Here is a 114,376-nt window from a genome sequence, read left to right on the forward strand (position 1 = left end):
CGCTGGCGCCGCCGGCCGGCCACAGGTGATCTCGCAACCAAGCGACTCCGCCTCCGCCCGAAGCTCGCTGATCAGGACGGACCGCGCGATCGCCCATCCAGGATGGCCCGACAGCGTAACGGAACCCTGACCCCTACCGAAGACGGAGATGCCGTTCCAGCGCACGAATCTGCGGAACACGCGGCTCGCCCAGGCGAATCCGCCGGCCGAGTGGCCGGCGACGACGAATGGATTGAGAAGGATGCCGAAGCCCTCATCGTGGAGACTCTTCCTCCGCTCGACGACGGTGACGGCGGCGGAACGGGCCGACCGTCGCCTGATGGCGACCGCCGCGGCGAGCCCGGCCGGGCCAGCGCCCAGCACGATGCATTTCATGACCACGTCCTCCGGTCATCCCTTCGTGATGGCCTGCGTGACCGAGGCGGTAACGCACAGTTCGTCGCCCTGCCGGAGCTCGACGGCGAGGTCGACGATGCGGATGTTCGCTGACTGGATCGCGGTGCGGGCGCACAGGCGGCCCGGAAATACGGGCCGCAGGAACTTCACCGTGATCTCGGCGGTTGAGAAGGCGGACCGATCGCTGATGCTGTCCAGCGTCGCCACGGCTCCGAGGTGGTCTACCAGGCAGGCGAGCCAGCCTCCGAAGATGCTCTTGTTGCCGATGAAACGGTCACCAAGGTCGAACTCCGCACGGAAGGTGCCATCGGAGGCCCGGTCCACCGGAGGGAGGCCGAGGTTACGCGCCAGCGGTGTGTTCCACAGGACCGGCTGGCCGGATTCCGCCGGCTGGCTCAGGTCGTGCATCCCGGCCGCACCTTTCCCCTCAGTACGGGTGCACCCGCCGTTTCGTCCGTGGTTCGGCCTGGTCGCTGGCCGGCCCGGAGGGTTGTTCCACCGATCGGCGCGGACCGCCTGCCGAGACTCACCGCGCCTGCCGCGGGCCGGCGCCACGGCGCTGGCTGGTGAGGGTGAACAGGGCCGCGACGAGGGCGAAAGCCGATGCCTCGTAGATCAGGCCATGTTCGATGCCGACTCTGAGCGACCCCAGATCGACCGAGGGGCTCAGGTGGATGGGGAAGAAGAGCCCGAACAGCAGAATGCCGATCGCACCGCCGATCTGCTGGCCAGTGGAGAGCGCGCCGCCGACGGAGCCCGCTTCCTGGGGAGGTGCAAGCGCCAATACCAGCCGAAGCACGGTGGAGACCACGAGCCCCAGGCCCGCTCCGGTGACGATCAGCGCGGGGGCGGCCCCGGCCACCAGCCAGCCGCGGCTGAGGTGCGCCACCAGCAGGCAGGTGCCCAGCGAGCCCAACGCGCATAGCAGAGCGCCGCTGACGACGACGGTGCGGATGCTGGTGCGCGCCACGAGCCGGCTCGACGCCTTGGCTGTGATCGCGGCACCGATCCCGTAGGGGGCAAGGCTCAGACCAGCCGCGAGCGGGCTCGCACCGGCGCCTTCCTCGAGGAAGATCGAGAAGTACAGGAAGAAACAGGTGCTGGCCGCGAAGAACAGAAAATATGCGATCGCGGCCTGGAGGAGCTGCCTTTCCCTGAACGCGCTGACCGGGAAGGTGCAGGGCAGCTGCCGATCGTGGCGAAGACGCTGGTGCCAGGCATACAACACCGCGGCCGGTGCGGCACATACCAGCAGCAGCAGCGCCCACAGCGGCCACCCGAGCGAGCGTCCCAGGGTCAGCGGGAGCGCTATCGCGGTCACCAGTGCGGCGATTCCGAGCGCGCCGACGACGTCCAGCTGCCCGTTGAGCGAGGACCGGCCCCCGCTGGCCACTCGTGGGGTGCCGCTCCACGCCCACAGGCAGAACGGCACGTTGATCAGGAAGACCAGCCGCCAACTGAACGAGCTCGGAGCGCTGTAGACGATCACTCCGGCCACAATCGGCCCGACGACGGTGGCCAGACTCATAATCATGCTCATCGCCGCGACCAGACCGACCTGTCGATCCGCCACCGCGCCGCGGATGATTCCCAGAATCTGTGGGAAAAGGACACCCGCGGCTAGGCCCTGGACTACCCGGAAGGCGATGAGGCAGCCGATGTTTGGTGCCGCGGCGCAGGCGATCGAGGTCAGCGCGAAGGCCGCCAGTCCGATCCGAAAGGTCTCCGGGCGGCCTCGCCGGTCGCCGACGGCGCCGGCGGCTACGAGGACCGACGCGTAGCCGATCTGATAACCGGCGATGGCGAGCTGCAGGCTCCCGATGCTCGCGTTGAACTGATCCCGCATGACGGGGGAGACGACATTCAGGATCGACGTGTCCGCGAGGACCATGCCCGCGGCTAGGAGGATTCGCGGGTAGGCCGGCTCAGCCGCGGGGCCCGCGGCGGTTTGGCCAGGCGCGGCGACCGCTCCCGACCCGGCGCCAGACATGGCCGGGCGAGTGCGCGCCACGTCAGCGGACACCGTTCTCGAACTTTCGTAGCGCACGACGTAAGACCTTTCCGGAGGGCCCGACGGGCAACTCGGGGATGAAGATAACCTGCGTCGGGGTCTTGTAGCTGGCGAGCCGGCCCGCGCACCAGCCGACGATGTCGGCCTCGCTCGTGGAGCCCTGCTCGGTGGGGACGACGTACGCGACCGGTGTCTGGCCCCAAATGGTCGACGGTGCCGCGACGACCGCGGCGTCCCGCACTCCTGGCGCCGTGCGAACGACTGCTTCTACTTCGGCGGGGTAGACGTTCTGACCGCCACGAATGATCAGATCAGTGCGCCGGTCGAGGATCCAGTAGACGCCCTCGTCATCCTGGACCCCGACGTCGTGCGTGCGGAGCCAGCCGTCGACGATCGACTGGGTGGTGGCTCCTGGGTCATGCCAGTACTGCGTCATCAGACCGTCTCCGCGCAGGGCGATCTCGCCCGCGTGGCCTGGCGGCGCCGGTCGTCCCTCGTCATCGAGGACCCGCGCGATCATCCCCTTCAGCGGAAAGCCAAGATATGTGGCGCCGGGGAACGGCCCGATGAGGCTCGGTGGGAGCGTGCCCACGATTGCTGGTCCGCCGCCTTCGGTTATGCCGTAGACACTGAACAGATCGACCCCCAGCCGGTCGCGCGCCTCCTCGGCAAGCTTCGAGGGCATAGGAGCGGCGCCATGGGCCAGCAGCACGAGCGACTCGGTCTCCGACCGGTCCAGCTGCGACACCTTCATGAGAAGCGTGATCATCGATGGGACGAGAAAGCTGTGGCTGATCTGGTTCCTCTTGACGGCGCGAAGCCATGAACGAGGGTTGAAGCTCCGCATGATATGGACGGGGCGTCCGTTGCTGAGGTAGTCGAGCGCTATGACGGAGCTGCCGTGGTAAAGCGGGCAGGCGCTGAGGAAACGTGCGTCCGGGTACCTCTCGAGAACATCGCCCTGCCATCCGACCGAGTTCGCCCGCAGGGAACGCTCAGGGACCTGCACGCCCTTCGGCCGCCCGGTCGTCGCCGAGGTGAAAAAGATGACGGCGGGATCCTCCAGCCGCAGCAGGGCCGGGGCAGTCGGCCGGGCGTCGGGGACGTCATCGACGTCCCGGGCGCGAACCCAGTCCAGTTTGTCCACCAGAAGCGCCGCGGACTTGTCGGTGGCCGCCTCGTGGAAGACCAGCGAGGGCGTCACCAGACTGACCTGGTGAACAAGCTCGGGCGTGGTCAGGTTCGGATTCAGGGGAACGAAGGTCCGCCCGTTCATCGCGCATGCGAAGAGCAGCACGAAGTGTTCCGCGCGGCTGTGGCTGAGGAACGCCACGCGGGCGCCGCGGTCGGTCGAAGCGCAGATGAAGGCGCCGAGCCGGTCCACCTCGATGCTCAAGTCGCGCCAGGTGAGCTCCCTGGTGGCATCGGCCAGCGCCAGGGCGTCTGGAATCTCCTTGGCGTAGCGCCTCAGGGTGCGGGTAAGCCACATGTCAGTGCGTACCGGAAAGGAGTGACGCCACGTCGCTGATGGATAACAGCGACGCGAGCTCGTCGTCGGTCAACGGTCTGCCGAGGAATTTCTCGCATTCCAGCGAGACGAGAATGATTTCTCCCGAGTTCACCCCGGCGCTGATCAGGTCCTCCTCGTCGCTGATCTCCGCCAGGAGGTGCGGTGCGTCCATGCACCGGGCCACGAGAGTGCGCGCTTCAACGCGAGAGTTCATGGAGCGAATACTCCGTTTCGCAGAGGACTGGCGCTGACCGCGCAGGTCACCCATTGCGGGGCGAATCTCCCGGCCACCAGGATCAGCGGCTCCGCAGCCGACGTGCGGCAGGGCAGGAACCGGTTGAAACTCCACCCAAGGCACGCGTCCTGGAACTCCGCGTGAGGCTGGAAGCCGAGAGGCCTCAGCGCGTTCGTGGCGAGCACCGCGGCAACCGGGTCCAGCTGCTTCCAGCGTCCTCCCTCGAACACCTCGGTCCAAGCATGATCGCTTCCGAGCAGCCCAAGCAGGTAGCCGCGCCGAGCGCGTGCGCGGTGGCCGATCGAGGTGAGCCGGTTCGCCAGCACCCTGCTGGCGACGACACAGTCGGCGACGCCGCTGTCCCAGGAGAGGTCGGGCTCCGCGCGCATCAGCTCGGGCACGGTCTGATACGACACCTGCTTCTCCACCAGCGCGGAGAAGACGCGCTGGTATTCGGACCTGACCGCCTCGCTGTCGATGGAGTCCTGCCGGCCGCGGAGACGGACCTGGTAGGAGACGCCACTGGGGCCCAAGTCGTAGTACTCGTCGTCGCCAGCGGCGCTCTGTTCCTGGGGATGGCCGCTTGCGTCGAGAACTTGGGGGGAGCCCGTGTCGAGTGCGCGTGCGCTGAGCGGCTGGCCCGCCGGGGGCACGATCGATACCCGCCAGGCGCGTTCCTCGATCCAGCGCTCTGGCTGTTCTGCGGCGAAGCGCATGAGGAAGCGAAGCCCCAGCTCGAAGACGCTCGTGCCCGTTCCCGCTGTGGCAGCCAGATTGTAGACGTCCGCGAACTCGTAACGGAGCTCTCCGTCTGGCCCCTGGCGGGACGGGATCCTGCCGTCCGCGAGTTCACGGAGTTCATCCGTGGTCAGCCGCAGCATGCGCGCCGCGAGACCTGCGGGGGTCCCGTATTCCGCGTATTCAGTGGGCACGACCTTGAATGTCGTCACCGGGTCGGACCGGTGCCTGACGGGGGGCGTCATCGCTGCGGATCCTCAGCGGAGCCTTGCGCGACCAGGAGGTCGACCAGCTCCGCGAGGCAGGTGACCTGGTAGAGCACCCCATCGTTGATAAGGAGTCCAGAGCTCTCCTCGAGCGCCGCCACCGCCCGCAGGAAACGAACCGACTCCATGTTGGGCAGCTGGCCGAGCGGGACCTCCAGGTCAATCTCTCCGGCGTCCACCTCGAGGGCTTCCGCGAAACTGCTTCGCACCGACTTCTCGACGGCGGGATGACGAACATCTCGCACGTTCTCCGCGCGATTCATGATGGGTGCTCCTTCAGAGGTATCGTCCCGCCACGTCCGCCAGGGCAGCTCGGCGAATCTTCCCGGAGGTCGTGTGTGGAAGCTGGCGGTCAGGTAGTGCGACAACGGTCGCGCGGAATCCGCCGAGGGCCGCGGAGACCTGGTTGCGCACCAAGGTGACCGCCTCGCTCTGCTCCTCATAAGTGCCCGAGTGCTCGAAGCAGATCAGAATGAACTCGCGGTCCTCTTCATCCATGCCGGCTGTGACCCCGCAGCGAACCTGGTCGCCGAGCGCGTCCCTTACCAGGTGTTCGAGGTCCTCGGCATAGACGTTCTGGCCATTGATGATTGCTACGTTCTTGGTCCTTCCTGTGATGAAGAGCTCGCCGTCGCTGAGGAAGCCGAGGTCCCCGGTTATCAGCCAGCCTTCGGATGTCACGGGTGCCTCGGCCGCCGGCCGGTCGAGATAGCCGGCCATCACGGTTGGGCTGCGCAGCTGGATCTCGCCAAGATGGGCCTCGGGCAGCGGGTTCCCATGTGGGTCCGTTACCCGCAGACCGGTCCCGCGTAGCTGCCGTCCGCAGCCGACCACCGTTCGCGATCCGGGGGCGCCCACCGCCGTGAAACGCACAGGTTCCCCCGGTGCGAGGTCCCCGCGTGCGACGGCGCGGGTGGTGAAGCCCAGGCCCGGCCTATGGATCGCGGCCGGCAGCGTCGCCTCCGCCAGCCCGTAGGACGGCCACATCGCCGCTTCGTGGAAGCCCGCCGGCCGGAACGCCCTGGTGAAGCGTTCTATGGTGTCGGCCCGCACTGTCTCGGAACCATTGATCGCGACGCGCCAGGTGGACAGGTCGAGGTCAGCCGGCGTGCCTTCCTTGGCCGCCGCATCGGCCAGCTGGCTGTAGAAGAAATTGGGAGCCGCCGCCACGGTGCACCGGTTCTCGGCGAACTGGCGGAGCCAGGCCAGCGGGCGGCGCGCGGCCTGGCTTGGCGTCCACAGATGCAGGCTGGACCCGTGGGTGAGCGCCGCCAAGGTCATGAAGAGCCCCATGTCATGAAAGAACGGCAGCCAGTTTCCCAGGGCGTCGGTAGGAGTGAGAAAGAAGTGCTCGGCCAGGATCGCGACCGCGGCCGAGATGTTGGCGGCGGTCAGGATGACGCCTTTGGGCCGTGATGTGCTGCCCGAGGTGAACTGAATGATCCGTGGATCATCGGCCGCCTCGGTGACGCTGGCCGGCCGTGCTGTGGGCCAGCCTGAGATGTCGAGGAACTCGACCCCGTTCAGGCGGCTCCTGAGGGCGCGTACCGTCGGTGCGAGGTCTGCGGCATTGTATATGATCGCGTCGAGTCTGGCGGTGTCGGCCAAGAGGGAGATGTGGTCCATATACGCCTGCGGCCCGCCGAAGCCGCTCGGCAGTGGCAGCGGCACGCCCGCCGACCCGGCGGCCAGCGTGGTGATGAGCGCCTCCAACCAGGCGAGGCTGTTCGGCATGAGGATGCCGATCCGGAGCTGGCCCGTCTCGCCCTGCCGACCGGCGAGCGTGGAGGCATTGCTGAGCGCCGTGTCCAGCAGAGCGTCCAGTCCGACCCTGGTGTCCGCCGCATGGTCGTGGATGGTTGGGTCCCACCGCCCGGCCGCCTGGACCAAGCCGTGCACGACGCTGTTCTGGGCGCCCATTAGAGCCGGTCGAGCTTCGAGCGGAGAGAGGTTCGACGAACCTTCTTCGACCCGGTCATCGGGAGATCCGCGGGTAGCAGCCTGTGCAGCCTGATATTGGCGACTCCCCGGTCGCGAAGGGCATTTTCCACGTCGTCGTCCTGAATTGTGGAGCCGGTCTTGACCGTGATGATCACGTCGACGGCGCCGTCGTCGGAGCCGAGAATGAGAGCCTCCTGGAGAGCAGGGAAGCGTGCCAGGAGAAGGTCCTCGAGCGCGAGGGTGCTGTCGATGCCCGGCACCTTGTCCACCAGCCGGTCGAGGAGCTCCAGGGTTCCGTCCGGCCTCACGCGACCGACATCGCCCATTCTCCACCAGCTATCGGTCACCGCCGGCGTGGGACGTCCGACGTAGCCCACCATCTGGGAGACGGACAGGCACTCGATGTGGCCTGCGGTGCCGAAGGGGACCGGTTTCCCGTCGTCCCCGACAATCCTGACCGTTCGGCCCGCCGCGGGGATGCCTATGACGCGGGTGTCGTGGTTGTAGACATCCGCGCGGGTGATCGGCCTGCCGGCGAGTGGGCCTGACTCCGTCTGGCCATAGGCCTGGAAGAAATAGGCGTCTTCGGCGTCCGATGCGTCGAGCATGGCCCGGACCGTCCTGGGGTGAATCGCATCGAAGGTGCTGCTGAATCGACTGATGGTTCGCATCGGACGTCGCGGATCCGATGCCAGGCCTTCCCAGGAGATGTAGGTGTTCGGATGAGTCTCGAGGCTCTCCGGGCCGTGACGGTGAAGAAAATCGGCGACCCTGGCGGGATCGTCATCGGTGATGCACCCGATCGGCATTCCGATGAGGAGGCAGGTGATGATCGCGGACGAGGCTCGCGCATGGACGAACGAAATCGCCTTGGCCGAGAGCCGGTGCGTGCCGAAGCTGGTCATGAGACCGAGCTGGGGAACGACGTGTTGATAGATCGAGGCCGCGGAGTGGGCGACGAGCTTGGGCAGGTCCGTGGTCCCCGAGGTGTGGGTGATCAGCGCGACCTCGTCGTCCCGCAGGCGCTGGGCGTCCGGCGTGCCGGGAGCCGGGAGCTCCGGCAGGACTGCGGGCGGCTGGTCGCCGTCGTGCGCCCGTGTCCGCAGCACGCGCCCACGCGAGTTCCTGTCGATGGCCTCGCGGACGCGGGCAGAGAGCCGCGCCGCCACGGCGCTGTCGACGATCGTCCAGGTCGGGTGGAGTGCCTCCAACGTGCCCACCAGGTAGTCGTCGGGCATCGCTGAGGAGATGAGTGCGGGGATCGCGCCGATGCGATGGCAGGCGAAGGCAGCGAGCTGAATCCGCGGATGGTTAGCGAAAACGATCGCGACCGTGGCCCTGGGCCGGACGCCCGCCGTCCACAGCCGCCCCGCCAGGTCGGTGACGGCGCGGTCGAAGGTCGCGAAGTCCGTGACAGGACCGGGCGCGGCCGGCCAGCCGTCGTCGGCGAAGAGTGCGACGTCGGGAGTGCGTTCGGCGGCACACGTGGTCAACGTGGCCAGTACCGGCGGCTGATCCGGAGCAGGCGGAACGTGCGGCATGTCTGATACCTTTTCTCTTAGGTCGGTCGAACACCTGTATGCGTTCCGCCAGGTTCGCCTGGAGGTTGTGAGATATTTTATGGGGAAATCGCGGAACGCTGTGCCTCTCTTGTGGACCGGAGCCGGGAGCAGGCCTGGGCACGGCACGCCAAAGGCACCCGTGGCCGAAGGCGCGGATGAATTCTGCGAACGCCGTTTCATCGCGCCGGAGAACCGCTGGTGGCGGCGCGATGCGGACCACCTCCTCGTCAAACTCGAATCCAACGTCCACGAGTAAATCAACAGCTGGAGCGGGCAGCAGAAACGGTTCATCGTAGCAAGCGCCGCCGACGATATCCTGGGGATTCGCGACCTGCTGGACAGCAAGGTAGTGATTCGGTAGCGAATAGGATCCGGGACACCAGCGAGATATCTTACGGGCGCGTTGCTGTGCGCGGGAGCGAACTCCGAGCGGTGTTAGGTGAGTCTCCGAACGTGTCAGCAGCGTGGAGGCGCGGAATATGGGCGGCCTGCCGTTCTGGTTTTTATCCTCTCGCGGTGAGCAGGCTGACCGTACGTATTCGGAAATCCCGTTGGGGCATGATCGTGGGCGGCGTGACCGTGGGGCACTCCGCTGGGGTCTCGGGGGTCGGGGTCAGCCGGGAGGCTGTTGCCAGGTGGTGAGGTCCTCGGGGCTGGCGGCCCAGGGCAGGAACCGGTCGAGGTCGGCGCCGGTCGGCGGCTTGCCGCCGGCCCGGCCGCAGGCGTCGAGGTAGTTCTCCAGGTAGGTCAGCAGGTTCAGGTTGTGCATCGCGGCGGTCGCGGTGACCGTGAAGATCGTGGCGGCGTGGCGGGCGGTGTCCTCGGTGCGGGAGCCGCCGGCGTTGCGCCGGGTCACGACCGGGCCCCTGATCGCCCTTTCCGCCGGGTTGTTGTCCATGCCGATCATGGGGTAGTCGCGGTGGGCGACCAGCCCGTCCCATTCCCGGTCCAGGGTCGCGAGCGCCTTGCGCGCGGGTTCCTGCAGGCCGGGCGAGGCCGTCTGCTCGCGGCGAACCGTGTCGATCACGGTGATCGCGGTGTCCCAGCCGGCGTACGCGGCGGCGAGCCGCTTCTCGGTGGCCGGCGACGGGGCCGCGGCGGCGGTGTGCCAGGCGGCGGCGAGCTCGCCGTGCGCGGTGTAGAGCGCGCGGATCCGCTCGACCCACTGGCGGGCCCAGATCCCGAGCTGGGCGGGGTTCGCGTCGCCGGCCCGCACGAAGTACCGCCGCGCGTGCGCCCAGCAGTACAGGTTGACCAGGCCATCGGCGCGGCGGCCGGCGGAGACGTACACGGTGTAGAAGTCCGACGACAGCACGAGGCGGCGCGGTCCGCCGTCGGCGTCGTCGGTCAGCTGGCCGCTGTCCGGGTCGAGGCCGACGTGTTCGGCGAGCACCGCCGTCGAGCGGGTCGCGTCCATCACGAAACAGACGCTGTCCGGCCCCAGGAACACCCACAGCCACCAGCGGGCCGGCCCGCCGCCGCCGGTCGGGGTGAACACCCGCCAGGTCGTCTCGTCGGCGTGCAGGTGCCACGACCCCCGCGACCGCCCGACGATCTGCTCGGCGAGTGGGGCGAGCAGGCCCGCGACCTGGGCGCACGCCCCGGTCAGCGTCGCCGGCGAGAGCTGGGCGCCGTGCCGGGCCAACCCGGTGACCAGCGAGTTCTGCGAACGGCCCGCGACATAGCGCTCCACGATCAGCATCGCGAGGAACCGGTGCGTGAACAGGCCCTTCCCGATCGCCTTCGACGGTCCCGGCGCGGTCACCGTCAACGACCCGCCACAGCGGCAGCCCCGCCGATACCGGCGCCGCCTCGACACCCGAACCCGCACCGTCACCAGCCAGTCGAGCTGCTCGACGACATGCTCGCCCCACGGCGTGAACGGCTGCCCACACGACAGGCAGCCATAGCCCCCGCCCTCGAAGTCGCAGTCGACCTCGTCGCGGGACAGATGGTCGTAGCTCCGCCGGCCCGAGCGCGCGCCCGGCCCCCGCCGCCGGCCTGCCGACCCGGCGGCCTCGCCCCGCGCCCCGTCGCCACAACCGTCCCCGCCATCCGGCGAACCCACGGCCGGCGACCCGCCGCACTCCCGTTCCGACGACCGGCCGAACAGCATCCGCCGCAACGTCGCCAGCTCCGCCTGCAACGCCTCGAGCTGGAGACGCAGCTCCACCACCTCGGCCTCACGCGTCGCCTCCCGCGCGACCAGCCCGGCGATGTCCGTCAACAGCTCCGCGACCCGGGCCCGCAGCCAGGCGTTCTCCGCCAGCAGCGCCGCGCCCTCGGCAACCTCACCGCTCGCGGCAGCGCCCGCCCCCGACTCGACAACCGTCACGCACCGCAGCAAACCACCCCGACCGGCAGAACATCACCCACCACGACCATCAGGCCACACCCAGCCCCGAAGGCCGTCACCCCAAAAGATCAACAACGGGACTTCCGAATACGTACGGCTGACCGGCCCGGGAGTCGTCTACCCGGACACAATTTTCGCGAGTTCGAAAACTAAGGTGGCGCCGCCTGGGCACGCGCCTCGTGCGCTGGCGCTCCGCGACCACAGGTGTCGCCGGACCAATGCACCTCCCATTCAGTAATATGACACGGCTTGCTGGCGCTGGAGTTAGCGACCCGCCGAATTGGTGGGCAGCGTTACACGCAGTGCTGTCTCGCGGCCCCATGGAAGCTATACGGAACACAAGGAATGTGTCAATACTCTTACGCACTGTCACTATTGATCTCTCGTCTCGGAATACGCCACCCCGGATGGATGGCGCCGGCATCGCGAGTGCCCCTACCGCAAACGCAGGGTGACCCGCAAAGTCTGTTTGTGCAGGTAGACGGTGTGAGACGGGGTGCGGGGGGCTGGGGCCGGTGGTGGTGTGAGGATCCGGGCCCGGCTGCTGTTTCGTCGCTGTGAGTAGCGCGTGTGAGGGTGGGTTCCGGCGCCGGCGGAAACGCCACCGATGACGTTCTGTGACAGCCGGTGGGGTGGGTGGGGCGGTGGGGCCGTGGGGTCCGGGGGAACAACGGCGGGCCACCACGGTGAGGGTGGCTGCGGTGAGGCAACGGGGTCCCGGTAGGACGGGGATTGCCTAGATCACCAGCCGTAGGGAGCCCCGTTGCCGGTCCAGTCTCGCATGCCCGTCACTCCCACCGATCTCGGACAGGCCGGGTCGGGGCAGCTGGTCCGGATGCGGCGGTCGCTGCGGGTCCTGGGGGCGCACGGCGGTGAGGTGCAGGGGCTCGCCGACGTACTCGCCGGGGTGCCTGACCCGCGGGACCCGCGAGGGATACGTCACCGGCTCCCGGTGATCCTGGGACTGTCCGCCGCAGCGGTCGCCGCGGGGGAGAAGTCGGTGGAGGAGATCGCGGCCTGGGCTGCGCACGCCCCGACGCAGGTCCTGACCGCTCTCGGGGCGCGGGTCCATCCGGTGACCGGGCAGCCGCAGGCACCGTCGGTGGACACGATGATCCGGGTCCTGTCCGCGGTGGACAGCTCGGCGCTGGCGAGGGCGGTCGGGATGTTCGCCGCGGCCCGCGCCCGCCAGGCCCGTGGTGGTGGGCGGCGGGTGGTCGCGGTCGACGGGAAGACCCTGCGTGGCGCGGCTGGGCCTGAGGGGCGGGCACCGCACCTGCTCGCGGTCGCCGAACACGGCACGGGTGTGGTGCTCGCCGAGCATGAGGTCGGCGCGAAGACGAACGAGGTCACCGCGTTCGCACCGCTGCTCCGCGAACTGCATTCCCATGATCCGCTGGATGGGGTGGTGGTGACCGCTGATGCGTTGCACACGACCCGCGCCCACGCCGACCTGATCGTCACCGAGCTGGGAGCGCACTTCGTGTTCACGGTGAAGGCGAACACCCCGGCGTTGTCGGTCGACTGCCACCAGGCGACCGACTGGACGAAGATCCCGATCGGGCACAGCGCCGAGGGCAGGGCCCATGGACGGTTCGAACGACGCACCATCCAGCTGGCCCAGGCCAGCGAGGCGATCCGTGCCCGCTATCCCCATGCCCGCACCGTGGCGCGGATCCGCCGTCATGTCCGGCGGACCGTGACCACCGGCACGGGCCGGGCCCGGGTCACCCGGACGATCCCGAGCACTGTCACGGTCCACGTCCTGACGAGCCTCACCCTCGACGCGGTCACACCCGCTGATCTCGCGGGCTACGCCCGAGGGCATTGGACGATCGAGAACAAGGTCCACTGGGTGCGCGATGTGACGTTCCGTGAGGATGCCTCGCGGGTTCGGACCGGCCCACTGCCCCGCATCATGACCACACTCCGTAACCTGATCATCGGGCTGATTCGCCTCGCTGGCCATAACCGCATCGCCCCGACCATCCGCAGAATCCGACACGACAACGCCCTGCTCCTGGCCATCCTCACTCTCGACAACCCCGCTGACCTGCATCAATGACTTTGCGGGTCACCCTGACCGCGGCCCCCACGTCGTCAGCAACTCGCCCAGATCCACGCCATGGCGCACCTGGTAGGCGTAGAACGCGGCCAACGCCGACAGCTTCCGGTTCACCGTCGACGCCGACACCGCCGGCTCCACCGACGGCAGCACCGCCACCCGCCCGTCCCGGCCCGCCGGCGACAGCCGCAACCAGGCCACGAACTCGCCGATGTCCTCCAGCCGCACCTCCCGCCAGTCCAGCCCCCGCCACCCCAGAAAGACCCAGTAGTCCTTCAGATCATGGGCGTAGGCCTTGACCGTGTTCGGAGACCGCTCGATATCGCTGAGATAGGCCAGATACCGCTCGACCGGTTCGACCGGAGCGTCGTCGACACCCAGGACAGTCCACGAATCCACCCGGGAACCGGGCAAGGCCACCCGCTGGACATGCATCCGCTCCTCCTCCACCTCATCCACGTGCTGGACGAGGTGGAGATAACCATGTCCACAAGGCAGATCATCGGGCCTCGAACGCCCGTCCCGAACGCCGAGGACAGTGTTACGACAGCTTCAGATAACGCTGGAGAACACCAGCAGCCGCCGCGCCGGACGCAGCAGCTCCGCCGGAGCGCCCTGTAGCGCCAGCTGCCGCGTGCCCAGCAAAAGGCCCACCACGGACAAGTCGACCGCCGGAGCCACCAGCGGCGCGACCCAGACCGGCACTCCCAGACGCAACCCGAGCTGGAACACGTTGCCGAACCCGAAGGCGAACGTGAGCCCGACAACCACAACCATGATCACCGTGACGAGGGTGACCGCCACGTCACTTCCTGCTGCTGACTGTGCTCCAGCCGGAGCGTCCATCACGGCGGCGCCATCAACGGCCATCAGGCACCGCCCCCGGCCAGCGCCCGAGCCGCTACCGGCCGGGGTCGGTCACTGGGCGTGATAAGCGCAGGTACCCGAGCCGACACGACCAGGCTCGCCTTCGCCCGGTTCTGCGTGGATGCTGTCCGAGCCTCCCCGGAGGCACACTCTGCATAGCTATCTGATACTCATCGTAATGATTCGGGTATTTATTGACGACGATATGTCACCTCATGCCATTGACTGACCACCTATGGCCACCAGATCCGGCGATGGCGGCCCGGCTGCGCGGCGAGGCGCGCGAGCGGTGGGGCGCGGGCCCCCACCATGGCTACTGCCGGCAGGTGGGGATCAGCAGCTGGGAGGGCCTCTGGCTCGACCCCGACCTTGCCGCAGGGCCGCCTGGATTCGCGGCGTGGATCATCCGGTACCAGCGGCAGGTGCGGGCACCCTACGATGACGCCAACACCCTGGCCGAGGAGTATCGGTCACTGCGGGCGGAGTTCGCCACGCCCTACCCGGACGTGCCCGAGGCGCTGCGCAGGCTCGGCATCGACCACGAAATCTGGGTCGTCACCAACGGCGACGGCGAAGTCCAACGCCGCAAGCTTCGCCTGTCCGGTCTGGACGTCCTGGCGGATCGCGTGTTCGTGTCGGCGGACATCGGCGCGGCGAAACCCGATCCGGCGTCCTACGCGGCCGCGGAAGAAGCCCTGGCCGCCTCAGCGCTCCGCGTCGCACTGGTGATCGGGGACAGCGCCACCAAGGACCTCGCGCCCGCCCTGGAACGCGGATGGCCCCTGCTCGGCGTCCGCCGTTCGCCGGCCTCCAGCGCTGCGCCGGACCGCGGGGTGACCTGGATCCCCGATCTCAGCGGGATCGCCCCAAAACGCGGCCCGCAGCGCGTCGTCAACCAGCAGCTGGACGCAAGCTTCTTGATCGGCCGGGTGTCGAAGCGGTCCTGATCGAGGGCCGTGAACAGACCGCAGGCCCTCGCATGCCGATCGGCCGGCAGTGGGAGCTCGTCCGTGATGCTCGCCAGTGCCCCCTCGACGTCCTCCGCCGCATACGCCTCCAGCGCAGGCCCCCGAACACCCACGGCAACAGAATAGTACTTACCCGTCGAACTTCTGACGCGGGACAGTCGCTCCGTTATTCGCCGCAGGCGCCCGGACGCACCGCGCCGGGTACCCTCGACCGCGTGATCAGCCTCGAGCGGCGGTCAGTGAGTAGCCACTCGACATCCCGACGGTCGATCTCGCGACATCAAAGGACGGCCGGGAGGACGCGACCTCGCTCAGCAACGCCCTCGGTTGGCGGCCGAGACCGACCCGACCGGCGGGAAGTGCACCGGAGCCGGGCACGTTTCTGCTCGGGTCGTCTCGGCTCCGGTTCCCGACGACCGCAGCCTGCTGGCGATCTCTGAGGTCGAGCTTGCGGAGGACCGCGCTGACGTGTTTCTTCACGGTCGACGCGGCGACTGAGAGTTCCGCCGCTATCTCCGAGTTGCTGAGGCCGTTTGCGAGCAGATAGAAGACTGTCTGCTCGCGCTCCGAAAGCAGTTCGCTGACATCGATCCCCTCGCCCGGCAGCCGCGAGGCGAGCAGTATCTGCCCGACACCCGCCGGTTCGAAGACCATTCCGCGGGCGGCTACGCAATGGACCGCGTGACAGAGTATCGACACCGCCGAGGCCCGGGTCAGATAGCCCCGGGCACCCGCCTTGATCGCGTGGGCCGGATCCGGGCCGGCCTCGGTGTCGGTCAGAATGAGGACTGCCAGCGCGTCGCCGAACGCGGTCACGAGCTCGCGGGTAATCTTTATACTCTCGTAAGTATTCGGCGATGGCGTGGAGGGGCTGGTTCCGCCGTGTGGCGGTGTCGTGGCTGTGGCGGGAGTCGGGCGGAGTGTCCGCGGGATGCTGGTGGGGGGTTGTGGGCTCTTCGTGATACGTCGGGTGTAGTTCCTGATACCGAGGACGCTGGTGATGTGTCCTGGGTGGTGTGTCTGTTCTGTCTGTCACCGATGATGTCACCGAGGTGGCGTACTGGCGTGGGCGTGCCGAGCGGGCCGAGGAGTGTGCGGAGAAAGCCGAGGCCCGTGTCGGGCAGCTGCAGCTGCGGGTCGAGGAGTTGAGCGAGCAGGTCGCGGTGCTGTCCCGGATGCTGTTCGGTCGTTCCTCGGAGAAGACCGGCCCGTCGTCGGCTGTGGATGAGAAACCAGAAGATCGGCAGGATTCGGGCGGTGGGGATGCCGGCCGGCCGGCGCGTCAACGCGGGCAGCGGCCGGGGAGCCGGGGGCATGGCCGGCGGGACTACTCGCATCTGCAGACCCGCGAGGAGATCCATGATGTGCCCGAGGTCGACCGTGCCTGCCCCGGGTGTGGGGTGGCGTTCACGCCGTTGGGGACCGACGACAGCGAACAGGTCGACTGGCAGGTCGTGATCACCCGGATCGTGCATCGGCGGCGGCGGTATCGGCGGTGCTGCACATGTCCGGGGCCGCGGACAGTGACCGCGCCGGTGCCACCCAAACCGATTCCCAAGGGCCGGTTCACCGCGGGGTTCCTCGCCCGCCTTCTCTACGAGAAGTACGTCCTGGGCCTGCCGTTGCACCGGATCGCTCGGGCGCTGGCCGCCGCCGGGCTCGGTGTTGCCGAGGGCACTCTGTGTGGGGCGTTGAAGGACGTGCATGGACTGCTCGGCGGGCTCGATGAGCAGATCGTGGCGCGTAACGCCGCCGCCGGTCATGTCCACGCGGACGAGACGACGTGGCGGGTGTTCGAGCGGGTCGAGGGCAAGGACGGGACCCGCTGGTGGCTGTGGGTGTTCGTCGCCGCCGACACGGTGGTGTTCCGGATGGACCCGACCCGCTCGGCTGCCCCGGTCGAGAAGCACTTCGGGATCGACCGGGCCGCCGGGGCGCTGTCCGACGGATGTCGCCTCGTCGTCTCGTCGGACTTCTACACCGTCTACCAGTCCCTGGGCCGCGTCGACGGAGTCGACCCGCTCTGGTGCTGGGCACACATCCGCCGGTACTTCATCCGGGCCGGGGACGCCCACCCCCAACTGCGGTACTGGGCCGACCAGTGGGTCGCCCGGATCGGGATGCTCTACCTCGCTCACCGCGCCCTCGCCGCCGAGCAGCCCACAACCGGCGGCTACCGCGAGGCCGCCGGCGCGTTCGAGGCCGCGCTGAGGGCGATCGACACGGCGCGGCGCGCGGAGGCGGCGATCCACAGCCTGCACCCGGCGGCGAAGAAGGTCCTGGCGACCCTGGACCGGGAATGGGACGGGCTGGCCCGCCACCAGGACTTCCCCGACCTGGATCTTGACAACAATGCTGCCGAGAGAGCGCTACGGACCCCGGTCGTCGGGCGGAAGAACTACTACGGCGCACACGCTGAGTGGGCCGCGCACCTCGCCGCCCGGGTCTGGACCATCGTCGCCACCGCGGAGCGTAACGGCCGTGAACCCCTCGCGTTCCTGACCGGCTACCTGAACGCCTGCGCCACAGCCGGCGGGAAAGCACCCGCCGGCCCCGCCCTCGAACCCTTCCTCACCTGGCAGACCACCACCCAGACCGGCAGCCCTCCCAGCACCGACCCACCCCAGGACGGCCCACCCGACGGGCCCGAGCCCTAACCCCACCCACAAGCCGAAAACCACCCGACCGGCAACACCGGCCGGGCCTTCGGCCCGCCCACCCACGCCATCACCGAACTCTTACGCGCTACCAAACCCCCGAACAGGCCGAAAACCTCTACCACGCGACTATCGCAACTATTGCGGACGCCGCATAAGAAGGATAAGGTCCCTACTATGCAGGTGTCCGAGAAACGGGGCTCACCTCAGGCCACGGCACGTCGGCATAACGAAGACGTCACCATAAGACGCGCTGCACACCCAGGACGACACCGCGACCTGGCTCGTCGACCACGGAGCGCACTACCTGCTGATTGTGGAGGCGAACCGGCCGACGCTGCTGGCCCAGCTGGCGACCCTGCGCTGGACGAAGGTCCGCACCACGTCGCGGACGAGAAGCCGCGGCCACGGCCGCGTCGAACGCCGGACCGTGCAGGCCACCGAGGTCCGCGCCGGGATCGGCTTCCCCCACGCGGTCCAGTCCGTCCGGATCATCCGCCACCGCCGGCCCCTGGCCCGGCGGCCCAGCCACAGCCGAAACCGTCCACGCGGTCACCAGCCTGCCCACGCACCACGCCAGCCCGAGGCTGCTCGCCGAACTCGCCCAAGCGCACTGGGCCATCGAGAACCGCCTCCACTGGGTCCGCGATGTCACCTACGACGAGGACAGACACCGCGCCCGCACCGGAAACGCGCCGCAGGTCATGACCAGCCTCCGCAACCTCGCGATCACCATCCTGCGCCTTACCGGCGCGAAGAACATCGCGAAGGCCCTACGCCACCACGCCCGCCACCCCGAACGACCCCTCGAAACAATCAAGAAGGCCGGTTGCTAACCAGCAACTTTGCCGCCGCCCTGGGCCCCCACCCGCTCGTCACCAGCGCTTCGGCCGGCAGGTCGAACAACCTGCGCCACGGGCCGTGACCCTTGGCCATCCAGCTGGCAGACTTGGGCCATGCATTTGGTGGGTGCTGACGAGGTGCAGCAGGCCGTGGCCGAGATGGTGCGGGTACTGGCCCCTCATGACGAAATCGACTGGCACATACCCGCGGGTTCCCTGGAGTGGACCTGCTGGACTACCGCTGCGCACGTGGTCCACGACCTCGCGGCTTATGCTGTACAGCTCACAGCCCAGAGCGACGAGAAATACCTGCCCTTTGACCTGACAGTTCGGCCGGGCGCGTCGCCGCGACAGATTTTGCGACTGGCTAGGGTGTGCGGCTGTCTGCTCGGCGCGGCGGTGTCGGGAGCCGCGCCGGAGGTCCGCTCCTGGCACTGGGGGGCCACCGATCCCAGCGGCTTCGCCGCGCTGGGCGTCTGCGAGACCCTGGTCCACACCTACGACATTACCCAGGGTCTGGAAATCGCGTGGTCGCCTCCCGAGCCGCTGAGCGTCGCCATCCTCGGACGGCTTTTCCCTGACGCTCCGGAAGGTGACCCGTCCCGGGCACTGCTGTGGTGCACGGGACGGATTGACCTCCCTGGCCGACCCCGCGTCACCTCTTGGGTTCTGAGGACCGCCGTCGCCTGACTCGATGCGGGTGTCCTGTTTCCGCGCGCTAAGTGGTTGAGCCTGGAAGTCCTTCGGGGGTGCAGTGATCAGCTGGGTTCGGTGGGGAGGTGGACGGTGCAGGCGGTGTCGAGGGCGTCCTGGGGGCTACCGGCGAGGTAGCCGGTGAGCAGGGCGGTTTCCTGGTAGCGGTTGTGGGCGGCGGAGTAGATCGCGAAGCCGAACGAGTGGGCTGACCCGCCGTAGCGCAGCCGGCACAGGGGGATCTCCTCGCCGTCGGGCAGGACGCCGGCGACGTAGGCGAACGCGCCACGGTAGGTGACCTCGGTGCGGGCGAGTTGCGGCCAGCGCTGCTCCGCATGATCGAGCAGGCGCAGCCGGATCGAGGACGTCGTGGACTCGGGGATCGCCGCCATGCCCACCAGTCTGCCGGCAGCCGGCAGATCGCTACGATCATCCCGCCGTCGCCTTGGACGCCCACCCCGCCTGCTCCCGGAGTGCGTGATGCCGTCACCCCGCGTTGCCGTACCCATAGACCTGACCGCGAGCGAACGCAGACGGCTCAAGGCCCGCGTGAACGGGCGCAGGACGCCGTACCGGGACTGGTAGCGGTCAACGATCGTGCTGGACGCGGCCCGCGGCTACTCCAACGCGCGGATAGCCCGGCGACTGTGCGTGACCGAGGACACGGTCCGCACGTGGCGGGGCCGGTTCGCGCGGCGACGCGAGGCGGGACTGGTCGACCTGCCCCGGTCGGGTCGGCCACGGCGGATCAGCGAGGCGGAACGGGCCGAGGTCGTCGCGCTGGCCTGCCAGTTACCTGCCGAGACCCAGGTGCCGCTGGCCCGCTGGTCGTGTCCGGAACTCGCCGCCGAACTGCTCTCCCGCGGCCTGGTCGACGCGATCTCGGCGTCGTCGGTGCGGCGGATCCTCGCCGAGCACCCGATCAAACCGTGGCGCTACCAGTCCTGGATCTTCGCGCGCGGCCCGGGCTTCGCCGCGAAGGCGAAAGTGATCCTCGATCTCTACGAGGGCTTCTACCAGGAGGAACCCCTCGGCCCCGAGGATCGAATCGTCTCGATCGACGCGAAGCCGTCGATCCAGGCGAGAGCCCGGATCCACCCGACCACCCCGCCCGCCCCGGGCAGGATCATCCGGGTCGAGCACGAGTACGAACGTCACGGCGCGCTCGCGCTGTTGCCCGCGCTCGACGTCCAGACCGGGAGGATCGCCGCCGTGCTGACCCCGCCGACGACGGGCATCGCGCCGTTCATGGAACTGATGGGCCAGGTCATGGCCCAGGACCGCTACCGGACGGCGAAGCGCGTGTTCGTGATCGTCGACAACGGCTCCGACCACCGAGGCCAGGCCTCGATCAACCGACTCAGGGCCGCCCACCCGAACCGCATCCTGATCCACACCCCGACACACGCCTCATGGCTGAACCAAGTGGAGATCTTCTTCTCGCTCGTCCAACGGAAGGTCGTGTCACCCTGCGACTTCGCCAGCCTCGACGTGCTCGCCGACACCCTGACAGCGTTCGTCGACCGCTACAACGTCACCGCCACACCGTTCAAGTGGAAGTACACCGCGGCCGACCTCGAACGCCACCTCGCCCGCCTCGACGACGACACAGCACCAGCCGTCGCGGGCTCCGTCGCTCGGTTGCCCGTCCCACCACCCGACACCAATGAGCCTTTTCAATCTCTGTTTGTCTGATTCTTTCGGCCGTTGAGGATCACCAATTGACGAATTGAACGGGCACTGGTTCCGGTCGTTCCGTCATCTGGCGGCGGCGATAGTTGTTCGGGCGGTGGCCGGAGGGGTGCCGTAAATAGAGAAGTCCCCGGTAGATCACAGGGTGTCTACCCCACTGTGCCCTTGACCGAGGACTTCCGTTGCTAACCTACCCTGGTGTCGTCGACCTGCCCGAGTCGACCCTGACCTTCCTCGCGGGGCTGCTGGCCGAGGACCGCGCCCAGCGTCGGACCTGGCGCAAGCTGCCCCCACCCGAGCAGGCACTCCTGGTGCTCGTCCACCTCCGCAAGGGTGAACGCTACGAGCAGCTCGCCGAGGGCTTCCAGGTCAGTGTCGGCACCGTCCACAACTACATCCGCGAAGCCGTCCGCCTGCTCGCCACTCACGGCCGGACCCTGCTCGCCGCGGTCTGGATCTTCGCGTGGACCCAGAGCAACTTCCTCATCCTCGACGGCACCGTCGTGCGTACCAACCGTGTCCGCGCGCACAACAAGCTGTACTACTCGGGCAAGCACAAGTACCACGGCATCAACCTGCAGGGCCTCACCGACCCCTACGGCCGGCTGATCTGGATCTCCGAAGGGCTTCCCGGCTCCGTCCATGACCTCACCGCGGCCCGGATGCACGACATTCTCGATCTGATCGACCGCTCGGAGCTCTACCTCTACGCGGACAAGGGCTACGTCGGCGGCGAGGGCGACCGCCTCCTCGTCCCGATCAAGAAACCCAAGAACAACGACCTCCCCGACCGTGACAAGGAGGCCAACCGGACCCACGCCACCACCCGCTCACAAGGCGAACGAGGATTCGCGGTCCTCAAGAACTGGCACATATTCGACCGTTTCCGTGGCTGCCCACGCCGCGTCGGCACCTTCGCCCAGGCCGCCCTCGTCCTCGCCACCGAGGGCCTTTAGGAAAACCAACTTTGAAATGGCTCAATGATCACGGGAGTCAGGTGAAGTCAGAACCAAATGCCAGAGCCCTCACACAGGCCGCCTAACAACCCCGAAGGACTTCCAGGCTCAACCACTAAGCTTGCCGTTTAACCTCCGAACGTCACGCTGTGTGATACCTGGAGGTGTTGTGGGGTGGGTGGGCGTGTCGCCGTGACGTGAAGCGGCCTTCTGTTGATCCTGGTTTCTCGCCAAAGACACCGTGATCAGGCATAAGGCCGTGGAGGACAGCTTGGCCCGTGATGTCCCCGCCGTCGAGGACCTGGAAGTGCTGTGTCGGTTCCGCCAGGAGTTCTACGACTGTCTGACCCGGCGGGCGGATGCCCTGTTCGAGCTCACCGACGCGGTGCTGTGCGCGGACGGCCCGGTTCGTGACCTGGTCGGCCTGTCGCTGACCCCGGAGCACCGCCGGGGGCACGGCGCGCTGTACGACGCGGTCAACCAGGGCCGCATCGAGATCGGCCGGCTGCGCCGCGCGCTGGCACGGGCTGCCGCTGCCGCGGGCCGCCGACGGCCGGATCATCCTGGGCGTGGACGTCAGCCCGTGGCTGCGCCCGGACGCGGCCACCAGCCCGGACCGGCTGTTCTGCCACACCTACGGCCGAGGCAAGGGCAACGCCCAGATGATCCCCGGCTGGCCCTACTCGTTCGTCGCCGCCCTCGAACCGAGCCGCACCTCGTGGACAGCGCCGCTGGACGCGGTCCGCCTCGGTCCCGGCAACGACCTCACCACGGTGACCGCCCGACAGCTCCGCGACCTGGTCGACCGGGTCGTCGCCGCCGGCCACCACCGCGGCGGCGCCCCGAACATCCTCGTCGTCCTCGACGCCGGCTACGACGTCACCCGCCTGGCCTGGCTGCTCGCCGACCTGCCCGTCGACCTCGTCAGCCGGCTGCGGTCCGACCGTGTCTTCCGCCTGCCCGTCCCGCCCCGCCCACCGGGTGTGGGGCTCCCGCAGCGGGTGTGGGGGTGTGGGGGGCTTTGGCTGCCACCCTGGCTGCCACCAAAGATCGCCGATCTAGAAAAACGCCGGCCGCCCGGGGGTCCGGGGGTCGCCCCCGGGCAGGCATAACGGCAGGTGGCGAAGCTGATCAAAGATCAGCGAGCACGGAACGGGAGCGCGTGGGGCGGGTGGACCATGTGTACCAGCATCCGAACCGTTCGATCTTGGTTGTTGGCCCTGAAATCACTGTTCGGCCGGTCGCCACACGTGCCTCGAACAGGAACGATGCTCGGTGACCGTGCCAACCAGAACATCGCCTACCGAGTAGAACAAGCGTTCCGAACACCTGGCGGTCCGGGCACTTCCGGGCCGCCAGGCGACCGTGATCGTGGTCACTGCGGCTGGTCGAGTTGGCTGGCGACGAGCGGGAACTCTGCCTTGAGAAGCACTGTCAGTTGCGGGTGTGTCAAGAAAGTGCGACAGAGCCAGCGACCGGACACTCCCCTCCGAAAGGCCGCGGACGCCTACGACCAGGCGCTCGAGAGACTCCTCAAAACAGGCAGGACTCGCAGCATGATCCGCAGCTCGTGAACCTGACTCATCCTTACCGACTTCGCCAGCCCAAGCCCTCTAGGAACGCCGCGCTATGGCGGTCCGCGGCCGGTCGCTCGGACGCTCATCCGGGCGGCAACTCGCGCCAGCTCACCACGATCGTGGACCGCCGGTGGCGGGCAGGCCTGGCTTCGGACGAACACGCTCGCGAGAATCAGGCCCTCGCGAAGAACGCGGCGATCGACCGTTAGCCGGGTCTGCCCGCCTGTCGGGACCGTGCCGCGTGCGCGCCGGTCCACCTCCATCGGTCCGGGTTACGCCTCGACGGGCTCCCTGTCCTCCGCCTCGTTCAGTTCGGCGTAGTACGGGCACTCGCTGACGCGCTCGAACGGCGCGAAGGTGTCCCAGCGACGCTCCTTGACGACCTCCTGGGCGAGCTTGTTCCGGGCGTTGAAGAAGTCCCCGCAGAGGAAGCGGACGACCCACTTGTTGCTCGCGAAGGCGTCGCCGCAGTCGTCGAGTCCGACGGACGCCAGGTAGGCGTCAGGATCCGGCTCCTCGTAGTACATGTAGATCAGCCGGGCGTACATGTCGTAGCCGGTCTTGTAGAACCGCTGGTACTCGTTCTGGAGCTCCTCGGCGCGGAGCGGCTCCCGCAGGGCGGCGTCGATGGACTCGCCGGCGCGGATGCCGGTGGAGGTGGCGAGGTAGACACCGCCGGAGAAGATCGGGTCGAAGAAGCAGCCCGCGTCGCCGGCTAGGAACCAGCCCGGCCCCGCGACCTGGTCCGAGTAGTAGCAGTAGTCGGTTTCGATCTGCACGTCGCTCACCGGATGGGCGCCCGCGACCCGCTCCCGGACGCGCCGTACCCGGGACACGTGCTCGTCGAACAGCGCGGCGGGATCGCCGGACCGCAGCACCTGTTGCGGCATGACCGCGCCGACGCTCATCGTGTCGGGCCAGATGGGAATGGCCCACAGCCATCCGTCCTCGTGGGCGCCCACCTGGATGTCGCCCTCGAAGCCGGGATTGCGCGCCTCGTCGATGCCCTTGAGGTGGCGGAAGACCGCGACCATCTTCAGTCGGTCGACCGGCTTCCGCAGCCGGAACGCCTTGGCGATCTTGCTGGCCCGCCCGCCGGCGTCGAGAACGTACTGTGCCCGCACCTCGCGAGCCGTCCCGTCGTGTTCGTAGCGCACACCGACGACCCGGTCGCCTTCTGTTATCAGGTCGTGTACCGTCGCCTCGTGGATCACCCGCGCACCGCACTCGCCCGCGAACTGAATGAGCATATTGTCCAGGTGCGCCCGCTCTACCTGGAACGTCACGTGGTGGCGACCGGGCCCCTGCGTTGTGAACGAAACGCGGACGTTCTCGTCCTCCTCTCCCTGGCAGAACTCGGCACCATGCTTGGCGACATAACCCTGCTGCTTGAGCCGGTCGAGTATTCCCAGCTTCTCGAACGCGGCGTTGACGAACGGCACCATGGACTCGCCGATGTGAAAACGGGGAAAGGTCCGCCGTTCCAACACAATCACGCTACGCCCGGCCTTCGCGAGCGTCGCTGCCGCCGCCGCACCTGCCGGCCCGGCGCCGATGACCACAACGTCGACGACTTCAGTATTCTCGGCCATGCCTCTCCCACCATTGAGCAACGAATTTTTCACATTGTCCTCCTGTGGTGATTTCAAGGTGTGTCCAGCGAGCCGCCGGGGAGCCGTAGAAGACTCGTCTCGATCTCCTCCGCCGCGTCGACGTCCTTCGCGACGATGCAGTACTCGACTACTCCCGACTGCTGGATATGCTCGCAGCCGATCAGCACTCCCGCACGCGCGTCCGGCTCGAAGAGCAGTCCGCTCGTCCTGAGCCGGGCCACCGCGTCGTCGAACGAGGAGACATGCCAGTGGTTTCGCGTCATCAACACGCATTCGGTCTGATAGTCGTGGCCGACCAGGGCGTCGGCGATCCAGTGCAGGTGTGTGGTGCCGCCGAGGCGTCCGTTCATCTCGGTCAGTAGGAGGTCTCCGTCGGGCGTCAGGATTCCATCGATATTCGCCAGGCCGACGTATCCGAGCGCACGGATGGAATCGCAGACCCGCAGCACGATGTCGTTGAACTCCGCCCGGTTCTTCTCGCTCAGCACGGCCCCCGGGATCACTACCCCGTCGAATACCGGTGCCATTCGCATCTCGCCGATATGGTGCAGCCTGCTTCCCTCGGCCGTGATTCTCACCTCCGCGCCCAGCGGCATGGAGTCGGGCACATAGTCCTCGACGATCACCTTGTGGCGGCCGTCGACCGAGTAACGTGACCAGGCGCTGTCGAAATGCCGTCGGACGGCGTCCTGGGAATCGAGCACCCGCAGGCTGGGCGCGCCCAGCGGCTGCACGTCGGGGCGCGGCGAGATGATCTCGTTGCCGTAGCCGCCGGCGTGAAAGTCCTGCTTGACGATCACGCACCTGTTCGCCGCGACGAGATCGGCCGCGAACTCCTGCGCCTTGGCTCTGGAGGTCGCCACGATGCCTGTGGTGACCGGGAGGCCCAGACCGCCAGCCATCGCGCGGAACACGCTCTTGCTATTCACGAGGTCCGCGCCGCCGGCCTCGTAGAATCCGAACCCCGGCATCGATCTGTGCAGGCCCAGCTCCCTGATGAGATGGGCGGTCGTCGCGTCGAACACGTAGGGGCAGGCATGGTCGACGTTCCGCTTCGTGACCAGGGCGCGCAGTTCGGCGAGAAAGCCCCCGTCGAGGAGCCGGTCGCCGGTGAGAACATCCGACCCGAGACGGCCCGCGGGCGGAACCATGATCAGGACCGAGTCGACATCCAGGCCGCGCAGAGTCAGCGCGTAACGCACAAACTCGGGTCGCGGGGGCTGCGGAAGCACGAGGATGTCACCGGGCTCGGCAAGCCAGATCATCCGGAGCGAGATGTTGCCGGCCACCTGGCGGTCAGCCTCGCGAAAAGATGCGAGATCCGCGACGAGACTGTCGTTGTACGAGTTTCCGATCAGCAGCGTGCTCACTGGTTCATCCCATCGAGTTCGCCAGGTTGCGCAGGGTGTCCCGCAGTCGATCAACAAGAAGGTTCATCTCGTGAGTGGCGATGGTCAGCGGAGGCGCGACGATGACCGCCTCGGTCGCCCGGTCGACGCCGGTCGGGCGCAGCATCAGGCCGAAGTTGATCGCCGTCGCGCAGATTTCCTTCGCCTGCGAAAGTCGTGGTCCGGTCAGCACCGGAAGGGTGAATAGCAGTCCCCGCCCTCGTGGTTCTCCGAGATAGTAGACGGGCGCTGCGAGGGCCTCGAGCTCACGTTTGAGGAAGGCACCCATCTGTCTTGCTCGCTCGGGAATGTTCTGTTCCTTCGTAAACCGAAGGACGGCGTGCGCCGTCACGGCCGACGAGGGACCGAGGGCCGTCGCGCCGGTGCACAGCTGCTGCGGCCGGACGTTCTGCCCGACCACGCAGGCCCCGATTGGAGAGCAGCCGGCGTTGAGGCCCGGCCCCATGACGATTAGGTCGGGGGTTACACCGGAACTGGAATGTCCGAACCAGTCGCCCACCTGGCCCAGACCGGTGAGGGTCTCATCGGCGACCAGCAGCGCCCCGTTGGCGTCGCATAGCTCCCGCAGGCCGCTCAGCGTCTCGTCGGACAACGCCGTCGCGCCGCTGTCGGCGCTTCCCATGGGCTCCACCAGAACGGCCGCGACGCGCCCGTGCCCGACCCGGTCGAACGCCAGCTGCCAGTCGTCGAGATCGGGACCGAGTTGGTCGGCGTTCGGCGCCGCCCGCTGTGTCCACGAGGCCGGGCTGTCGCGGCCGAGGGCCGCACTCCCGTCGTGAGCGGGCCGCCCGGCGATGCTGAACGCGACGACACCCGATCCCTGATGGCTCGGTCGCTGTGTCAGAACCATCGGCCGGTCGCTCTCGTCGTTGAGAGCGTGGTGTCGCCTTACCAGGTCCAGTGTCAGCTTGATCGCGGCAGGTCCTGAGTCAGTGTAGAGGACCTCCCGATAGCCGGCGCCAGTTAGGTTGAGAATTTCTCTCGTAAGGTCGACAATCGGTTGGCTCGCGAACTGCGTCCGGTGCGCGAAGCTCGCTAACGCCGCCTTTTTGTGCATTGCGCTGAGCATTTCTGGAATGCCGTGCCCGAGATTGTTGCAGGTCGCGCCGGAAATGCCGTCGATGTAATCCCGGCCGCGGTCGTCGAAAAGTCGCGATCCGTGCGCACGAACGATCCGAGGCTGACCACTCGCGCTCACATCCCGCGAGCGACGGTGGAAACCTGAGGTACCGACCCCCATCAGACCTCCTCCGCGTGATGGCCGAAGAGCCAGTCGTGGTCCTCGAGGGGCAGCTCGGTCACCGCGGCGTCCTGGCGCGACGCAGGCTCCTCGGCCCGCAGATGCTCCGCGTTCTGCCGGGAGCTAAGAAGGATCTCTCTCGCCCGCGGAACCCGTAGCCGTTGGTAGCGGTCGAACGCGGCCCGGTGCGAGTCAGCGGCGTCCGCCAGGCACAGGGCCAGGACCGTCGCGTCCTCAATCGCCTGGTTCGCGCCCTGAGCGAGGAACGGCAGCATCGGATGCGCGGCGTCGCCGATCAGTACGGTGCGGTCGGTCGCCCAGCATTCGATGGGCTCACGGTCATGCAGCGCCCACACGGTGACCTCGTCGAGGGCGGCCAGCACCGAGCGGACGGAGTCGTGCCAGCAGTCGTATCTGGCCCGCATCGCGGTGAGGTCGCCGCGCCGCGACCACGACTCGTGGCCGCCCTCTTCGGCCGGGACCGTCGCGGCGACACTGATCAGCTGGCCGCGTCGGACGGGATACATCACGGCGTGGCCGTCCGTGCCTTTCCAGACCCGGATCGAGTTCCCGAACGCTCCGGGCAGCCGCCGTGCGTCGACAAGCCCCCGATAGATGAGCTCGCCTGAGAAACACGGGACGTCGGCCGATATGCGTGAACGGACAACCGAACGTATCCCGTCCGCACCGATCAGCAGTCCGACTTCCTCGGTCGAGCCGTCCGCGAAGAGAAGTCGAACGGACTCGTCGTCCTCCGTCACCTCGACGCACCGCCGCCCGGTGGCGACGGGCGTCTCCAGCCTGGAGGTCAACAGCGCGTGTAGGTCGGCGCGGTGCACGGTGTAGTACGGCGCGCCGTACCTGTCCGCGCAGTCCTTCCCGAACGGTGTCCGGGCGACCACCGTTCCGTCGTCCCACTGACACATCAGTGCGGACTCGACCTCGACCGCGATCTCCCGCAGGGCATCCGCCAAGCCCAATCGGTGCAACAGCCGCACCGCGCTCGGCGCGAGCTGCACTCCCGCGCCGATCTCGCCGGACAGTTCCGCCTGCTCGAACAGGACGCTAGGTACGCCACTATCCGCCAACATCAACGCCAGGGTCACGCCTGCTATCCCGGCACCAAGAATTCCGACTCGAGGCCCACTGTTTTTCATCGCGATCCCATTCGTCGATCCATGTAAGGGCCGCCAGGACCTATTTTTCGATGCAGAACTCGTCGATCGGGTAGCCGACGTGCCGGTCTTCGACCGGCAGGTATCCGAGCACCTTTGTACCCGGTTGGAGCTCGGTGACGTTGATGACCACGCCGCCCGGCCCGAGAACCCGCACGTGCCAATCGTCCTGGACGATGAGATCTGCCACTCGGCCGGACGGGGACTTCGCGGTGATCATTCGAAGAGGTCGCGTCTCGATCTTGATCCGGCCGACGGTCACCGGCCGAGCGCGGCCGTCCGCGTCGACGGCCAGCACTCTTCCGCCCGCCTGTAGCTCGCTGAGGTAGTTGGTGCGGCCGGCCATCGACATCGTGTAGGAATGAACCGCGCCGGCGTTTACCCGAAACGGCCGTGTCGGCATGTAGGGCAGTGGATGCGTCTCGCTGCACGCAAGGATCATTCCCTTGGAGTGTGAGCCCACTAGGATTCCCTCGTTCTCGCCGAACATGCTGCAGGTGTCGACGCAGGCCCGCTCGCCCATTCCCACATGACTGGTCTCGATGACTTCCAGTTCCTCGAGCTGGAGCGAGAAGGAACCCCCGGCGGCCACGGCCTTAAGCGCGGACAACTCGCCGACAGCCTTCGGCGCCAGCATGATGCCGTCGGCGCCACGCTCCAGGCAGCCGAGCACGACGTTGGCCTCGTCCGTGTCGTGAACAACGGTGATCACGCTGCCCTGGGACTTGTGCGCCGCGGCCAGGACGATCTCCAGCGGGATCTTCGTCTCGTCGCGGAACCGGAGGACGGTCCACGCCCATTCCTGGGCGGCTGCGCAGGCGGCATCGAGCGTCTGCGCATCGGTCACCTCGAGATACCTGCCGAACTCGACGTGCGGGTAGGTAGCTGACAGCTCGTGAATCCGCTCCCGTTCGGCATCGAGGATGACGACATCAACGCCGTCCAGGTCTTCGCCCAGGGAGCCGTCCTTGGTCAGCAGAACCTTCTTGACCGTCGGCGGCAACGTGGACAGGTTGGCGGGATCGTCGGAGACGACGGCGTCGACCCTCTGGTGAATCGCCTCCTCCGCGACCGCGGTCAAGAGCGGTCCAGCGCCATGGATCTCAACCCAGTACAGTTTCATGGACATTCTCCCACCGTCCGTATCCGTCTTTTTTCAGCCGACCGCGCCGCTATGCTGCACCCTCGGCTGCTTCCTGGCAACCTCAAGCGGATCGTGCACGATCTGGGCGATTCGACGCGCCATCGCGCAGGGGTCGGGGGCCTGAAAGACATTCCGGCCGATCGCGACACCGCCGACCCCGGACCGCATCGCCGCCGCGAGTTCGGCGAGGTATTCTTCGGGTTCCATTGAGGAGCCACCCGCCACGACCGTCGGGATCGGTGAGGCGGCCACCACGTCGCGTAGCTCGTCGGTCGAGCCGAGGCGAGGAATCTTGACTATGTCCGCACCGAGGTCCGCGGCCAGCACAGCCGCGTGCATGCACAACTCCGCGTTGGGCGGGTCAGCGATCCTCGGGCCCCGCGGATACATCATGGCGAGCAGGGGAACGCCCCACCGGTCACAGGAGTCCGCCACCGCCGCCAAGTCCGCGATCTGACGGCTCTCCTGTGCCGAACCCAGGTTCACGTGGACGCTGACGGCGTCGGCCCCCAGACGAAGCGCCTCTTCGACGCTCGCCACCAGGATCTTCGCGTCGGGGTCCGGAGCGTGTCTGGTGCTGGCTGAAAGTTGCACGATCAACGACATGTGGTCGAAGCGGACGGCGTTTAGGTACCGCAGGCTTCCTTTGTGCAGTACAACCGCGTCGACGGCGCCGCGGGAGATTCCCTCGATCAGCTCATCAAGTGAGCGACGTCGGCTGAGTGGACCGTCGGTGACGGAGTGGTCCAGCGGCACCATAAACAGACGGCCACGGTGGTGACGATACAGCCTCCGAAGCCGAACGAGCCGCGAGAACGGGTAGTTGGGCATGCCGTACCTCGTTTTTCATCGATCCGATGAGTGCGCCTCGAGCCCTCGGCCGAGCACCAGCGCGTCATGTATGGTCAGCGCCAGCCGACGCATCCCGCCCCTGGGGACCAGGATGGATATACGTCGCTCCGAGATAGCGATCCACGGACTGCGGATCCCGTGCGTCGAAAGAATCTCGGCCAGCGTTTCGATGACCGCGCCGCACAGGTTCATCCTGGTTCCGACCAGCGATAGCCGCCCCAGATCATCACGCAGTTCCACAGTGCCGCCGGCCTGGCGTGCGATATGCGCCAGGTCGATCTGCCTGGCCGGGCTGCTGGTGAATCCAAGCGTGCTTCCATGCGTCGAGTCGGCCAGCGCGAAGAGATCGGCCGGCGCGACTTTCGCCGACGCCATTCGCGCGAGCGCGGCCCAGGAGTCGAGAGGTTCGCCGCGGCCGCGCATCATGACGAGCGTGGTGTCCTCGTCCTGGGTGACCGCCGCGACGACGCCGTCAGATTCCAGCGGGTTTCCCGGCACGACCTCGACGACCGTGCCTGGATTCGTCCCGAGCGAGTTCCGGACCTGGACCGGGATTCTCCTCGTGGCGGCCAGGTCCACCGCGCGCGGATGGAGGATGCCAGCGCCGGTGTGCGCCATCTCGTGCATGAGGGGCGCCGGTACGGTGGGAAGCAGCCGTGCCCGCGGAACCAGCCTCGGGTCGGCGGTGTAGACACCGTCGACGTCGGTGTAGATCTCGCAGGTAGCGCCCAGGGCCGCTGCCAGCGCGACGGCGGTGGTATCCGAGCCGCCTCGCCCGAGGGTTCGCACGTCGCCGCTGGCGTCGACTCCCTGGAAGCCTGCGACGACGACAACCTTGCCCTCCTCGAGACTCGTTCTGAGCCGGTCCGGAGTCACCGAATGGACAGCAGCGGAGCCGAACTCTCCGCTGACCTGTATGCCGGCCTGCCCGCCGGTCATGGACACCGCGGGCTGGCCGAGCTCCCGCAGGGCGAGCGCCGTGGTCGCCGCCGACACGACCTCGCCGGTCGAGACCAGTTGGTCGGACTCCCGGCTGCGCCAGTGCCCGCCGAGCGCGCGAGCCTCGCCGAGCAGCTCGTCGGTAGTCCTGCCGCGGGCGGACACTACGACGACGACCTGCTTTCCCGCCGCCGCAGTGTCGACCACCCGTCGCGCTACGCCGCGAATCTTCTCGATCGTCGCGAGTGAGCTGCCACCGTATTTCTGTACGATAATCGCCATCTTCTCCACCTTCTGATGCTCGGCGGCCGCACAGGAATCCGGCGTGCTGGAAACAGTTCACCCCGGCGCTATGCGGCGTACATCAGCGGACGGATTTCACCCGTTCTTCGGCCAGCTGCACGATCTCTTCGCCGATCTTCGTGCGCAGATCCGACTGGAGTGAGCTGAACCCGGGGCAAGCGTTGACCTCCAGGACCATCGCCTGACCGTCGCTCTCGATGATGTCGACACCGGCCATGCTCAGCTCCATGGCCGCTGCGGCACGAAGCGCGAGGTCCACCATCTCCGGCTTCGGATCGACCATCTCGTTCCGGAGTCGCTTTACCCGCGGCGTGCAGCAGGCGCAGTACTCCTCGTCGTCCTCGGCGTGGTAGACCCACTTGTGACCGTGGTTCGGCTTCCAGCCGTCATCGCCGGTGACCTGGTTGAAGGAGACCGACGGTTGGTCCCCGATCGTCGTCACCCGCAGCACCCCGGAATGGGGGAAGTACGGCTGGCAGAGAAGGGTCCCGTACGTCTTCAGCAGGTCACCGACCTTCAGCCTTCCCTTCTCGTCGTCGCCGTCGAGGAATCGCTCGACATCGTGACCGCCGAAGCCGATCGAGGGCTTGACGACGGTCGAGCCCCATTCGGCGCAGGCCGCCTCAAAGTCGGCGATGCTGGAGCAGGACCTGGTGGGCTGGGTCGGCACTCCGACTTGCGTGAGCCGGTGGATCATCGCGAACTTGCTGACCGACCGGATGTGCGGCGTCGCGGAGTCGAGCATCACCAGGTCGGGCACGCTGGACAGCAGGTAGAGCGCCTCCGCGGTGCCGCGCCACTGATAACCGAGGTGGGCGCGTGAGACGTACGTATTCGGAAATCCCGTTGGGGCATGATCGTGGGCGGCGTGACCGTGGGGCACTCCGCTGGGGTCTCGGGGGTCGGGGTCAGCCGGGAGGCTGTTGCCAGGTGGTGAGGTCCTCGGGGCTGGCGGCCCAGGGCAGGAACCGGTCGAGGTCGGCGCCGGTCGGCGGCTTGCCGCCGGCCCGGCCGCAGGCGTCGAGGTAGTTCTCCAGGTAGGTCAGCAGGTTCAGGTTGTGCATCGCGGCGGTCGCGGTGACCGTGAAGATCGTGGCGGCGTGGCGGGCGGTGTCCTCGGTGCGGGAGCCGCCGGCGTTGCGCCGGGTCACGACCGGGCCCCTGATCGCCCTTTCCGCCGGGTTGTTGTCCATGCCGATCATGGGGTAGTCGCGGTGGGCGACCAGCCCGTCCCATTCCCGGTCCAGGGTCGCGAGCGCCTTGCGCGCGGGTTCCTGCAGGCCGGGCGAGGCCGTCTGCTCGCGGCGAACCGTGTCGATCACGGTGATCGCGGTGTCCCAGCCGGCGTACGCGGCGGCGAGCCGCTTCTCGGTGGCCGGCGACGGGGCCGCGGCGGCGGTGTGCCAGGCGGCGGCGAGCTCGCCGTGCGCGGTGTAGAGCGCGCGGATCCGCTCGACCCACTGGCGGGCCCAGATCCCGAGCTGGGCGGGGTTCGCGTCGCCGGCCCGCACGAAGTACCGCCGCGCGTGCGCCCAGCAGTACAGGTTGACCAGGCCATCGGCGCGGCGGCCGGCGGAGACGTACACGGTGTAGAAGTCCGACGACAGCACGAGGCGGCGCGGTCCGCCGTCGGCGTCGTCGGTCAGCTGGCCGCTGTCCGGGTCGAGGCCGACGTGTTCGGCGAGCACCGCCGTCGAGCGGGTCGCGTCCATCACGAAACAGACGCTGTCCGGCCCCAGGAACACCCACAGCCACCAGCGGGCCGGCCCGCCGCCGCCGGTCGGGGTGAACACCCGCCAGGTCGTCTCGTCGGCGTGCAGGTGCCACGACCCCCGCGACCGCCCGACGATCTGCTCGGCGAGTGGGGCGAGCAGGCCCGCGACCTGGGCGCACGCCCCGGTCAGCGTCGCCGGCGAGAGCTGGGCGCCGTGCCGGGCCAACCCGGTGACCAGCGAGTTCTGCGAACGGCCCGCGACATAGCGCTCCACGATCAGCATCGCGAGGAACCGGTGCGTGAACAGGCCCTTCCCGATCGCCTTCGACGGTCCCGGCGCGGTCACCGTCAACGACCCGCCACAGCGGCAGCCCCGCCGATACCGGCGCCGCCTCGACACCCGAACCCGCACCGTCACCAGCCAGTCGAGCTGCTCGACGACATGCTCGCCCCACGGCGTGAACGGCTGCCCACACGACAGGCAGCCATAGCCCCCGCCCTCGAAGTCGCAGTCGACCTCGTCGCGGGACAGATGGTCGTAGCTCCGCCGGCCCGAGCGCGCGCCCGGCCCCCGCCGCCGGCCTGCCGACCCGGCGGCCTCGCCCCGCGCCCCGTCGCCACAACCGTCCCCGCCATCCGGCGAACCCACGGCCGGCGACCCGCCGCACTCCCGTTCCGACGACCGGCCGAACAGCATCCGCCGCAACGTCGCCAGCTCCGCCTGCAACGCCTCGAGCTGGAGACGCAGCTCCACCACCTCGGCCTCACGCGTCGCCTCCCGCGCGACCAGCCCGGCGATGTCCGTCAACAGCTCCGCGACCCGGGCCCGCAGCCAGGCGTTCTCCGCCAGCAGCGCCGCGCCCTCGGCAACCTCACCGCTCGCGGCAGCGCCCGCCCCCGACTCGACAACCGTCACGCACCGCAGCAAACCACCCCGACCGGCAGAACATCACCCACCACGACCATCAGGCCACACCCAGCCCCGAAGGCCGTCACCCCAAAAGATCAACAACGGGACTTCCGAATACGTACCGTGAGACGATCACGTCGAAGGTCGACGCCGCCTCGCCGCGGATCTGAGGCACGCCGCCTCCGGAGACCGCCGCGCAGGTGATGTCGTTGATTCCGAAGAAGACGGAATCATGCCCCCGGTCATGCGCCACCTGGGTGATGATGAGCGACTCGAGCTCATCTTCATCCTCGCATTCCCACGCCAGGATGCCAATCTTCACCGTGCATCACTTCCTCACTGCCAGAATGGGTTCGAACATTTTCTAGATCCGTGCGTTCAGCTGGTCAGCGCCTGCGCGGCCGACGGGCGGCCGGCGCTCTCGCGGAATCGGAGCCGACCGGGTGACGTGGCCGGCGGCGCAGCCCAGGACCTCACCAGCGGCGCCCGCGCGTTCTCGCGAGCTGCGTGTCCACGGCGGTGACGGTCCGCGCGAGGCGTCGCACAAGCTCGGCGAGCTCGGCGTCCTCGATCGTCAGCGACGGCGCGACCAGGAGAGCCTGGGTCCAGTGGTTCACGCCAGCGGGATAGACCACCAGTCCGAACTCGCGCGCCGCCCGACAGATCGTCGCGGCGAGTGGCGCCCGGGCGTGGGCGCCGGCGGCCTGACGCACCGGCAGCCCAAGCAGGAGGCCACGGCCACGGGGCTGGTCGAGGAAACCGACCTTCCCGGTGACCTCTTCTTCAAGGCGACGACGCAGCTCCGCCCCGATTCGCTCGGCCCGCTCGGGAAGGCGCTGTTGCTCGGTCACCCGCAGGACGGCGAGCGCCACGGCCGCAGACAGGGGGTTACCGCTCATTGTGTGCCCCAGAGCGAGGTCGGAGGCCGATCTGCCCGGCAGGACGGACGCGCCGACGAGGACCGCTCCGATCGGCGTGTAGCCGCCGCTCAGCCCCTTGCCCGTGACGACCAGGTCGGGAGTGACGCCGGAGCGCTGATAGCCGAACCAGTCGCCGGTCCGCCCGAAGCCGGTCATAACCTCGTCCATCACCAGGAGCGCGCCACTCGCGCTGGTCAGTTCGCGGAGCCGCCGGAGCACGTCGTCACGCAGAACCGCCGCACCTCCCGCGGCGCCGCTCACCGGTTCCACGAGGACGGCGGCGATCCGCTCCGGCCCGATCCGGCCGAAGGCCTCCTCCCAGGCCGACGTGGCCGGCAGCGGATCTGCGGCGGGATCGTCGGACGTGACCGGGACCGTCGACACGCCCGTCGAGACCAGCGCGTCCAGGTGCTCGCGTCGCGGTGGGTGGCCCGACACGGACAAGGCGCCAGCCGTCATGCCGTGGTAACTCGGCTGCTGGGTGAGCACGATGGAACGCTCGGGACTGCCTGCCAGAGCATGGTGGAAAAGGGCTAGGCGCAGGGCAGTCTCGGTGGCTTCCGAACCGGAGTTCGTGTAGACGACCTCGCGATATCCAGGCCCACCGATCGAGAGAATCTTCTCCGTCAGCGCCAATACGCTTCTGCTCGTGAACTGGCTTCGGTGCGCGAACGTGACGAGTTCCGCCTGCTCTCGCATCGCGGCCAGAACATCGGTCGATCCGTGCCCAATATTTACACAGATCGTGCCGGAGCTGCCGTCGATAAATTCACGCCCGTCCTCGTCGTAGATGCGGCTGCCGTGCGCTTTGGCTACCACCGGAAGGTCGCTCGATAGCCGTTGACGCCCGACGGGCAGGGTCGGTGCTGACATCGTAACCGCCTTGGCTCCGTGGTCCGTTGCTCTTCGTCCCGGTCGGTCGGCGCCATTGTGTTGCATGCGACTCGACGGCCCGAATTGGAACAGTCGGCAGTTTCATGCAGCCATCAGGCTGGCGGTCCGAGGCGACCCAAGATGCCCGTGACCGGCCGATCGCCAATAGCTTCGTGATAGCGAACCGTGGAGCATCTAGGCAGACACTCAGGCTGACGCAGAGGCGGGCGTGGATCAAGCTATGTGGTGACGGGCACGCCTGAAGCCCGATCAGCCTCCTTTCCGGGTGTCCTGACCATCACATACGCCTACCATGTTGGAGACGGCATGAAGTTCTCTATCTTCCTGAATCCGCAGGTTCCCGGATCGGGCTACCTTTCTGAACAGCACGTCGGGGCGAAGCGACCAATCGGGCGGGACACCGACTCCTACCAGGCAATGCTCCACGAGCTGCGCAGCATCGCGGTACAGGCCGACCAGACCGGCTTCGACGCTCTGATGCTCAGCGAGCACCATTTTCATTCTGAGGGCCTAGAGCTCTCGGTCAACCCGCTGATGGTGCTGGCCGACCTGGCCGCGCGAACCGAACGCCTGCTGCTGGCTCCGCTGGGCATGGTGCTTCCGGCGTGGGATCCCGTCCGCGCAGCGGAGGACGTCGCCCTTCTCGACCAGTTCTGTCGCGGCCGGCTCCGGCTCGGACTGGCCCGGGGTTTCCAGAACCGATGGGTCAACGTCCTCGGCCAACGCTGGGAGGTGACGGACGCCAGCGGCGACGGCTCACACACCGACGACCGCAACTTCGAGGTGTTCGGCGAAATCCTGAAGATCATGAAGATGTGCTGGACTCAGGAGACCGTGCGATACCGGAGCGAGATTCTGGACGGCTATTCGATCCCGCAGCCCTTTGACGGCATCGCGGACTGGCCGGCCGTGGAATGGACCCGCGCGTACGGCGCTGCGGACGAGATCGACGAGCAGGGCCGCGTCCGCGCGGTCTCGGTCTGCCCGCGGCCATACCAGGACCCGTACCCGGAGCTGTGGCAGCCGTTCACGATGAGTGACCGGTCGATCGTCCGGTGCGCGCAGGAGGACATCGTCCCGTGGATCTTCACGCCCTTCCTGAACGAGCATCGGGCGAAGGCTGAGCTTTACCAGTCCGAGTGCGCCAAGTTCGGTCGGGAGTACAAGCTCGGCGAGCACACCGGCTTCCTGAAGATGATCGGGCTCGCCGACACGACCGAAGAGGCCGCCCGGGTCTTCAATCCCTCGATCCTGAACGACTTCGCGACCTTCTATGGATCGTTTGGCTTCCAGGACCCGAGCCTGATTCCGGAGGTCGGCCTGTTCGGTGCCCCGGATGACGTCAAGCGAGGCCTGGAAAAGATCTTCAACAGCACTCCGGACCTGGAGTGGATCGGGCTCTTCATGATCGGCCAGCAGGGCGGCCTGCCGCTCGACCGGGTACTGCGCAGCCTGGAGCTCTTCGCCGAGGAGATCATTCCCGAGTTCCGCGACTGACGCGGAGGACTCCCCTGCCGCCCGTGGGCTCGGCACGGACTCAGCGAGCTGGGAGTCCACGAACGGTCGACCATTCCGCGGTGACTATGCGGTCGACCGCTGGGTCGGCACCGTCCGCCGGGAATGCACCGACAGGCTGTTGATCGTCTCCGAACGGCACCTGACGTCCCGGAGCTACGTCGGGGGGACAGGCGGGTTGACCCGTCCGGCGACGAGGATGATTCGCATTCCGGCGGGCGGGGCGGCGGGTAGAAGCGCGGCGATGCTGTGGCCGGCCGGCCCGCGCACCCCTGCATCCTCGTCGAGCCCATCCACGACGAGGACGAGCCGCTCACCATAGGCGTCGCAGCGCTCGGCGGCTCTGGTGAGTAGACCGAGGAAATGGGTGTCCCGGGTGGCGTCTGTCAGCGGCGGTAAGGACACGCCGAGCAGGTCGCAGAGCTGTTCGATGACCAGGTCGGTGAAGGCGATCCGGTCGTTCTGGCTGGCGTAGCGGGCGGTGATGAAGAACGACACGACCCGCACCCCGGGTAGGGGATGTAGGACCAGCCAGGACATCAACGCCGACTTGCCCGTCCAGGCCGGTGCCCGCCACCAGGCGTAGCCGGCCCCCGGTGCTGGCGCGGTGTAGCGCGTCGGCGATGTGCGGGTCGTGGGTGCTGATGGTGGTGAGGTAGTCGAGGAGGTCCCGGCGGTTGGAGACGCTTTCGACGTCGATGCGTTCCACGACCCGTGCCCCGACGGGGAAGGTGATGGTGCTGGGTCGGGTAGTGGCGACGATGATCGTGCCGGGGGGAAGAGCTGGGGGTAGGCCGAGGGGGAGTTCGCTGCCAGGTGGAGGTGGTGCTTCGTCGAGGCCGTCGACGAGAAGCACCACCGGCTGGTCGGGTTGTGTGGCGTCGCGGGTCTTGGCGGCGTCGCAGAGCCGAAGGTAGAGCCAGCGTGGGGTGTGGGCGTCCGTGGGGAGGATGCCGTCGGGGGCGGTGTCAAGTTTCCAGGTGGCGATGAGCTGTGCGGCGAGGTTCAGCCGTGCGGTTTCGGGGGTGCGTCCTTCGGTGAGGCGGGTGAAGTGCGCCGGCCACACCCGGGTAAACGCCAGGTATGCGGCCAGCGCGGACTTTCCCATTCCAGCTTCGGCTTCGACGAGCAGATAGCCACCGCGGCGCTGCCGTATACACCGGTCGATGAAGGCGTCGATCTTGCCGATGAGGTCGGAGCGTCCCCGGAATCGGGCGACCGGATGTACGTATTCGGAAGTCCCGTTGTTGATCTTTTGGGGTGACGGCCTTCGGGGCTGGGTGTGGCCTGATGGTCGTGGTGGGTGATGTTCTGCCGGTCGGGGTGGTTTGCTGCGGTGCGTGACGGTTGTCGAGTCGGGGGCGGGCGCTGCCGCGAGCGGTGAGGTTGCCGAGGGCGCGGCGCTGCTGGCGGAGAACGCCTGGCTGCGGGCCCGGGTCGCGGAGCTGTTGACGGACATCGCCGGGCTGGTCGCGCGGGAGGCGACGCGTGAGGCCGAGGTGGTGGAGCTGCGTCTCCAGCTCGAGGCGTTGCAGGCGGAGCTGGCGACGTTGCGGCGGATGCTGTTCGGCCGGTCGTCGGAACGGGAGTGCGGCGGGTCGCCGGCCGTGGGTTCGCCGGATGGCGGGGACGGTTGTGGCGACGGGGCGCGGGGCGAGGCCGCCGGGTCGGCAGGCCGGCGGCGGGGGCCGGGCGCGCGCTCGGGCCGGCGGAGCTACGACCATCTGTCCCGCGACGAGGTCGACTGCGACTTCGAGGGCGGGGGCTATGGCTGCCTGTCGTGTGGGCAGCCGTTCACGCCGTGGGGCGAGCATGTCGTCGAGCAGCTCGACTGGCTGGTGACGGTGCGGGTTCGGGTGTCGAGGCGGCGCCGGTATCGGCGGGGCTGCCGCTGTGGCGGGTCGTTGACGGTGACCGCGCCGGGACCGTCGAAGGCGATCGGGAAGGGCCTGTTCACGCACCGGTTCCTCGCGATGCTGATCGTGGAGCGCTATGTCGCGGGCCGTTCGCAGAACTCGCTGGTCACCGGGTTGGCCCGGCACGGCGCCCAGCTCTCGCCGGCGACGCTGACCGGGGCGTGCGCCCAGGTCGCGGGCCTGCTCGCCCCACTCGCCGAGCAGATCGTCGGGCGGTCGCGGGGGTCGTGGCACCTGCACGCCGACGAGACGACCTGGCGGGTGTTCACCCCGACCGGCGGCGGCGGGCCGGCCCGCTGGTGGCTGTGGGTGTTCCTGGGGCCGGACAGCGTCTGTTTCGTGATGGACGCGACCCGCTCGACGGCGGTGCTCGCCGAACACGTCGGCCTCGACCCGGACAGCGGCCAGCTGACCGACGACGCCGACGGCGGACCGCGCCGCCTCGTGCTGTCGTCGGACTTCTACACCGTGTACGTCTCCGCCGGCCGCCGCGCCGATGGCCTGGTCAACCTGTACTGCTGGGCGCACGCGCGGCGGTACTTCGTGCGGGCCGGCGACGCGAACCCCGCCCAGCTCGGGATCTGGGCCCGCCAGTGGGTCGAGCGGATCCGCGCGCTCTACACCGCGCACGGCGAGCTCGCCGCCGCCTGGCACACCGCCGCCGCGGCCCCGTCGCCGGCCACCGAGAAGCGGCTCGCCGCCGCGTACGCCGGCTGGGACACCGCGATCACCGTGATCGACACGGTTCGCCGCGAGCAGACGGCCTCGCCCGGCCTGCAGGAACCCGCGCGCAAGGCGCTCGCGACCCTGGACCGGGAATGGGACGGGCTGGTCGCCCACCGCGACTACCCCATGATCGGCATGGACAACAACCCGGCGGAAAGGGCGATCAGGGGCCCGGTCGTGACCCGGCGCAACGCCGGCGGCTCCCGCACCGAGGACACCGCCCGCCACGCCGCCACGATCTTCACGGTCACCGCGACCGCCGCGATGCACAACCTGAACCTGCTGACCTACCTGGAGAACTACCTCGACGCCTGCGGCCGGGCCGGCGGCAAGCCGCCGACCGGCGCCGACCTCGACCGGTTCCTGCCCTGGGCCGCCAGCCCCGAGGACCTCACCACCTGGCAACAGCCTCCCGGCTGACCCCGACCCCCGAGACCCCAGCGGAGTGCCCCACGGTCACGCCGCCCACGATCATGCCCCAACGGGATTTCCGAATACGTACCATCGCCGACACCCGAACCGGCATTGCACCACCGACCGTGGACATCAACCGTGCCCGCGTGCTCGCATCGGCGCTACGGTCCGCCAACGCGATCATCACCCCTGCCACCCTTCGGGCCGTCTACCGCCTCCAGGCCATCGACGTGGAGGTACTACTCAGTGCCGTGACCTGGCTACACCAGCACCCCAACGCTGGCAACTGGACTCTGCGGCAACTCCCGGTCCCCGGTATGCACACCAAATGGCTTGACACCCACGGCGCGCTGCTGCGCGATGTCGCGGGCCGCGATGTCCGACACGAAGTCAGACCCCGGCTGACCGTCATGCACCTGACATATGTCGATCCCGACCACGCCGCATCGGGCCGCCGCAGGCACGACGCCTGGACCACCGGTGACGTACATGACATCGCCTACCAGCCACGCGTGGTCCTCGTCGTCGAGAACCGCGACTCCCGCCTCTGGTTCCCGCCAGTCAGGGACACAATAGTGGTCGAGGGCGGCGGCAAAGCCGCAGCCACCCTGCTAGCAAACGTTCCCTGGATCCGCACCGCGGACCACATCGTCTACTGGGGCGACATCGACGCGGACGGGTACACGATCCTCGACCAGTTTCGCGCTGCGCTAGCCGAGCCCGCACCAGACGGCGCACCAGCGAAGCACGTCACCTCCATCCTCATGGGCGCCACAGACCTGCACCACTACGCTCAGCACGGTATTAACCACGACAAGGCGGGTCGTCCCATCCAGCCATCACCGACGACCCTGCCACACCTGACCGAAGCCGAGGCCACCGCGTACAACACCATCGCGACTGCGGGCCCCACCCCATTCCGCCGGATCGAGCAGGAAGTCATCCCCCTCACCCACGCAGCTGCCCGACTAATGCAGATCCTGAAAGGCGGGGGTCTGTCGCTGGCTTGCAGACCCGATCAGAAAGGATGAAACCGAACATGGAGATGGCGGCGCGCCTTGCGCCCGGCGGCGGGGCCGCTGGGCCGGCCGTGGTCGGAACGAGCGTCAACTCATCTACCGCACCGCCTTCGGCCTGACCAACGTCACCAACCAGCAACACCGCGCCCGCTACACCGCCTCCCGCACCACCCGCCCCGCTGGCTACACCAGCCAGGAACATCCTGAAGCTGCCCGGGACTGTAGGTGTCCCGCGTCAAGATCTTGGCTCAGGAATCCTGACCTGAGTGGGCGTTCTGCACGCTTTCGCCGGGCCTCAGCTTGAGTTGATCTCTGGGGTGCGGAGTTGATCGTCTTGCGTTCGCCGGCTGGCGCGTTCTGCTGGAAGACATGGCAGAACGCAAGCCGTACCCCAGTGACCTGTCCGATGAGGCGTGGGACCTGATCCGCCCGGTCCTCACCGCGTGGAAGGCCCGGCACCCCTCGGCCAGCGGGCACGAGGGCGGCTACGACATGCGGGAGATCGTGAACGCGGTCCTCTACCAGGCCCGGACCGGCTGCCAGTGGCGCTACCTGCCCCACGACCTGCCCCCGACGTCCGCGGTGTACTACTACTTCGGCCAGTGGCGCGACGACGGCACCACCGAGACGATCCACGACCTGCTGCGCTGGCTGGTCCGTGAGCACCACCGCAGGAAAGCCGACCCGAGCGCGGTCGTGCTGGACTCCCAGACCGTCCGGTCCTCCACCAACGCCCCGAAGGGCACGACCGGCCTGGACCCGGGAAAGAAAAGCCCGGGCCGTAAACGCGGGATCGCCGTCGACACGTTGGGACTGCTCATCGCCGTGGTCGTGGTCGCAGCCAGCGTGCACGACAACACCATCGGCACCGCCCTGCTGGACCGGGTCGCCGCCGCCGCCCCGCCGGTGCGCAAGGCGTGGGTGGACGCCGGGTTCAAGACCACCGTCGTCGAGCACGGCGCCGGTCTGGGCATCGATGTCGAGGTCGTCGGACGCGAGCCGGGAGCGCGGGGGTTCACCCCGCTCCCGAAGCGGTGGCGGGTTGAGCAGACCCTGGGCACGTTGATGCTGCGCCGGCGGCTGGCCCGGGACTACGAGGCGAAACCGGCCAGCGCGGTAGCGATGATCCACTGGTCGATGGTGGAGGTGATGGCCCGCCGGCTGACCGGGGCGGCCACCCCGACCTGGCGTGACCCGCCGGTCTGACCGGCGGGAGTGTCGGGAATGACGAGCGGAGTGCCGGTGCGGGAGGTGCTGGAACAGATCGAGGCTCGGCGGGCCCGCGCCGGGCGGGCCGTCGAGGAGCTGCGGGAGGAGATCGCCCGGCTCACCGGGCAGCTCGCCGCCGCTGAACGTGCCCTGGAACGGTTGGAGATCACCCGGGAGACGGTGCTGGACCTGGCCGCCGAGAACGACGCCGCACCGGCCGAGCCGCTGCCGCCGGGGTATCGGGAGGTGCTGGCCGTGTTCACCCGGGGCGGGAACGGGCTGCACGCCAAGGACGTGTGCCGGGCGCTGGGTGGCGGCACCGAGCCCCGGCATGTCGAGAGCATGCGGGCCCGGCTGAAACGGCTGGTAGAGCGGGGTGTTCTCACCGAGCCCGATCCCGGCCTGTTCGTCCTGCCCCAGCCCGACCCACCGGCCACCCCAGAGATCAACTCAAGCTGAGGCCCGACGAAAGCGTGCAGAACGCCCACTGAGAGCAGCGTGCGGGCCTGGGAGTAACCCGAGACCAGCCAGACCTCTCGACCGTCGTAGAGGCGGACCCGGTTGAGCGGGCCCTGCTCGGCGAGGCGTAGCACGCCTTCCGGAGGCGCGTATGGGCAGGTCCGCGCCTGTGGGAAGGGCGGCGCCTCGGCAGAGGATGTCGGTGTTTCGGTGTGTGTCATGGGACCTCGCAGACTCGGTCAGCCGACATCACCGGGAGCGCGGGCGGCCCAGTGGGGCGGCGCGTCCGCCCGTGGCTGGGGCTGGTCGGGCCCATGGCACGGCGGCGTGGACGACGAACCGGCAGGACCCGCTGATGTCGTGCGATGCCGCCTCATTCTTCGGCGGCGACGCAAAGCAGCGCCAAAGTCACCGGGCTCGGAACGCGCAGCCAGCCGCCCCCGTCAGGAAGTCTTTTCCTGCGGGCCGGTGGCGTGACGGCTTCGGACCGGGGCGTCGGCGGCGGCCGCGACGCTGACGGGTGCCGTGGCGATGGCGCGCCGGGCACTGGCTCGGTGCCGGTGGGCCTGCTGTCGGCAGGCGGCCCCGCAGTAGCGCGCGGGACGGCCGGTGGCCCGGGCGGAGATCGGCCGACCGCACAGCGCGCAACGCGCGGAGTCCCGGCTCTCCGTTTCGTTACGGTCGGCCGGAGGGTCTGGCTGTTTCGTTACGGCGGGGGGCGGCAGCGGCTCCAGGGTCTCGTCCGGCCGCAGCGCACCGGCGATGAGCGTCACGATGCGCCAGGAGAAGTCCGTCGTCTGGCGTTCCCGCGCGGTGACGGCGGCCCCCACCGCCAGGAGCCGGATCTCGGCGACGGTCATGTCGGTGCGCAGGGCGCCGACGGCCTTGGCCCGGCTGCTCAGGACATCCAACGCGGCGTCGAACGCCGCGGCGGACCGCTGATCGGGCGCGAAGCGTGGGTCGGAGGTGGAGTCGAACGCCTCGCAGAGCGCCTTGTTGATCACCGTCTGTTCCACCATTTGGTAGAAGAAGCGGAAGAAGGCGGCCCGTGGGTCCTCCGCCGTGGCGAGTGCTCTGGCCTGCAGGGTCAGGCGGCGCATCCCGGCGACGATGACGGTGCCGAACAGGTCCTCGCGGGTGGGGAAATGCCGGTAGACGGTTCCGACGCCGACACCGGCCCGCTTCGCGATCTGGTCGAACGACACCGACGTCCCCGCGCTGGCCAGCAGCTCGTCCGCGACCCGCAGCAGCAGCGTCCGGTTGCGTAGCGCGTCGGCCCGACGGGCCGGCGGAGCTCCTCCACCGGCCGCGCGGGCGGCCGCTGACGGTGTCGTTCGCATGCTCGTCCACCACCTCGTCGGTCGCCTTGACATCCGGAGAAACCTCGCTGTATGTTCCCCAAAACGGATAGATCTCTCCGGTTCTTCCTACAGCCTACCTGCTGATTTTCTTCCCAAGGAGGAGTTTCGTGCCCGAGACGACGGAGTACGCGGCTGCCACCACTCATGAGGTGATCGAGCGGCTCGCGAACGCGATGGAGACCGGCCGCAAGGACATCTTCATTGCCCAGTTCGCCGAGGACGCGGTCTACGAGACGCCGTTCGTGCTCGCCGGGCAGCAGTCGCGGTGGGAGGGCTTCGCCGCGGTCAGCGAGCACCTGAACGCGGACAACCCGACGCGCAGCCTGCTCGCGTTCGACAAGGTCTCCGTGGTCATCCACCTGGGCGCCGACGGTGAGGAGGCGACCGCGCAGTTTCTCGTCGACGGCCGGGTGCTCGCGACCAACGAGTCGTTCCACCTGCCGTCGTCCATCGGCATCATCCGCGTTCGTCACGGCAAGATCGTCCACTACACGGATTACACGAACGTGCTGCGTGGCGCCCAGGTCGCGGGTGTGCTCAAGCAGTTCGGCGCCTCGCTCGAGGCGCTCGGCTAGTGGTCGTCGCTGCAAGTTCGCCGGTTATGCGGCGAGGGCGAGGCCGCTGGCGGTCTTGAGGAGATCGGCGCGGGTGTACTTCCAGTCGAACGGGGCCGCGGTCTGGTTGTAGAGGTCCTGGAAGCCCATGACCCGGTCGCCGAGTGCGTCGAGGTCGGCGAAGTCCCCGCGTTCGATGGCCTTGCGCTGCAGGATCGAGAAGTAGATCTCCACCTGGTTCAACCAGGAGGCGTGGACCGGGAGGTGGACGAGCGTCGCGGTCGGATGGGCCGCGCTCATCCGGCGGATCGAGGTCTGGCCGTTGTGGGAGGAGCCGTTGTCGACGACCCAGAACACCCTGCGTGCCGAGGCGTAGGGCTCGGCCGTCATGACCTGGTCGACGAGCCGGTGAAACGGGGCGATGCCGGTGGTCGGCTCGATCCGGCCGATGACGTGGGCATGGTGGACGTCGTAGGCGGCGAAGTAGGCCAGGGTGCCGCCGCGTTGGTACTCGAACTCGACGCGCGGTCCGTGACGGGCCTGGGCGGGCGCGGTCGGGTGGCAGCGGCGCAGTGCCTGCAGTTGGGACTTCTCATCGGCTGAGATCACATAGTCGTTCTCGCCGAGTGGTGCACCGTCCCAGATCCGAGCGTAGAGATCGAGGACCCGGGAGGCCTTCGCGACGAACGCCGGATCCCTGGGGAAGATCCACGAGCGGTGCTGCCAGGGGCGGATCGCATCCCGGGCCAGCCAGCGTCCGACCGACGACGCTGACACGCCCGCCACGATGCCCTCCCGGGCCGCGTGGCGGGCGAGTTCGGCGTTCGACCAGCGTTCCAGCGGCGCACCGACGTCCGCGGGCCGGGTGCACGCCAACGCCTTGACCTCGGCGACCTGCACCGCGGTGAACCGGGCCGGCCGACCCGAACGGGGCCGGTCCACCAGCCCGGCGAGCCCTTCACGGGCGAACCGGCCCCGCCACTTGCCCACGGTGTCCTCGCAGACACCGAGATCGGTGGCGATCGTCGTGTTGCTCGCACCGTCGGCGGCGGCGAGCACGATCGCCGCGCGCAGCCAGTCACGGCGCGGCACCGTCAACGAACGGGCACGGCCCGCCAGAACGGCACGGACGTCGCAGGTCAGGGTGATCGCGGTGGCACGGCGGGACACCCTCCCGGTCCTACCGGGCCAGCCACGCCCCCAAGGCACACCACGATCAACCCCCGGCCACAATCAGACCGTGGCGGGTATCCCGGAATCGACGAAGATCTCCTTGCGGCAGCGTCTCGTCGCGCATGCCGCCACGAACTGGCCCGGGATCAGCGTGTCCACCCGCTACCGGGGTCGGTTCGCCTACGTCACCGCGACCGATCCCGACGGCGACGACCAGCCCCTGTGCCGGCTCCGCTACGGCGGCTACGCCAACCAGTGGGGCTTCGCGATCTGGCGCGCCAGCCACGACGACTACGCCGACTCCGTCCTGGCCGACGGCTCACCGACCGGCACCGCCGAAGCAGCCCTCGACCTCGCCGCCGGCCTCTACCTACCCGCCACCACCCATCACCGACGAACTAACGGCGGCGACCACTAGCCGCTGCGCGCGGGAGCAGCAGGACGGCGCGGCCCGGCGGGGCCAGCCCCGCCGGGCCGCGCCGGCGACCGACCGGGCTCGAGCAGACCGAGGAGTGACGTCGCCGTGAGTACCGTGAGTACGCCCGCAGCGGTAGCGGACGAATCCGACCGGCTGGATCCGGCGCTGCGCAGGCTGATCGCCGTGCTGATCATCGGTGCGATGGCGCCGCTGCTGGACACCACGATCGTCAACGTCGCGCTGAACACCATCGTGCACGACCTGCACACCACGGTCTCCGCCGTCCAGTGGGTCAGCACGAGCTACCTGCTCGCCATGGGGATGTCGATCCCGCTGGCGGGATGGGCCGTCGCCCGCTTCGGCGGCAGGCAGACCTGGATGATGTCGCTCGTCCTGTTCCTGGTCGGCTCGGCGCTGGCCGGGGTGGCGTGGAACATCGGCAGCCTGATCGCCTTCCGGGTGGTCCAGGGCACCGCGAGCGGCATGGTGCTGCCGGTGCTGCAGACGCTGCTTCTGCAGGCGGCTGGCGGGCGCCGCACCGGGCGGCTGATGTCCGCGGTGAGCATGCCCGCCGTGATCGCGCCCATACTTGGGCCGGTGCTCGGCGGTCTGATCGTCGGCAACACCACCTGGCGGTGGATCTTCCTGATCAACATTCCCGTCTGCCTGGTCGGTATGTTGCTCGCCTGGCGGGGTCTCGAACCCACCAGCGCGCGGCCCGGTGACCCTCTGGACGCGGTGGGCCTGGCCCTGCTCTCGCCCGGCATCGCGGGCATCCTGCTGGCCCTGTCCCAGTTCAGCAGCCGCCGCGAGTTCGGCCTTCCGGTGATCATCCCGCTCGTTCTCGGGCTGGCGTTGCTCGTCGCGTTCGTCGTGCACGTGCTGCGCGGGCGCGTCGCCAACCCGATCATCGACGTCCGGCTCTTCCAGGTGCGTGCCTTCAGCGCCGCCTGCGCCCTGCTGTTCCTGTCGGGCCTGTCGCTGTTCGGTGGAACGCTGCTGGTTCCCCTCTTCCTCCAGCAGGCCCGCGGCTACTCCGCGCTGTCGGCGGGCCTGCTCCTAGTGGCTCAGGGGGTGGGGGCGATGCTCGCCCGGAGCACGGTGGGCAAACTGGCCGACCGCACGGGCTCGAGACCTCTTGTGCTGGTCGGCATCGTCCTGATCGCGCTGCCGATCATCGGCTTCACTCAGGTCGGCAGCCACACCCAGGTGCTGTTCATGGCCGCCTTCCTGCTGGTCTTCGGCTGCGGTATCAGCACGGTGAGCATCGCGGTGATGACCTCGGCCTTCCAGGGGCTGGACCGCGCGCAGGTCCCGCACGCGAGCGGGGCCACCCGAATCGTGCTCCAGGTCGGCGGCTCGTTCGGCGCGTCGATCGTCTCGCTCATCCTCGCCCGACAGATCGCCACGCACGGCGGGGGAGGCCAGACCGGCCTGATCACCGCGTTCAGTCACACGTTCTGGTGGGCGGCCGGGTTCGCCCTGATAGCGCTGATCCCCGCGGCGTTCCTCCCTGGGCGCGGGCATCAGCTCGCGCCGGCCGTCCCGAAACAGCCGCGGGGGGAGGATGCGCGCCACTGACCCGGTGCTCTTCCTCGGCAGCGACCAGCCCCGGGTGGACGATCTCTCGTCCGCCCAGGGCTGTCGTCGTGGTGCGCCCGGCATGGGCAGTCGTTTGGAGGTGGAAGTCCTCTGGGGGATGCGGCGGTGCCAACCCTGAGCTGGAGGCAACGGCGTCATCGTGAGGTGGGGGCGGGAGGAAGCCCGAGGCGAGACCCCTGCACCGAGGGACACGAACCGCGTAGGAGGCGTTTCGGTCGGGTGAGCCAGCACGCGATGGTGAAGCCCGTCACCGCCAAGAAGGCCGGGGCGTAAACGCGGGCGTAGGGGGACAGCGGCTGTTCTTATCCGGGGAGGTCTGCCCGCACCGTGATCCGTGCGTCCGCGCGTAGCACACATGGGGCCTGCGTGGACTGTGGCAGAAGTCAGCAGTGGCCGTAGTACCAGCCGGGATCTTGTGGGTGGCTGGGAAGGGCCGAACGTTGGGATGAGCGGACGAGGGAGTGTTGCTCGCGCCAGTCGCGGGGATCGCCGCCCCCCGATCCAGGGGCCGTTGTGGGAGGAGACGGTGCATCCGTCGGAGACCACGGTGGGCGTAGCTACGGGTCGGCGCGCATTGGCGAGTCCGTTTCCGGGCCGGCAGGTGGCCTGTGGTCACGGGAGAACCTGTCGGTGGCGTTGCGGCGTGTCGAGGCCAATCGTGGCGCGCCGGGGGTGGACGGGATGACCACGGCCGAGTTGCGGCCGTGGCTGGTTGTTCACTGGCCGGTGGTGCGGGAGGCGTTGGACGCGGGGAGTTACCGACCTGCGCCGGTCCGCCAGGTGATGATCCCGAAGCCTGGGGGCGGTCAGCGGATGCTGGGAGTTCCGACGGTCAGGGCATAGTGCTGAATTGCCCAGGCCGTCTTTGGGTTTTCTAACGGTGACCCATCCGTTTCACGCGTTTGCTGGCCGGCGTCTGGAGATTTTGTATGTCAAGCGCCGGGGTGGTGGGCTGGTGTTTGTCTGCGTGCGTGATGTGAGCCGGACGGTGACGTTGCCGCAGGCGTGGACGGATCGTGGGGAGGCCCCGATGACCCTACGGCTGTCGGTGGAGCAGCTGGGTGCTGCACGGGCGCTGGCCGATGCCCTGCTGCGCCGGGGTGAGCGCGTCGGGGCGGGGCAGGGGGAGGACAGCGGGGAGGTGGCGTGCGAGGCCCCGGCGGGGCCGGGATCGAGGGGCCATGGCGGGGCTGGGGGTGTGGCGCGAGCAGGTGATGGTGCTGGCGAACATGGTCGAGGCGGTGCTGGAGGGTCGCTGTGAACGGGCTGTCGAAGATCACCGCGTCGCATCGGTCCCGGGTGGCGGTGGTCTACCTGCGGCAGTCGACGCTGGTGCAGGTGCGGGACAACACCGCCTCCACGGTGCGGCAGTACGGCCTGGTGGACACGGCCGTGGAGCTGGGCTGGGACCGCGAGAACGTGCGGGTGATCGACGCGGACCTGGGGGTGTCGGGGACGTTCGGTGCCGACCGCGAGGGCTTCCGCGACCTGGTGGCCCAGGTGTGTCTGGGCGAGATCGGGGCGATCTTCGGGTTGGAGGTGTCCCGGCTGGCCCGCTCGTCGGCGGACTTCGCCCGCCTGCTGGAGTTGGCCCGTCTGACGGATGCGCTGCTGGTGGACGCCGACGGTGTCTACGATCTCGCGGACATCAACGACCGCCTCCTGCTCGGGCTGAAGGGCAGTATGTCCGAGTGTGAGCTGCACCTGCTGACGGGCCGGCTGCAGGGCGCGAAACGGGCCGCGGCCGAACGCGGCGAGCTGCGTTTCCCGCTGCCGGTCGGCTACGTCTACGACGACGAGGGTGTCTGCGTGATCGACCCGGATCAGGAGGTGCAGGGGGCCATCCGGGACGTCTTCGCCGCGTTCGCCGCGGGCGGCTCGGCGTTCCAGGTGGTGGCCGCGTTCGTTCGGCGGCGGTTCCCGCTGCGGGCCTATGGGGGGATCTGGGCCGGGCAGTTGCGATGGGGCCGGCTGACGCACTCCCGGGCGCTGGGGGTGCTGTCCAACCCGTGCTATGCGGGCACCTACGTCTACGGCCGGTACGCCACCTGCCGGACGGTGCGCCCGGACGGCACCGTGCACACCGGGGTGCGGCTGCGCCCGCGCGAGCAGTGGCCCGTGGTGCGCCACGGCCACCACGAGAGCTACATCAGCTGGGAGGAGTATGTGGCCATCGAGGCGAGGCTTTCGGCCAACTGCACCCACCAGGGGGCCCGCCCGGCGCGGGAGGGCCTGGCCCTGTGCCAGGGGATCATGTTCTGCGGGTCGTGCGGGCGGCCGATGACCACCCGCTACTACCCACAGGGGCGGGCGGCCTACGGCTGCTCGTCGTCGCGCGCCGACCACGAGGCCACGCCCACCTGCCGGTCGATCCGCGCCGACGTCGTCGACGACGCGGTGGCCGGCCTGCTACTGGCCACGGTGTCGCCGGGGCAGATCGAACAAGCCCTGGCCGCCGCGGACGAGGTCACCTCCCGGCACACCCGCGCCCACCGCGCGGCCGAGCTGGCCGTGGAACGCGCCCGCTACGACGCCGACCGCGCCGAGCGGGCGTTGGGCGCGGTGGAGCCGGAGAACCGGCTGGTCGCCCGCACCCTGGAGACCCGCTGGGAAGCCAGACTGTCCGCCTTGGCCGAAGCCGAGGCCGCCCTGGCCGCTGTCCGGGAGCGCAGGCCGGCGCTGCCGGACCGGGACGGCCTGCGCGCACTGGCCGCGGACCTGCCCGGACTCTGGCACAACCCGCACACCCGGGACCGGGACCGCAAGCGGCTGCTGCGCACCCTCATCTCGGACGTCACCCTGCTGCCCGAGACCGACCGGGCCCGCGCCCGGCTTGGGGTGCGCTGGCACACCGGCGCCACCGACGAACTCGCCCTGCGCAGACCGGCCACCTCGCCACAGGTGCGCAGGACCCCGGCCCCGGCCCGCCAGCTGATCGCCCGGCTCGGCCCGGACCATTCCGACGCCGAGATCGTCACCGCACTCGCCGACGCCGGGCTGACCACCGCAACCGGCCGTCCCTACGACGAAGCGGCCGTCGCCTGGGTCCGCCACGCCTTCCACATCCCCGGCCGGTGTCCGTTCCGGGACGGGGAGATCTCCGTCGACCAGGTCGCGGCGACCCTCGGGATCACCGCCAACGCCGTCTACTACTGGCTCACCCACGACCGGCTGGCCGGCCGCAAGGATCTCTCCGGACGCTGGTGCATCCCCTGGAACGCCCAGGTCGAGGCCGCCTGTCGCCGCCAGATCGACGCCTCCGGCCACCTCATCCCCCGCACCCCCGGCCCCCGTGAGGTCCTGCCCGGCGACGTCACCGTCCACGAGGCCGCCACCCGGCTCGGCGTGCCCGACGACGTCGTCTACTACCGCATCCGTATCGGCCAGCTGACCGCGCGGCGCACCCCGAGCGGGTGCCTGAGCCTCCCGTGGAACCCGCAGGCCGAGGCCGCCTGCCGCACGCGGATCGCACATCCCGGATCCGGCCCGACCGGCCCGGGCAGCCGGCCCCTCCCGCACGCCGCCACCGCACACGGAGACATCAGCGTCCAGCAGGCCGCCACCAGGCTCGGTATCCCCACCGCGCAGGTCTACTACTGGATCCGCCGCGGCTACCTGACCGCCTACCGCCTCAACGCTGGCCGGGTCGCCATCCCCTGGAACGACCAGGTGGAAACCGCCTGCCTCCACCGCGCCGCCCGCACCGTGAAAGTCAACTCCACAACCCAAACGATCACAGCGAGATGAACAGTATGAAGGCACCACGTTCACCGACGCCGGCATCACCACCGTCAAGATCCCACCCCGAACCCTGCGGGCGAACGCCTACGCGGAACGGTTCATCCGCACGGTCCGGACCGAGGTCACCGACCGGATGCTGATCTTCGGTGAGCGGCACCTTCGCGTTGCCCTGGCCGAGTACGCACGGAACTACAACAGACGACGACCCCATCGTGGCCGCGACCTTCAACCACCACAGCCCGATCACCCCGTCGCGGACCTGACCCAGGAACGGATCAAGCGCCGGCCCGTCCTCGGCGGCTTGATCAACGAATATGAACGAGCCGCCTAAAACCCCCGGTCAACGCGGGTGCCCGAGTTTTGACACCCCGACGTGGTCCTGAACCATCCGCGAGAATTGCTTCTTTACACGCGGGCTGACCGTAGCACTCCGCTGCGGGAGTCGAGGCGAAATTCTGCATAATACCCCGCATTGATGGCCGCAAGGAGTCCGTCAGTGGGATGAAAGATCGCGCGGCTAACGTCGTCGCTGTCCACAGTGCCTGGTCGGGCGTGCCGCATCCGGCGCCGCGAGGCCATGCGCGACGACTACATCCTCTCCGCTGGAAGGGGAAATCGGCAATGACGGTAATGACCACACGGACCGGTGTCGAACAGGATTTCGGCCGACTTTCGACGCGAGAAGGTGCCGGTACGACACGCGGGATCCTACCTTGACGGCCCGCGCCGCGGTGCTGTCCGGGCTGGGCGGTTGGGTGCCGCCCCGGCTGGTGACCAACGACCAGCTCGCCGAGGAACTGGACACGACCGATGAATGGATCAGGACGCGAACCGGAATCCGCCAGCGGTTCGTCGTCGACGCGGGCATGGCAACGTCGGGTATCGCGATCGAGGCGGGGCGGCGCGCGCTGAGGTCCGCCGACCGGTCGAGGGTGGACCTGGTGGTGCTGGCGACCAGCACGCCGGATCACCCCTGTCCGGCGACGGCTCCCGAAGTCGCCAGCAGGCTCGGGCTCGGGGAGGCACCGGCCTTCGACATCGCGGCGGTGTGCAGTGGTTTCGTCTACGCGCTGGCCACGTCCGCGACGATGATCGCAAGCGGATCGGTCGACACCGCGTTGGTCATCGGGGCCGACTCGTTCTCCACCATCCTCAACCCGCGGGACCGCACCACCAGGGCGATCTTCGGTGACGGTGCCGGCGCCGTCGTCCTGCGGGCCGGCGAGGCCGGTGAGCGGGGTGCGATCCTCGGATTCGACCTCGGGAGCGACGGTTCCCAGGCCGACCTCATCACGGTGCCGGCCGGTGGCTCCGAGCAGCGCTCGATGGGGCTGCTCGCGCCGGAGGACGACTACTTCTTCGACATGCAGGGGCGCTCCGTCTTCCGCAACGCCGTGATCCGGATGAGCGAGTCCGCGGGGAAGGTGGCCGAGCGCGTCGGCTGGTCGGTCGGCGAGATCGACCGTGTCATCGCGCATCAGGCGAACGTCCGCATCCTGCACGCCGTCGCACTCGAGCTCGGGATTCCCGTGGAACGGCTGGTGGTGAACCTCGACCGGGTCGCGAACACGGTTGCGGCGTCCATCCCACTCGCCCTGGTCGACGGCGTCGTCTCCGGTCACCTGCAACCGGATGACCAGGTCATGCTCTGCGGATTCGGTGGCGGCCTCACCTGGGGAGCCGCGGGGCTGACGCTCCCGTCCCTGTCCGTCGAGCCGCTGCCCGGGCTCCCGCTCCCGACTCGTCCGCCCCTTCCCGCCGCGCTGCCCGTACCGGCTGCGGCCCGCTGATCGGAGAACATCATGAACGCGCTGGAAGGAACGCTCACCGACCTGCTCGTGTCCCGGCTCGGTGTCGTCGCCGAGGGCGTCACGCCCGACAGCACCTACGAGCAGCTGATGCTCGACTCTCTCGGTCTGATCGAGTTCCTCCTGATCATCAGGAAGGAGCTCGGGGTGTCGCTCGACGACGACGCCCTGCAGACCGGCACCACCCTGGCCGAGACCGCCAGGCTGGTCGAGGCGAAGGGGAGCCGGGTGTGACCGGTTCCTCGCCGGCCCGGTTCGACGCCGCGATCACCGGTCTGGGCCTGGTCAGCGCCGCCGGCATCGGGACGGACGCCACCTGGGAGCGGGTGTGTTCCGGGGTGTCCACGGCGGCGCGGGACCCGGCCCTGGCCGGTCTCCCGGTCGACTTCTCCTGCCGGGTGCCGGACTTCGACGGGACGAAGCTGCTGGGCCGAGCCATGGCCTGGCGGCTCGACCGGTTCGTCCAGCTTGCGATCGTGGCCGCTCGCCAGGCGATCGCCGATGCCCGGCTGGACCCGGGGACGTGGGACGGCGCGCGCGTCGGCGTGGTGATCGGCAACTCGCTTGGCGGCACCGACACCTGGGAACGGCAGCACCGCTCTCTCGTCGAAGGCGCGCCGGAGGACGTCTCGCCGTTGATGATCCCTATGGGGATGGCGAACATGGTCGCGGGCTGCGTGGCGATCGACTGCCAGGCGCTCGGCCCAAGTCTGGTCACGGCGACGGCCTGTGCGTCCGGCTCCACCGCCGTAGGTCTCGCCCGGGACCTGCTGCGGTCCGACACCTGCGACGTCGTGATAGCCGGCGGTGCCGAGTCGGCCCTGTCCGCGGGTGCGATCACCGGCCTGCAGCGGATGGGCGCGCTGTCGGCCCGGCGTGACGACCCGGCCGCCGCGTCGCGCCCGTTCGACGTGGCCCGGGACGGGTTCGTCGCCGGTGAGGGCGCTGGGATCCTCGTTCTTGAGCGGCCCGCCGACGCCCGCGCCCGCGGGGCCGACGTCCACGCCCTGGTCAGCGGATTTGGAGCCTCGTCGGACGCGTACCACGCGACTGCGCCTGATCCGGCCGGGGCGGGCATCGAGCGGGCGGTGCGGGCGGCTCTGCGAGACGCGGGGATCGCCGGCGACGACGTCGACCATGTCAACGCGCACGGCACGTCGACGCCGCTCAACGACGTCACCGAGGCCAGGGCGCTGCGCCGGACCCTCGGCGAGCGTCCCCTGGTGACGTCGACCAAGGGGGTGACTGGCCACGCCCTGGCCGCAGCCGGCTCCATCGAGGCCGGTCTCACCGCGTTGGCGCTGCGCCACGGCGCCGTCCCGCCGACGGCGAATCTCACCGACCTGGATCCCGCGGTCGACCTGACGGTCGTCGCCGGCACGGCGACGACCGCGTCCCTCGATGTGGCGCTGAGCACCTCGCTGGGATTCGGCGGTCACAACGCGGCGCTGGTGCTCCTCGCCGCCTGAGTCCGAAAGGAGAACGTGGGATGCAGGTACGGAAACTCGGCGCAACCGGGGTCGAGGTCGGCGGGATCGGCCTGGGCTGCATGGGGATGAGCTGGCTCTACAAGGAGTCCGAACTCGACGACAACCGTTCGGTCGAGGTGATCCGGGAAGCCGTCGACCTCGGCGTGACCCTGCTCGATACCGCGGACATCTATGGTGCCGGCCACAACGAGGAGCTGCTCGGCCGGGCCGCCGTCGGTCGGCGCGAGGACGTGGTCGTCGCCACGAAGTTCGGCATCGTGATCGAGGACCTGGCTGCCCGGAGGTCACATCTCGACGGGTCGCCCGCCTATCTGCGCACGGCGATCGAGGCGAGCCTGCGCCGGCTTGGCACCGAAGTCATCGACCTGTATTACCTGCACCGCGTCGACTCGGCCGTCCCGCTCGCGGACACCTGGGGGGCGATGGCCGAGCTGGTCGCCGAGGGCAAAGTGCGTTTCCTCGGCCTTTCCGAGGTCAGCGTGGCGCAGGCCGTCGAGGCGCACGCGATCCACCCGGTCACCGCGATCCAGTCGGAGCTGTCCCTGTGGACGCGGGACCCGCTCGGGCCGGACAAGGCGAGCGACGTCGTCCGATGGTGCGCCGACAACGAGGTGAGCTTCGTGCCGTTCGCCCCGCTGGGCCGCGGCTTCCTCACCGGTACCCTGCACGTCGACCGTTTCGAGGACTCCGATTTCCGGGCGACCAACCCGCGGTTCCGCGGACCCGCGATCGTGACGAACCAGCGCATCGTTGATGTCGTCCGCGAGGTGGCGGAGCGTCACTCCGCGACGCCGGCGCAGGTGGCCATCGCCTGGACGCTGGCCCACGGCAGTCAGGTCGTCCCCATTCCCGGCACAAAGAACCCTCGCTACCTGCGGGAGAACGTGGCGGCGACGGACCTGGTCCTGAGCGGCGAAGACCTGGCGGATCTCGACGCGGTGCCGGCGGCCGTCGGCACCAGGTACTGAGTCGCCATGGGCATCGATCCCGCCCGGATCGCGTTCTTCGACGTCGACGAAACACTCATCACCGTCAAGGGGATGCTCAGTTTTCTGGAGTTCCACCTCGGCGCGCCGGACCGGTACCGGCAGATCGCGGACCGGTTGCACCGGCTCGCGGCCGACGGGGTGCCACGCGGGGAGACCAACCGGCTCTATTACGAGGTCTTCGCTGGCCAGCGGGAGACCGAGGTGGCCGCAAGCGGCCGGCGGTGGTTCCAACAGGAGATGGTGGGGGGCTCGCTCTTCCACGGCGAGCTGGTGCGGGTGCTGCGCCGACTCCAGGCCGCCGGGACGATCATCGTCCTGGTGTCGGGATCGTTCTCGGCCTGCCTGGACCCGATCGCGGAACACCTCGGGGCGGATCAGGTGCTCGGTACGGTCCCCGAAGTCCGTGCCGGCCGGTACACCGGCCGGGTGGTCCGCACCGTCATCGGTGAGGGCAAGGCCACCGCGGCCCGGGCGTTGCTCGCCGAGTTCGGCGTCGACGGGCGGCTCTGCGTCGCCTACGGCGATCACTCCTCGGACCTGCCGATGCTCGCGGCCGTGGGCCACGCCGGCGTGGTCGGACAGGACCCGGTTCTCCTCGCCCATGCGGCCGAGCGCGGCTGGGACCTTCTTCCCGGCATTCCGACACGAGGCAATGGGAAGGCATGATGTACCTCAGATCGGGGTTCGGTCTCCGAGCGGTCCGAGCGTGGTTGCCCGACGCGACCGTGTCCGCCCGAGACGCGATCGGCCAGGGCCACATCAGCGAACAGGACCTGGCGAACACCGCCGTCATCCGGGTACCGGTCGCGCGGGATGTCGCGGCGCCGGAAATGGCGGTCCGGGCCGCGCGGGCGGCGCTGTACGCCGCCGGCTGGGACGGAAGCCGCCTCGGTTTCAGCGCGCACGCCTGGATCCATCACCAGGGGCACGACTTCTGGTCGCCCGCGCACTACATCGCCGATCAGCTCGGTGCCCGCCGCAGCGTCCCGCTGGGCATCCAGGTCATGTGCAACGGCGGAGGGGTCGCCCTGGAGGCGGCCTGCGCCCGCCTGCTCGCCGACAGCACGACCGGCGCCGCGCTGGTGACGACGGCCGACTGTTTCCGCGACGAGGGATTCGACGGCTGGAGCGGTGACTACGGAGTCTTCTACGGTGACGGCGCGACGGCCATGCTCCTGCACGAGCGGGACGACGCGGTGGACGAGCTGACGCTGCTCGGTCTGGCCAGCGGGGCGGTCTCCGCCGCTGAGGGGCTGCACCGCGGTCGCGACCCCTTCACCCCGGCGAGCCGGTGGCTCAGCGAGCGAGTGGACGTGAGGCGGACGAAGAAGGCCTTCATGGAGGACGTCGGCACCGCCGGCTTTTTCCGGGACGTGCACGCGACGCTCCGTCGCATCATCGCGGACTGCCTCGCCGACAGCGGCCTCACCTCCGACGATCCGCGGCTGCGCCTCATCGCCCTGCCCCGGGTCGGTCTCAAGGTGCGGCAGGAGACCTATCACCCGGCCGTTGAGAACGCCACCACCGCCAAGATCGTGGACCTCGGCGCGGAGACCGGGCATCTGGGCGCGGGCGACATGGGGGCGAACCTCGCCGCGATCGTCGAACAGGACCTGCTCGCCCCGGGCGAGTTCGCCCTGGTGATCGGCGCCGGCGGTGGCTTCAGCTTCTCCTGCGCGGCCGTCGGCCGACCGGCGGCCTGACCCGGTCGCGCGTCCTTCTCCGCGCCACCCGTCCCCTCCGTTCTTTTCGCCCTACTCGGCCCCACCAGTTCTGGGAACAAGGACCTCTGCCATGAATGCGCCTTCCGTGGGCGGCCGCGGCCGCCCGGTGATTGTTCTGATCGCGGTCTGCCTGGCCGTGCTGACCCTGCCGGCCTCCCTGACCGGCACGTCCGTCGCCCTGCCGCGGATCGGTGTCGACCTGCACGCCGGGTACGCTCCGTTGCAGTGGGTGGTCAACTCCTACGCAAGTAGTACGTCGTAGCAACGTCTGACCTGCATAGATGTACCCCGCTTTCCCTGCAAGCGGGGTACCTTCGCGCGCTCGGGGCCTAGCTGCCGCAGATGGGCGCTGAGGTCGCGTCCGGCGCCGGGTCGGTTCGGTGCGACCATCCGGCCGCAGGGGCGGCGTCGTCCGATCTTGCTTCCCCTGGGACGCCGGCTCGTAGCGGAAACGTTCATCACGTGATGATCGCTCGATGGAAGGTGCGTTGTGGACCCTGCCGATGTCCGCAGGGGCACAGAGAATCGACCGGCGGCATTCCTCGGGATTCCCTGAATCGGCGGACTATCCGACGTCCACCGGGTATCATGAAAGAGAATTGAATAGAGCGGCCCGGGACGGTGTTGGTAGCACCATTCCCGGGCCTTGATCCCAAATCCTGCGTGAACAGGAGAGTGGAACCCATGGCCATGATGCCATACGGGACGGGCGGCGATAGCCGGTCCCATCTACAGGTCGTGTTGCAGGCGCACCCGGCGGAAGACGCTGAGATTCAGCTGCCGAAGCACACCCAGTACGCCGCGTTGCGGCCGGTGCTGCTGCTCCCGGGTGGGGTGCGGGTGATGGTGGACCCGAACGCGCCGTTGGACGTGGCGGGCAAGTGGTGGGACTCGGTGACCCTGGCCGGCACGATGGCTTCTCTGTGGTACCAGTCGCAGGTCACCGGATTCCCGGGCGGTCGCCACCGTCGGGACAGGGGCCAGTGATGGCCGGCACGGTGCGGGCGCTGAGTTTCACCCGACACACCGGCACTGGGGACAGTGCGGAACAGCGGGACGTGTTCACCTCGGCGTGCGCGGCACGGGGCTGGTCCGCTGGTGGTGCGGTGCGTGAGTTCGGGTCGGGGCTGCGGGCCTGGTGGGCGGCACTGCGCCTGGTCCGGGCGGGCCGCTATGACGTGGTCGTGGTCGACAGCATCGACCGCCTTGCCGAGACAGAATCGGGCCAGCTGGCCGCGTTGGAGATGCTGCGCTGTGCCGGTGTGCGGCTGCTCGTGGCCCGGGACGGAACCGACACGGCCGATCCGGTCGGCGCTGAGCTGGTCGCCTCGCTCCTGACCGTGTAACACCTGGTGGCACCCGAACGGCCGGTAACCCGGATCACGGTTACCGGCCGTTTCCCGTCGGCGGAAATCTACGCCACGACACGTTTTTGTCTTTCACATACTCCGGGCTGAGCTGATCTCCTCCGTCGGTCGGGCAGGCCGCGCCTTACCCCGGGTTCTCCGGCCGTGCACGAGCGCCAACGTTGCCGGTGCCTGCTGGGTGCTGTGCGCTCTTGCGCGGTCGGGGGTTCCGGGGTAACCCCTCTGGGTGTCCGTCCGGCGGAGGCGATCAGCGGACATCCGCCGCACCTCCCCCTCCTCCAGAGCGAGGGCCGGGGTCTGGGGCAGCGCCCCAGAAAACACCAGCGTCAACCGCACACACCCCGCTCCGTCAGATCTCGCGGCCTTGGGGCGTAGCCCCCCGGGTATGAGCTGCCCGAAGGGCATCCGTATCTCTCACGAACCGCAGGCTTCCGCCTTTCCCGGCGTGCGGCGGGTGGTCTGACGCTCCGACGGGCCGACGCACCGACACACCCGGCAGGCCGACGCACCGGTGGGGAGCCGACCGAAGGGAGGCGGGGCCCCGCCGCGTGCGGCGAGCCCGGCCGGGCGTGGCGAGTGCGGCGCGCACGGCGTGTGCGGCAGGGCGTCCGCGCGCCCCGTAGGGGCGCCTTGAAACGGTACAGAACATTAGCGAGGATCTTGAACTACTCGGGGATCCGGGTTGTCGGGGTCACCTGGCAGTAGTTCTCGACCTCGGCTGCAATGTCGAGTGCCTGCGGCGATCGTCCGTACCGCTGGTCGGTCAGCGCACCTTGAATGCGCTGCATGAGGGTGCGGATCCCGTGGTTGCGGCGCTGGGCTGGGATGGCTAGGACGGGCCGGAGGGCGTCTTGGGCGCCGTCGACGTCACCCCGGCGGGTGCGAGCCAGAGCGAGGTTGATGTGGGCCCCGGCTCGGCTGCCGTAGCTGGCGTTACCTGCGGCGGCGAAGGCTTCCACGGCGTCCATGGCTGCCTGCTCGGCGCGTGGGTCCTCGGGGAGTCGGGTAAGGGCATCGGATGCGATGAACAGTTGGACGGCTACCGGGGTGGAGAGTTCACCCCCGATCTCGTCCAGGTCGTCGGGACGGGTCCGCTCGCGGAGGTCTACGGCTCGCGTGATGGCGGCATGGGCCTGTGCGCTGTCGCCGAGTGCCGCATGGGCACGGGCTGCCTGTACGGCGGTCTCTATCGCTGCCGTGCCGTGAACGAGGTGGACGTCTGCTTCGGCTGCTTCGATGTAGCGCAGTGCCTCGTGTGGTGCCCCTGTCCAGTAGGCGGCGCGGGCCTGTTCGGTGCGTACCCAGATGCGCAGGCCGGGATGATCTGCCCGGTCGGCGCACAGGTAGGCGACGCGGGCGTAGATGTCGGCGGTTGTGTGCTGGCTGAGGTCGACTCCTGCGCGGGCGAGGAGGCCGGAGGTGATTGCTGCGAGAAAGTAGAGGTCCCGGGCCTGGTCTGGCGGAGTTGGGCCGTCCAGGAGTCTGAAGGCGACGCGCTGTGCGTCGAGTAGCGGGCCTACAAGGTTCGTCGCCTCGGTCGGGAACGCGATGGCGAGGCTGCGTACCTGTTGGTGGAGGAAGTCGAGAACTTCCGGTCGAGCCGCGGCCCGTTCGGCGTTGACCAGGAAGTTAAACGCCTCTTCTGATTCGGTCATGATCCGCCTCTCCGGCCCGTCGGTATCGGGCGGGCGTGAAGCGGTGTACCCGCCGATGTCTCCAGAGTAAGGCGGCGGAGAGGACGCGGCCCGGTCACTGGGAGAGTCGGCCTGCTGCGGAGTCGTCTGGGCGTGCTCGGCGGGGAGCCGGTGGCGGAATCCCAGGTCGGCGTCTCCAGTGCCGAAGATGTGCCGGTAGCTGGCGCGGTAGTCGGCGCCGGGGTAGGTCTGCCCGCGTTCGTGCTTGCCGATGACTTCGGCGGTCGCCAGTGGCGGGGTGAAGCTTCGTTCACGGGCGCTGTCGACGTCGATATTGCGGATGCGTTCGGCGAGCGTGGGAAGGGTGAGCCCGTACTGAAGCCGATGCCGGCGGAGCATAGAGGGGTTCCATCCGGGGTGCTCTGTCGCGCGATGTGGCGTCACGGGTGCCTCCCAGAACAAGGGGTTGCACGAAGCGTAGCGGCCCATGTTCGGTGGCGGACCGGGCGGCAGGGAAGTCACCGTGGATTCGGCTGGTCGACTGATCATTTGACCTGCGATTCGACTGGTCACGTCAACCGGACAACGGCTCTGATCGCCGGACGGGCCGTCGGTGACAGCCGGTTACTTGACGTGGCATCTGTCCTTGGGCACGTGCGGAATCCGCGTTGAACTTCTCGTAGCGGCCCTGGTCGGGCTTGGGGCCGTCCCCCCCGGCCGGTGCCGTTGGGGGCCTGGGGTGCCGTGGCTGGAGTGCGCAGCATTCTTGGTCCCACAGGTACCGGGGGTTCGCGGTCTGACGGATGCGGTCGGTAGAGGTGGGAGCGATGAAGGACGAGGACAGGTACGACGTCGACGATGACGACTGGGAGTGGGATGACGAGAACGGGTATTCCTACGGGGCTCGCGCGAATGGTGAACCTCCGGGACGTGATGACCCCGTCGGGAGCCTTCGCGCTGGTAGTGCCGGGCGCTCAGGTGGTCGCCCCATTCGCGGATCTGCGGTCGATGGCGAACTATGCCCACCGGCACGGGATCACGATTCCGGGATACCGTGCGCTTCCGTTCCTGGACTTGGGGATGATCGCGAGCCTTTGAGGGATCTGGCTCTGGCTCTTCGTCCGGGGCCCGAGTAATGGCGAGTGGGGCGGTCACGGCCACGGGGTGGGAATTTCACACGGGCCAGCTCCCGGAGTTCGTGCCCTGGCACCGCGACGGTTTGATCATCGGCATGCTGCCAGAGCCGTTGCGGGCGGACAGCGAGGCACAGGAGATGCTGCTGTCCGACCAGTTGGCGGTGGACGAGGAAATCATGGTGGGGGCAAGTATTGGGATTGCCCAGCTTGCTCCGGTGGGGCTCGTACTGATGCACCGCAGGTTCACGTCGCTGATGGAATCCCGGGTGGCGTGGGCGGTCGGTATCCGGCTGCGGCGACAGAGGATCATGGCAGGTGAGTTGCCCCGGATCGTAATGGCGGGATCGAGACCGAACCCGGATGTGACACCGGACGGAGTGACGTTCAGTTTGCATCGGGTGCGCCTGCGCGACCACGAAGTGGTGTTGCCGATCGACGTCTGGGAGATCCATTTCCCTGCTCTGATTTGAAGGTCGACGCTGCGTCATAGTCAAGAATGACGCTCCGGTGAGCCTTCACCCAGATCCCCCGACGCGGAATCGGCCGCTGTCGGGTACCCAGGCGCGGTATTGGCCGCGCAAACACCAGGAAAGGTAGGGCGGAAAAATGGTGACGGTTGACCTCCAGTCGCACGAGGGTCCGGCGGAAAAGGATCCGGTGCTGCTGGTGTGCCTCGGTGAGGCGTCGATGGTGACACTCGGCCAGGGCAAGGGCAGCGCGGAGGACAAGCGGAAGGCGTATAACAGCTAGTCCGCGTCCTGCTGGTGCCTGGTTCCGCATGGGGCCAGGCACCAGTACGTTCAGGAAAGGACGAAAGGGATGGGAGACATGCGCTGGTTCGGGGGCTTCAGTAGCGCCGCAACGCCACCGCGGACCCCTGCCAACAGTGCGGAGGTGTGGCCGACCATTCCCGGATGCTGGACGGTCGGCCGATGGGACGGGCACGAGGTCCGCACGACGCACAGCGACCACCGAATGGTTGCGGTGATCGGCCCCTGCGCCATCACTCGGAATTCTTTGACGCGACTCGGAACGCACGGGGTTCCGGACGACGTGGCCTGGCAGTGGGCGGGTAGTTACACCACTGTGGAAGTCACCGACAGCCTTACCCGCATCTGGACCGACCTCGGTGGAGCATGGCCCATCTACACAGCCTCGCTGGACGGCGGGGTGTACTGGTCTTCCAGCTCACGCGCGTTGGCTGCGCTGACCGGTGCCGGGCCGGATCTGGATCGGTTGGCGATGTGGCTTTTGGCTCCGTCGGTGCCTGTCCTGTTTGCGGGGCGGTCCGCGTTCAAGGGCGTAGGGCTTGTACCCGCCGGACATCGCCTGACCCTGATCCGCTCGGGGGCGGTGCGGGCGGAACGGATGTGGTCGCCTCGACCATGCGCAGATTCACCCGGCAGGCGACTGCGGGCGGAACTGGCAGCGGCGGTGGCCGTGCGGGCAGTCAACGCGACAGCGCTGACAGCGGATATGTCAGGCGGGTTCGACTCGACATCTCTTGCTTGCTAGCCCATGCGTCGTCCGGCACTTCGCGGCCGGTGACCGGGGTGACGGTGCATCCAGTCGGCCGTGCCACGGGTGGGGACGTGGACTATGCGCGGCTCGCGGCCAGACATTCCGGAATCGTTCATCGCCTCATGCCGCTGGGCGCGGAGCACGCGCCGTATTCTGCGTTGGATGTTGTCCCGGTAACAGACGAACCGGCGCCGTCCACGATCGCGCATGCCCGATTTTCCGGTCAACTCGCCTGGATGCGGAGAACCTTCGACACTGATTGCCATTTGACTGGCGATGGCGGGGATAGCCTGCTGTGTTCTCCACCAATCATTCTGGCAGATTTGTTCGCGATCGGGCATAGCCGGCGGGCAGTGGTCGAAACGATCCGATGGGCGCGGTTGCGTAGGCTTCCCGTGTGGCCGCTGCTGCGGTCGGCTCACCGTGTCTCGCGAGAACGTCGCGCGGCAGCGCTGGCGGCGCTGGCCACGGAGTTGGGTGGAGGTTCCTCACGAAGTACCGCCGATGGCGATATCGGCTGGTGCGGGATCGAACCTCTTCCCTCATGGGCGACGTTGCAGGCACGGGAACGGGCACGGACTGTCGCCTCGGCGGTAGCTGAACGCACGGATGATCCCACCCCCGGTTCGTTTGCCACGGTCATGACCGGTGAAGGAATGGCGGAGGTGGGGCGCTCCGCGCGCGCCGATATTCAGCTTGCCGAAGCGGCCGGGGTAGCGCTGCACAACCCATTCACGGATTCTCGCGTGGTGGATACCTATCTGTCGGTTTCCCTGGGTGACCGTCCCGGCCCCGCCGACTACAAGCCCGTGTTGCGGGCTGCGATGGCGAACCTGTTCCCTGCCAGGCTGGCAGAGCGCACTACCAAGGGCGATTTCAATCCTGACCACTACCAGGGGATGCGCACGAACCTGGCTTCGCTCCATGCCCTGGCTGACGGCCGGTTGGCCGCTCTGGGCCTCGTCGAGCCCGGCGAGTTCCGACAGACGTTGACGATGATGGCCGCAGGGCTCCCTGTCCCGTTCGCCACCGTGGAGCCGGCTTTGGCGGCGGAGGTATGGCTACGGGCCCTGGGTGACACATCCGATGTGGCGTGGATTCCAAGAACCACGGAGAGCGATAGATAATGTCATGTGAGTACATCAGCGTCCCCGAACACGTTCGTGCGCTCGATGTCGGCCCGGCCACCGTGATCGTCAACTACCGCAACGGCCGTGCTGATGTACTGACCGGGCCGGCCGCGCGCTGGTGGGAGGCGGCAACGACCAGCGGGTACGGCGACCCGTCAGGGCTGCTGGACACCCAGTCCGCGCGGGCCCTGCGTGAACAGCTCCTTACGGCAGAACTGATCATGGAGACCCTTCGACATCGGGCGGGCCAACCGACGGCGGTCGGGCCGTCGTGGGTGCCAAGCTGGGGAACGCAGGAGATGCAGGCCGGGCGCACGACGGCCGGATCCGCATCCTGCGGGATGACCTTGCGTGCGGGTGTGGCCCTACTCGTCGTGCTCGGCGCGCTCTCGGCCGGACAAGGTCGCAGCCGGATGGCGCGGCTACTTCGTCTGCTGACGTGGGCCACGCGACGCACCAGGGTCAACGCCTCAGCTGATCACCTCATGGAAGCGGTCAACGCCGTCCGGCGGGCAGGAACGGTCATGCCGGGTCGTGTTGCCTGCCTCGAAGAATCATCAGCGGCGTTCCTCCTGCTGGCCATGGGCCGGAAGCGGGTGACGTGGTGCCACGGCGCAGCAGCCGACCCTGTCCGGCTCCATGCCTGGGTGGAGACTGACGACGGACAGCGGGTTGCCGAACCGTCGTCAACCGCACGGTTCGGCGTCCTGCGCGCCGTACCCGAACGCGACAACGGAAGCGAGAACAGGCGTGCATGAACCGATCGTGTGGATCCGGGGCGAACGCGCTGGGCTCGGCCCGTTCTCCAGCAACCTCGTCGATCTTTACTGGCAGTGGGAGCAGGATCCTGGCGTCCTGGTCGGCTACGGTCGCCAGACACCGGACTCGCTGGAAAACCGGCGAGAGGGGTTCCAGCATCAGGCGCGCGGCACGGACGATCAGCTGAGGTTCACCGTCTACGACGTGACCACGGATCCGCCGACCCCCGCTGGCACCACCGCCGTTCTCATCGACCATCACGTGCGAACCGGGGAGTTCGTGATCCAGCTCGGCCCGGCCAGCCGTGGCAACGGTATCGGTACCGAAGCGACGCGGCTCACACTCGACTACGCCTTTCACGTGACGAACCTGCGATGCGTCCACCTATCGGTACTCTCTCCGAACCTGGCTGCGATCCGGGCCTACGAGAAAGCTGGTTTCCGCAGGATCGGGGAGCGTCGAAACTCCGGATACTGGCTGGGTGAGCTTGCCAACGAAACGCTGATGGACGCGATACCCGCCGACTTCCCGGGGCCGTCTGCGGTACGGCAGGCCGTCGAGTCGGACCGGTAGAGCAACGATTCTCGCGGAACTATCCCTACCGATCCACCCCCGCCAGGCGACCCCGCGGCCTTCCCGACCCTTCCCCTCGGGTGGAGGTGCCCCGGGGTCGTCGCCATGCCCCCTGGCACCCAATGCGCCGGGGTGGTATCGTCAATGACGGCATTCGAGGGTTCTGAACCCTGCGCCACGATGATCTTTTTCTTGTACGGCAGTACGCCACATTGTCGGGCTGTCCACATGTGAGCCGCCTCGGAGCGGCACGGACCGGGCTCGGGCTGCTGCACCGTGGGTCGCCGTCGGTGGCCTGCGTCCAGTCGTGTTGATGTTCCGTCTGGGGTGCGCATGTGCCGTGTTCTGCTGCTGTCCTGGGTTGCTGCTGCCTGTGGGGTGAGCGGGTAGCCGGGGGCGGCTGAGCCTGCGCGGGGTTTCCGCGCGTTCACCTGTTCCCCGTGCCGGTGCCGGTCTGGTGCCGGTCGCGCTGCCGTTTCGTGTGCCATTAGCGCTGCCGACTATGGGCGTGTTTTTGTGTGTGGCATTGTGCCGGCGTTTCGGTGTGGGATGGCTGTACGGCGGAAGGCCCGTCGGGTTCGGTTTCCGTTCCGGTTCTCCTGTTCTCATTCCTGCTTTCTTTCTTCGCGCTCTCCGCTGGTCTGACCTGTGGTTTTCCGGGTCTGGGCTGGTGGGGGCGTGTGCGAGTGAAAGGGCGCGGTGTGTTTTCCGTGGATGTGGGCGTGAGCCTGCCCGAAAACCGGCCGGTCGCGGGTGGCTGTTCCCGTCCGATCCGCCTGTCCGGCCATGTCGATCATGTGGATGTCGGGACCGGTGAGATCCGCCGTGCGCTGTCCGGGAAGGATCTGCCGGGCGGGGTGCTGCATGTGCGGTGCGGCAACCGGCGGGAGTCCGCGTGCCCGGCCTGTTCGGCGGTGTACAAGCGGGACGCCCGGCGGCTGGTCCTGGCCGGGCTCGCGGGCGGCAAAGGCGTACCAGAGACCGTCACGACGCATCCGGCGTGGTTCGTGACGTTGACCGCTCCGACCTTCGGGCCGGTGCATTCCCGCCGTCAGCAGGGCGGTAAGGGCGGTCCGGTGCGGGCCTGCCACCCCCGGCGGGGGCTCTGCCCCCATGGCCGTCCGGCAGGCTGTCATGAGCGGCACCGCGAGGATGATTCCCGGCTCGGTTCCCCGATCTGCCCGGACTGCTACCAGTACGGCCGGGCCGTGACGTGGAACGCGCTGGTACCTCGGCTCTGGAAAACGACACGCGACGCGACGGAATCCGCGGTCGCGGCTGCTGCGGGTCTGACGGTGGCGGGGCTACGCCGCTCGGCGCGGCTGAGCTTCGTCAAGGTCGCGGAAATGCAGGCGCGGGGCGTGGTGCATCTGCATGTGGTGGTCCGGGTCGACGGGCCGGACGGGCCTGGCTCGTCTCCTCCTGGCTGGGCGGATGGTGATCTGGTCGCGGACGCGCTGCGGGACGTCGTCGGGTCGGTCGCGGTAGCTGCTCCGGATCCGGACATGGGCACCCTCGACGGCACCGCATCGGCTGACGGGTGGGCGGTGCGCTGGGGTGTCCAGGTCGACATCCGGCGCATCGCGCTCGACGGACCCACCGATGTCGGACGGATCAGTAACTATCTGGCGAAGTACCTCACCAAGTCGGCGGCGGCCGGCGGGGCGCTGGATCATCCGGTGCGGTCGCTGGCCGCGCTGGGCCGGCTGATCCTGGCGCCGCATGTGCGCCGTCTGGTGGAGACCTGCTGGCGGCTCGGCCATGATCCGGTGTTCACCGCGGCGTTGGATGCGGCACTCGGCCGGGATTCCGGCGATATCCCACGGCTACTGCGGTGGGCGCATCAGATGGGGTTCGGTGGCCACTGGCTGACGAAATCGCGGACCTACTCGACGACGTTCACCGCGCTACGGACGGTACGGCGGGTGTGGTCGCGCACGATCGGCGCGGCGATGGCGGGCCGTGTCCCGGTGGACGCCTTCGGCCGGGCTGAGGGCGATGAGAACACGATCGTTCTCGGGGCGTGGACGTATACGGGCCGGGGGCTAGACCTCGGCGGACACGGGGCTGACCCTCCCGAGTTGCGGTCGTCGCGGACGGCTGGTAGCCCGGTGGGCAATGGGCCGGCTGAGAGATGAGTACCGGGTCGGTTCAGCCGTCGCTGTTCGATGACCTCGACGACTCCGGTTCGGGCCCGGCGGAGCTGGGTGGGCAGGTGGCTGGCCCGGAGACGAGCACCGAAGGTGCCGATTGTTCGTCGTCGTTGCTCACGGACACGGCCGGTGAGCGCTCGTGTGAGACGACAGTGGCGTGGGTGGGCGGGTGGGCTGCACCTCGACCGGCGTTGGCGCGGGGCGGTCTGCGGGATATCGGGGCTGATCGGGTGATGTCGTGTGAGTCGGAGACGGATGGTGGTCGTGGGCCTGGTGCTGCTGGGCGGCGGCGTGGTCGGTCCTCGGGCAGGTCGGTCTCCAGGTCGGCGGCTGGCCCTCCTGATGCCGGCCGTGAGGCTGAGTTGGAGGCGGATGCGCGGTGGATAGCGGCTCAGCTCGCGCGGGCTCCGGAACCATCGGCGCTGATGGCGGCGGCGATCGTGACCGCACTTGCACCGAAACCCGCGCGGAACGTCGACAGCGGCGGTCAGGCAGGTCCGGGATAGCGCCATTGCGGGTCCAGCCGTTCCCGCAACGGAAGATCCTTCCCGGGAACCACAATGATCTTCACCATGATCGTTGACAGGACACGGCGTTTCTCCGTGAGGGTGCCTCCGCGCCAGAGTCGGAGCGCTTCCGCTCCGTCCAGGACGGTCACGAGACGCGCGCGGCGGGCCAGTTCGGCGTCGATCTCCCGTAGCCGGGTCTCGTACTGGGCCTCGAGCTGGCCACCCAGCCGCAGGCTGATCTCCTTGGCGGCGATCGCGCGGGGAAGATCGGCCAGTTCGCGTTCCTTCTCGGTCCGCTCGGCCTTCAGCTCGTCACCGTCCGCGACGTCGCCGGTCTTCTCCCAGTCTCGGCGGCGTAGGTAGGCGTCAACCAGGCGGGTCATCAGGTCGTCCGCGTCGGCGGCGTTGATGTGGAACGACTGGTCACACTCGAAGTGTTCACGGCTCTTCCCGAGACGATGCCGCCACAGGGCGTACGCGCGGGGAGAGTTCCGGACCAGGGAACGCCTGCACTTGTGGCACACGTAGTACCCGGCGAACGTGTGCTTGACGGCCGTACCCGTGCCCTTGCGGGTCGTGACCGCTTCCAGCGCCGCGCATGTCTCCCGCCACTCCTCCTCGGTGAGGATCGCGGGGAAGTTCGCCATCGGGCCCTTCACGGTCCAGCCCGTGTGAACGTTTCCCGTCGCGAACAGACCAGCGATCCTCGGGTTACGCAGCATCGCGGAGAGGCTGGCGCGCGTCAGGCTGCCGCTCTTCATCGTGTCGCCCGGGTGCGTGCGCCGGTGCGGGATCCGAAGCCCACGGTCGTAGAAATCATCCGAGACCTTGAGAACGGCCTCACCTTCGCGGATACGCCGCGCGGCCTCGCGTAGCCAGCGGGCCTGCTCCTCGTCGACGGACCACACCGTCACGATCTTCTTACCTGACCGGGTGATCGTCTGGGACCACCCGAACCCCACGGGGCCACCCAGGAACTCCAGGGCTTCGCGCTTCGCGTCCAACTTCCGCTTGACCAGCTCGGACTTCAAACCCGAATCACTGACGGACTTCCCCACCGCGCCATGCCATGAGTCACGGTCGCGCTGCCGGCGGAAATCGTAGGTCGTGGCCTTCTCCCCATCGGTCACGATGAGGCGGCCCCCGATCCGCTGCATGATCTTGCCGAACTCGGCTCCGACCACCGGATCACGGGTGATCCGGCTTTCCTCTCACGCCACGACCAGCCGATACTTCCCGGCGCGCAAGACGGACAGGAACCGCTCGAACTCAGGCCGAACGACGTCTTCCCGCCACGCTGAGACGCCGTCATCGGCCCATGCCCCGGCGATCCAGTATTCGCCGGTCAGGGCGGCGTACTTCTGCCCTCGGGCGAACTGATCCGGGATACGGGCATCCTTGTCGAGATCGGACATCCGTCCGTACCACAGGGCGGGGTCGGCATCGGGCCATTGGGGCAAGGGGCTCAACGGCGGAAATTCCATACCATGATGCTACGACGTTTTAAACACCTACAACCTGGCCTTCGCGTGTTCCATGCTGGCATGCGGTTCGGCCGCCGACATCCTGGGTCGCAAGCGGCTGTTCGTCGCCGGCCTCACCCTGTTCAGCCTGTCGAGCGCGGTGAGTGTGCTGACGTCCGACATCATCGTGCTGGATGCGGCCCGGGCGCTGGCCGGGGTCGGCGCGGCCGCAGTCATGACGGCCGGGTCGGCAATCCTCGCCACCACGTTCGAGGGCGCGGCGCAGGCCAGGGCGTTCGCCATCCTCGGTTCGGCGGCCGGCGCCGGGCTGGCTCTCGGTCCGTCGACCGCCGGGCTGCTGGTGGACGCCTTCGGCTGGCGAGGCGTGTTCGCCTCGCACCTGGTGGTCATGGTCCTGGTGGCCGTCGCGGTGCCGATGGTGCGGGAGTCGCGCAATCCCGCCGCGATCCGGTTCGACTGGCCGGGCATCGCCTCCTTCACGCTGAGCCTGCTGCTGCTGATGCTCGGTGTCGTACAGGGGCCGCAGTGGGGCTGGAGCAGCGCCGGCACGGTGCTGCTCCTCGTTGCGGCGGCGGTGCTCATGGCGCTGTTCGTCGTCGCCGAACTGCGCCAGGCGCGACCGATGTTCGACCTCGGTCTGTTCGGCCAGCCGCGCTTCCTGGCCGCCTCGCTGGTGCCGCTGTCCCTGTCCTTCGGGTTCGTCTGCCTGGTGGTGCTCCTGCCCGCCTACCTGACCGGTGCCCGCGGGATGTCCGTCGGCCGCGCCGGTGACACGATGATGCTGCTTACCCTGCCTGTGCTGGTGGTGCCGCTGGTTGTCAGCAACCTGGTCCGGCGCGGGCTGTCCACCCGGCTGGTGCTCAGCCTGAGCATGCTGGTGGCCGCCGGCGGTGCAGCCTGGCTCACGGTCATCGACCAGGACATCGCGGTCGTCAGCCTCATCGGGCCGCTGTTCCTGATCGGTACGGGCATGGGCATGACGGCCGGTCTGGTCGACGGTGTCGCGATCACCTCGGTGCGGCCCGAACAGGCGGGTACCGCCGCCGGCATGTTCAACACCGTGCGGCTGGCCAGCGAGGCGGTGGCGATCGCGGCGATGGGGGCCCTGGTGCTCGATGTGACCCGGGGGAGAATCTCCGCGGGCCTGCCGGCGACGGCGGTCCCGCCGGGCGGTGCCGATGCCGCCACGATCGCGAACAAGGCGGTCAGCGGGAACCTCACCGGCGCGGCGGACGGCCTCACCGGTACCGCCCGCGCCGATTTCCTCGACCTGCTCACGCGCAGCTACACCCACGGCATCCACGTTCTGCTGTGGTTGCTGGTCGGCATCGGAGCCGCCACCGGGGTCGTGCTTCATCTGCTGCTGCGGCCGCGGGAGGTTGGCGTCACCACCACCGAGCAGGCGGAGCCCGTCACCGTGGCGGTGGACGCATGACGCCGTCGGCACCGCGGCTGCCGGTGCTGGTCGCCGGCGCCGGACCAGCCGGTCTCATGGCCACGATCGAGCTGACCCGGCGCGGGGTGCCGGTGCGCTGCATCGACCGGGCCGGCGGGCCGAGCACCCTGTCCAAGGCACTCGGGGTGTGGCCACGCACCCGTGAACTGATCCGTCGGATCGGGGGCGATGAGGCGCTGGCATCGAGATCCCTGCCGCAGACGCAGATGCGCTACTACTCCTCGGGGAAGGTCATCGCCAACCTGCGCTACCGGACGGCCACCCGGCCGCTGATCTGCCCGCAGCCCGGCGTCGAGGAGGTACTGCGGGAGGTCCTGACCGGCCTCGGCGGCTCGCCGGAATGGCGCACCGAACTGCTCGACCTCGACCAGTGCGACGACCGGGTGCGGGTGCGGGTGCGGTATCCGGACGGCGCGGAGCGGATCGAGGAGTTCGCCTACCTGGTCGGCGCCGATGGCGCGAGCAGCACGGTCCGGGCCCAGCTCGGCATCGGCTTCGACGGCGACACCTATGAGCTGCGCTTCGTGGTGGCCGACGCGCTGGCGGACACCGCACTCGATCCGACGATGACCCACTACTTCTGCTCCACGCGCGGCATCCTGGTCGCCTGCGGGCTGCCCTCCGGCCGGTGGCGGGTCTTCACCTCCGCGCCACCGGACTTCACCCAGCAGGGAGCCGACCTCGACGCCGTCCAGCGGCTGGTCGACGAGCGGGGCCCGGGCGGGATCGTCCTGCGTGACCCGGACTGGCTCAGCGTGTTCTCGGTGCACGCCAGGCAGGCCGAGCGGACCAGGGTCGGGCACGTGTTCCTGGTGGGGGACGCGGCGCACATCCACAGCCCGGCCGGCGGGCAGGGCTTGAACACAGGCGTCACCGACGCGCACAACCTGGCCTGGAAGATGGCGTTCGTCTGGCACGGCCGGGCGGATCCGGATCTGCTGGACACCTACGCGGCGGAGCGTGGGCAGGTAGCCCGGGCGGTCGTCCGCCAGGCCGACGTGCAGACGCGGATCTGGCTGCTGCGCCGCGGCTACCAGGTGGCGCTTCGGGACACGCTGCTGCGGGCCGCCTCAGCCCTACGACTGTTCGACATCTCCTACGTTCCCTGGCTGGCCGGCCTGCGCACCAGGTACCGGGTGGCGGCGTCGGAGGGCCGCGCGGTGGCCGGATTCCAGCCGGGCGCACTGATCCCGCTGCCGCTGCGGTCCGAGCTCGACGACCTGCGCTACACCCTGCTGATCTCGCGGCCCGAGCGGCACGGTTCCGGCGGCGCCTCGTTCGACGCACTGGCGGACCTGTGCCGCGACCACTTCGCGGACCGGGTGGACGTGCGGGTGCTCGACGGAAACGGCCGGGCGCGGGGCGCTGTCGCCGCCCTGGTGCGCCCGGACGGGCATGTCGACACGGCCTCCCGTGACGCCGCACCGGTGCGGACCCGACTGACCGCACTGTTCACCGCACCGCCGACGAGGCAGCCTGACGGCCTCGGCGACCTGAGGAGAAAAACGTGACCATCATTCCGGACAGCCACCGCGACCTGTTGGAGCGGCCGCTCTTCGCCCATCTGGCGACCATCCGGCCCGACGGGCAGCCGCAGGTGAATCCCATGTGGTTTTCCTGGGACGGCGAGTTCCTCTGTTTCACGAACACGACCGTCCGGTACAAGTACCGAAACGTGACGGCCAATCCACACGTGGCGGTCTCCATCAACGACCCGGACCAGCCATACCGGTACCTCGAAATCCGCGGGGTGGTGGAACGCATCGACCCGGATTCGGCCGGAACGTTCTTCATGACGCTGGCCGACCGCTATGCGATGGCGCTGGACGGTCCGCCACCGGACGCCCAGTACCGGGTCGTCTACGTCGTTCGGCCCACGGGCAGCAGCAGCCAGTGACGCCTCACGGCGCGAGGATATCCGCCATCGAGCAGATCGCCGCGCCCGCGCGCGCGAGCTGATCGAGCGCTCCGGTGTGCTCCGCCACCGTCACGCTCGCGGTGGCATCGGACACGACGGCCACGTCGAAGCCCGACGCCACCGCCGTTCCAGCGGTGGCGGACACGCCGTGCGCGGTGGACAGGCCCGCGATCACCAGCCTGGTGCGGCCCTGTTCGCGCAGCAGCCCGGCCAGGCCGGTGCCCGTGAAGGCATCCAGGCCGTCCTTGGTGACGACAAGGTCGCCGGGCCGCGGCGCCAGGGCGGCGACGAGCTGGTTCGGCGCGGCCTGGGGCCCACCGTCGCGGCCGTCGGCACGCAGATAACGCACGATCACCGTCGTCGCCTTCGCGTCGGCCAGGCCGTCACGCAGCCGGACGCAGGCGTCGACGACCTGGGTACCCGGGATCGGCGCCCACGGCATGTCGACGATCCAGTGCTGGAGATCCACCAGCACGAGGGCTGTTGTCTCGCCGCGCCGGTAACCGGGCATCGCCGCCGCCTCCACACGTGACCCGTCGGGGATTGCCAGACACGCGCACGCTAGCAGAGAGACGCAGATGGAACGGTTTGTGCGGACACGAGACGATCTTATGCTATGGACCGAAAGTTTTGGCAGGTCAGCGGATCCCGCGATTCTGCTTGTGATGGGCGGGCCCGCGCAGGGGATCACCTGGCCCGACGCGCTCTGCCGGATGCTGGCCGATTCCGGGTACCGGGTGGTCCGATACGACCATCGTGACGTCGGTCTGTCCACGAAGACCGACTCCCGCCTTTCCTGCTATGACCTGTCCACGCTCGCCGGGGACGCGGCGGACGTCATCACCGGACTGGGACTGGCATCCGCACACGTGGTGGGCCAGTCCGCGGGCGGCATCGTGGCCCAGCTGCTCGCGCTGGAGGAGCCGAGCCTGGTTCGCTCCCTGGTCCTGCTGTCCTGCTCCCCGGATGCCAACGGCGACGTCCATCTGCCGCCCCTGACCGGCCTGCCCGGTCCGGAGCGGCCGTTGCTCGACCACGTCGCCGCGCTGAACGACAACCCGCCGACGACCAGAGCGGCGCGCGTCGCGGCGGCGGTGCGCGGCTGGCGCGTGCTCGTGGGGGCCGGCGCGCCGTTCAGTGAGACCTACTGGCGGGACCTGGTCGAGCGCTCGATGCGACGGGAGGCGGGCTCGGACCTTGGCAGTAACCATCTGCGGGCACTGGACCGCACGCCGCCGCTGACCGCGAGGATCGGCGCGATCCGGGTGCCGGCCCTGGTGGTGCACGGCCGGCGCGACACCGTTTTTCCCCTCGCGCACGGCGAAACGCTGGCCCGCGAGATCGCCGCCGCGCGGCTGGTGGTTGTCGACGAGCTGGGCCACATCTTTCCCCCGCAGTGGTGCCCGCTCGTGCACGGGCTCGTGACGCGGCATCTCCGCGAGGCCGGGGCGCATCCCGCCGGGCAGGTGCGGTCACCCGGTGCGGGCGGGACGTCCGACCGGCGGGGGGCGACGGCCGCGGACGTCCCGCCCGCGGCCCTCTGACCACACCGGCCCTCGACCCCCGGAGCTCTGCTGTGCACCCCATCGTGTCCGTACGGTCCGCGCTCGGACTCCTCGTTGTCGCGGCGATACTTCTGCTCACCGGGTGCGGTCCCGACACCGCCGCGGTTCCCGCAGGCGGTGGTCGACCCGTGCGCGGGGGAACCCTGACCTACGCGATCGACGCGGAGCCGACCTGCTTCGACATCCACGCCAGCCAGCAGGACGTCACCGCGAGCGTCCTCCGCAACGTCTTCGACTCACTCGTCGCGCAGGACGACGCCGGTCATTTCCACCCCTGGCTGGCGACGTCCTGGGACATCACCGACGGCTTGCGCACCTACACCTTTCATCTGCGCCACGGCGTGACCTTCACCGACGGCAGCGCCTTCGACGCGGCGGCGGTGCGGGCCAACTTCGCGCACATCGTCGCGAAGCAGACCAGGTCGCAGTACGCCGCGAGCCTGCTCGGCCCGTACGCCGGCACCGACGTCGTCGATCTCTACACCGTACGGGTGCGTTTCAGCCGGCCGTTCGCCCCGTTCCTCCAGGCCGCCAGCACCACCTATCTCGGCTTCTACTCGCCGAAGGTCCTCGCCACCGACGCCGCGCAGCTGTGCGCGGGCGGGCCACGAGCGGTTGGTACCGGGCCGTTCTCCGTCACCAGTCGCACCCGAGGCCAGCGCATCGTCCTGACCAGGAATCCGGCCTATGACTGGGCGCCCGCGACCGCGCGGCACTCCGGCCCCGCCTACCTCGACCGGATCGTCATCCGCATCCTGAAGGAGAACTCCATCCGGGTCGGCGCGCTGACCAGCGGGCAGGTCGACGTCGCCGCCGCCGTGCCACCGGCGGACGCGCGGTCCGTCGGCGCCGACCGGAATCTGCGGCTGCTGCGGAAGGACGTGCCGGGAGTCCCCTACAGTCTCTACCTGAACACGTCGCTGGCGCCTTTCACCGACCGCCGGGTCCGCACCGCGATCCAGCGGGGAATCAACGTGGACCGGAATGTCGGCGCCGTGTACTTCGGTCAGTACCGGCGAGCCTGGGGCCCGCTGACGGACGTCACTCCCTCCTACGACGCGACCGTCAGGCAGAGCTGGCCCTACGACCCAGTCAAAGCCGGCCAGCTGCTCGACGAGGCCGGTTGGGCCAGGCGCGACGGCGCCGGGTTCCGCGTGCGCGACGGCCGGCGGCTGAGCATCTCCTGGCCGGTCGTGCCGACGTACCTGCGCGACCAGCGTGATGTGCTCGGCCAGGCGATCCAGGCCGACCTGCGGAAGCTGGGCGTGGAGGTCACCCGTCCCAGTCTCGACGTCGGCACCTACCTGGCGCTCTCCTACAGCAACAAGGCGCAGATGCTGGACTTCAGCTGGAGCCGTGCTGATCCGGATGTGCTGCGGCTGTTCTTCAACTCCGCCAGCTCCCCGGCATCTGGCGGGCAGAACATGGCGCAGCTGGCCGACGCGGAGGTGGACCGGCTGACGGTCGACGGCGCGGAGAGCCTCGACCGGACGGCCCGCGACGACCTGTACGGGCGGGTCCAGCACGACGTGCTCGCCAGCGCGGCTGTGGTCCCGCTCTACACGCCCAGCTCGATCCTGGGCGTGGCCCGACGGGTCGACGGCATCGGCGTCGACCCGAACGCCTGGCCGCTCTTCTTCGATGCCTGGCGCGTCTCCGGGTAGCGCGGCGGATGTCTGGAGGCGACATGCATGTCCTCGAGCAGGCGCCGGCGACGGAGGATCGCGGCCCCGCCCCCGAACCCGCGCGCCGCCGGACCGTCCTGCGACACCTGCTGCGACACCTGTTCTCCGGTGCCGCGGTACTGCTGGGCGCCGCCACGCTCACCTTCACCGCGCTGCAGCTGGCCCCGGGCGATCCGGTGGCGGTCCTGCTAGGGCCGGGAACGTCCGCCTCGCCCCAGGTACGGGCGGAAATCCAGGCAGAGTACGGTCTCGGCGAGCCGGCTCCGCTGAGGTACGTCCACTATCTCGGCCATCTCGCCCGCGGCGACCTGGGTACCTCGTATCAACTCCAGCAGCCGGTCAGCGAGGTGATCGTGGATCAGCTGCGACCCACGGCCGAACTCGCGGCCGCGGCGCTGGTGCTCGCGGTCCTGACCGGGGTGGCCATCGCCGTCGCGACCGCGGGCCGCCGACCGGGACTGCGCGCCGCGGCGATGGCCTGGGAGTCACTGGCCCTGTCCGTGCCCTCGTTCTGGGTGGGCATCGTGCTGGTGAGCGTGTTCTCGTTCCAGTTGCGGATCTTCCCCGGAGCGGGGGCCCAGGGCGCGGCCAGCCTTGTGTTGCCGTCGGTGACCCTCGCCATGCCGGCCGCCGGCGCGCTTTCCCGGACGCTGCGGGAGGGACTGGAAGCCGCCCTCGCGCAGCCGTTCGCCGCCGCCGCTCGGGCCCGCGGCCTGAGCCCCACCGGCGTCACAATGCGCCACGCCCTGCGCCACGCCGCCGCAAGCGCGCTCAACCTCGGCGGCTGGCTCGCCGGGACGCTGCTCGCCGGCACCGTCCTCGTCGAGACGGTCTTCGCCCGCCCGGGGCTCGGCGCGCTGACCGTGCACGCCGTCATCGACCGGGACATGCCCGTGGTGATGGGGGTCGTCCTCACATCGGCCCTGGTCTCGGCCGTCGTCTTCACCGTCGTGGATCTGCTGCAACGCGTCCTCGACCCGCGGCTTCGGATCGAGGTGATGGACCGGTGACCAACGTCCTGGCAGCGCCTCCGACGCTGTCTGACCGGCCCGCGCCGCGTCTCGTCGCCCGCGCGTCGACGATCCTGCTCACTGGCATCCTCCTGGTGATCGCCCTGGCGGTGACGGCACCGGGGATCCTCACGGGCGCCTCGCCGACCGTCGTCGACCCGTCAGGCGTGCTGGCAGCGCCGAGCGGCTCGCACTGGTGTGGGACCGACCAGCTCGGGCGGGACGTGTGCGCCCGGGTGCTGCATGGTGCCCGGGCGTCCCTGCTGCTCGGCGTCGGCTCCGTCGCGCTGGCCGTGGGGATCGGTGCGGCTCTGGGCCTCGCGGCGGCGCTCGGCGGGCGCCTCGTCGACCTGGTGCTCACCCGGGTGATGGATGTGCTGATCGCGATACCCCCGTTGATGCTCGCCCTCCTGGTCATCGCGGTGCTCGGGCCCGGCAGCGGCAGGACCATGATTGCCACGGTGGTGGCGCTGACGCCTCTGTACGGCCGCCTCGTCCGCGCCGAGGCGATGGTCGCCCGCCGAGCGGGTTACGTCGAGGCGGCCCGCGGACTCGGCGTCGGCCGGATGGCGCTGGTCGTGCGCCACGTGCTGCCAAACGCGCTCGGTCCGGCGCTGGCGCTGGCGACCACGGGGGTCGGCTCGGCCATCGTGTACGTGGCGGGGCTGAGCTTCCTCGGGTTGGGCCCGCAGCCCTCCACCGCGCAGTGGGGTCTGATGCTGGCGGAAGGCCGGGACTTCCTACGGTCCGCGTGGTGGGTCGGGGTGTGCCCGGGTGCGGCGCTCGCGCTGACCGTGCTCGCCGTCCAGGCCGCCGGCCGCCGGGCCCAGCAGCGGCTTGTCCGGCGCGGCGGATGAGCCCGGACGTGACCGCCGCCGAGCCGACCCTGGTCGTCGAGCGGCTGGACGTGACGTTTCGGGACGGCGTCGCCGGCGTGCGTGCGGTGCGGGACGTGTCGATCGCCGTCCGTCCCGGCGAGTGTCTCGCGGTCGTGGGCGAGTCCGGTGCCGGCAAGAGCGTGCTCGCCCGGACGCTGATCGGACTGGCCGGGCGCGGTGCGATGGTCCGTGCTGGCCGGCTGGACCTGCAGGGCGTGGATCTGACCGCCTTGACCGAACCGGGGTGGCGGGTGTTGCGAGGCCGCCGGATCGGGTTGGTGCCCCAGGACGCGTTGGCCTCCCTGGATCCGCTGCGGACGGTGGGAGCGGAGGTGGCCGAGCCCCTGCGCGTCCACCGGATCGTGGCCCGTCGCGACGTCCGCGAGCGGGCCGTCGCGACGCTTGGGCAGGTGGGGGTGCCGGAGCCGGCCCGGCGCGCCGGGCAGTACCCGCATCAGCTCTCTGGCGGTCTGCGACAGCGGGCCCTGATCGCCTCGACGGTCGCGGCCGGACCCGACCTGCTGCTGGTCGACGAACCCACGACCGCGTTGGATGCCGCCTCCCGGGAGCGGATCGTCGAGGTGCTGCGCGGCCTGGTACGCGGCGGTGTCGCTCTGCTGTTGATTAGTCACGATCTTGCCACGGTGGCCGCCGTCGCCGACCGGGTGGCGGTCATGTACGAGGGGCGGATCATCGAGCAGGGACCGGCCGTCGACGTGCTTGGCGGTCCACGGCATCCGTACACCTGCGCGTTGCTCGCGGCGGCCCCCTCGCGGCACTCGCGGGGCACCGTGCTGTCCCCGGACCTGCCGCGCCGTCCACCGGCCGGGCCGGACGGCTGCCCATACGCGGTGCGCTGCCCACTCGCCGACCACTGGTGCCGCGAGGAACTGCCGCGCCCCGATCACCCGGGTCTCGAACCCGGCGTCCTGTGCTGGCGGCCCGGAACGGAAACGGAGCGGGCCGGACCGCCACGGGTCGTCGCCCCGGCCCGCAGGGACACCGCCGAGGCTCTCGTCGAAGCCACCGGCATCACCAAACGTTTCCGCGATCCCGACGGGGGGTGGCGGGACGCCGTCCGTGCCGTGACGTTCGAGCTTCGTGCCGCCGAGACACTCGGCGTCATCGGTGGGTCCGGGTCCGGCAAGACCACGCTGGCCCGCATCGTGCTCGGCCTGCTCGAACCGGACGAGGGTACCGTCCGGTTCGCCGGCGCGCCCTGGGTGGCGGCCGCGGCGGCGACCGCCTCGCCCAGCCGGGTACGCGAACGTGACCGCAGGCCTCGGCGGCACCGGATACAGGCCGTCCACCAGGACTGCCTGAGCTCATTCGACCCGCGTCACACCGCCGAGCGGATCGTCGGCGACGCCATGTCCGGTCCGGATCGGGGCCGGGCGCGACGAGATCGGATCGTCGCACTCCTCGACCAGGTAGGGCTGTCCGAACAGGTGCTGCGACGCCACCCTCGCGAGCTGTCCGGCGGGCAGCGTCAGCGGCTGGCGATCGCGCGTGCGCTCGCGCCGTCACCCGAGGTCCTCGTCTGCGACGAACCGGTGTCCGCGCTCGACCTGTCGGTGCAGGCCCAGATCCTCGACCTGCTGGCGGGACTGCGCGACGAACTCGGCTTGGCCCTGCTGTTCATCTCCCACGATATCGCAGTGATCCGGCACGTCAGCGACCGCGTCCTGGTGATGAAGGACGGGCAGGTGGCCGAGATCGGCGGCGCGGAGCAGGTGCTCGAGCGCCCCGCGCACCCGTACACCCGGCATCTGCTGGCCGCGGCCCGCACCTGACGGCGGCGCGGACTGTCCGCACCCGGTCGGGGTTGCGCCTACAGGCCCATCGCGATGCCGCCGCCGACGGGGAGGACGGTGCCAGTGACGTAGCTTGCCTCGTCGCTGGCGAGGAACCGGATGGCGGCGACGACCTCGTCCACTGTCCCCATCCGGCGCAGCGGGGTCATCCGCATCAGCTCCTGCCTGCGCTGTTCGGTCAGCGGCCTGGTCATGTCGGTGTCAATGATCCCCGGTGCCACCACGTTCACGGTGATGTCGCGGTTCCCGAGCTCCCACACGACGGACCGTGCCATGCCGAGGAGGGCGGACTTGGACGCGGCGTAGTTGCTCTGCCCGGGGGAGCCGAGGAAACCAAGTGCCGACGACACGCACACCACTCGCCCACGCCGGGCCGGAAGCATGCTGGCGACGGCGGCCCGGACGGCTCTGAACGCTCCGGCCAGGTTCGTGTCGACCACGGTCTCGAACTGTTCGTCGGACATCCGCAGCAGCGGGACGTCGATGGTGATGCCCGCGTTGGCGACGAGTACCTCGACCGTTCCGTGCGCCTCCTCCGCCTCTCGCAGCGCACGCTCGACGTCGCCAGGTACCCTGACGTCCGCGCGCAGACCGAGCACGCCTTCCGGGGCGGCCCCCGACCGGCCGGCGACGGCGACCCGGTCGCCCCCCTCGGCGAACGACCGTGCGGCGGCCAGGCCGATGCCCCGGCTCCCGCCCGTGATGAAGATCGATCGGCCCATCGCATTCTCCTCCCGGGCCCGCGGCGCCACCGCCGGTGCCCGTCCTCGCCCTGTGCAGCTGGCGTTGTGTGCGGCTGTGGGTTCAGTCGTCGGTGAGATGACTGGTGGGAACCGGGCAGATGGTCATGGTTCCCGCCGCGATGACGGCGTCGTTCTGCTGGAAGGACACGGCGAAGGTGGACCCGCCGACCACGTCCTCATGCTGGTGGACCGCTGCCACGGTGGTTGTCACATCCAGCTCGGCGAACCGGGTGAAGGCCAGGTCGAAGGCGACGACGGTGGCCGCGGTGGCCGGCACGCCGAGCAGGTCCGCGCCGGACCACAGGCACAGCTGCCGGGCCGCCTCGGTGAGTACCATGCCGGGGAAATGGTCCAGTGCGTGGTCGAACATGCTGCGGTTGTCGACGGGCACCCGAATGGTGGCCGTGGCCCCGCCAGCGAACTGGACGGGATCCACGAGGATTGTGTTGACGCTGCTGGCTCGCCCGACAGCGGCCGGCGCGATCGTCGCGGGCGTGGGCCGGATGTCGTCCGATGTGTGCGGCGCGCTTCCCCGGCGGAGCGCCCGCACGTGTTCGTAGGCGGAGTCAGACAGGTAGCCCACCGCGATCCGGGTGTCGCCGATGGCCACGCCGTCCAGGGAAAGCCGGATGTCGTAGGCCAGCGACCGACTGGTCGGCCGGTCGCCGACGAGTGGGCGCGTGCCGACCGCCATCGTCAGCTCGCTGGCGCCTCGGGTGCGGATGGCGAACAGCCCCGGCAGCTGCATGGACCACGACCTCAGGACGAACCGGGTGTCCCGTGCCACGCCGAAATGCACGTGGGCGCCGTAGGTCTCAGCCTGGCGTGAGCATTCCAGCAGAAGCAGTGGATCCACCGCGCCGTGTCGGACGTGGTCGGTGAAGTACGCGTGGGACGACGGCAGTTGGGCGGCAGCCAGGTAGGACGTCGCACCGGTGGGCACGGTGTCAGGGCCCCGGCAAAGTTGTCGGTTAGCAAGCAAGGCTCTTGATCGTCTCTAGTGGTCGTTCGGGGCGCCGCGCGTGGTGTCGGATTGCCTGGGCGATGTTCGTGGCGCCGGTCAGGCGAAGGATCGCGATCGCCAGGTTGCGCAGGCTGGCCATGACCTGGGGAGCGTGGCCGGTCCGGACCTGGCTGAGGTCCTCCCCGAAGGTGACGTCGCGGACCCAGTGCAGCCGGTTCTCCACGAGCCAGTGCTCGCGGGCGTAGGTGGCCAGCAGCGTGGGGCTGGCCTGGTGGGTCGGCAGGCTGGTGACAAGGTAGACGATCTCGGTCGTGGCCGGCCCGTCGGCGAGCGGCTGGCGGCGGCGGGTGACCTGCACTGCCTGCACGGCGTGCGGGAAGAGTAGTCCCGCGCGGACCTCGGTGGTCTTCACGGTGCGCCGCTCGCGGCGGCCGTGGCCGCGTTCGACGGTGCGCGCGGCGGTCTTCACCCGGCGCCAGGGCAGGGCGGCGAGCTGGGCGTATAGCGCCGGCTGGTTGGCCTTCACCGTCAGGATGTAGTGCGCATGCCGGCTGACCAGCCAGGATGCGGTCTGTCGCTGGGTGTGTAGAGCATCCGCGGTCACGATCACATCGGTCAGGTCCAGGTCGGCGAGCAGGACGGGCAGCGCCGGGATCTCGTTCGACTTCGCGTCGACGGCGACCTGGCCGAGCACGACACCGCTGGTGTGGTCGAGCGCGGCGAGCAGGTGGCGGCCCGGACTGTCAGGCGTGCGGGAGCCGCGCAGCGTCTTGCCGTCGACCGCGAGCCGCCGCCGCGTCCCGGCCGGCGGGGTGGTCGCCGCGGCGGCCCATGCTCCCAGCGCCGTATCCAGGGCGTCGGCGTCGAGTGCGGCGAGTACCCGGCGAAACGTCGACTCCTCGGGCACTCGAGAGACGCCGAGCAGGCCCGCGACCGCCTGGCCGGCGTCGGCGGACCATTCACCGATCGCGGTGAACGACCGCGCCCCGGCGAGCACCGCGCAGGTCGCCAGCGTCAGCACAGCGGCCAGGCTGTGCCGCCTGCCGCGGGGCTTCCGGGGGTCCGGTAGCTGGTTGAAGACCGCCAGCAGACCCGCCGGCGACGGAGGCTGGTTGCCGGCGCCGACGGCAGCCAGCCGATCGAGAACAGGGGCAGGCGGTAATACTGGTGCGGCGGGCATGGCACCTCGAGACGATCATGACGGTGTAGGAACCTCCATGATCTCCAGGAGCCGTGCCCGCACCCATGACGCCCCCGGCCTCGCGTCAGAAGCGCGCTACGCAACCCCACTGGAAGCCCCACACAACGCCGAAAGTCTGCTTACCAGCAAACTTGCCGAGGCCCTGGCACGGTGTCGGTCAGGAACACTTCGGAAAGCGCGTGACGGTGGATGAGGGAACGGTCGACCGTCTGCATGAAGTGCAGCTCGCGGAGAGAGTCCTCGGTGTGTGCGATCTCAGTGTCAGCCGGCATCTACGGATCCTTCGCTGGGGTCCTGCGCGGGATTTCTTCCGCTGATTGCTGCGCCCGTCGCCAGGACGGCATCTGCTTGTACTGGGCGCATATTTCCTGCGCAGGACAAAGCTACCCCGACCATCCTTTCGTGCCGCTGACGGCTGGCTGGCGGTTGACATCAGCGGGACCACGCCGGCGTATCAGACCAGTTCCGCCGAGGGGCGCATGATCAGAGGGTGAGAAAGGCCGGATGTCGCGCGGTCCGCGCACCCGGGTTGTATCAGGCACGCGGTCCAGCCGACGGTCTACGACGCTTCGTTCCGGAGGGGTTCGGCGGATGGCAAAAGGTTCGACCGGCGCGTGACCAGGGCCATAATCCTTTTCGCCTCGGCCGCGCCCAGAAGCTGCCCGGTCTCCTCCGAGATGGTGCGCAGGCGTTGTGCGCATTCGGTGGCTCGCTCGAACTCCTGCTGCTCGGCGTACATCAGCCCGAGGTCTACCAGGATCCTGCGCTGAGTGATCCGGTTGGTGCCGGCCACCAGGGCGAAGGCGTCTGCCGCGTGCAGCGCCGCGGCGGCGGCACGGCCGAAGTGGTCGTCCGCGAGCGCGATCCGGACGAGCGAGTAGGCCTTCCCGTCGGTGTAGTCGATGGCGTTTGCCCGTTCGAATGCCTGCCGGGCGCACTGGATGGATGCGGTCCAGTCCCCGCGCTCGGCGTTGATCCCCGACATGATGCAGAGGGTCTCCGCCTCAAAGGTCCGGTCACCGCACTCCTGGAAGGCGCCCAGCGCCTGCTCGGCGAACTCAAGCGCGGCCTGGTTGTCACCGACATCGTGGTGCACCAGCGCGAGCCCGTAGAGCGAGATGCTCCGGTCGTAGAAGGAGTCGATACGCGTGGAGACCTCAAGAGCCTGGGAGAAGCAGGACTTCGCAGCGTCCAGATCTCCCAACGCCTCACGTACCAGGCCCAGGTTCCTCAGGCTGTACGAGGTGATGTGATGCAGCCCGAGCTCGCCGGCGGCCCGCAGCGACGACGTGATGTAGATCGTGGCCACAGTCATGTCGCCCTGAGCCCAGTGGATCTGGCCGAGTAGTCCAAGCGCGGCGGCCTCGGTCCGCGGGGACCCGACTTCCCGGGCGATCGCCAAGGCCTCCTGCCCGATGCGCTCGGCCTGATCGACCTGGCTGAGACTCAGATGGGCGAGACTGAGGTTGTTCAGGATGGCGGCCACCTCCTCGGACATGCCGAGGTCGGTGTGCAGGGCGACACTTTCAGCAAGGTGGTTTATCGCCTGACGATAGTCACCTAGCGTGTTATACAGGTTGGCGAGACTGCGGTGCATCGCGGCCATGCCGAGCTTGTCCTTACTCCGACCGGCCGCAATCAGACCGCCGTGCGCCGCCTCCGACCATTCAGTCCGATATCTTCCGGTCCAGAAGAACCCGCGGAGCGCATCGGAAAGATGCCAGGTCAGATGGCTTGAACAGGAACCGTCGAGCGCGCGCATACAAGCAAGGACGTTGCGCCACTCCGCGAGCAGCCAGGCCATCGCCTGGCTCTCGTCGACGAATTCCGGCGCGTCGATCACGGAGCGTGTTTCTGGCGGCAGCGGGAGCCGGAGGAACTCCACGTGCAGGATATCCACCGCGTTTCTCGTGCCGACCAGGTACCACAGGCCGAGACGGTCCACTGCCGCCGCTATCTCCTGGGCAGTGAAATGGTCGCCTGCCCGCTTGTAAGCGTATTCCCGCAGCAGGTCGTGAAACTGGTACCGGCCGGGCGCCTGCTGCTGCAGCAGGTTCGCCACCGTGAGCCTGTTCAACGAGTTGCGGGTCTGGGCTGTGCTCATGTCTGCCAGGACAGCGACGGCATTGGCCGAGAAGTCGGGCCCGGGGAAGAGCCCGGCCAGGCTGAACAACCGGCGATCGTCCGGCCCGACCGAGTCGTAGGACAGCGCGAAGGCGTTGGACACCGCCGAGACCGGGTCGTCGTCCACGGTAAGCGCCGCCAGCCGGTTGCCCGTGCGCAGGCTGTCCACGTATTCGTCGGCGTGGCCGCCCGGGAAACTGATCAGATTGGCGGCGGCGATGCGCAGGGCGAGGGGGAGATACGCACACAGCGCCACCACCTCCGGAATCAGCGCAGGATCCACCGGGACAGCGACGTTGCGCAACATGCCCTCGACGAGCTCGCGGGACTCCTCGGGGCTCAGAGTGCCCACTTGGACGACCTGCGCGCCCAGCGTGGCGACCAGGCCACCCAGGTGCCGTCGGCTGGTGATGATGACGGAGCAACCGGCGTCGCCGGGCAACAGCGGCATCACCTGGTCAATGCTCGAGGCGTTGTCGAGCATCACCAGCACGTGTCGGCCGGCGACCTTCGATCGGAACAGGTTCGCCTGCTCGGCCAGCTCGACCGGGATCTGGCCCGGCGGAACGCCGAGGCTGCGTAGGAACTGCGGCAGCACATGCTCCGGAGTGAGCGGCGGGTCCTGGCCGAGCCGCTCGTGGCTGCGCAGGTTGACGTACAGCTGCCCGTCCGGGAACGCTGGCCGCAACCGGTGGCCGAGACTTACAGCCAGCGCCGTCTTGCCGATTCCGGGCGGCCCGCACAACACGACGACCGGTACGCCCGGGCGCGTCCCAGACGGGCGCAAGGCCTCGGTGAGCTGGTCCATCAGCTCCTGCCGGCCGACGAACCCGATCGCGTCGGCGGGGAGCTGGGCCGGCACTGTGGACGGCGTCGCCGCGTCGGGTGCGGACCGATCCGGCAGGCACAGCTGCGGGTCGGACTCGAGGATCCGCCCGTGCAGGTCCCGCAGGCCGCTGCCGGGCTCGATGCCGAGCTCGTCTACCAGCAGCGTGCGCACCTGCTGGTAGACGTCCAGTGCCTCGGCCTGCCGGCCGGCCCGGTACAGGGCCAGCATCAGCAGCTCCCAGAACTTCTCCCGATAGGGATTGTCGATAGCCGCGAGGCGGATCTCGCGGACAATCTGGGCGGCTCGGTTCAAGCGCACCTCGAGCTCGAAGCGGGACTCCAGCGCGGACATCCTTTCCTCCTCCAGCGCCGCGCCCTTCTCCCGGCGCAGGGACTCGGAGGGCACGTCGGCCAGCGCGGGGCCGCGCCAGATCGCCAGCGCGTCGGTCAGCAGTTTCGCCTGAGCCTGCGGGTCCGCCGTCTCCTCGGCCCCCCTGATCAGCCGGCGGAACTGCTGCAGGTCCAGGACCGCCGTCCCGAGGTTCAGGCGGTAGCCGCTACTGACAGTGCTCAGCATCTTCGGGTCGCCCAGGAGCTGACGGAGCCGCCGAATGTACGTGTGTAGCGCTCCCCGCGGGTTCGCTGGCTGGTGGTCGTCCCACAACCAGTCGATCAGCCGATCGGAGCCGACGACGCTGCCCGCGTCCAGCAGGAGGGCTGCCAGCAGGGTGCGGAGCTTTCCGGACTCAATCGAGATGATCTCTCCTTTGAGAATGATCTCCAGAGGACCGAAGATCATGAACGCATTGATGCTGTCCACCATGCTCGTGGGCTCCTCGCTCGAACCGACCTTCAGTCTTCTGGTCTCGCTTCACTGAATGGACATGCTCCTCCTGAGGGTGGTTACGGTCCACGGGCCAGCGGGCCGAAAGGAGAGCTGAGGTCCACGCGCCACGGCTGCTTTCCAGTCGCAGGCGCCAGGCCCGATGACTCGGCGGCGATTGCAGAGACGTCTGACCAGCGCCGACTGACTCGCGAAGAGCGCGCCGGCACTCAGCGAGGCCCTTTCACTGGCTGGCTTCATGATACGAACGATCCGCGACCTTTCATGACGATGTCGCATGCACGACAGAGATATCGCATGCTACTCGCCGGGGTCGGTAAGCACCCAAAGCACTCCGTCGGCCGGCGTTTCCGAGAGATGAATAAAAATGATCTTACGACTGCCGGACCCTACCACGGTACGGCCTTCCAGGCGCGCGGCGGCGTGGGGAAGATCTCCCATCCGCTGCTATTCTCGCCGCCGACCACGGCTTACGCCAAGGTATTTTGATGGGAACCAATGTCGATCTTTCCGGGGTGTGGCCCGACTGTGCCGAACGTCACCAGATCGCGGGCGGCCCACGGGCGGCACGCGGGATTACCGTCGCGCAGCGGCGGTCTTTACGGGCCTCCGGTTCGATCGAGTTCTTCTACGAGCGACGTACCTGCAGTTCTTCGACCGACACGGACCACGCCCCCCGACGCCAGTGAGATTGATCATTGAGCCTTTTCAATCTCTGTTTGTCTGATTCTTTCGGCCGTTGAGGATCACCAATTGACGAATTGAACGGGCACTGGTTCCGGTCGTTCCGTCATCTGGCGGCGGCGATAGTTGGCCGGGCGGTGGCCGGAGGGGTGCCGTAAATAGAGAAGTCCCCGGTAGATCACAGGGTGTCTACCCCACTGTGCCCTTGACCGAGGACTTCCGTTGCTAACCTACCCTGGTGTCGTCGACCTGCCCGAGTCGACCCTGACCTTCCTTGCGGGGCTGCTGGCCGAGGATCGCGCCCAGCGCCGGACCTGGCGCAAGCTGCCCCCACCCGAGCAGGCACTCCTGGTGCTCGTCCACCTCCGCAAGGGTGAACGCTACGAGCAGCTCGCCGAGGGCTTCCAGGTCAGGTCAGTGATCATGACGGCTTGCGCCGGCACCCTGCCCTGATGAGGATGTTGGTGCCGTCCGGTCCGACGTCGTCCCTCTGTGGTGCCTGCGAGCCCGTAGGTCAGTGTGGCGCGGAGGTCCTGAGGAATCCTGTCCTGCTGCCACGAGCGCGTACCTCAGAATCTTTGAAGACAGGCCCTCCCCGGGCGGTCCGTGTGGATCACTGATCGTAAGGGGAGGAGGCGGTCTTTCATGGATGTGGTGATCGACCGGGTCGCCGGGTTGGACGTGCGCCGGGACACGGTCGTGGCGGCGGTCCGGGTTGGCGGGCGTGGTGGCGGCAGGCGGGGGGAGGTGCGGACCTTCGCCACGACGGGAGCGGGACTGACCCGGCTGGCCGGGTGGCTGTCGGAACAGCGGGTTTCTCTGGTGGGTATGGAATCCACCGGCGTCTACTGGAAGCCGGTGTTCCACCTGCTGGAAGACCGGTTCGAGTGCTGGCTCCTCAACGCCACCCACGTCCGCAACGTACCAGGCCGAAAAACAGACGTCGCGGACGCGGCGTGGATCTCGGACCTCGTCGCGCACGGCCTGGTACGCGCCTCGTTCGTGCCGCCGAAACCCCAGCGGGACCTGCGTGACCTGACCCGGGCCCGGCGGATCGTGGTCGAGGAGAAGACCCGGGAGATCCAGCGGCTGGAGAAACTGATGCAGGACGCCGGCGTGAAACTCACCAGCGTCGCCTCCAAGCTACTCGGGGTCTCGGGCCGTGCGATCCTGGAGAAGATGATCGAGGGAGAGCAGTCCCTGGAATATCTCGCTGATCAGGCCCGTGGCCGACTCCGCAGCAAGATCCCACAGTTGCAGGAGGCACTCGCGGGAACGTTCCGCTCCGGGCATCACGGGTTCCTCGCCGCGCAGCTCCTGGCCCGGATCGACCTGTGTGACGAGCAGATCGACGAGCTCGACCACCGGATCGAGGTGATGATCGCCCCTTTTCGGGAGACGGTCGACCGGATCCGCACGATCACCGGGGTCGGTGAGGTCACCGCGACCGTGCTGCTCGCCGAGGTCGGCCTGGACATGAGCCGGTTCCCCACCGCCGGCCATCTCGCGTCCTGGGCGGGTATCTGTCCGGGGAACAACACCTCGGGAGGGAAACGCCTGTCCGGGCGGACCCGACACGGTAACAAGTGGTTACGTACCGCGTTGACCGAGGCCGCGCACGCCGCCGCCCGGAGCAAGGACACCTACCTGGCGTCCCACCACGCCCAGGTCCGTGGCCGCCGCGGTGTCCTGAAAGCGATCGGCGCGACCCGCCACGACATTCTCATCGCCTACTGGCACATCATCGCGAACAAGACCGTCTACCAGGACCTCGGCGGAGACTGGCATGCCCGCCGACGCCGGGACCCTGAACGCCGCCGGAAGAACCTCGTCGGCGAACTGGAGAAACTCGGCTACACCGTCACCATCACACCAGCGGCATAGCCGCTACCCCAGACAGAAAGGAACACCCGCAGCACGCGCACCGAATACCGATAAGACCAGCGTTGGAAGCCCGGCTCCCAGCGCCTTCCCGCATGCCCGGAACCAGCCCCTCCGCGGTCCAGCAATTCACTCCTCAGTTCTATGGCTGTCTGACCCGGCGGGCGGATGCCCTGTTCGAGCTCACCGACGCCGTGCTGTGCGCGGACGGCCCGGTCCGTGACCTGGTCGGCCTGTCGCCGGCAGCGGAGCACCGCCGAGGGCACGGCGCGTTGTACGGCGCGATCAACCACGGCCGGGTCGAGATCAGCCGGCTGCGCCGCGCGCTGGCCGGGCTGCCGCTGCCGCGCGCTGCCGACGGCCGGATCGTGCTGGGTGTGGACGTCAGCCCGTGGCTGCGCCCGGACGCGGCCACCAGCCCGGGCCGGCTGTTCTGCCACACCTACGGCCGGGGCAAGGGCAACGCCCAGATGATCCCGGGCTGGCCCTACTCGTTCGTCGCCGCCCTCGAACCGGGCCGCACCTCGTGGACGGCGCCGCTGGACGCGGTCCGTCTCGGCCCCGACGACGACCTCACCACGGTGACCGCCGCCCAGGTCCGGGACGTGGTCGGCCGGCTCGCAGCCGTCGGCCACCACACCGCCGGTGATCCGAACATCCTCGTCGTGTTCGACGCCGGCTACGACGTCACCCGCCTGGCCTTCCTGCTGGCCGGCCTGCCCGTCGACCTCGTCGGCCGGCTGCGTTCCGACCGGGTCTTCCGCCTGCCCGTCCTCCCGCGGCCGCCGAAGGCGTCCGGCCGGCCACCACGGCACGGCCCCGAGCTGCCCCTGGCCGACCCGGCCAGCCTGCCCACCCCTACGGTCACCACGACCACCGAGACCCGCCGGTACGGCACCGCGGTCGCCACCTGCTGGGACCGGGCCCACCCCCGGCTGACCCGCCGTGGCGGATGGGAACACCACACCGGCCAGCTCCCGATCATCGAGGGCACCCTGATCCGTCTCGTCGTCGACCGCCTCCCGGGCGAACGGCGCCCGAAACCGGTCTGGTTGTGGCACTCCACCGCCGACGCCGGCAGCGCCGACGTCGACCGCGCCTGGCAGGCGTTCCTGCGAAGATTCGACCTGGAACACACCTTCCGCATGGTCAAGCAGACCCTCGGCTGGACCGCCCCGAAGATCCGGGACCCCGCCGCGGCGGACCGCTGGACTTGGCTTGTCCTCACCGCCTACACCCAGCTCCGGCTCGCCCGCGCGCTCACCACCGACCTGCGCCGCCCCTGGGAACGACCCGCCGAACCCACAAGGCTGACTCCGGCCCGTGCCCGCCGGGGATTCCGCAACCTCCGCCCGAAGACACCGCTACCGGCCCGCGCACCGAAACCCGCCCGACCCGGCCCCGGACGCCCACCCGGCCGCACCAACCGACGACCAGCGATCATCCAACCAGTCGGGAAGACCACGGACAGGTCAACAGCCGCAGGATCTGAAGGACCGACAGGTTAAGGAATCGTAGCCGCCGTCATCTGTTCGCCGACGGCGGTTTCGCTGGCGAGCCTGTTGCATGGGCGCGGACCATCATGAGGACCACCGTCGAGATCGTTCGGAAGAAACCCGGTCAGAAAACCTTCGAGGCCCTGCCGAAACGATGGGTGGTCGAACGTACCCTTGTCTGGCTCACCGCCCACCGGCGGCTTGCCCGCGACTACGAACGCCACCCCGCCACCTCCGCATCGTTCATCCACTGGGCGATGATCCGCACCATGGTCCGCCGTCTCGTTCGCGGGAATCCCGTCCCACGCTGGCAACCCCGCGACACTACAGAGCGTTAACATCACTCAAGATCCAGGACAGGCTCTTACAGCCACGGTGGCACCGAAGGCGTCAACACCAAGACCAAGAAGATCATGCGCCAGATGCACCGCCGAGCTGACTTCCCGCTTCTCCGCCACCGGATCCTGCCCGGCTGGTGCGCTGACCACGAACGTTTCCGGCCGTGGAGTAGGTAGAGGCGGGTGATCACGGGCACACCATCCCCGATGAGGACGGCGACCAGCCCTGGAGGTGAACCGCGATGGCGCGGCCGGTACGGGCACGGCGGCTGACCGATGAGGAAGGCCAACGACTCCAAGCGATCGCGCGCCGCGGGAAACACGGCGCGATCCGAGTCCGCCGCGCACTGATCATCATGGCGTCGGCGAGTGGGACCCCGGTCCCCGCGATCGCTCGTCTCGTCGCGGCGGACGAGGACACGGTCCGGGGGGTGATCCACCGGTTCAACGAGATCGGCCTGGACGCGTTGGACCCTCGTTGGGCGGGAGGCCGTCCCCGCCTGATCAGCTCTGACGACGAGGTGTTCGCCGTGGCGACGGCCCGCACCCGCCCGGAGAGACTCGGGCAGCCGTTCACGCACTGGAGCCTGCGCAAGCTCGCCGCCTACCTGGCCGACAACCCCGACCGCACCGTCACCATCGGTCGGGAACGGCTGCGGCAGCTCCTGCACCACCATCGGATCTCGTTCCCACGCACGAGGACGTGGAAGGAGTCCACCGACCCGGACAAGAACCGCAAGCTCGACCGGATCGAGTACCTCACCGGCACCTGTCCGAACCGGTGCTTCGCGTTCGACCAGTTCGGACCGCTACTGAAACGTCCCGGCTTCGTCAGGGCTGCTCCCACCCAGACCGGCACTACCCGGACCAGGCAGCCCTCAGCTCCACCCACCCTGCAGCGACAGGGCAGACGGTGAAGGTCTCTCACCTCCACTCGAACCACAGCGCCTCACGGCGCAAACCGGATGTGCGACAGAGCCGTTTTCTTGACACACCCGGGTCAGTCCCAGCCACCCTCGCGGGTGCGGGTGGGCTGCCGCAGGATGCCGAGACACAGAGGGTACGGCGCTACGCTGGTTCGGCGGGGATCAGGTCTGTTGGATCATCTGAAGGAGGTGTGCCATCACTGCGGGGATGATCGCTCCTGCCTGGATGCACCAGCAGATCACGGCGGAGGAATACGACTCCTGGTCCGAGGAGCGGTGCGCGGGCATCGAGATCGTGGACGGGACGGTCGTTGTGAGCCCCAGCGCGTCCAAGCGTCACAACCGGCTGGTCAAGATCCTCGCGGTCGCGTTGGAGGCTGCTGCCGGGCCGGGCTGGAACGCGGACTTCGACGTCGATGTTCGGCTTCAGGACGTGCCGTTGACGAATCGGCGTCCGGACGTGGCCGTGTACCGCGCCGACACGATCGACATCATGTCGGCCCGTCCCGAGCATCTTCTGCTCGTCGTCGAGGTGGTCTCACCGGGCTCTGAGACGACCGACCGGATTGTCAAGGCCGAGCAGTATGCGAAGGCTGGAATCTCGTATTACTGGCGGGTCGAGCAGCCCCCCGCCGGCGTCCCGGTCGTCTATACCTACGTCCTCGACCCGGCGACCGGAACGTACCGTGGCGCTGAGGTCTTCACGGGCGCCGTCGATGCTGCCGCACCTTTCCCGGTCAAGATCGATCTCGGTCGGTTGTAGCGGCGTCTGCTGGGCGTTGCCGGGCAAGCCGGCCGGCAGGATTCCGGGGGCGCATGAGTGTTCGGTGCGGCGGTGACGCAGGGCCGGCACGCGGGCTGTTACCGGTCGCCCGCTTGCCGGGCAACCGGTATGCGCCTGCGCTGGTTAAGGGCGTGTGCGTAGTGGCCGAATCCCCCCTCGGACACAGACACTACGCACGCCGATGATCTTGGTGTGGCTTCGGCTGTGATCGTCTCTGTTTCGTGATCGTAGATAAGCTTCAGGCCAAGTTCACGGTAGACCTCGGCCTTGCCGGTGGAGTCGGCTTCACGCAGGATCACCAGCAGGGCTCGTGCGCGGGCGATCTGCCAGTTACGGGAGGCCTCTGGATCCTGCTGGTCTTCGGTGGAGACCCTGCCGTAAAACGCGAGTCTGATCATGGGGGCGGTCCTTTGTGGTGAGGCGACGCGGATGAGTCTGAGGTGGCAATGCCGCTCGATTAAGTTAGAGGGACGCCTGTCCATCCCGACATGCCAACGTCCGATCCCGCGTCGATCAATTTTCGAACACGGCGTTCGGTCCAGTTCCTCAACGTCGATCAGTGGGCGGCGGAGAGTTCACATCGGGAGTCGGGCGGTCGGCAGATAGCATCCGGGTGTGGTGCGCCTTCGTCAGGTAGTGGAATTGCCAGCCGTGGACAGCGAGCGGCTGACCGACCGTATTTCGATCGGTGTGCTCGCCAGAATCGTTCCCCGGGATCTCGTCGATGAAGCGCTGGTGGAGACGAAACGGCAGGAACGGCGTACCAGGCTGCTGCCAGCCCGGGTCATGGTGTACTTCACGATGGCGATGTGCCTCTTCTTCGACGATGACTACGAAGAAGTCATGCGTAAACTCGCCGGTGCGTTGAGGTGGCTGGGGAACTGGAAGGGTGACTGGCAGGTCCCAACTAGCGGGGCGATCTCGCAGGCACGGATCAGACTCGGCGCCGCGCCTCTGAAACTGTTGTTTGAACGTGTCGCGGTGCCGGTCGCGGGGCGGGGTACCAAGGGCGCATGGCTGCGTTCCCGGCGGCTGACGGCGATCGACGGGTTCTTCCTCGACGCCGCGGACACCCCCGAGAACGTGGCCAGGTTCGGACGGCACACCAACGGACACAAGGCCAGCGCCCTGCCACAGGTCCATGTTGTCGCGCTCGCCGAATGCGGCACGCACGCGATCGTCGCCGCCGCGGTCGGCCCCCGGGCGAGCGACGAACGCACCCTCGCCGCCACTCTCTTCGACGCCTGCGAACCCGGGATGCTCCTCACCGCCGACCGCAACTTCTACGGCCGCGACCTGTGGCACCAGGCACTTGACACCGGCGCGGACCTGCTCTGGCGAGTCAGGTCCAACCTCGCGCTACCGGTCATCCAACCGCTCCCTGACGGCTCCTACCTCTCCATTGTCATCAATCCGAAACTAAGCGGGAAACGGCGGGAACAGCTCATCGTCGACGCCCGCGCGGGCCGCGATTTTCCCGAGGACTACGCGACACCCGTCCGCGTCATCGAATACACGGTGCCCGACCGCACCGGAGCCGGCACCGGAGAACTGATCTGCCTCATCACCAACATCCTTGACCAAACCGATATATCCGCGGTGGAACTCGCCACGGGCTACCATGAGCGGTGGGAAATTGAAAGAATCTTCGATGAGGTGAAGACCCACCAGCGGGGCGAAGCCCGCTCGGTCTCAATAGGTCAGTGCACCACGTATGAATCCGGTCATAGATCGGGTCTGGTAGGAACGTGGCCTACTGATCTGGAGGTTCGGTGCGCGGCGCGGTGTTGACAGCGGAGGATCGCGAGGTCATTTCCCGTGGGATCACGGAGGGAAAATCGGACGCTGGATCGTCGGCTAGTCGTCGAAGAACTACCTCGGGCTACTAGTCATGTCACGGACCGCCAGACCCATTCCGCCCTGGCCGAACAAGCCATGGCGAGGCAAGGCCGAACGCCGACGGTGAAGAACGTCGGAGAGCCGTGTGCCGGAGAACGGCATGCACGGATCGATGTGGCGGGGAATGGAAACGGAGCCGACGGCCACCGCGCCATTCCCCGACCCTACTGAGGACCACACGCACGCGCTTCGGGAAATCTTCACAGAGATCATCGAACAGCTCAACCCGGTGCGCCGCCACCGCACGTACCCACGCGCCATCAGACGAGGCCGCCACAGCGCCTACCGAGTCAAACGCCCAACAGACACCGGCATCCGTCATGATCAACAATCGAAGATCATCCTTGCTCGGACCGCTTAACTAAGCGCCATTGGGCTATGCCGGGGCTGTGACGGCAGCGGTGAGCCAGGCTGCGCTGGACGCGGGAGCGCACGAGGTCCTGCTGTTCACCGATCCGGCTGATCCGACCAGCAACGGCGTGTATCAGCGGCTCGGCTTCTAGGACCACACGCGGAGCCCGCTTGCCACGGGACAGCCGAACGTCGCTCGGCGCGCGGCGGCTGGATCGGCTGGATACAGTCTGACGATGCTGATCATTGAGGTTGAGCTGCCATGATGGGACGGACCCACGCCCTGAGCGGGGCGGTGGTCTGGTTGGCCGTCGCACCCCTGCTGTCCCGGGAGCAGTGGTTGGGCTCGCACGCGGTGTCCTTGTCCTCGTCCCAGGTGATCGCCGGCGCGGTGGTATCCGCGGGCGCGGCGCTCCTGCCCGACATCGACCATCCCCACGGTCGGATCGCCAACACCTTCGGGCCGGTCACCCGGGTTATGTGCAGGTGGATCAGCAGGGCCGCCGGTGGCCACCGGCACGCCACCCACTCGATCCTCTTCGCGCTCGGCATGGGTGTGGTCATGGGCCTGCTGGCTGCCCGTTTCGAGTATGGGTGGTGGGCCGCGCTGTTCGTCCTCGTGGGCTTCGGGTTACGTGGGCTCGGCCTGGACTTCGAGAAGCACGAGCACTGGTCGTCCGTCATGGACTGCGTGACCGCCGGGGTCGCTGTCTTTCTCATGCACGGCATTGACATGAGCTTCGCCGGCTACGCGGTCACCCTGGGCTGTCTCGCCCACCTGGCCGGGGACTGCCTGACCCCGCGCGGCTGCCCTCTTCTCTGGCCGGTCACCTGGCGGATGGAGACAGTCCTGGTTCCCCGGACGGACGGCAGGATCGAACACTGGGTCGTCGTTCCGCTTCTCGCGGTCGCCGCGGTAATCCTGACCGTGCGAGTCGTGACGGGCGACGCCGTGTCCCACTGGCTCACCGCCGGTTGAGACACCCGGCGCCGCCCCGCGAACACCGGCTGGGCGGCGCCAGCGTAGGCGGTGTGCCCGCTGGGGTATTCGGGGTGCGCCGGTGGCGGTGTCGTAGCGCCGTGACATCGTAGCGCCGTGACCTCGCAGTGCCGTGACGTCGTAGCCGGCCTCGGCCTGACCCACCGCCGGTCATCACGGTCATCGCTGGCCGGGGTCGGATGATGCCGGATCCGGTCCGGTGTCCACCGTCGGTCGGGACCGTCGTCGGTGTAGGTCCAGGCAGACGCGCACGTAGGCAACGACCACGATCAGCGCGGCCAGCGAGCGGACGAGCCAGGTGAGATCGTCCGGGTAGAGGACGCCCGCAAGGTAATGATCGATGAAACCGCCCTGGTAGGCCGGTTGACCATCGAGCCGTCGCAGATACTTCTCCAGCGGGGTCAGCGGACAGGTGAACCCGATCGTGATGATCGTTACACCCCAGATGACGGCGGGCACATGCAGCCAGAGCAGCCAGCGCCGCCGCCGGACCAGCAGCCCACCGAAGATGATGAACGCGATCCCGAGCAGGTGGGCCACCACGACGAGGTCGGCGAGAATATCGTACGTCATCGCTGCTCCCTGTGGGCCACGGTACGCCGACCGCGCGGGATCATCCCGGCCCGGACCGCCGGAACCCGGGCATACGGTGGACCGGGCATACGGTGGAGAGGTGAATGCCGTGAACCCCGCGAATGCTATCGACCGGGTGGACGCCGTCGACGGGGTGGACAGCGGCCCGGGCCCGGGCCCGGGCCCGGTGACCTGGCCTGAGATCCTGCTGCGCCTCGACGACGATCTTGTCGACTACGAGGTTGCCATGGCACGGATGCGGGTGATGGTGCGGGAACGGATCGACGGCGTGCGGCCGGACACGCTGTGGTTCCTGTCGCATCCGCCGGTCTACACCGTCGGCAAGCGGACCCCGCCCGAGCACCGCCCGCTCGCGGGGCTGGGCATCCCGGTTCACGAGACCAACCGGGGTGGGCTGCTGACGTACCACGCCCCCGGCCAGCTGGTGGGCTACGTGATGTGTCATATCGGCGCGATGAACGCGGTGGTGCCGTTCCTGCGGCTGTTGGAGGCCCGGTTGGTGGACACGGTCGAGGCGCTCGGCATTCCGGCCGAGCGGCGGGACACCCCGCCCGGGTCCGTCGAGCTCACGGGGGTCTGGACCCGCCGGACCAACCGGAAGATCGCGTCCATCGGCCTGCGGTGCACGCGCAAGGTGACCAGCCACGGATTCGCGCTCAACGTCGACTGCGACATGCGGCCATGGACCTGGGCGACGCCCTGCGGCATGCCCGAGGTGGAGATGACCTCCGTGCAGCGGGAGCTGACCGACGCGGGGCACGCCGTCCCGAGCATGGCCGAGGTCCGCGAGATCGCCGCCGAGATGCTCGGCGCACGCAACGCCCCGCACCCCCCGGCGCCGAACCTGAGCTCGGGGGATCTGGGCACGGGGACCCGAGCCGGTCGAACCTGAGTTCGGGGGACCTGGGTACGGTCGGTGGCCCCTGGACCGTTATTTCCTCCCCTGAATTCGGCGGCCCCACGACGAGTGCGCGATCGGCGACCTGGTAAGTCGGGATCAGGTCGACCGGGTCGACCGGGCCGGCGGGGAGACATCCACGGAACCCTCACTAAAGTAGCCGTCCAGAACGGACGGCACGGACGGCACGGACGGGGAGGATCGGGGAGAACCGTGGTAGGCCATGCGGGACTGGTCGTCGCCGGCCGTTACCGACTCCAGGACCGCCTCGGGGCTGGCGGGATGGGGGCCGTCTGGCGGGCGACCGACCAGATGCTGCGGGTCGACGTCGCGCTCAAGGAAGTCTCGATCCCCGTCGACTCCACGCCGGGGGAGTGGACCGAACGGATCGCCCGCGCACGGCGGGAAGGGATGAACGCCGCCCGCCTTCGGGGTCACCCCGGGATCGTCAGCGTCCATGACGTGGTCGAGGACGGCGGGCTGCCGTGGATCGTCATGGACCTCATCATCCCGGCTCGGTCGGTAGCGGACCGGCTGCGGGGATCGGGCGGGCTACGGCCGGATGAGACAGCGTCGATCGGAGCGGCGGTCGCCGATGCCCTCGCCTTCGCCCATGCGAAGGGCGTCGTTCATCGCGACATCAAACCGGGCAACATCCTGTTGGCGGAGAGTGGCCGGGCACTCGTCACCGACTTCGGTATCGCCGCGCACAACGACGACAGTCGGATGACCGCCGCCGGAGTGGTCGGCACCATCGCCTATGTCGCTCCCGAACGGCTTGGCGGTCAGCCCGCGGACGGGCGTAGTGACGTGTTCTCCCTGGGAGTCACCCTTTACCAGATGGTGGAGGGGAGGTTACCGTTCCAGGCCGACACGACCGCCGGGCTGCTCAGCGCGATCCTGTTCGAACCGCCGCGCCCGACCGTGCTCGCCGGTCCACTTCGGCCGGTGCTGGATGCGATGCTCGAGAAGGACCCGGTAGTCCGGCTGGATGCCGCGGCTGCCGCGCGCGCCCTCGCCTCCCTCGCGGCCGGGGGACCGGCATCACCGGTGCTGGTGCCGGCACAGGTACCGACACCGACACCGGCACAGCTACCACCGCCGGCACAGGTACCGACACCGCCGTTGCCGCGGGTACCTACGGTCTCGCGACCGGCAACGGCCCTGCTGCCGCCCGTCGGCGAGCCGGAGGCAGGCGGTTCGCGGTGGCCTGACTCCGGGATGCCTGGGACGCCTGGGCTGTCCGGGGCGCCTGGCCGTCCCTCAGGACGGGTGTGGCTCGTGGCCGGGACGTTGACAGCCGTCCTCGCGATCCTGGCCGGGGTGTTCCTCGCCCGCGGTGGTGTCGGCGCCCATCCGGGCGACGGGTCCCTGACCGGCACCGCGTCCGCGACGGTGGCCGCGACCGGACCGGAAGACGGCGTCCCGAGGGTATCGCCGTCCGCGGCCGCGAGCGGGGCGGGGAGCGGGGCCGCGAGCGGTGCGGGGACCAGTGCGGGGACCGGGGCGCGAACGAGTTCGGCCACTGCAGCAGGCTCCCCCCGACCGTCCCAGGAGCTCACCGTCGTGCCCTCCTTCTCCGCCGCCGCGCCCGGGGTGTCGCAGTACAGCGCCGACTATTACGCAACTCTCACCAGAAGCCGGCAGGACGGCTTCCTGCTGCGGGTCGGATTCGACGCGACCGGCCGTAGCGACCTGCGGGATCCGCGGACATCCTGCGTGCTGGTCTCGTCGGGTTCTCGCGAGCTCCGGCTGTTTCCCGTCCAGGCCGACGTGCCGGTGAGCTCCTCCGGACGGTATTCCGGAACACTGACGTTCTCGCTCGCGCTGCCGGGAAGCTACCGTTTCCGCTACTCGTGCCAGGCGGACTACTCGGCCGCGCTCCTCGGCACGGTGACGATGCCATCGGTGGCGGTGAGCGTTTACGACGACAACTACTTCGTGAACGTGCTGGAGGTACGCGTCGGAGCCGGTCGGACGGTCGTGTTTTTCGCCGCAGCGGGAGCGGCGGACCTCCGGGTGCCGGTTACGTCGTGCCTTCGGTTGGAAAGCGGGATCCGTAGGCCTGTCGTGGAGCTGAAGACCTCGCGGAAGTCGCCGACGGGGGCGACGTACATCGGAACGATGCGGTTCGAGGGGACCCCGCCGGCTACCCTCGTCTATTCCTGCTCCGATTACTCGCCTGTCAACCTGTGACGGCCTTCGGGCCTTCGGGCTTGTCGCAGACCTGTCTTCGAACGTGTGTTTGGTAGTGTCGAAGCATGGAGATCGCGGCGTTCCAGGCCTCGTTGCTCGATGACGCCCCGGCGATCGAGGTCGGCCCACTCGGGACGTCCGTCCGACGAGTCGGGCTCGCGCGGGGTGCGTGGGTCGATGTGCGGCCCCGCTGGATCGTTGGAGCCGACGTGCTCTTCGAGCGGCTGCGCGATCGTGTCCCCTGGCGGGCGGAGCAGCGGACGATGTACGACAGGGTCGTCGACATTCCCCGGCTGCTCGCCTTCTACGACGAGCGTGCGTCGCTGCCCGATCCGGCGCTCGGCGCGGCGAAGCGGGTCCTCGACGAGCACTATGCGGCCGAGTTGGGCGAGGGCTTCGCCACCGCCGGGCTGTGCCTGTATCGCGACGGGCGTGACAGTGTGGCCTGGCATGGCGATCGCGTCGGGCCGGGTGGGTTCCGCGACACCATGGTCGCGATCGCCGTCCTGGGCGCCCCGCGTGCGTTGCTGCTGCGGCCGCGGGGCGGGGGCGGCCCGGCGATCCGGCACGACCTGGGCCACGGCGACCTGCTCGTGATGGGAGGCAGTTGCCAGCGCACGTGGGATCATGCCGTGCCCAAGACGGCGCGGCCGGTCGGGCCGCGGATCAGCGTTCAGTTCCGCCCGCGCGGCGTGCGCTGAGCTGGACCGTTCCCGCTTCGGTGGACCTCGCTCGGGCGTACGGGAAGAAGGCCCGGCGGGCGGCCCTGGCCCGGTACGGTCTCGATCGTTTCCTGCGGGACTGGGACGAGGTGCTCGCGCGGGTCACGGACTGAGCTCCGACACCGGGTTTATCCACATGATTGCAAGGAAATGTCTTTCACATGACGGGTAAACCGGAGCTGCCCGGCGAGTCGGGCGAGTCGGGCGAGCCCGGCGAGCCCGGCGAGCCCGGCGAGCCGTTGGACAGGTTCGTGCTGCCGCTCAGCCCGATCGCGCCCCGGCAGGCCCGGGTCCGGCTGGCCGCGGGCCTCGCCGGCACCGGCTTCGCGGCGGAGCTGACCGAGATCGTCGTGCTGCTCGCCAGCGAACTGGTCACCAACGCCGTCGTGCACGGCCGCGGTGAGCCGGTTCTGGAGATCCGGACAACCGACCACCAGGTGTGGGTCGGCGTCCAGGATCCGGACAGCCGCCTCCCGCAGGTGCAGCAGGTCGACACCGACTCGCTCGGCGGGCGGGGTATGCACCTGGTGGCCGAGCTCGCTGAGACCTGGGGCGCCGACGTCATCCCCGGCGACGGGAAGGTCGTCTGGTTCCGGTTGCGTCGGGAGAGCCCCGCCGTCGATGGTTGACCGCCGCCGCTGCGGCCGGGCGCGCCGGGGCTTACCTGACGCCGGGGCTTACCTGACGGCCTCGGGCAGGACGGGGGTGGGCGGGCCGAGAAGGAAGCCCTGGCCGTAGGGGATCGCGGTCTCCCGGGTGGCCTGGAGTTCGGCCGCGGTCTCGATGCCCTCGGCGACCACGCTGCCTCCGATCTCCTTGGCGACGTGCACCAGCCCGGCGGCCACGGCCCGCCGGGCCGGGTCGGTGTCGATGCCCTGGGTCAGGCAGCAGTCCATCTTGATGATCTCCGGTCGCAGCCGGACGAGCTGTTCCAGCCCGGCATAGCCGGTACCCACGTCGTCGGCGGCGATGCGGACGCCGAGCCGGCGCAGGTGCTCGATGTCGCGGTTGATCGCCGGAGTGTCGCCGATCCGTTCGTGCTCGGTGATCTCCACGAGGATGCGTTCGGCATCCTCGTTCATGATCATGTCCACCAGGCCGGCCGAGAGGGTCGTCGCCGAGACGTTAATCGCGAGGATCATGTGCGTCGGCAGCCGGGGCAGCACGGCGAGCGCGCGTCGGACCGCGGCGAGTTCGAGATCGACGTTGAGGCCGACGGAGCCTGCCGCGGTGAACCACTGTGACGGGCTGCGGGCGTAGTCCGAGAACCGGGACAGCGCCTCCACTCCGATGATCTTTCCGTGTTCGAGGTCGAGCACCGGCTGGAAGGCGAGCGCGGGCCCCCCGCCGTCGATCACATGGCTGACGTCGCGCCAGACGCGGCTGCGGACCTCCCACATCCGGTGCAGGTCGGTCACGGAATCGCCGAGGATCTCCGCGATCATCCGCAGGAACCGGCCGTCGCGCGGCCGCAGGTGCGGATGCGGCCCGTGCCCGAGACAGCCGGCCAGGCCGTAGACGATGCCGTCGCTGTCGACCACCGGCACGGCGGCGTAGGCCCCCACGTCGAGTTCGTCGACGACGGGCAGTCGCAGGATGCGCGGATCGGCTCGGGTGTCCGGGATGACGGTGGGAAACTCACCGGACAGGACGCGTCCGAACAGGGCGCTCTCGCGCCGAACGGTGGAGCCCGGGGCCAGCTGGAACGACGCGCCGTCCCCGTTGATGACCTGCACGACGAGGACGTCCGCCTCGATGCGACCGAGCCAGGCAAGATCCATGCCCAGATGGCGGCGCAGTATCCCCAGCAGCTCCACCACCGCCGTCGCCGGCTCGGGAACCTCGGCCTTCGGCCCGAGCACCGAGGCGGGGGTTGGACGGACCGACATCCGTACCACCTCCTCTCCTGGTGTTCCCTCGGGTTTTCCGCGCACACCCTGGTCGGCACCGAGATCTGTTACCGTTTCATGAACGATATCGACCTGTTCATGACCGGCGTCCGCCACTGCCGGGAGATCCATCCACTGTCTCCCGTCTGTCTCCCCTCGCGTCCGTTGTCTCTTCGTGTTGTAGTAGACACGGGATCGGGACGGATGCCTGCTCGGCGAGCGAGGATGCTCGGAGGGGAGGCGGTGTCGCGTGGCGGACATCGTGGTCGGGATCGACGGGTCGACAGATGCCGAGCGCGCGCTGCGGTGGGCCGTGCGCGCGGGGCGTCGTTGTAGCGCGCGGGTGCGTGCCGTGCTCGTCTGGGCCGCGGCCGGCCCGTTCTGCACGCGGGTGAAGCCGCCGCCCGCCACCTCACCGGAGCATCCCCGCTGGACGGCCCAGTGGATGCTGCACGACGTCGTCAACCGGGTCCGCGAGGCCCAGCCCGACGCCTGGATCGTCGAGCGGACCGTGTACGGGAGCCCGGTGGACACGATACTGACCGAGTCGGAGGGCGCGGTCATGCTCGTCCTCGGTGCCCGCGGCCGTGACCGGCCGCGCCGCCTGCCGGCCGGTTCGGTCAGCATGGCGTGCGTGTACGGGGCGTCGGTGCCGGTGGTCGTGGTCCACGGCAGGTCGGCGGAGCCGGCCGAGAGCGGGCCCGTCGTCGTCGGGGTGGACGGGTCCGCCTGCTCGTTGGCCGCGCTGCGGTGGGCCGCCCAGGAGGCGGCGCTGCGCCGGGCGTCGCTGCGCATCATGCACGCCTGGGCGCCGCTGCCACCGGAGTGCGTTGTCCGGCTGGGACTCTGCGGTGCCAGGTCCGCTGGTGCGGTACCCACGGTGGGCGCTGGGGCCGTTCGTGCCGGGCCGGCTGGTGCGGCGCCGGCTGGTGCGGCGTCGGCTGGTGCGGGGCTCGGCGACACGGATCCGGGCGGGACCGGATCCATCCGGACGGACCCGGGCGAAACGGGCTTCGCTCCGGGATTCGCCGGCCGTGGAGTTCGGGGCACGGCATCGGGGGGCACGGTACTCGATGATCGTCCAGGATTTGGTGACCCGGGGTCCGCCGATGCGGCGCTCGGCGGGTCGGCGTTCGGCGGGTCGGCGTTCGGGGGTCCCGCGTTCGGGGGTCCCGCGCTCGATGCGACGGGATCCGGCGGAACGGCCCTCGTCGACGCCGCCCTCGAAGGCGCCGCGCGAGCCGTGCTGGACGAGGCGGTGCGCGTGGGTCTGCCCGAGCCGGGTGATCTCGATGTGCGCACGGACCTGATCCGCGGAGCGGCCGCGTCCAGCCTGCTGCGGGCCGCGGCGGGGGCGCAGCTCCTGGTCATCGGAGCCCGGGGCCGCGGCGGATTCGCCGAGCTGCTGCTGGGCTCCATCAGTTCACAGTGTGTGACACACGCCCAGTGCGCGGTCGCGGTCATCCGCACGCCCGGAAGTACGACGTGTAGTGATTAGTGCGACGTGTGGTGACTCCGCCGCGGCGGACCTTCGACCCGGTGCGAGTCCCTTTCCCTCGGGTCGTGGGCTCTTGGGCCGTGAGCCGCGAGCTTTCGGGTCGTGGGCCGAGATCGAGGGCCCCGGGCGGGGATGCCCGATCGGGCACGTACCGAGCGGGTGGACGGCGGGTCACCGGCGGCGCCACCTGCCGCGCCACCTGCCGCGCCACCTGCGGTGTCGGCTCTCGCGGCCCGCCGAGCGCGGCCCGCGATCCAGCGGTGACGGCGCGGCGGGCAGGTGATCCTCCCGAAACGGCCCGGCTTTCCCTCGTCTTGGGGGAGGATGGGCAGATCGGGGCGTGATGTCCCCGTGAGGTACGGGGGCATCACGGCGCCGGCCGTGGGAGGGGAGCGTCGAGCGACTATGGCGGATCAGTACTATGGCGGTTCCGGTCGGCGCGGCGAACGGTTCGCCCAGGCGCGCTGGCTCGCCGGTCAGGCCCGGCAGGACCGCACCACCTCCTGGTACGTCCCGCTGATGATCACCGTGATCGGCGCCGGTGCGGCGTTCGACGCCTTCGGCCGCGGCGTGGGGCTCCTCTACGCCCTCGGGCTGTCGATCGCCTTCGTCCTGCTGACGTGGACGACGATCCGGCTCATGCCGTCGGTGTCCGACGAGCTGAACGTCAACCGGGTGACAGGCCCGCGCAAGATCATCGCCATGGTGAACACGCCGGTGCGCACCCACGGCGTGTTCCTGCTGGCCGCGGCGTTGCCGATCGCGATCGCCCTGATCAGGACGGTCGGTTTCTTCGTGTTCGGCGGGGCGCTGCTCGTCGGGATCGTGGTCGGCGTAGCGCTGGCCGCGGCCTGGATGTTCGAACGCCGGTAGACCCGCCCGGCGCCGACGAACCTCCTGATTCCGAATGACGAACCTCCTGATTCCGAATTCCGAAGAACCTCCTGCTCTCCTCTCAGAGCGCCCATCCCTGGGCCTGGACATCCCGGTCCGGCGCATCCCCCGCTCGGACCAGGTTCCTGTTCCCGCCAAGCGGGCAGGCCAGCAGGGACACGGTCCGGTGCGCGGTCCGCGATGAGGAGAGTGCGATGACGGTCAGCAAGGCCACGAGGGAACGAACCCGGGCGAGTCAGCTCCCCGAGGACGATGTGGTCGGGATCCTGCTCGCGCAGCATGCCGAGATCCGCGAGCTGTTCGGGAAGGTCAGGACGTCGACGGGCCGACGCCGCCAGGAGACGTTCGACGAGCTGCGGGCGCTGCTCGCGGCCCACGAGACCGGCGAGGAGGTGGTGCTGCGCCCGATCAGCCGGCAGGTGGTGGGGCCCGAGGTGACCGATGCCCGCAACCACGAGGAGAAGGCTGCGAGTCGGGACCTCGCCGACCTCGATCGGATGGAGGCGAGCAGCGTCGAGTTCGGGGCCAAGCTCGCCGCGTTCGAGCACACGGTGCTGGAACACGCCGAGCGCGAGGAGCGGGAGGAGTTCGAGGCGCTGCGCCAGGTCCGTCCCGAATCCGAACTCGTGCGCCTGGGCCGCAGACTGCGGGCCATTCAGGCGATCGCCCCCACCCATCCGCACCCCTCGGTCGCGGGATCCCCCACCGCTCAGCGGGTATTCGGGCCGGTGGTGTCCCTCGTCGACCGGCTGCGCGACGCTCGGCGGCAGACGGCGGCGGCGGGATGACGGCGGCGGGATGACGGCGAGGAGTTCCACCGCCCGGGGGAGCTCCTCGAACGGCGGGCCGGACCCTTCGGAGACCCCGGCGCAACGCCGGTACCGCAACTGGGGAGATCTGCTGCAGGAGTTGCGCGTCGTCCAGACGGGCGTGCAGCTGCTGACCGCCTTCCTGCTCGCCATCCCGTTCCAGCAGCGGTTCACGACGTTGAGCAACGAGCAGAAGTCGCTCTATCTCGTGATCGTGCTGCTGACGGTCAGCGCCACCGGGCTGCTCATCATGCCGGTGAGCCTGCACCGCGCGGTCTTCCGGCGCAAGGAGAAGGAGACGCTGATCCGGGTGGCGAACCGGCTCGCCCAGGTGGGCCTGGCATTGTTCGCCGTGGCCGTCTCCGGGGTCGTCCTGCTCATCTTCGACGTGGTCAGGGGGGCGCCGGCCGGCTGGATCGCCGGGGGCTGCACCTTCGTCGTGCTGGTCGTGCTGTGGGCCGTCGTGCCCGCCGCCATCCGCCTCGCCGCCGGCGGCTGGGCGTCCGGACCGTAGCCGGGTGCCCAGACGGTTCGCAGCGGCTTGCCGTGCGGACAGGTACCCGCTCTTGGCACGGGCTTGACGCTGCCCGTCGCGTGAAACTGGGCGCCATGGCGACGGCGGCATCCCCCCGGACCCGGGTGGTCGACGAGCACATGTTCACCGTCGCGCGGGCGCTGGGTCCGACGACGTTCCGGTTGCAACTGTTCACGGCGACTGGCCTGCGGCCGGTGGCTGTCGTGACCCAGCCGGAGCGGGAAGGCTTGTCGCTGATGAACGGCGCCGAGCGCTACGCAGCGGCGGTGTGGATGCGGTACCTCCCGGACGATCCCGAGCCGCCGATCTGGGTCCAGCGCCAGTTCGTCAACAGCACGGCCGACGCCTTCACCCAGGTGCTGTTCACGGTCACCGGCCCACACACGCCGGCGAACCCTCGGTGGCGCAGGCTGACCGACCAGACGCTGGCCGCTCTGGTCGGTGCTCCGGTCGACGCGGACCGCGGCGCCGGCGGGTACGCCAGATCCGCCCGCGCCGCGGCGGGCGGGACTGCTGCTGGTACCACCAGGGCGACTGGCACCGGGTGAACGCGGCCGCCGGGACCGGCGGTGACAGCTGCCCGCTGGGCCGGGCGGCCAGCGCGACGGTCACCGGCGTCGGCCGGGGTCGCCCGGGGAGGTCGAACCACAGCAGGTGCGGCGGCATCCGCGGGGTCCGCGCCCAGTGCGCCAGCCGGTCAAGATCACGGATAGGTGGCCCGCTCTCGATCCGGCTGACCTGGGCCTGCGTCAGGGTGTGCCACCGACCCAGCCGTTCCTGGCTGATGGGCCCGGAGGTGGTGGGGGTGCAGGCGATAGGCCGCGGAGACCCGGCCTATGTGCTGGGCCGCGAAGGCATCACGCATCTGGTCGGTGTGCCAGAACCGCTCCGGCACGCGCGCCGGGCCTGCCGGACACCACCTTCAGTACGGATCCCGCGGTCGTGGCGCGGGTTGCCGAGCGCCTGCGCGCTCCACCCCTGGCACTAACTTCCCACCCCGTGGGGCAACGGACCGCGGCGGACACCGGCCCAGAGCGTTCCGAGGCCGAGCGGACGTCAGCCGAAATTGGATCAGACTGACAGGTGGGCGTTCATGGCGCGGGCCTGTTCACCGAGCTCGGGTAGTTCCACGACGGTGACGCCCGCCTGGGTGAGGAGTTCGTAGCCTTGGCAGTCGGCGACGAAGAGGCTGGGTTCGCGCCAGGCGATGACCACTCGCGGGATCTTTGCTTCCAGGATGAGCTGGGTGCAGGTGCGGGGCCGGGACTTGCGCTGGGAGCAGGGTTCGAGGGTGCTGTAGATCGTCGCGGTGGCGAGCCGAGGGTCGCCCGGGCCGATCTTCGCGAGTGCGGACTCCTCGGCGTGTACCGCGTCGTCGACCTCGCGGGAGAAGCCGAAGGCGATCTCCTGGTTGTTCTTGTCGACGATGACGGCGCCCACGGAGTAGGCGCCGGCGGCGGGTGGGCAGCGGTGGGCGAGTTCGATGGCCCGGGTCATCCAACGGTGATCGTCGAGCTGGGGCATGGAGCGGCTCCTCCTTCCCTGGGGTCCGGTCCCGCAGGGCGGTGGACCGGATGGCCGGTGGCGTGCCGGTGGCCGCAGTGGGTGCAACTGCGTCGCGGGCGTGGCGTCGTCATCCCTGGCCGCCTTCCCCGATCCGTACGCGGCGGGCGGTCAACGCGCGAACCGTAGCACCGTCCGTGTCGATGTCAATGCCTAAAGCTCATTGCAGATAACGCTGCGCGGTATAGCCACCACCTCCAGCAAAGCCCACGCTCGGGAGCGTGGCAGGCCCGGGACGCGTGGCAGCGTGCTGTCCGCTGTTCGATCGGATCATCGTTACGGAACTGTTGACCGGACTTTCCTGAGGTCGAACGGCGTGTCGTAGGGCAGGGTCGGACAGGTCGGAACAGTCTGCATCTCTCTGATCTTGGAGGGTGCTGGGTGTTTGAGGACAGCGATCATCGGGTGATCGAGGCGATCCGGCTTCCGCTGTGGGGAAGCGTGGTCGCGTCCGACGGCGTGGTGCCGTGGAGGCTGGTCGACGGCCTCGGTGAGCCGGTCGAGCCGGTCGAGGTCTTCCTACGGGACTTCGTCGCGCAGGGCCGGTCGGCGAACTCGGTGCGCAGCTATGCGCTGGCGTTGCTGCGGTGGTGGCGGTTTCTGGTCGCGGTTGGAGTGGCCTGGGACCGGGTGAGTCCGGCGGAGGTCCGGGACTTCGTGCTGTGGCTCGGGCAGGCGACCAAGCCGGTCGCGGCGGCGCGGGTCGGGTCGCGGGCGACCGTGGGGCAGGTCAACCCGGTGACCCGTAAGCGCCACCTCGGGGACGGCTACGGGCCGGCGACGGTGCGGCACAGCAACGCCGTGCTGCGGACCTTCTATGAGTTCTGGCTGGAGCGTGGTGAGGGGCCGCTGGTGAATCCGGTTGTGCTTGCTCGGGCGGGCCGGGGCCGGGCGCACGCGCACCACAACCCGCTGGAGGCATTCCGTCCGGAGGGGCGGCTGCGTTATAACCCTCGGCTGCCGAAGCGGAAGCCGAGGGCGATGCCGGACGAGCGGTGGGACGCGCTGTTTGCGGCGATGGGCCGTAACCGGGACCGGGCGATCCTGGCGCTGGGCGTGTCCACCGGTGCCCGCGCGGCCGAGCTGCTCGGCATGCGCGGCGCGGACCTGGACTGGGGTGGCCAGCTGGTGCGGGTGGTCCGCAAGGGGACGCGGGCCGAGCAGTGGCTGCCGGCGAGCCCGGAGGCGTTCGTCTGGCTGCGTCTCTACCTGGCCGACGTCGGCGGCGGTGTGCTGGGCGCGGGTGATCCGGTCTGGCGGACGGTCTATCGGCGCGGCGGGGTCCACGAGCCGTTGAACTACGAGGCGCTGCGGGCGGTCTTCCGTCGGGCGAACCGCCGGTTGGGCGCGAACTGGACGATGCACGATTTGAGGCACACCTGTGCGATTCGGATGGTGCGCGACGGCCGGCTGTCGCTGCGCGACGCGCAGACGATCCTCGGCCACGCCCACCTGTCGACGACCCAGCTCTACCTGGAGCAGGACGACGAGGAGGTCTTCGCTCGGGTCCGGGAGCATTTGGCTGCGCGGGAAAGACCTCGCCCCGCGCCCCCAGCGCCGGCGGCCCTCGGCTACGACCCCGCTGACCTCGCGGTCCTGTTCGGGAACCCGAGGTGATGCCTACCGCGGTCGCGGCCCCAGCCACCAAGCAGGCCATCGGCCCAGGGGCGTCGGGCTGGGAGCCGGCCGCGCGGCCGGTCGGCCCGTGGGATACGGCGTCGTTGGACGACGTGCTCGCGGCTGTGCCGACCTTGTCGTGGTGGAACGCGAAGCGGCAGCAGGCGCAGCGGTCGGTTGCCGGTGTCGAGCTGCTGCTGGACTGGCTGGGCCGGGTGCCCGGCGGCTGGCAGGACCGGTGGGAGCATGCCGAGGCGATGCTCGGTCCCAGGTGGGCGACCTGGTCAGCCGCCATTCCCGAGCCCGACAGGCCCTGCGGCGAACGCCATCGCGTGGTGCTGACCCGAGGGCTGGCCTGTCTGCTGCGGATGAGGCTCGTCCGGCCGAGCTACCCGTTCCTGACCACCTACGGGCCGACGACGACGTTCGCGGTCGTCCGCGACCTGGTGAGCCCGGAGTTGTTCGCCTGCGCGGCCGACGCCGCGCGGGCGTGTGGCGGCCATTCCGAGAACGTGCTCAGGAAGGCGCTGAACGTCCTGACCGCGATCGTGATCCATACCGGTGGCAGCCTGAACGAGGTGACCACAGGCGACCTCCTCGCGTTCCAGTCAGCCACGGCGCCCAGCCGCGGCCGGACGCGTGACGGTTCCCACCTGGCCTGGCAGATGATGGTCGACCTGGGCGTCTTCCCACCGCACTCCACGCTGCACGCCGCCATGCGCACCGGCCCGCAGAGCACCGCCGAACTCGTGGACCGCCACGGCATCGCCGACCGGCAGATCCGCGAGTTGCTGATCCGCTACCTCGACGAGCGGCGTCCCGCGCTCGACTACAGCACCTTCCGCATGCTCGTCGGCCGTCTCGCCGGGGCGTTCTGGGCCGACCTCGAACGCCATCACCCCGGCATCGACACCCTCAATCTGCCACGCGAGGTCACGGATCCCTGGAAGGAACGGCTGCGTTTTCCCCAGAACGGCGGCAGCCGCCCGACCCGGCAACGACACATCGACACCCTGATCACGGTCCGCGCCTTCTACCTCGACATCGCCGAATGGGCACTGTCGGACCCTTCCTGGGCGCCTTGGGCGTTCCCCAGCCCGGTGCGCAAGAGCGACACCGCGGGAGTCGTCAAACAGCGCCGCGCCACAACGGCCTCGAACTCGGCGACTGCGGACGCCCCTACGGCACCCCCTGCATCCACGAACACGCCTGCGTCCGCTGCCCCATGCTCCGCGTCGACCCCCGCCAACGCACCCGCCTCGAACAGATCATCCGCAACCTCGGCGAACGCATCGAGGAAGCCAAAGCCAACGGCTGGCAGGGCGAAGTCGAGGGCCTCAAGACCAGCCTCGAAGCCGCACAGCGCAAGCTCGCCGGCCTGGACCGCGCAGCCCGCAACACCTCCAAACCAGCACCACTCGGAATGCCACCAATCCCACCCAAAATTTCAAGATCAAAATCCGGATAAGCGGGTGCCTGGGATATCCCGCGAGCTTGGTGGGTGCAGCTGGCCGAGGACGGGCGTCTGGTGGTGCCGCTGCGGATCCTCGGGCTGACTCGAACGGTCGTGTTCGAGCGGGCCGGAGCGGTTCTACGGAGCCGGTCGGTCGTGGAGGACGGGTTCATGCCGATGCGTGCTCTCGGTGCCGTTCGCGAGCAGAACATCCGGGTCGGTGCCGGCCCGGACCTGACAATTCGGCTCGATGACGATCGCCCGGTGGATGCCTCGGCGTTGCGGGGCGCGTTGGATCACCCTGTGGCGGCGTGCTGGACCGGGGTCGCCGTCCCGTGGGGCTGGACAGAGCATCTCGATTTCTGGCTGGCCACGCTGGAGGGCTTCTGCCGGCTCCTAGTGTCGCGGGCTGCGGTCGATGACGGCCGACTGATGGCGCCGAAGGGACCGTGGGGAAGCATGGGGATTGTTGAGGGCGGGACTCTGGCCTATCTCACGACGCGGCCGAGTCCTACCGGCGATGCGAAGATGCCCAGCTACGAGATCGGTGCCTGCGGCTACGGCCCGCGGGGCGGCGAGCTGGCGTCCCGGCTCGCCGAGCGGGTCCGCGACTGGGACCGTGACGGTGGGCAGGGCGTCCGGCTGTGGATCGAGGCATATCCGGCTGACGCCGTCCCTCCGGAGATGCCAGGTGTGCTGCTTGCGGTCGACAAGCGCGACAGTCGGGTTCTCGTCCGGGTGGCCGAGCAGGTACCCGCCGCGGTTTGACCGCCTCGGCCGGGCAGGGTCAGGACAAGAGCAGCAGGGCGTCCCAAGTCGTGCGCAGGTCCTCGGGCATGGGGCACCCGGCGTACTCGGCGAGAGCGAGCGCCGTTCCGGCAGCGCCAGTGAGGAAGCCGGGCCGGACGGTGGCCGCGTTCCCGGCGAGGTGGGCGAAGCCGAAACGGCGCGTGGGGTCGAACGCGCCGGAGGGGTGCACGGTGACAGCGTCTGGGTGACGGTCCGCTGAGGCCGCTGATGACGTCGTAGACGTGCCATGGAGTGCTCACCGGCCGATGGGTGAGGGCGGTGCGGTGGTACCCGGCGATGATCAGCGAAGCGGCCAGGCCAGCGCCGGCGTGGTACACGCCAGTGGGGTGGGCGCCTCGCGGGGTCTGGCGGGCTGCGTGGGTCCAGTGGTTCGCCGCGGCTGTGGCGAAATCAGGGTGGACGGCCGCCAGCCGGGCGTGCAGCAGTGCCGTCCCGGGCAGGCCGTCGGCGAGACTGGCCGCGGCCTCGGCCGGGAGAGCGGCCGTGACCGTCTCGGGGCGCAGGAGCCGTTCGGCGAGGGCGGTCAGTGATACCGGGCTCTGGACGCGGCGGGAACGATCTGCGATGAGTCGTTACTCTTTGCAGCTAGGCTGTGACAGCACCAGTCCAACTGTGACAGCCGGAAGTCACGTTGGTTGGCCAATCCGGCGCTTGCGGCTCCTGGACCCGGGCGGCGGTCAGGAAGCCGCCGACGACGACACGCCCAGGTCTGGACATCACGAGCGTCGGTCCTTCAGGACTGATGTGGCTATGCCAGAGACCGATGGCAGGCATACACAACACGCATAGACATCGTCACCTGGAGTCCTAGTGGGTGTCGCTGCAAGTTCGTCGGTTATGCGGCGAGGTTGAGGCGGCTGGCGGTCTTCAGCAGGTCCGCACGGGTGTACTTCCAGTCGAACCGGGTCGCGGTCTGGTTGTAGAGCGTTTGGAAGCCCATGACGCGGGCGGCGAGCGCGTCGAGGTCGGCGAAGTCGGCGAGGTCGCCACGCTCGATCGCCTTGCGCTGCAGGATCGAGAAGTACACCTCTACCTGGTTGAGCCAGGACGCGTGGACCGGCAGGTGGACCAGCGTCGCGGTCGGGTGGGCTGCGCGCATCCGGTCGATGGAGGCTTGGCCCCGGTGGGACGAGCCGTTGTCGACGATCCAGAACACCCGCCGCGCCGAGGCGTACGGCTCGCTGTTCATGACCTGGGCGGCGAGCCGGCCGAAAGGGACGATCCCGGTGGTGTCCTCGATCCGGCCGATGACCTGGGCGCGCTGGACGTCGTAGGCGGCGAAGTAGGCCACCGTCCCGCCGCGTTCGTACTCGAACTCCACCCGCGGACCGTGGCCGGCCCGAGCGGCGCCGGTCAGCCAACCCCGCCAGGCCCTCGCGGGCGAACCGGCCCCGCCACTTGCTGACGGTGTCCTCGCAGACATCAAGCTGAGCGGCGATCGCCGCGTTGCCCGCTCCACCGGCCGCCGCGAGCACGATCCTCGCGCGCAGCCAGGCACGGCGGAGCACGGTCGCCGACCGGACACGGCGGGCCAGCTCGGCGCGGACGTCGTCCGTCAGAATGATCGCGGTGGCACGGCGAGACACTCCCGATGTCCTAGCGGGCAGGTCACACCGGCCCACCGCCCCGGCCCCGCCCACAGGCAACCCGCCGACACCCCCGGCCACAATCAGGGCTGTG

General features: G+C 69.1%; 101 protein-coding genes and 10 pseudogenes (2 of these 111 cut by a window edge). 66 read left to right on the plus strand and 45 right to left on the minus strand.

The window, feature by feature from the left end:
• From FRANCCI3_RS26890 to FRANCCI3_RS10325, 10 genes are all read right to left on the minus strand, one after another.
• Window positions 1-375, minus strand: the start of a protein-coding gene (locus FRANCCI3_RS26890; RefSeq protein ID WP_011436473.1) for a 2-polyprenyl-6-methoxyphenol hydroxylase and related FAD-dependent oxidoreductase-like protein. 1,065 nt of this gene lie to the left of the window's left edge; the window shows 375 of its 1,440 coding nt (coding positions 1-375); it begins with the start codon at window positions 373-375; its stop codon lies off the left edge, out of view.
• A gap of 15 nt (window positions 376-390) precedes the next feature.
• A complete protein-coding gene (locus FRANCCI3_RS10285; protein ID WP_011436474.1) occupies window positions 391-804 on the minus strand; it encodes a PaaI family thioesterase in 414 nt (137 codons plus the stop codon).
• A 118-nt stretch (window positions 805-922) separates the two neighbouring features.
• Window positions 923-2,386, minus strand: coding sequence for an MFS transporter (locus FRANCCI3_RS10290; RefSeq protein WP_083771075.1), 1,464 nt, complete (start codon window positions 2,384-2,386; stop codon window positions 923-925).
• 22 nt (window positions 2,387-2,408) lie between these two features.
• Window positions 2,409-3,896, minus strand: a complete 1,488-nt coding sequence (locus FRANCCI3_RS10295) for a class I adenylate-forming enzyme family protein (protein WP_011436476.1) — start codon at window positions 3,894-3,896, stop codon at window positions 2,409-2,411.
• A gap of 1 nt (window position 3,897) precedes the next feature.
• On the minus strand, window positions 3,898-4,131 hold the full coding sequence (locus FRANCCI3_RS10300; protein ID WP_131728960.1) for a hypothetical protein: 234 nt from the start codon (window positions 4,129-4,131) through the stop codon (window positions 3,898-3,900).
• Entirely contained in the window at window positions 4,128-5,135 is a 1,008-nt protein-coding gene (locus tag FRANCCI3_RS10305) for a transglutaminase domain-containing protein (RefSeq protein ID WP_011436477.1), read from the minus strand. Before FRANCCI3_RS10305 ends, FRANCCI3_RS10300 begins: the two co-directional genes overlap by 4 nt.
• Window positions 5,132-5,419 (minus strand): acyl carrier protein, encoded by a 288-nt coding sequence (locus FRANCCI3_RS26895; RefSeq protein ID WP_011436478.1) that lies wholly within the window; start codon window positions 5,417-5,419, stop codon window positions 5,132-5,134. Before FRANCCI3_RS26895 ends, FRANCCI3_RS10305 begins: the two co-directional genes overlap by 4 nt.
• A 13-nt stretch (window positions 5,420-5,432) precedes the next feature.
• Window positions 5,433-7,076, minus strand: coding sequence for an AMP-binding protein (locus FRANCCI3_RS10315; protein WP_011436479.1), 1,644 nt, complete (start codon window positions 7,074-7,076; stop codon window positions 5,433-5,435).
• The gene (locus FRANCCI3_RS10320; protein ID WP_237704578.1) at window positions 7,076-8,890 is read right to left on the minus strand and encodes a class I adenylate-forming enzyme family protein; all 1,815 of its coding nucleotides are present in this window, start codon (window positions 8,888-8,890) and stop codon (window positions 7,076-7,078) included. Before FRANCCI3_RS10320 ends, FRANCCI3_RS10315 begins: the two co-directional genes overlap by 1 nt.
• 382 nt (window positions 8,891-9,272) lie before the next feature.
• Window positions 9,273-10,994, minus strand: coding sequence for an IS66 family transposase (locus tag FRANCCI3_RS10325; protein ID WP_237704547.1), 1,722 nt, complete (start codon window positions 10,992-10,994; stop codon window positions 9,273-9,275).
• An 802-nt stretch (window positions 10,995-11,796) separates the two neighbouring features.
• On the opposite strand from FRANCCI3_RS10325, the gene FRANCCI3_RS10330 reads away from it, so the two are divergent.
• Complete coding sequence (locus FRANCCI3_RS10330; RefSeq protein ID WP_049760812.1) at window positions 11,797-13,080, plus strand: ISAs1 family transposase; 1,284 nt, start codon at window positions 11,797-11,799, stop codon at window positions 13,078-13,080.
• 9 nt (window positions 13,081-13,089) lie between these two features.
• Here FRANCCI3_RS10330 and FRANCCI3_RS10335 read toward each other — a convergent pair whose 3' ends face one another.
• On the minus strand, window positions 13,090-13,515 hold the full coding sequence (locus tag FRANCCI3_RS10335; protein ID WP_011436481.1) for a site-specific integrase: 426 nt from the start codon (window positions 13,513-13,515) through the stop codon (window positions 13,090-13,092).
• A 120-nt stretch (window positions 13,516-13,635) separates the two neighbouring features.
• Window positions 13,636-13,926 (minus strand): annotated as a pseudogene (locus FRANCCI3_RS10340) (hypothetical protein); the annotation flags it as partial.
• 236 nt (window positions 13,927-14,162) lie between these two features.
• Between FRANCCI3_RS10340 and FRANCCI3_RS23380 the strand changes: the two are divergent.
• The gene (locus FRANCCI3_RS23380; protein ID WP_083494934.1) at window positions 14,163-14,894 is read left to right on the plus strand and encodes an HAD family hydrolase; all 732 of its coding nucleotides are present in this window, start codon (window positions 14,163-14,165) and stop codon (window positions 14,892-14,894) included.
• A 240-nt stretch (window positions 14,895-15,134) separates the two neighbouring features.
• Here the strand turns inward: FRANCCI3_RS23380 and FRANCCI3_RS10350 are convergent, their stop codons facing one another.
• A complete protein-coding gene (locus FRANCCI3_RS10350) occupies window positions 15,135-15,731 on the minus strand; it encodes a response regulator transcription factor (RefSeq protein ID WP_049760897.1) in 597 nt (198 codons plus the stop codon).
• A gap of 200 nt (window positions 15,732-15,931) precedes the next feature.
• Between FRANCCI3_RS10350 and FRANCCI3_RS10355 the strand changes: the two genes are divergently transcribed.
• The 4 genes and pseudogenes from FRANCCI3_RS10355 to FRANCCI3_RS10365 all read left to right on the plus strand — a co-directional run bounded on the left by FRANCCI3_RS10355 (window position 15,932) and on the right by FRANCCI3_RS10365 (window position 19,104).
• Window positions 15,932-17,572: an IS66 family transposase gene (locus FRANCCI3_RS10355; protein WP_011436484.1), complete on the plus strand. Its 1,641-nt coding sequence runs from the start codon at window positions 15,932-15,934 to the stop codon at window positions 17,570-17,572.
• A gap of 314 nt (window positions 17,573-17,886) precedes the next feature.
• A pseudogene (locus FRANCCI3_RS29015) lies at window positions 17,887-18,246 on the plus strand (transposase); the annotation flags it as partial.
• 30 nt (window positions 18,247-18,276) lie between these two features.
• The gene (locus FRANCCI3_RS28540; RefSeq protein WP_023841871.1) at window positions 18,277-18,408 is read left to right on the plus strand and encodes a hypothetical protein; all 132 of its coding nucleotides are present in this window, start codon (window positions 18,277-18,279) and stop codon (window positions 18,406-18,408) included.
• A 120-nt stretch (window positions 18,409-18,528) separates the two neighbouring features.
• Window positions 18,529-19,104, plus strand: a complete 576-nt coding sequence (locus tag FRANCCI3_RS10365; protein WP_023841872.1) for a maleylpyruvate isomerase N-terminal domain-containing protein — start codon at window positions 18,529-18,531, stop codon at window positions 19,102-19,104.
• A gap of 68 nt (window positions 19,105-19,172) precedes the next feature.
• Here FRANCCI3_RS10365 and FRANCCI3_RS10370 read toward each other — a convergent pair whose 3' ends face one another.
• On the minus strand, window positions 19,173-19,499 hold the full coding sequence (locus FRANCCI3_RS10370) for a hypothetical protein (protein WP_041257881.1): 327 nt from the start codon (window positions 19,497-19,499) through the stop codon (window positions 19,173-19,175).
• Between the two features lie 205 nt (window positions 19,500-19,704).
• Here FRANCCI3_RS10370 and FRANCCI3_RS10375 point away from each other — a divergent pair, with 205 nt between their 5' ends.
• The 3 genes and pseudogenes from FRANCCI3_RS10375 to FRANCCI3_RS28715 all read left to right on the plus strand — a co-directional run.
• Window positions 19,705-20,802 (plus strand): IS630 family transposase, encoded by a 1,098-nt coding sequence (locus tag FRANCCI3_RS10375; protein ID WP_011436488.1) that lies wholly within the window; start codon window positions 19,705-19,707, stop codon window positions 20,800-20,802.
• Window positions 20,803-20,981: 179 nt separating this feature from the next.
• The gene (locus tag FRANCCI3_RS10380; RefSeq protein WP_011434618.1) at window positions 20,982-21,755 is read left to right on the plus strand and encodes an IS5/IS1182 family transposase; all 774 of its coding nucleotides are present in this window, start codon (window positions 20,982-20,984) and stop codon (window positions 21,753-21,755) included.
• Between the two features lie 271 nt (window positions 21,756-22,026).
• Window positions 22,027-22,756: pseudogene (locus tag FRANCCI3_RS28715) on the plus strand (transposase); the annotation flags it as partial.
• Between the two features lie 848 nt (window positions 22,757-23,604).
• Here the strand turns inward: FRANCCI3_RS28715 and FRANCCI3_RS10395 are convergent.
• The 11 genes from FRANCCI3_RS10395 to FRANCCI3_RS10445 all read right to left on the minus strand — a co-directional run bounded on the left by FRANCCI3_RS10395 (window position 23,605) and on the right by FRANCCI3_RS10445 (window position 36,424).
• A complete protein-coding gene (locus FRANCCI3_RS10395; RefSeq protein ID WP_011436491.1) occupies window positions 23,605-24,924 on the minus strand; it encodes an NAD(P)/FAD-dependent oxidoreductase in 1,320 nt (439 codons plus the stop codon).
• 53 nt (window positions 24,925-24,977) lie between these two features.
• A complete protein-coding gene (locus FRANCCI3_RS10400; protein ID WP_011436492.1) occupies window positions 24,978-26,315 on the minus strand; it encodes a peptide ligase PGM1-related protein in 1,338 nt (445 codons plus the stop codon).
• Between the two features lie 4 nt (window positions 26,316-26,319).
• Window positions 26,320-27,594, minus strand: coding sequence for an aminotransferase class III-fold pyridoxal phosphate-dependent enzyme (locus FRANCCI3_RS10405; protein ID WP_011436493.1), 1,275 nt, complete (start codon window positions 27,592-27,594; stop codon window positions 26,320-26,322).
• Window positions 27,594-28,751 carry an FAD-dependent monooxygenase gene (locus tag FRANCCI3_RS10410; RefSeq protein ID WP_011436494.1) on the minus strand — a complete coding sequence of 386 codons (1,158 nt, stop codon included), beginning with the start codon at window positions 28,749-28,751 and terminating at the stop codon, window positions 27,594-27,596. Before FRANCCI3_RS10410 ends, FRANCCI3_RS10405 begins: the two co-directional genes overlap by 1 nt.
• 40 nt (window positions 28,752-28,791) lie before the next feature.
• Window positions 28,792-29,892: a 3-dehydroquinate synthase II family protein gene (locus FRANCCI3_RS10415; protein WP_011436495.1), complete on the minus strand. Its 1,101-nt coding sequence runs from the start codon at window positions 29,890-29,892 to the stop codon at window positions 28,792-28,794.
• Between the two features lie 33 nt (window positions 29,893-29,925).
• The gene (locus tag FRANCCI3_RS10420) at window positions 29,926-30,744 is read right to left on the minus strand and encodes a 2-amino-3,7-dideoxy-D-threo-hept-6-ulosonate synthase (protein ID WP_011436496.1); all 819 of its coding nucleotides are present in this window, start codon (window positions 30,742-30,744) and stop codon (window positions 29,926-29,928) included.
• 15 nt (window positions 30,745-30,759) lie between these two features.
• The gene (locus FRANCCI3_RS10425; RefSeq protein ID WP_011436497.1) at window positions 30,760-31,986 is read right to left on the minus strand and encodes an aspartate kinase; all 1,227 of its coding nucleotides are present in this window, start codon (window positions 31,984-31,986) and stop codon (window positions 30,760-30,762) included.
• Window positions 31,987-32,068: 82 nt separating this feature from the next.
• Window positions 32,069-32,890 carry an ATP-grasp domain-containing protein gene (locus tag FRANCCI3_RS10430; protein ID WP_035959176.1) on the minus strand — a complete coding sequence of 274 codons (822 nt, stop codon included), beginning with the start codon at window positions 32,888-32,890 and terminating at the stop codon, window positions 32,069-32,071.
• Window positions 32,891-32,915: 25 nt separating this feature from the next.
• Window positions 32,916-34,637 carry an IS66 family transposase gene (locus FRANCCI3_RS10435; RefSeq protein WP_237704547.1) on the minus strand — a complete coding sequence of 574 codons (1,722 nt, stop codon included), beginning with the start codon at window positions 34,635-34,637 and terminating at the stop codon, window positions 32,916-32,918.
• A gap of 76 nt (window positions 34,638-34,713) precedes the next feature.
• A complete protein-coding gene (locus FRANCCI3_RS10440; RefSeq protein WP_011436499.1) occupies window positions 34,714-34,953 on the minus strand; it encodes a hypothetical protein in 240 nt (79 codons plus the stop codon).
• A gap of 151 nt (window positions 34,954-35,104) precedes the next feature.
• On the minus strand, window positions 35,105-36,424 hold the full coding sequence (locus FRANCCI3_RS10445) for an aspartate aminotransferase family protein (RefSeq protein ID WP_023841879.1): 1,320 nt from the start codon (window positions 36,422-36,424) through the stop codon (window positions 35,105-35,107).
• Window positions 36,425-36,751: 327 nt separating this feature from the next.
• Here FRANCCI3_RS10445 and FRANCCI3_RS10450 point away from each other — a divergent pair, with 327 nt between their 5' ends.
• The gene (locus FRANCCI3_RS10450; RefSeq protein WP_011436501.1) at window positions 36,752-37,942 is read left to right on the plus strand and encodes an LLM class flavin-dependent oxidoreductase; all 1,191 of its coding nucleotides are present in this window, start codon (window positions 36,752-36,754) and stop codon (window positions 37,940-37,942) included.
• 174 nt (window positions 37,943-38,116) lie between these two features.
• Here the strand turns inward: FRANCCI3_RS10450 and FRANCCI3_RS26130 are convergent, their stop codons facing one another.
• Together FRANCCI3_RS26130 and FRANCCI3_RS29020 are read right to left on the minus strand one after the other, a co-directional pair.
• Window positions 38,117-38,500 (minus strand): hypothetical protein, encoded by a 384-nt coding sequence (locus FRANCCI3_RS26130; protein WP_023841880.1) that lies wholly within the window; start codon window positions 38,498-38,500, stop codon window positions 38,117-38,119.
• A 340-nt stretch (window positions 38,501-38,840) separates the two neighbouring features.
• Window positions 38,841-39,419 (minus strand): annotated as a pseudogene (locus tag FRANCCI3_RS29020) (hypothetical protein); the annotation flags it as partial.
• On the opposite strand from FRANCCI3_RS29020, the gene FRANCCI3_RS10460 reads away from it, so the two are divergent.
• The 4 genes and pseudogenes from FRANCCI3_RS10460 to FRANCCI3_RS10475 all read left to right on the plus strand — a co-directional run bounded on the left by FRANCCI3_RS10460 (window position 39,301) and on the right by FRANCCI3_RS10475 (window position 43,703).
• The gene (locus FRANCCI3_RS10460) at window positions 39,301-41,022 is read left to right on the plus strand and encodes an IS66 family transposase (RefSeq protein WP_237704547.1); all 1,722 of its coding nucleotides are present in this window, start codon (window positions 39,301-39,303) and stop codon (window positions 41,020-41,022) included. The pseudogene FRANCCI3_RS29020 and the gene FRANCCI3_RS10460 sit on opposite strands and share 119 nt — an antisense overlap.
• An 83-nt stretch (window positions 41,023-41,105) precedes the next feature.
• A pseudogene (locus FRANCCI3_RS10465) lies at window positions 41,106-42,047 on the plus strand (Wadjet anti-phage system protein JetD domain-containing protein); the annotation flags it as partial.
• 357 nt (window positions 42,048-42,404) lie between these two features.
• Window positions 42,405-43,241 (plus strand): IS5 family transposase, encoded by an 837-nt coding sequence (locus FRANCCI3_RS10470; protein ID WP_011436503.1) that lies wholly within the window; start codon window positions 42,405-42,407, stop codon window positions 43,239-43,241.
• Between the two features lie 18 nt (window positions 43,242-43,259).
• Window positions 43,260-43,703, plus strand: a complete 444-nt coding sequence (locus FRANCCI3_RS10475) for a hypothetical protein (protein WP_011435558.1) — start codon at window positions 43,260-43,262, stop codon at window positions 43,701-43,703.
• A gap of 443 nt (window positions 43,704-44,146) precedes the next feature.
• On the opposite strand, the gene FRANCCI3_RS10480 is transcribed toward FRANCCI3_RS10475, so the two are convergent.
• Window positions 44,147-45,043, minus strand: coding sequence for a TetR/AcrR family transcriptional regulator (locus FRANCCI3_RS10480; protein ID WP_023841846.1), 897 nt, complete (start codon window positions 45,041-45,043; stop codon window positions 44,147-44,149).
• 128 nt (window positions 45,044-45,171) lie between these two features.
• On the opposite strand from FRANCCI3_RS10480, the gene FRANCCI3_RS10485 reads away from it, so the two are divergent.
• A complete protein-coding gene (locus FRANCCI3_RS10485) occupies window positions 45,172-45,639 on the plus strand; it encodes a nuclear transport factor 2 family protein (protein WP_011436505.1) in 468 nt (155 codons plus the stop codon).
• Window positions 45,640-45,663: 24 nt separating this feature from the next.
• Here FRANCCI3_RS10485 and FRANCCI3_RS10490 read toward each other — a convergent pair whose 3' ends face one another.
• Window positions 45,664-46,788, minus strand: coding sequence for an IS630 family transposase (locus FRANCCI3_RS10490; protein ID WP_035958574.1), 1,125 nt, complete (start codon window positions 46,786-46,788; stop codon window positions 45,664-45,666).
• Window positions 46,789-46,858: 70 nt separating this feature from the next.
• On the opposite strand from FRANCCI3_RS10490, the gene FRANCCI3_RS10495 reads away from it, so the two are divergent.
• The 15 genes and pseudogenes from FRANCCI3_RS10495 (at window position 46,859) to FRANCCI3_RS10555 (ending at window position 59,909) form a co-directional block, all read left to right on the plus strand.
• A complete protein-coding gene (locus FRANCCI3_RS10495) occupies window positions 46,859-47,209 on the plus strand; it encodes a hypothetical protein (RefSeq protein WP_011435470.1) in 351 nt (116 codons plus the stop codon).
• Window positions 47,210-47,314: 105 nt separating this feature from the next.
• Window positions 47,315-48,790 (plus strand): MDR family MFS transporter, encoded by a 1,476-nt coding sequence (locus FRANCCI3_RS10500; protein ID WP_011436506.1) that lies wholly within the window; start codon window positions 47,315-47,317, stop codon window positions 48,788-48,790.
• A gap of 651 nt (window positions 48,791-49,441) precedes the next feature.
• Window positions 49,442-49,654: a hypothetical protein gene (locus tag FRANCCI3_RS27440; protein ID WP_023841848.1), complete on the plus strand. Its 213-nt coding sequence runs from the start codon at window positions 49,442-49,444 to the stop codon at window positions 49,652-49,654.
• Window positions 49,655-49,691: 37 nt separating this feature from the next.
• Complete coding sequence (locus FRANCCI3_RS29025) at window positions 49,692-50,072, plus strand: DUF5372 family protein (RefSeq protein ID WP_160323744.1); 381 nt, start codon at window positions 49,692-49,694, stop codon at window positions 50,070-50,072.
• Window positions 50,069-52,558 (plus strand): recombinase family protein, encoded by a 2,490-nt coding sequence (locus FRANCCI3_RS10510; RefSeq protein ID WP_011436508.1) that lies wholly within the window; start codon window positions 50,069-50,071, stop codon window positions 52,556-52,558. Before FRANCCI3_RS29025 ends, FRANCCI3_RS10510 begins: the two co-directional genes overlap by 4 nt.
• A gap of 25 nt (window positions 52,559-52,583) precedes the next feature.
• A pseudogene (locus tag FRANCCI3_RS24460) lies at window positions 52,584-52,883 on the plus strand (integrase core domain-containing protein); the annotation flags it as partial.
• Window positions 52,884-53,265: 382 nt separating this feature from the next.
• Entirely contained in the window at window positions 53,266-54,342 is a 1,077-nt protein-coding gene (locus FRANCCI3_RS10520; protein ID WP_011436510.1) for a beta-ketoacyl-ACP synthase III, read from the plus strand.
• Between the two features lie 12 nt (window positions 54,343-54,354).
• Complete coding sequence (locus FRANCCI3_RS10525; RefSeq protein WP_011436511.1) at window positions 54,355-54,594, plus strand: acyl carrier protein; 240 nt, start codon at window positions 54,355-54,357, stop codon at window positions 54,592-54,594.
• Window positions 54,591-55,829 carry a beta-ketoacyl-[acyl-carrier-protein] synthase family protein gene (locus tag FRANCCI3_RS10530; protein ID WP_011436512.1) on the plus strand — a complete coding sequence of 413 codons (1,239 nt, stop codon included), beginning with the start codon at window positions 54,591-54,593 and terminating at the stop codon, window positions 55,827-55,829. Before FRANCCI3_RS10525 ends, FRANCCI3_RS10530 begins: the two co-directional genes overlap by 4 nt.
• Before the next feature lie 20 nt (window positions 55,830-55,849).
• Entirely contained in the window at window positions 55,850-56,818 is a 969-nt protein-coding gene (locus FRANCCI3_RS10535; RefSeq protein WP_011436513.1) for an aldo/keto reductase, read from the plus strand.
• A 6-nt stretch (window positions 56,819-56,824) separates the two neighbouring features.
• On the plus strand, window positions 56,825-57,505 hold the full coding sequence (locus tag FRANCCI3_RS10540; RefSeq protein ID WP_011436514.1) for an HAD family hydrolase: 681 nt from the start codon (window positions 56,825-56,827) through the stop codon (window positions 57,503-57,505).
• Between the two features lie 44 nt (window positions 57,506-57,549).
• Entirely contained in the window at window positions 57,550-58,542 is a 993-nt protein-coding gene (locus FRANCCI3_RS10545; RefSeq protein WP_236701521.1) for a 3-oxoacyl-[acyl-carrier-protein] synthase III C-terminal domain-containing protein, read from the plus strand.
• A 91-nt stretch (window positions 58,543-58,633) separates the two neighbouring features.
• Window positions 58,634-58,825, plus strand: coding sequence for a hypothetical protein (locus FRANCCI3_RS26135; protein WP_011436516.1), 192 nt, complete (start codon window positions 58,634-58,636; stop codon window positions 58,823-58,825).
• Window positions 58,826-59,247: 422 nt separating this feature from the next.
• Window positions 59,248-59,550, plus strand: coding sequence for a hypothetical protein (locus FRANCCI3_RS10550; protein ID WP_011436517.1), 303 nt, complete (start codon window positions 59,248-59,250; stop codon window positions 59,548-59,550).
• Window positions 59,550-59,909, plus strand: a complete 360-nt coding sequence (locus FRANCCI3_RS10555; RefSeq protein WP_011436518.1) for a recombinase family protein — start codon at window positions 59,550-59,552, stop codon at window positions 59,907-59,909. The genes FRANCCI3_RS10550 and FRANCCI3_RS10555 overlap by 1 nt, the downstream gene beginning before the upstream one ends.
• 686 nt (window positions 59,910-60,595) lie before the next feature.
• On the opposite strand, the gene FRANCCI3_RS10565 is transcribed toward FRANCCI3_RS10555, so the two are convergent.
• Window positions 60,596-61,963: a hypothetical protein gene (locus FRANCCI3_RS10565; protein WP_023841793.1), complete on the minus strand. Its 1,368-nt coding sequence runs from the start codon at window positions 61,961-61,963 to the stop codon at window positions 60,596-60,598.
• A 799-nt stretch (window positions 61,964-62,762) separates the two neighbouring features.
• Here FRANCCI3_RS10565 and FRANCCI3_RS10575 point away from each other — a divergent pair.
• The 6 genes from FRANCCI3_RS10575 (at window position 62,763) to FRANCCI3_RS10595 (ending at window position 68,821) form a co-directional block, all read left to right on the plus strand.
• Entirely contained in the window at window positions 62,763-63,170 is a 408-nt protein-coding gene (locus FRANCCI3_RS10575) for a hypothetical protein (RefSeq protein ID WP_237704580.1), read from the plus strand.
• A gap of 136 nt (window positions 63,171-63,306) precedes the next feature.
• On the plus strand, window positions 63,307-63,450 hold the full coding sequence (locus FRANCCI3_RS26140) for an albusnodin family lasso peptide (protein WP_023841791.1): 144 nt from the start codon (window positions 63,307-63,309) through the stop codon (window positions 63,448-63,450).
• Between the two features lie 635 nt (window positions 63,451-64,085).
• On the plus strand, window positions 64,086-65,348 hold the full coding sequence (locus FRANCCI3_RS27445) for an albusnodin/ikarugamycin family macrolactam cyclase (protein ID WP_083503451.1): 1,263 nt from the start codon (window positions 64,086-64,088) through the stop codon (window positions 65,346-65,348).
• Entirely contained in the window at window positions 65,348-66,109 is a 762-nt protein-coding gene (locus FRANCCI3_RS10585) for a lasso peptide biosynthesis B2 protein (RefSeq protein ID WP_011436524.1), read from the plus strand. The genes FRANCCI3_RS27445 and FRANCCI3_RS10585 overlap by 1 nt, the downstream gene beginning before the upstream one ends.
• Window positions 66,102-66,683 (plus strand): GNAT family N-acetyltransferase, encoded by a 582-nt coding sequence (locus FRANCCI3_RS10590; RefSeq protein WP_011436525.1) that lies wholly within the window; start codon window positions 66,102-66,104, stop codon window positions 66,681-66,683. Before FRANCCI3_RS10585 ends, FRANCCI3_RS10590 begins: the two co-directional genes overlap by 8 nt.
• A gap of 701 nt (window positions 66,684-67,384) precedes the next feature.
• The gene (locus FRANCCI3_RS10595) at window positions 67,385-68,821 is read left to right on the plus strand and encodes a replication initiator (RefSeq protein ID WP_011436526.1); all 1,437 of its coding nucleotides are present in this window, start codon (window positions 67,385-67,387) and stop codon (window positions 68,819-68,821) included.
• A 502-nt stretch (window positions 68,822-69,323) separates the two neighbouring features.
• On the opposite strand, the gene FRANCCI3_RS10600 is transcribed toward FRANCCI3_RS10595, so the two are convergent.
• Together FRANCCI3_RS10600 and FRANCCI3_RS10605 are read right to left on the minus strand one after the other, a co-directional pair.
• On the minus strand, window positions 69,324-70,529 hold the full coding sequence (locus FRANCCI3_RS10600; RefSeq protein WP_011436528.1) for a recombinase family protein: 1,206 nt from the start codon (window positions 70,527-70,529) through the stop codon (window positions 69,324-69,326).
• A gap of 27 nt (window positions 70,530-70,556) precedes the next feature.
• On the minus strand, window positions 70,557-70,829 hold the full coding sequence (locus FRANCCI3_RS10605; RefSeq protein ID WP_011436529.1) for a recombinase family protein: 273 nt from the start codon (window positions 70,827-70,829) through the stop codon (window positions 70,557-70,559).
• 34 nt (window positions 70,830-70,863) lie between these two features.
• On the opposite strand from FRANCCI3_RS10605, the gene FRANCCI3_RS10610 reads away from it, so the two are divergent.
• Genes FRANCCI3_RS10610 through FRANCCI3_RS10620 form a run of 3 tightly spaced genes read left to right on the plus strand, consistent with a single transcriptional unit; the run spans window position 70,864 to window position 74,182 of the window.
• On the plus strand, window positions 70,864-72,264 hold the full coding sequence (locus tag FRANCCI3_RS10610; RefSeq protein WP_258165192.1) for an MFS transporter: 1,401 nt from the start codon (window positions 70,864-70,866) through the stop codon (window positions 72,262-72,264).
• Complete coding sequence (locus FRANCCI3_RS23395; protein WP_011436531.1) at window positions 72,261-73,796, plus strand: FAD-dependent monooxygenase; 1,536 nt, start codon at window positions 72,261-72,263, stop codon at window positions 73,794-73,796. The genes FRANCCI3_RS10610 and FRANCCI3_RS23395 overlap by 4 nt, the downstream gene beginning before the upstream one ends.
• Entirely contained in the window at window positions 73,793-74,182 is a 390-nt protein-coding gene (locus FRANCCI3_RS10620; protein WP_011436532.1) for a PPOX class F420-dependent oxidoreductase, read from the plus strand. Before FRANCCI3_RS23395 ends, FRANCCI3_RS10620 begins: the two co-directional genes overlap by 4 nt.
• A gap of 4 nt (window positions 74,183-74,186) precedes the next feature.
• Here FRANCCI3_RS10620 and FRANCCI3_RS10625 read toward each other — a convergent pair whose 3' ends face one another.
• Window positions 74,187-74,714 carry a cysteine hydrolase family protein gene (locus FRANCCI3_RS10625; protein WP_023841852.1) on the minus strand — a complete coding sequence of 176 codons (528 nt, stop codon included), beginning with the start codon at window positions 74,712-74,714 and terminating at the stop codon, window positions 74,187-74,189.
• Window positions 74,715-74,814: 100 nt separating this feature from the next.
• Here FRANCCI3_RS10625 and FRANCCI3_RS10630 point away from each other — a divergent pair, with 100 nt between their 5' ends.
• From FRANCCI3_RS10630 to FRANCCI3_RS10650, 5 genes are read left to right on the plus strand one after another with little or no spacing between them, the layout of a single operon-like run.
• Window positions 74,815-75,747, plus strand: a complete 933-nt coding sequence (locus FRANCCI3_RS10630; RefSeq protein ID WP_160323729.1) for an alpha/beta fold hydrolase — start codon at window positions 74,815-74,817, stop codon at window positions 75,745-75,747.
• Window positions 75,748-75,791: 44 nt separating this feature from the next.
• Complete coding sequence (locus tag FRANCCI3_RS10635; protein WP_235463213.1) at window positions 75,792-77,432, plus strand: ABC transporter substrate-binding protein; 1,641 nt, start codon at window positions 75,792-75,794, stop codon at window positions 77,430-77,432.
• Window positions 77,433-77,455: 23 nt separating this feature from the next.
• Window positions 77,456-78,463: an ABC transporter permease gene (locus FRANCCI3_RS10640; protein WP_023841854.1), complete on the plus strand. Its 1,008-nt coding sequence runs from the start codon at window positions 77,456-77,458 to the stop codon at window positions 78,461-78,463.
• Window positions 78,460-79,320 (plus strand): ABC transporter permease, encoded by an 861-nt coding sequence (locus FRANCCI3_RS10645; protein WP_011436537.1) that lies wholly within the window; start codon window positions 78,460-78,462, stop codon window positions 79,318-79,320. Before FRANCCI3_RS10640 ends, FRANCCI3_RS10645 begins: the two co-directional genes overlap by 4 nt.
• Entirely contained in the window at window positions 79,317-81,134 is a 1,818-nt protein-coding gene (locus tag FRANCCI3_RS10650; RefSeq protein ID WP_011436538.1) for a dipeptide ABC transporter ATP-binding protein, read from the plus strand. The genes FRANCCI3_RS10645 and FRANCCI3_RS10650 overlap by 4 nt, the downstream gene beginning before the upstream one ends.
• Before the next feature lie 38 nt (window positions 81,135-81,172).
• Here FRANCCI3_RS10650 and fabG read toward each other — a convergent pair whose 3' ends face one another.
• The 5 genes from fabG to FRANCCI3_RS10670 form a co-directional block, all read right to left on the minus strand.
• Window positions 81,173-81,877, minus strand: a complete 705-nt coding sequence (gene fabG, locus FRANCCI3_RS10655) for a 3-oxoacyl-ACP reductase FabG (protein WP_011436539.1) — start codon at window positions 81,875-81,877, stop codon at window positions 81,173-81,175.
• Window positions 81,878-81,959: 82 nt separating this feature from the next.
• On the minus strand, window positions 81,960-82,841 hold the full coding sequence (locus tag FRANCCI3_RS10660; RefSeq protein ID WP_011436540.1) for an AfsA-related hotdog domain-containing protein: 882 nt from the start codon (window positions 82,839-82,841) through the stop codon (window positions 81,960-81,962).
• 28 nt (window positions 82,842-82,869) lie between these two features.
• The gene (locus tag FRANCCI3_RS10665; RefSeq protein WP_011434857.1) at window positions 82,870-84,042 is read right to left on the minus strand and encodes an ISAs1 family transposase; all 1,173 of its coding nucleotides are present in this window, start codon (window positions 84,040-84,042) and stop codon (window positions 82,870-82,872) included.
• A 140-nt stretch (window positions 84,043-84,182) separates the two neighbouring features.
• Entirely contained in the window at window positions 84,183-84,335 is a 153-nt protein-coding gene (locus FRANCCI3_RS27995; RefSeq protein WP_162238930.1) for a hypothetical protein, read from the minus strand.
• Window positions 84,336-84,622: 287 nt separating this feature from the next.
• Entirely contained in the window at window positions 84,623-87,838 is a 3,216-nt protein-coding gene (locus FRANCCI3_RS10670) for an AfsR/SARP family transcriptional regulator (RefSeq protein WP_011436541.1), read from the minus strand.
• A 927-nt stretch (window positions 87,839-88,765) separates the two neighbouring features.
• Here FRANCCI3_RS10670 and FRANCCI3_RS10675 point away from each other — a divergent pair.
• From FRANCCI3_RS10675 to FRANCCI3_RS10700, 6 genes and pseudogenes are all read left to right on the plus strand, one after another.
• A complete protein-coding gene (locus tag FRANCCI3_RS10675) occupies window positions 88,766-88,996 on the plus strand; it encodes an IS5 family transposase (protein WP_011436542.1) in 231 nt (76 codons plus the stop codon).
• Between the two features lie 192 nt (window positions 88,997-89,188).
• Window positions 89,189-90,427 (plus strand): IS110 family transposase, encoded by a 1,239-nt coding sequence (locus FRANCCI3_RS10680; protein WP_011436543.1) that lies wholly within the window; start codon window positions 89,189-89,191, stop codon window positions 90,425-90,427.
• A 92-nt stretch (window positions 90,428-90,519) separates the two neighbouring features.
• Window positions 90,520-91,932: an NF041680 family putative transposase gene (locus FRANCCI3_RS10685; protein WP_011436544.1), complete on the plus strand. Its 1,413-nt coding sequence runs from the start codon at window positions 90,520-90,522 to the stop codon at window positions 91,930-91,932.
• A 14-nt stretch (window positions 91,933-91,946) separates the two neighbouring features.
• Window positions 91,947-92,258: pseudogene (locus tag FRANCCI3_RS10690) on the plus strand (IS5/IS1182 family transposase); the annotation flags it as partial.
• Between the two features lie 242 nt (window positions 92,259-92,500).
• Window positions 92,501-93,082, plus strand: a pseudogene (locus FRANCCI3_RS10695) (helix-turn-helix domain-containing protein); the annotation flags it as partial.
• Between the two features lie 310 nt (window positions 93,083-93,392).
• Window positions 93,393-93,947: a Uma2 family endonuclease gene (locus FRANCCI3_RS10700; protein WP_011436547.1), complete on the plus strand. Its 555-nt coding sequence runs from the start codon at window positions 93,393-93,395 to the stop codon at window positions 93,945-93,947.
• A 98-nt stretch (window positions 93,948-94,045) separates the two neighbouring features.
• Here the strand turns inward: FRANCCI3_RS10700 and FRANCCI3_RS10705 are convergent, their stop codons facing one another.
• Window positions 94,046-94,366 (minus strand): hypothetical protein, encoded by a 321-nt coding sequence (locus FRANCCI3_RS10705; protein ID WP_011436548.1) that lies wholly within the window; start codon window positions 94,364-94,366, stop codon window positions 94,046-94,048.
• Between the two features lie 217 nt (window positions 94,367-94,583).
• On the opposite strand from FRANCCI3_RS10705, the gene FRANCCI3_RS10710 reads away from it, so the two are divergent.
• From FRANCCI3_RS10710 to FRANCCI3_RS10715, 3 genes and pseudogenes are all read left to right on the plus strand, one after another.
• Entirely contained in the window at window positions 94,584-95,759 is a 1,176-nt protein-coding gene (locus FRANCCI3_RS10710; protein ID WP_369807862.1) for an IS4 family transposase, read from the plus strand.
• A 482-nt stretch (window positions 95,760-96,241) separates the two neighbouring features.
• Window positions 96,242-96,370, plus strand: a pseudogene (locus FRANCCI3_RS29030) (GNAT family N-acetyltransferase); the annotation flags it as partial.
• A 110-nt stretch (window positions 96,371-96,480) separates the two neighbouring features.
• Window positions 96,481-97,197 carry a metal-dependent hydrolase gene (locus FRANCCI3_RS10715; RefSeq protein ID WP_011436552.1) on the plus strand — a complete coding sequence of 239 codons (717 nt, stop codon included), beginning with the start codon at window positions 96,481-96,483 and terminating at the stop codon, window positions 97,195-97,197.
• A 180-nt stretch (window positions 97,198-97,377) separates the two neighbouring features.
• Here FRANCCI3_RS10715 and FRANCCI3_RS10720 read toward each other — a convergent pair whose 3' ends face one another.
• Entirely contained in the window at window positions 97,378-97,791 is a 414-nt protein-coding gene (locus tag FRANCCI3_RS10720; RefSeq protein ID WP_011436553.1) for a DUF2784 domain-containing protein, read from the minus strand.
• 109 nt (window positions 97,792-97,900) lie between these two features.
• Between FRANCCI3_RS10720 and lipB the strand changes: the two genes are divergently transcribed.
• From lipB to FRANCCI3_RS10740, 4 genes are all read left to right on the plus strand, one after another.
• Window positions 97,901-98,704, plus strand: coding sequence for a lipoyl(octanoyl) transferase LipB (gene lipB, locus FRANCCI3_RS10725; RefSeq protein ID WP_023842002.1), 804 nt, complete (start codon window positions 97,901-97,903; stop codon window positions 98,702-98,704).
• Between the two features lie 219 nt (window positions 98,705-98,923).
• Window positions 98,924-100,906, plus strand: a complete 1,983-nt coding sequence (locus FRANCCI3_RS23400) for a serine/threonine-protein kinase (RefSeq protein ID WP_011436555.1) — start codon at window positions 98,924-98,926, stop codon at window positions 100,904-100,906.
• Window positions 100,907-100,971: 65 nt separating this feature from the next.
• Window positions 100,972-101,607 carry an alpha-ketoglutarate-dependent dioxygenase AlkB gene (locus FRANCCI3_RS10735; RefSeq protein WP_011436556.1) on the plus strand — a complete coding sequence of 212 codons (636 nt, stop codon included), beginning with the start codon at window positions 100,972-100,974 and terminating at the stop codon, window positions 101,605-101,607.
• Window positions 101,608-101,789: 182 nt separating this feature from the next.
• Window positions 101,790-102,257, plus strand: coding sequence for an ATP-binding protein (locus tag FRANCCI3_RS10740; RefSeq protein ID WP_011436557.1), 468 nt, complete (start codon window positions 101,790-101,792; stop codon window positions 102,255-102,257).
• 48 nt (window positions 102,258-102,305) lie between these two features.
• Here FRANCCI3_RS10740 and FRANCCI3_RS10745 read toward each other — a convergent pair whose 3' ends face one another.
• Window positions 102,306-103,517, minus strand: a complete 1,212-nt coding sequence (locus FRANCCI3_RS10745; RefSeq protein WP_011436558.1) for a sensor domain-containing phosphodiesterase — start codon at window positions 103,515-103,517, stop codon at window positions 102,306-102,308.
• Window positions 103,518-103,767: 250 nt separating this feature from the next.
• Between FRANCCI3_RS10745 and FRANCCI3_RS28000 the strand changes: the two genes are divergently transcribed.
• The 5 genes from FRANCCI3_RS28000 (at window position 103,768) to FRANCCI3_RS10770 (ending at window position 107,801) form a co-directional block, all read left to right on the plus strand.
• On the plus strand, window positions 103,768-105,015 hold the full coding sequence (locus FRANCCI3_RS28000; RefSeq protein ID WP_011436559.1) for a universal stress protein: 1,248 nt from the start codon (window positions 103,768-103,770) through the stop codon (window positions 105,013-105,015).
• A gap of 405 nt (window positions 105,016-105,420) precedes the next feature.
• On the plus strand, window positions 105,421-105,888 hold the full coding sequence (locus FRANCCI3_RS10755) for a hypothetical protein (protein WP_011436560.1): 468 nt from the start codon (window positions 105,421-105,423) through the stop codon (window positions 105,886-105,888).
• Between the two features lie 215 nt (window positions 105,889-106,103).
• Window positions 106,104-106,697, plus strand: a complete 594-nt coding sequence (locus FRANCCI3_RS10760; protein WP_011436561.1) for a hemerythrin domain-containing protein — start codon at window positions 106,104-106,106, stop codon at window positions 106,695-106,697.
• A gap of 10 nt (window positions 106,698-106,707) precedes the next feature.
• The gene (locus FRANCCI3_RS10765; RefSeq protein ID WP_011436562.1) at window positions 106,708-107,232 is read left to right on the plus strand and encodes a DUF6328 family protein; all 525 of its coding nucleotides are present in this window, start codon (window positions 106,708-106,710) and stop codon (window positions 107,230-107,232) included.
• Between the two features lie 80 nt (window positions 107,233-107,312).
• The gene (locus FRANCCI3_RS10770) at window positions 107,313-107,801 is read left to right on the plus strand and encodes a hypothetical protein (RefSeq protein ID WP_035913025.1); all 489 of its coding nucleotides are present in this window, start codon (window positions 107,313-107,315) and stop codon (window positions 107,799-107,801) included.
• A 523-nt stretch (window positions 107,802-108,324) separates the two neighbouring features.
• On the opposite strand, the gene FRANCCI3_RS10775 is transcribed toward FRANCCI3_RS10770, so the two are convergent.
• The gene (locus tag FRANCCI3_RS10775) at window positions 108,325-108,777 is read right to left on the minus strand and encodes a deaminase (protein ID WP_011436565.1); all 453 of its coding nucleotides are present in this window, start codon (window positions 108,775-108,777) and stop codon (window positions 108,325-108,327) included.
• A 420-nt stretch (window positions 108,778-109,197) separates the two neighbouring features.
• On the opposite strand from FRANCCI3_RS10775, the gene FRANCCI3_RS10785 reads away from it, so the two are divergent.
• The 3 genes from FRANCCI3_RS10785 to FRANCCI3_RS10795 are packed head-to-tail and all read left to right on the plus strand — an operon-like array spanning window position 109,198 to window position 112,654.
• A complete protein-coding gene (locus FRANCCI3_RS10785; protein WP_011436566.1) occupies window positions 109,198-110,433 on the plus strand; it encodes a tyrosine-type recombinase/integrase in 1,236 nt (411 codons plus the stop codon).
• Window positions 110,433-111,989 (plus strand): hypothetical protein, encoded by a 1,557-nt coding sequence (locus FRANCCI3_RS10790; RefSeq protein WP_011436567.1) that lies wholly within the window; start codon window positions 110,433-110,435, stop codon window positions 111,987-111,989. The genes FRANCCI3_RS10785 and FRANCCI3_RS10790 overlap by 1 nt, the downstream gene beginning before the upstream one ends.
• Window positions 111,935-112,654 carry an O-methyltransferase gene (locus FRANCCI3_RS10795; RefSeq protein WP_011436568.1) on the plus strand — a complete coding sequence of 240 codons (720 nt, stop codon included), beginning with the start codon at window positions 111,935-111,937 and terminating at the stop codon, window positions 112,652-112,654. The genes FRANCCI3_RS10790 and FRANCCI3_RS10795 overlap by 55 nt, the downstream gene beginning before the upstream one ends.
• A 19-nt stretch (window positions 112,655-112,673) precedes the next feature.
• Here FRANCCI3_RS10795 and FRANCCI3_RS10800 read toward each other — a convergent pair whose 3' ends face one another.
• Window positions 112,674-112,865 carry a hypothetical protein gene (locus FRANCCI3_RS10800; RefSeq protein WP_023842013.1) on the minus strand — a complete coding sequence of 64 codons (192 nt, stop codon included), beginning with the start codon at window positions 112,863-112,865 and terminating at the stop codon, window positions 112,674-112,676.
• A gap of 226 nt (window positions 112,866-113,091) precedes the next feature.
• On the opposite strand from FRANCCI3_RS10800, the gene FRANCCI3_RS28550 reads away from it, so the two are divergent.
• Window positions 113,092-113,226, plus strand: a complete 135-nt coding sequence (locus tag FRANCCI3_RS28550) for a hypothetical protein (protein ID WP_255353906.1) — start codon at window positions 113,092-113,094, stop codon at window positions 113,224-113,226.
• Between the two features lie 305 nt (window positions 113,227-113,531).
• On the opposite strand, the gene FRANCCI3_RS28005 is transcribed toward FRANCCI3_RS28550, so the two are convergent.
• Complete coding sequence (locus tag FRANCCI3_RS28005; RefSeq protein WP_023842014.1) at window positions 113,532-114,017, minus strand: transposase; 486 nt, start codon at window positions 114,015-114,017, stop codon at window positions 113,532-113,534.
• 64 nt (window positions 114,018-114,081) lie between these two features.
• Window positions 114,082-114,376, minus strand: a pseudogene (locus FRANCCI3_RS28720) (helix-turn-helix domain-containing protein) (its annotated part continues 92 nt past the right edge of the window); the annotation flags it as partial.

The sequence above is a fragment of the Frankia casuarinae genome (assembly GCF_000013345.1).
GTDB classification, from domain to species: domain Bacteria; phylum Actinomycetota; class Actinomycetes; order Frankiales; family Frankiaceae; genus Frankia; species Frankia casuarinae.

Bases quoted from the DNA above. Each gene is read 5' to 3' on its own strand.
- FRANCCI3_RS10285 (WP_011436474.1), bottom strand. From the start codon at position 804: ATGCACGACCTGAGCCAGCCGGCGGAATCCGGCCAGCCGGTCCTGTGG.
- FRANCCI3_RS10290 (WP_083771075.1), bottom strand. From the start codon at position 2,386: ATGTCTGGCGCCGGGTCGGGAGCGGTCGCCGCGCCTGGCCAAACCGCC.
- FRANCCI3_RS10295 (WP_011436476.1), bottom strand. From the start codon at position 3,896: ATGTGGCTTACCCGCACCCTGAGGCGCTACGCCAAGGAGATTCCAGAC.
- FRANCCI3_RS10300 (WP_131728960.1), bottom strand. From the start codon at position 4,131: ATGAACTCTCGCGTTGAAGCGCGCACTCTCGTGGCCCGGTGCATGGAC.
- FRANCCI3_RS10305 (WP_011436477.1), bottom strand. From the start codon at position 5,135: ATGACGCCCCCCGTCAGGCACCGGTCCGACCCGGTGACGACATTCAAG.
- FRANCCI3_RS26895 (WP_011436478.1), bottom strand. From the start codon at position 5,419: ATGAATCGCGCGGAGAACGTGCGAGATGTTCGTCATCCCGCCGTCGAG.
- FRANCCI3_RS10315 (WP_011436479.1), bottom strand. From the start codon at position 7,076: ATGGGCGCCCAGAACAGCGTCGTGCACGGCTTGGTCCAGGCGGCCGGG.
- FRANCCI3_RS10330 (WP_049760812.1), top strand. From the start codon at position 11,797: ATGCCCGTCACTCCCACCGATCTCGGACAGGCCGGGTCGGGGCAGCTG.
- FRANCCI3_RS10335 (WP_011436481.1), bottom strand. From the start codon at position 13,515: ATGCATGTCCAGCGGGTGGCCTTGCCCGGTTCCCGGGTGGATTCGTGG.
- FRANCCI3_RS23380 (WP_083494934.1), top strand. From the start codon at position 14,163: ATGCCATTGACTGACCACCTATGGCCACCAGATCCGGCGATGGCGGCC.
- FRANCCI3_RS28540 (WP_023841871.1), top strand. From the start codon at position 18,277: ATGACCAGCCTCCGCAACCTCGCGATCACCATCCTGCGCCTTACCGGC.
- FRANCCI3_RS10365 (WP_023841872.1), top strand. From the start codon at position 18,529: ATGCATTTGGTGGGTGCTGACGAGGTGCAGCAGGCCGTGGCCGAGATG.
- FRANCCI3_RS10370 (WP_041257881.1), bottom strand. From the start codon at position 19,499: ATGGCGGCGATCCCCGAGTCCACGACGTCCTCGATCCGGCTGCGCCTG.
- FRANCCI3_RS10395 (WP_011436491.1), bottom strand. From the start codon at position 24,924: ATGGCCGAGAATACTGAAGTCGTCGACGTTGTGGTCATCGGCGCCGGG.
- FRANCCI3_RS10405 (WP_011436493.1), bottom strand. From the start codon at position 27,594: ATGGGGGTCGGTACCTCAGGTTTCCACCGTCGCTCGCGGGATGTGAGC.
- FRANCCI3_RS10410 (WP_011436494.1), bottom strand. From the start codon at position 28,751: ATGAAAAACAGTGGGCCTCGAGTCGGAATTCTTGGTGCCGGGATAGCA.
- FRANCCI3_RS10415 (WP_011436495.1), bottom strand. From the start codon at position 29,892: ATGAAACTGTACTGGGTTGAGATCCATGGCGCTGGACCGCTCTTGACC.
- FRANCCI3_RS10420 (WP_011436496.1), bottom strand. From the start codon at position 30,744: ATGCCCAACTACCCGTTCTCGCGGCTCGTTCGGCTTCGGAGGCTGTAT.
- FRANCCI3_RS10425 (WP_011436497.1), bottom strand. From the start codon at position 31,986: ATGGCGATTATCGTACAGAAATACGGTGGCAGCTCACTCGCGACGATC.
- FRANCCI3_RS10445 (WP_023841879.1), bottom strand. From the start codon at position 36,424: ATGTCAGCACCGACCCTGCCCGTCGGGCGTCAACGGCTATCGAGCGAC.
- FRANCCI3_RS10450 (WP_011436501.1), top strand. From the start codon at position 36,752: ATGAAGTTCTCTATCTTCCTGAATCCGCAGGTTCCCGGATCGGGCTAC.
- FRANCCI3_RS26130 (WP_023841880.1), bottom strand. From the start codon at position 38,500: ATGTCCTGGCTGGTCCTACATCCCCTACCCGGGGTGCGGGTCGTGTCG.
- FRANCCI3_RS10470 (WP_011436503.1), top strand. From the start codon at position 42,405: ATGGCAGAACGCAAGCCGTACCCCAGTGACCTGTCCGATGAGGCGTGG.
- FRANCCI3_RS10475 (WP_011435558.1), top strand. From the start codon at position 43,260: ATGACGAGCGGAGTGCCGGTGCGGGAGGTGCTGGAACAGATCGAGGCT.
- FRANCCI3_RS10480 (WP_023841846.1), bottom strand. From the start codon at position 45,043: ATGCGAACGACACCGTCAGCGGCCGCCCGCGCGGCCGGTGGAGGAGCT.
- FRANCCI3_RS10525 (WP_011436511.1), top strand. From the start codon at position 54,355: ATGAACGCGCTGGAAGGAACGCTCACCGACCTGCTCGTGTCCCGGCTC.
- FRANCCI3_RS10535 (WP_011436513.1), top strand. From the start codon at position 55,850: ATGCAGGTACGGAAACTCGGCGCAACCGGGGTCGAGGTCGGCGGGATC.
- FRANCCI3_RS10540 (WP_011436514.1), top strand. From the start codon at position 56,825: ATGGGCATCGATCCCGCCCGGATCGCGTTCTTCGACGTCGACGAAACA.
- FRANCCI3_RS26135 (WP_011436516.1), top strand. From the start codon at position 58,634: ATGAATGCGCCTTCCGTGGGCGGCCGCGGCCGCCCGGTGATTGTTCTG.
- FRANCCI3_RS10550 (WP_011436517.1), top strand. From the start codon at position 59,248: ATGGCCATGATGCCATACGGGACGGGCGGCGATAGCCGGTCCCATCTA.
- FRANCCI3_RS10555 (WP_011436518.1), top strand. From the start codon at position 59,550: ATGGCCGGCACGGTGCGGGCGCTGAGTTTCACCCGACACACCGGCACT.
- FRANCCI3_RS10565 (WP_023841793.1), bottom strand. From the start codon at position 61,963: ATGCTCCGCCGGCATCGGCTTCAGTACGGGCTCACCCTTCCCACGCTC.
- FRANCCI3_RS26140 (WP_023841791.1), top strand. From the start codon at position 63,307: ATGGTGACGGTTGACCTCCAGTCGCACGAGGGTCCGGCGGAAAAGGAT.
- FRANCCI3_RS27445 (WP_083503451.1), top strand. From the start codon at position 64,086: ATGCGCAGATTCACCCGGCAGGCGACTGCGGGCGGAACTGGCAGCGGC.
- FRANCCI3_RS10585 (WP_011436524.1), top strand. From the start codon at position 65,348: ATGTCATGTGAGTACATCAGCGTCCCCGAACACGTTCGTGCGCTCGAT.
- FRANCCI3_RS10605 (WP_011436529.1), bottom strand. From the start codon at position 70,829: ATGGAATTTCCGCCGTTGAGCCCCTTGCCCCAATGGCCCGATGCCGAC.
- FRANCCI3_RS23395 (WP_011436531.1), top strand. From the start codon at position 72,261: ATGACGCCGTCGGCACCGCGGCTGCCGGTGCTGGTCGCCGGCGCCGGA.
- FRANCCI3_RS10625 (WP_023841852.1), bottom strand. From the start codon at position 74,714: ATGCCCGGTTACCGGCGCGGCGAGACAACAGCCCTCGTGCTGGTGGAT.
- FRANCCI3_RS10630 (WP_160323729.1), top strand. From the start codon at position 74,815: ATGCTATGGACCGAAAGTTTTGGCAGGTCAGCGGATCCCGCGATTCTG.
- FRANCCI3_RS10640 (WP_023841854.1), top strand. From the start codon at position 77,456: ATGCATGTCCTCGAGCAGGCGCCGGCGACGGAGGATCGCGGCCCCGCC.
- FRANCCI3_RS10650 (WP_011436538.1), top strand. From the start codon at position 79,317: ATGAGCCCGGACGTGACCGCCGCCGAGCCGACCCTGGTCGTCGAGCGG.
- fabG (WP_011436539.1), bottom strand. From the start codon at position 81,877: ATGGGCCGATCGATCTTCATCACGGGCGGGAGCCGGGGCATCGGCCTG.
- FRANCCI3_RS10665 (WP_011434857.1), bottom strand. From the start codon at position 84,042: ATGCCCGCCGCACCAGTATTACCGCCTGCCCCTGTTCTCGATCGGCTG.
- FRANCCI3_RS27995 (WP_162238930.1), bottom strand. From the start codon at position 84,335: ATGCCGGCTGACACTGAGATCGCACACACCGAGGACTCTCTCCGCGAG.
- FRANCCI3_RS10670 (WP_011436541.1), bottom strand. From the start codon at position 87,838: ATGGTGGACAGCATCAATGCGTTCATGATCTTCGGTCCTCTGGAGATC.
- FRANCCI3_RS10680 (WP_011436543.1), top strand. From the start codon at position 89,189: ATGGATGTGGTGATCGACCGGGTCGCCGGGTTGGACGTGCGCCGGGAC.
- FRANCCI3_RS10685 (WP_011436544.1), top strand. From the start codon at position 90,520: ATGCCCGGAACCAGCCCCTCCGCGGTCCAGCAATTCACTCCTCAGTTC.
- FRANCCI3_RS10700 (WP_011436547.1), top strand. From the start codon at position 93,393: ATGATCGCTCCTGCCTGGATGCACCAGCAGATCACGGCGGAGGAATAC.
- FRANCCI3_RS10705 (WP_011436548.1), bottom strand. From the start codon at position 94,366: ATGATCAGACTCGCGTTTTACGGCAGGGTCTCCACCGAAGACCAGCAG.
- FRANCCI3_RS10715 (WP_011436552.1), top strand. From the start codon at position 96,481: ATGATGGGACGGACCCACGCCCTGAGCGGGGCGGTGGTCTGGTTGGCC.
- FRANCCI3_RS10720 (WP_011436553.1), bottom strand. From the start codon at position 97,791: ATGACGTACGATATTCTCGCCGACCTCGTCGTGGTGGCCCACCTGCTC.
- FRANCCI3_RS10735 (WP_011436556.1), top strand. From the start codon at position 100,972: ATGGAGATCGCGGCGTTCCAGGCCTCGTTGCTCGATGACGCCCCGGCG.
- FRANCCI3_RS10740 (WP_011436557.1), top strand. From the start codon at position 101,790: ATGACGGGTAAACCGGAGCTGCCCGGCGAGTCGGGCGAGTCGGGCGAG.
- FRANCCI3_RS10745 (WP_011436558.1), bottom strand. From the start codon at position 103,517: ATGTCGGTCCGTCCAACCCCCGCCTCGGTGCTCGGGCCGAAGGCCGAG.
- FRANCCI3_RS10755 (WP_011436560.1), top strand. From the start codon at position 105,421: ATGGCGGATCAGTACTATGGCGGTTCCGGTCGGCGCGGCGAACGGTTC.
- FRANCCI3_RS10760 (WP_011436561.1), top strand. From the start codon at position 106,104: ATGACGGTCAGCAAGGCCACGAGGGAACGAACCCGGGCGAGTCAGCTC.
- FRANCCI3_RS10765 (WP_011436562.1), top strand. From the start codon at position 106,708: ATGACGGCGAGGAGTTCCACCGCCCGGGGGAGCTCCTCGAACGGCGGG.
- FRANCCI3_RS10775 (WP_011436565.1), bottom strand. From the start codon at position 108,777: ATGCCCCAGCTCGACGATCACCGTTGGATGACCCGGGCCATCGAACTC.
- FRANCCI3_RS10790 (WP_011436567.1), top strand. From the start codon at position 110,433: ATGCCTACCGCGGTCGCGGCCCCAGCCACCAAGCAGGCCATCGGCCCA.